Origin of the sequence: Micrococcus porci (genome assembly GCF_020097155.1) — a bacterium.
GTDB lineage: Bacteria > Actinomycetota > Actinomycetes > Actinomycetales > Micrococcaceae > Micrococcus > Micrococcus porci.
On sequence record NZ_CP083691.1, the window covers coordinates 280844 to 395854 of the forward strand.

102 protein-coding genes, 3 tRNA genes, 2 pseudogenes and 1 other annotated feature (2 of these 108 only partly in view) are annotated in these 115011 nt (G+C 71.0%); of the genes and pseudogenes, 55 read left to right on the forward strand and 52 right to left on the reverse strand.

Translation table 11 applies throughout. The features are described from left to right. The 4 genes from hpt to dacB all read right to left on the reverse strand — a co-directional run. Positions 1-401: the 5' portion of a hypoxanthine phosphoribosyltransferase gene (gene hpt / locus KW076_RS01315; protein WP_224355853.1), read on the reverse strand. Its footprint begins 151 nt before the window's first position; the window shows 401 of its 552 coding nt (coding positions 1-401); its start codon is at positions 399-401; its stop codon lies off the left edge, out of view. Positions 402-455: 54 nt separating this feature from the next. Beyond that, entirely contained in the window at positions 456-1646 is a 1191-nt protein-coding gene (tilS, locus tag KW076_RS01320; RefSeq protein WP_224355855.1) for a tRNA lysidine(34) synthetase TilS, read from the reverse strand. Between the two features lie 34 nt (positions 1647-1680). Continuing rightward, entirely contained in the window at positions 1681-2856 is a 1176-nt protein-coding gene (locus KW076_RS01325; protein WP_224355856.1) for a zinc-dependent metalloprotease, read from the reverse strand. Positions 2857-2922: 66 nt separating this feature from the next. Next, complete coding sequence (gene dacB, locus KW076_RS01330) at positions 2923-4371, reverse strand: D-alanyl-D-alanine carboxypeptidase/D-alanyl-D-alanine endopeptidase (RefSeq protein WP_224355857.1); 1449 nt, start codon at positions 4369-4371, stop codon at positions 2923-2925. 311 nt (positions 4372-4682) lie between these two features. Here dacB and KW076_RS01335 point away from each other — a divergent pair, with 311 nt between their 5' ends. Both KW076_RS01335 and KW076_RS01340 read left to right on the forward strand, forming a co-directional pair. Continuing rightward, positions 4683-5246 (forward strand): inorganic diphosphatase, encoded by a 564-nt coding sequence (locus KW076_RS01335; RefSeq protein ID WP_224355858.1) that lies wholly within the window; start codon positions 4683-4685, stop codon positions 5244-5246. A gap of 94 nt (positions 5247-5340) precedes the next feature. After that, complete coding sequence (locus tag KW076_RS01340) at positions 5341-5979, forward strand: hypothetical protein (RefSeq protein WP_224355860.1); 639 nt, start codon at positions 5341-5343, stop codon at positions 5977-5979. Between the two features lie 51 nt (positions 5980-6030). On the opposite strand, the gene KW076_RS01345 is transcribed toward KW076_RS01340, so the two are convergent. The 3 genes from KW076_RS01345 to KW076_RS01355 form a co-directional block, all read right to left on the reverse strand. Then, positions 6031-6822 carry an HAD family hydrolase gene (locus tag KW076_RS01345; RefSeq protein WP_224355862.1) on the reverse strand — a complete coding sequence of 264 codons (792 nt, stop codon included), beginning with the start codon at positions 6820-6822 and terminating at the stop codon, positions 6031-6033. A gap of 79 nt (positions 6823-6901) precedes the next feature. Beyond that, positions 6902-8236, reverse strand: a complete 1335-nt coding sequence (locus KW076_RS01350; protein ID WP_224355863.1) for an alpha/beta hydrolase — start codon at positions 8234-8236, stop codon at positions 6902-6904. A 1-nt stretch (position 8237) separates the two neighbouring features. After that, positions 8238-10760, reverse strand: coding sequence for a bifunctional lysylphosphatidylglycerol flippase/synthetase MprF (locus tag KW076_RS01355; RefSeq protein ID WP_224355864.1), 2523 nt, complete (start codon positions 10758-10760; stop codon positions 8238-8240). 156 nt (positions 10761-10916) lie between these two features. Between KW076_RS01355 and KW076_RS01360 the strand changes: the two genes are divergently transcribed. Beyond that, positions 10917-11750 carry an alpha/beta fold hydrolase gene (locus KW076_RS01360; RefSeq protein ID WP_224355866.1) on the forward strand — a complete coding sequence of 278 codons (834 nt, stop codon included), beginning with the start codon at positions 10917-10919 and terminating at the stop codon, positions 11748-11750. A 12-nt stretch (positions 11751-11762) separates the two neighbouring features. On the opposite strand, the gene serS is transcribed toward KW076_RS01360, so the two are convergent. Continuing rightward, positions 11763-13064 carry a serine--tRNA ligase gene (gene serS, locus KW076_RS01365; RefSeq protein ID WP_224355868.1) on the reverse strand — a complete coding sequence of 434 codons (1302 nt, stop codon included), beginning with the start codon at positions 13062-13064 and terminating at the stop codon, positions 11763-11765. Positions 13065-13131: 67 nt separating this feature from the next. On the opposite strand from serS, the gene KW076_RS01370 reads away from it, so the two are divergent. After that, positions 13132-14310: a diacylglycerol/lipid kinase family protein gene (locus KW076_RS01370; RefSeq protein ID WP_224355870.1), complete on the forward strand. Its 1179-nt coding sequence runs from the start codon at positions 13132-13134 to the stop codon at positions 14308-14310. Positions 14311-14341: 31 nt separating this feature from the next. Here KW076_RS01370 and pheA read toward each other — a convergent pair whose 3' ends face one another. Together pheA and KW076_RS01380 are read right to left on the reverse strand one after the other, a co-directional pair. Next, positions 14342-15289, reverse strand: a complete 948-nt coding sequence (gene pheA / locus KW076_RS01375; RefSeq protein WP_224355871.1) for a prephenate dehydratase — start codon at positions 15287-15289, stop codon at positions 14342-14344. Continuing rightward, positions 15286-15612, reverse strand: a complete 327-nt coding sequence (locus KW076_RS01380; protein ID WP_224355872.1) for a rhodanese-like domain-containing protein — start codon at positions 15610-15612, stop codon at positions 15286-15288. The genes pheA and KW076_RS01380 overlap by 4 nt, the downstream gene beginning before the upstream one ends. A 46-nt stretch (positions 15613-15658) precedes the next feature. Between KW076_RS01380 and KW076_RS01385 the strand changes: the two genes are divergently transcribed. Further along, positions 15659-17119, forward strand: coding sequence for an amidase (locus KW076_RS01385; protein WP_224355873.1), 1461 nt, complete (start codon positions 15659-15661; stop codon positions 17117-17119). Positions 17120-17171: 52 nt separating this feature from the next. Here KW076_RS01385 and KW076_RS01390 read toward each other — a convergent pair whose 3' ends face one another. Together KW076_RS01390 and KW076_RS01395 are read right to left on the reverse strand one after the other, a co-directional pair. Beyond that, positions 17172-19313, reverse strand: coding sequence for a PIG-L family deacetylase (locus KW076_RS01390; protein WP_224355874.1), 2142 nt, complete (start codon positions 19311-19313; stop codon positions 17172-17174). After that, positions 19310-20455 carry an acyl-CoA dehydrogenase family protein gene (locus KW076_RS01395; RefSeq protein ID WP_224355875.1) on the reverse strand — a complete coding sequence of 382 codons (1146 nt, stop codon included), beginning with the start codon at positions 20453-20455 and terminating at the stop codon, positions 19310-19312. Before KW076_RS01395 ends, KW076_RS01390 begins: the two co-directional genes overlap by 4 nt. A gap of 184 nt (positions 20456-20639) precedes the next feature. On the opposite strand from KW076_RS01395, the gene KW076_RS01400 reads away from it, so the two are divergent. The 5 genes and pseudogenes from KW076_RS01400 (at position 20640) to KW076_RS01420 (ending at position 25709) form a co-directional block, all read left to right on the forward strand. After that, a complete protein-coding gene (locus tag KW076_RS01400; RefSeq protein ID WP_224355876.1) occupies positions 20640-21125 on the forward strand; it encodes a Fur family transcriptional regulator in 486 nt (161 codons plus the stop codon). 62 nt (positions 21126-21187) lie between these two features. Next, a pseudogene (locus KW076_RS01405) lies at positions 21188-21529 on the forward strand (catalase/peroxidase HPI); the annotation flags it as partial. An 85-nt stretch (positions 21530-21614) separates the two neighbouring features. Next, positions 21615-23318 (forward strand): phosphoglucomutase (alpha-D-glucose-1,6-bisphosphate-dependent), encoded by a 1704-nt coding sequence (gene pgm / locus KW076_RS01410; protein ID WP_224355877.1) that lies wholly within the window; start codon positions 21615-21617, stop codon positions 23316-23318. Positions 23319-23510: 192 nt separating this feature from the next. Then, positions 23511-25016 (forward strand): aldehyde dehydrogenase family protein, encoded by a 1506-nt coding sequence (locus KW076_RS01415; protein WP_224355878.1) that lies wholly within the window; start codon positions 23511-23513, stop codon positions 25014-25016. Between the two features lie 132 nt (positions 25017-25148). Then, on the forward strand, positions 25149-25709 hold the full coding sequence (locus KW076_RS01420) for a hypothetical protein (RefSeq protein ID WP_224355879.1): 561 nt from the start codon (positions 25149-25151) through the stop codon (positions 25707-25709). Between the two features lie 110 nt (positions 25710-25819). On the opposite strand, the gene KW076_RS01425 is transcribed toward KW076_RS01420, so the two are convergent. After that, complete coding sequence (locus KW076_RS01425) at positions 25820-26722, reverse strand: glycerophosphodiester phosphodiesterase family protein (RefSeq protein WP_224355880.1); 903 nt, start codon at positions 26720-26722, stop codon at positions 25820-25822. A gap of 329 nt (positions 26723-27051) precedes the next feature. Between KW076_RS01425 and KW076_RS01430 the strand changes: the two genes are divergently transcribed. The 7 genes from KW076_RS01430 to KW076_RS01460 all read left to right on the forward strand — a co-directional run bounded on the left by KW076_RS01430 (position 27052) and on the right by KW076_RS01460 (position 40355). Continuing rightward, positions 27052-28185, forward strand: coding sequence for a hypothetical protein (locus KW076_RS01430; protein ID WP_224355881.1), 1134 nt, complete (start codon positions 27052-27054; stop codon positions 28183-28185). A 152-nt stretch (positions 28186-28337) separates the two neighbouring features. Next, positions 28338-31607, forward strand: coding sequence for a helicase-related protein (locus KW076_RS01435; protein ID WP_224355882.1), 3270 nt, complete (start codon positions 28338-28340; stop codon positions 31605-31607). Then, positions 31600-32256 carry a DUF4391 domain-containing protein gene (locus tag KW076_RS01440; protein WP_224355883.1) on the forward strand — a complete coding sequence of 219 codons (657 nt, stop codon included), beginning with the start codon at positions 31600-31602 and terminating at the stop codon, positions 32254-32256. The genes KW076_RS01435 and KW076_RS01440 overlap by 8 nt, the downstream gene beginning before the upstream one ends. Next, entirely contained in the window at positions 32253-34226 is a 1974-nt protein-coding gene (locus KW076_RS01445; protein ID WP_224355884.1) for a site-specific DNA-methyltransferase, read from the forward strand. The genes KW076_RS01440 and KW076_RS01445 overlap by 4 nt, the downstream gene beginning before the upstream one ends. Then, the gene (locus KW076_RS01450) at positions 34226-35920 is read left to right on the forward strand and encodes an RNA/DNA-binding domain-containing protein (protein ID WP_224355885.1); all 1695 of its coding nucleotides are present in this window, start codon (positions 34226-34228) and stop codon (positions 35918-35920) included. The genes KW076_RS01445 and KW076_RS01450 overlap by 1 nt, the downstream gene beginning before the upstream one ends. 175 nt (positions 35921-36095) lie before the next feature. Further along, the gene (locus KW076_RS01455) at positions 36096-39170 is read left to right on the forward strand and encodes a type III restriction-modification system endonuclease (RefSeq protein ID WP_224355886.1); all 3075 of its coding nucleotides are present in this window, start codon (positions 36096-36098) and stop codon (positions 39168-39170) included. Positions 39171-39254: 84 nt separating this feature from the next. Then, positions 39255-40355, forward strand: coding sequence for a DUF3320 domain-containing protein (locus KW076_RS01460; RefSeq protein ID WP_224355887.1), 1101 nt, complete (start codon positions 39255-39257; stop codon positions 40353-40355). Positions 40356-40430: 75 nt separating this feature from the next. Here KW076_RS01460 and KW076_RS01465 read toward each other — a convergent pair whose 3' ends face one another. Beyond that, entirely contained in the window at positions 40431-41801 is a 1371-nt protein-coding gene (locus KW076_RS01465) for an MGMT family protein (RefSeq protein ID WP_224355888.1), read from the reverse strand. Positions 41802-41885: 84 nt separating this feature from the next. Further along, positions 41886-42737 (reverse strand): glycerophosphodiester phosphodiesterase family protein, encoded by an 852-nt coding sequence (locus KW076_RS01470; RefSeq protein ID WP_434084365.1) that lies wholly within the window; start codon positions 42735-42737, stop codon positions 41886-41888. A gap of 229 nt (positions 42738-42966) precedes the next feature. Here KW076_RS01470 and KW076_RS01475 point away from each other — a divergent pair, with 229 nt between their 5' ends. The 3 genes from KW076_RS01475 (at position 42967) to KW076_RS01485 (ending at position 46277) form a co-directional block, all read left to right on the forward strand. Then, positions 42967-43518: an NYN domain-containing protein gene (locus KW076_RS01475; protein WP_224355890.1), complete on the forward strand. Its 552-nt coding sequence runs from the start codon at positions 42967-42969 to the stop codon at positions 43516-43518. After that, positions 43515-44624 carry a heparan-alpha-glucosaminide N-acetyltransferase domain-containing protein gene (locus KW076_RS01480; RefSeq protein WP_224355891.1) on the forward strand — a complete coding sequence of 370 codons (1110 nt, stop codon included), beginning with the start codon at positions 43515-43517 and terminating at the stop codon, positions 44622-44624. Before KW076_RS01475 ends, KW076_RS01480 begins: the two co-directional genes overlap by 4 nt. Before the next feature lie 147 nt (positions 44625-44771). Continuing rightward, a complete protein-coding gene (locus tag KW076_RS01485) occupies positions 44772-46277 on the forward strand; it encodes an amino acid permease (RefSeq protein WP_286670226.1) in 1506 nt (501 codons plus the stop codon). A gap of 135 nt (positions 46278-46412) precedes the next feature. On the opposite strand, the gene KW076_RS01490 is transcribed toward KW076_RS01485, so the two are convergent. Next, positions 46413-47252, reverse strand: coding sequence for an HAD-IIB family hydrolase (locus KW076_RS01490; protein ID WP_224355892.1), 840 nt, complete (start codon positions 47250-47252; stop codon positions 46413-46415). On the opposite strand from KW076_RS01490, the gene KW076_RS01495 reads away from it, so the two are divergent. Then, positions 47251-48354 (forward strand): malate dehydrogenase, encoded by a 1104-nt coding sequence (locus KW076_RS01495; RefSeq protein ID WP_434084349.1) that lies wholly within the window; start codon positions 47251-47253, stop codon positions 48352-48354. The two genes, KW076_RS01490 and KW076_RS01495, sit on opposite strands and share 2 nt — an antisense overlap. 67 nt (positions 48355-48421) lie before the next feature. Here the strand turns inward: KW076_RS01495 and KW076_RS01500 are convergent, their stop codons facing one another. Then, positions 48422-49360, reverse strand: coding sequence for a carbohydrate kinase family protein (locus KW076_RS01500; protein ID WP_224355894.1), 939 nt, complete (start codon positions 49358-49360; stop codon positions 48422-48424). A gap of 111 nt (positions 49361-49471) precedes the next feature. Here KW076_RS01500 and KW076_RS01505 point away from each other — a divergent pair, with 111 nt between their 5' ends. Further along, positions 49472-50851, forward strand: a complete 1380-nt coding sequence (locus KW076_RS01505; protein WP_224355895.1) for a uracil-xanthine permease family protein — start codon at positions 49472-49474, stop codon at positions 50849-50851. 97 nt (positions 50852-50948) lie between these two features. Here the strand turns inward: KW076_RS01505 and KW076_RS01510 are convergent, their stop codons facing one another. The 3 genes from KW076_RS01510 to KW076_RS01520 all read right to left on the reverse strand — a co-directional run bounded on the left by KW076_RS01510 (position 50949) and on the right by KW076_RS01520 (position 53343). Further along, a complete protein-coding gene (locus KW076_RS01510; RefSeq protein WP_224355896.1) occupies positions 50949-51776 on the reverse strand; it encodes a hypothetical protein in 828 nt (275 codons plus the stop codon). A gap of 128 nt (positions 51777-51904) precedes the next feature. Continuing rightward, complete coding sequence (locus tag KW076_RS01515) at positions 51905-52627, reverse strand: dienelactone hydrolase family protein (RefSeq protein ID WP_224355897.1); 723 nt, start codon at positions 52625-52627, stop codon at positions 51905-51907. A 176-nt stretch (positions 52628-52803) separates the two neighbouring features. Further along, the gene (locus KW076_RS01520) at positions 52804-53343 is read right to left on the reverse strand and encodes a YceI family protein (RefSeq protein ID WP_224355898.1); all 540 of its coding nucleotides are present in this window, start codon (positions 53341-53343) and stop codon (positions 52804-52806) included. A 411-nt stretch (positions 53344-53754) separates the two neighbouring features. Between KW076_RS01520 and KW076_RS01525 the strand changes: the two genes are divergently transcribed. Next, a complete protein-coding gene (locus KW076_RS01525; RefSeq protein WP_224355899.1) occupies positions 53755-54714 on the forward strand; it encodes an HpcH/HpaI aldolase/citrate lyase family protein in 960 nt (319 codons plus the stop codon). Positions 54715-55207: 493 nt separating this feature from the next. Here the strand turns inward: KW076_RS01525 and KW076_RS01530 are convergent, their stop codons facing one another. From KW076_RS01530 to KW076_RS01545, 4 genes and pseudogenes are all read right to left on the reverse strand, one after another. Continuing rightward, on the reverse strand, positions 55208-55789 hold the full coding sequence (locus KW076_RS01530) for a hypothetical protein (RefSeq protein ID WP_224355900.1): 582 nt from the start codon (positions 55787-55789) through the stop codon (positions 55208-55210). A gap of 155 nt (positions 55790-55944) precedes the next feature. Beyond that, entirely contained in the window at positions 55945-56601 is a 657-nt protein-coding gene (locus KW076_RS01535; protein WP_224355901.1) for a hypothetical protein, read from the reverse strand. A gap of 2 nt (positions 56602-56603) precedes the next feature. Next, positions 56604-56822 (reverse strand): hypothetical protein, encoded by a 219-nt coding sequence (locus KW076_RS01540; protein ID WP_224355902.1) that lies wholly within the window; start codon positions 56820-56822, stop codon positions 56604-56606. 97 nt (positions 56823-56919) lie between these two features. Then, positions 56920-58149 (reverse strand): annotated as a pseudogene (locus KW076_RS01545) (IS3 family transposase). A 408-nt stretch (positions 58150-58557) separates the two neighbouring features. Between KW076_RS01545 and erm the strand changes: the two are divergent. From erm to KW076_RS01575, 6 genes are all read left to right on the forward strand, one after another. Further along, the gene (gene erm / locus KW076_RS01550) at positions 58558-59385 is read left to right on the forward strand and encodes a 23S ribosomal RNA methyltransferase Erm (protein WP_224355903.1); all 828 of its coding nucleotides are present in this window, start codon (positions 58558-58560) and stop codon (positions 59383-59385) included. After that, positions 59382-59867, forward strand: coding sequence for a helix-turn-helix transcriptional regulator (locus KW076_RS01555; protein ID WP_224355904.1), 486 nt, complete (start codon positions 59382-59384; stop codon positions 59865-59867). Before erm ends, KW076_RS01555 begins: the two co-directional genes overlap by 4 nt. 88 nt (positions 59868-59955) lie before the next feature. Further along, positions 59956-60147, forward strand: coding sequence for a hypothetical protein (locus KW076_RS01560; RefSeq protein ID WP_224355905.1), 192 nt, complete (start codon positions 59956-59958; stop codon positions 60145-60147). Positions 60148-60251: 104 nt separating this feature from the next. Then, positions 60252-61247, forward strand: coding sequence for an IS481 family transposase (locus KW076_RS01565; RefSeq protein ID WP_224355906.1), 996 nt, complete (start codon positions 60252-60254; stop codon positions 61245-61247). A 9-nt stretch (positions 61248-61256) separates the two neighbouring features. Continuing rightward, positions 61257-61592 carry a M23 family metallopeptidase gene (locus KW076_RS01570; protein WP_224356753.1) on the forward strand — a complete coding sequence of 112 codons (336 nt, stop codon included), beginning with the start codon at positions 61257-61259 and terminating at the stop codon, positions 61590-61592. A gap of 313 nt (positions 61593-61905) precedes the next feature. Then, on the forward strand, positions 61906-62697 hold the full coding sequence (locus KW076_RS01575; protein WP_224355907.1) for an FKBP-type peptidyl-prolyl cis-trans isomerase: 792 nt from the start codon (positions 61906-61908) through the stop codon (positions 62695-62697). Between the two features lie 279 nt (positions 62698-62976). Here KW076_RS01575 and KW076_RS01580 read toward each other — a convergent pair whose 3' ends face one another. Further along, positions 62977-63975: an IS481 family transposase gene (locus tag KW076_RS01580; RefSeq protein WP_224355908.1), complete on the reverse strand. Its 999-nt coding sequence runs from the start codon at positions 63973-63975 to the stop codon at positions 62977-62979. Between the two features lie 154 nt (positions 63976-64129). On the opposite strand from KW076_RS01580, the gene KW076_RS01585 reads away from it, so the two are divergent. The 3 genes from KW076_RS01585 (at position 64130) to KW076_RS01595 (ending at position 66945) form a co-directional block, all read left to right on the forward strand. Beyond that, positions 64130-65024, forward strand: a protein-coding gene (locus tag KW076_RS01585; protein WP_224355909.1) for an IS5 family transposase whose coding sequence is annotated in 2 segments (ribosomal slippage) — positions 64130-64480 and positions 64482-65024 — 894 coding nt in all. Because the reading frame shifts where the segments join, the coding sequence is not laid out codon by codon here. 171 nt (positions 65025-65195) lie between these two features. Then, positions 65196-65864 carry a hypothetical protein gene (locus KW076_RS01590; protein ID WP_224355910.1) on the forward strand — a complete coding sequence of 223 codons (669 nt, stop codon included), beginning with the start codon at positions 65196-65198 and terminating at the stop codon, positions 65862-65864. Further along, the gene (locus KW076_RS01595; protein ID WP_224355911.1) at positions 65845-66945 is read left to right on the forward strand and encodes an XRE family transcriptional regulator; all 1101 of its coding nucleotides are present in this window, start codon (positions 65845-65847) and stop codon (positions 66943-66945) included. Before KW076_RS01590 ends, KW076_RS01595 begins: the two co-directional genes overlap by 20 nt. Positions 66946-67146: 201 nt before the next feature. On the opposite strand, the gene KW076_RS01600 is transcribed toward KW076_RS01595, so the two are convergent. Beyond that, the gene (locus KW076_RS01600; protein ID WP_224355912.1) at positions 67147-67392 is read right to left on the reverse strand and encodes a helix-turn-helix transcriptional regulator; all 246 of its coding nucleotides are present in this window, start codon (positions 67390-67392) and stop codon (positions 67147-67149) included. A gap of 514 nt (positions 67393-67906) precedes the next feature. Here KW076_RS01600 and KW076_RS01605 point away from each other — a divergent pair. The 3 genes from KW076_RS01605 (at position 67907) to KW076_RS01615 (ending at position 69579) form a co-directional block, all read left to right on the forward strand. Next, positions 67907-68719, forward strand: a complete 813-nt coding sequence (locus KW076_RS01605) for a hypothetical protein (RefSeq protein ID WP_224355913.1) — start codon at positions 67907-67909, stop codon at positions 68717-68719. A 59-nt stretch (positions 68720-68778) separates the two neighbouring features. Then, positions 68779-69027 carry a hypothetical protein gene (locus KW076_RS01610; RefSeq protein ID WP_224355914.1) on the forward strand — a complete coding sequence of 83 codons (249 nt, stop codon included), beginning with the start codon at positions 68779-68781 and terminating at the stop codon, positions 69025-69027. A 168-nt stretch (positions 69028-69195) separates the two neighbouring features. Beyond that, positions 69196-69579, forward strand: a complete 384-nt coding sequence (locus KW076_RS01615) for a hypothetical protein (RefSeq protein WP_210078838.1) — start codon at positions 69196-69198, stop codon at positions 69577-69579. A 48-nt stretch (positions 69580-69627) separates the two neighbouring features. On the opposite strand, the gene KW076_RS01620 is transcribed toward KW076_RS01615, so the two are convergent. Beyond that, complete coding sequence (locus KW076_RS01620; RefSeq protein WP_224355915.1) at positions 69628-69837, reverse strand: hypothetical protein; 210 nt, start codon at positions 69835-69837, stop codon at positions 69628-69630. 75 nt (positions 69838-69912) lie between these two features. Between KW076_RS01620 and KW076_RS01625 the strand changes: the two genes are divergently transcribed. Continuing rightward, positions 69913-71177 (forward strand): IS3 family transposase gene (locus KW076_RS01625; RefSeq protein ID WP_224355916.1). Its coding sequence is split into 2 segments (ribosomal slippage): positions 69913-70216 and positions 70216-71177, totalling 1266 coding nucleotides; the frame shifts between segments, so codons are not numbered across the junction. Beyond that, positions 70212-70346, forward strand: a sequence feature (AL1L pseudoknot). (Overlaps the previous gene by 135 nt.) Before the next feature lie 40 nt (positions 71178-71217). Here KW076_RS01625 and KW076_RS01630 read toward each other — a convergent pair. From KW076_RS01630 to KW076_RS01640, 3 genes are all read right to left on the reverse strand, one after another. After that, complete coding sequence (locus tag KW076_RS01630; RefSeq protein ID WP_224355917.1) at positions 71218-72288, reverse strand: hypothetical protein; 1071 nt, start codon at positions 72286-72288, stop codon at positions 71218-71220. Between the two features lie 77 nt (positions 72289-72365). Next, a complete protein-coding gene (locus KW076_RS01635) occupies positions 72366-72983 on the reverse strand; it encodes a hypothetical protein (RefSeq protein WP_224355918.1) in 618 nt (205 codons plus the stop codon). 61 nt (positions 72984-73044) lie between these two features. Then, a complete protein-coding gene (locus tag KW076_RS01640) occupies positions 73045-73230 on the reverse strand; it encodes a hypothetical protein (RefSeq protein ID WP_224355919.1) in 186 nt (61 codons plus the stop codon). An 87-nt stretch (positions 73231-73317) separates the two neighbouring features. Here KW076_RS01640 and KW076_RS01645 point away from each other — a divergent pair, with 87 nt between their 5' ends. Further along, the gene (locus tag KW076_RS01645; RefSeq protein ID WP_224355920.1) at positions 73318-73638 is read left to right on the forward strand and encodes a transposase; all 321 of its coding nucleotides are present in this window, start codon (positions 73318-73320) and stop codon (positions 73636-73638) included. Between the two features lie 74 nt (positions 73639-73712). Here the strand turns inward: KW076_RS01645 and KW076_RS01650 are convergent. The 8 genes from KW076_RS01650 to KW076_RS01685 all read right to left on the reverse strand — a co-directional run bounded on the left by KW076_RS01650 (position 73713) and on the right by KW076_RS01685 (position 79549). After that, a protein-coding gene (locus tag KW076_RS01650) for an IS3 family transposase (protein ID WP_224355921.1) occupies positions 73713-74878 on the reverse strand; the annotation gives its coding sequence in 2 pieces (ribosomal slippage) (positions 73713-74602 and positions 74602-74878; 1167 coding nt in all). Positions 74879-74955: 77 nt separating this feature from the next. Then, positions 74956-75183: a hypothetical protein gene (locus KW076_RS01655; protein WP_224355922.1), complete on the reverse strand. Its 228-nt coding sequence runs from the start codon at positions 75181-75183 to the stop codon at positions 74956-74958. Beyond that, positions 75161-76336, reverse strand: a complete 1176-nt coding sequence (locus KW076_RS01660; RefSeq protein WP_224355923.1) for a hypothetical protein — start codon at positions 76334-76336, stop codon at positions 75161-75163. Before KW076_RS01660 ends, KW076_RS01655 begins: the two co-directional genes overlap by 23 nt. After that, positions 76327-76983 carry a hypothetical protein gene (locus tag KW076_RS01665; protein WP_224355924.1) on the reverse strand — a complete coding sequence of 219 codons (657 nt, stop codon included), beginning with the start codon at positions 76981-76983 and terminating at the stop codon, positions 76327-76329. The genes KW076_RS01660 and KW076_RS01665 overlap by 10 nt, the downstream gene beginning before the upstream one ends. 2 nt (positions 76984-76985) lie before the next feature. Next, positions 76986-78419: a hypothetical protein gene (locus tag KW076_RS01670; protein WP_224355925.1), complete on the reverse strand. Its 1434-nt coding sequence runs from the start codon at positions 78417-78419 to the stop codon at positions 76986-76988. 4 nt (positions 78420-78423) lie between these two features. Further along, entirely contained in the window at positions 78424-78732 is a 309-nt protein-coding gene (locus KW076_RS01675) for a hypothetical protein (protein WP_224355926.1), read from the reverse strand. 119 nt (positions 78733-78851) lie between these two features. Then, positions 78852-79151, reverse strand: coding sequence for a hypothetical protein (locus KW076_RS01680; protein WP_224355927.1), 300 nt, complete (start codon positions 79149-79151; stop codon positions 78852-78854). A 65-nt stretch (positions 79152-79216) separates the two neighbouring features. Further along, on the reverse strand, positions 79217-79549 hold the full coding sequence (locus KW076_RS01685; RefSeq protein WP_224355928.1) for a WXG100 family type VII secretion target: 333 nt from the start codon (positions 79547-79549) through the stop codon (positions 79217-79219). Between the two features lie 255 nt (positions 79550-79804). On the opposite strand from KW076_RS01685, the gene KW076_RS01690 reads away from it, so the two are divergent. The 6 genes from KW076_RS01690 (at position 79805) to KW076_RS01715 (ending at position 87491) form a co-directional block, all read left to right on the forward strand. Beyond that, positions 79805-80134: a hypothetical protein gene (locus KW076_RS01690; protein ID WP_224355929.1), complete on the forward strand. Its 330-nt coding sequence runs from the start codon at positions 79805-79807 to the stop codon at positions 80132-80134. Beyond that, complete coding sequence (locus tag KW076_RS01695; RefSeq protein WP_224355930.1) at positions 80134-81495, forward strand: EsaB/YukD family protein; 1362 nt, start codon at positions 80134-80136, stop codon at positions 81493-81495. Before KW076_RS01690 ends, KW076_RS01695 begins: the two co-directional genes overlap by 1 nt. Next, positions 81495-82595 carry a hypothetical protein gene (locus tag KW076_RS01700; RefSeq protein WP_224355931.1) on the forward strand — a complete coding sequence of 367 codons (1101 nt, stop codon included), beginning with the start codon at positions 81495-81497 and terminating at the stop codon, positions 82593-82595. The genes KW076_RS01695 and KW076_RS01700 overlap by 1 nt, the downstream gene beginning before the upstream one ends. Further along, positions 82592-86659: a type VII secretion protein EccCa gene (eccCa, locus tag KW076_RS01705; protein WP_224355932.1), complete on the forward strand. Its 4068-nt coding sequence runs from the start codon at positions 82592-82594 to the stop codon at positions 86657-86659. The genes KW076_RS01700 and eccCa overlap by 4 nt, the downstream gene beginning before the upstream one ends. 135 nt (positions 86660-86794) lie before the next feature. Then, complete coding sequence (locus tag KW076_RS01710; RefSeq protein ID WP_224355933.1) at positions 86795-86935, forward strand: hypothetical protein; 141 nt, start codon at positions 86795-86797, stop codon at positions 86933-86935. Between the two features lie 166 nt (positions 86936-87101). Next, positions 87102-87491, forward strand: a complete 390-nt coding sequence (locus tag KW076_RS01715; protein WP_224355934.1) for a hypothetical protein — start codon at positions 87102-87104, stop codon at positions 87489-87491. Between the two features lie 83 nt (positions 87492-87574). Here KW076_RS01715 and KW076_RS01720 read toward each other — a convergent pair whose 3' ends face one another. From KW076_RS01720 to KW076_RS01740, 5 genes are all read right to left on the reverse strand, one after another. Beyond that, the gene (locus tag KW076_RS01720) at positions 87575-88384 is read right to left on the reverse strand and encodes a DUF8453 domain-containing protein (RefSeq protein ID WP_224355935.1); all 810 of its coding nucleotides are present in this window, start codon (positions 88382-88384) and stop codon (positions 87575-87577) included. Beyond that, positions 88384-91200 (reverse strand): DEAD/DEAH box helicase family protein, encoded by a 2817-nt coding sequence (locus KW076_RS01725; protein ID WP_224355936.1) that lies wholly within the window; start codon positions 91198-91200, stop codon positions 88384-88386. Before KW076_RS01725 ends, KW076_RS01720 begins: the two co-directional genes overlap by 1 nt. Continuing rightward, positions 91197-93326, reverse strand: coding sequence for a site-specific DNA-methyltransferase (locus KW076_RS01730; RefSeq protein ID WP_224355937.1), 2130 nt, complete (start codon positions 93324-93326; stop codon positions 91197-91199). The genes KW076_RS01725 and KW076_RS01730 overlap by 4 nt, the downstream gene beginning before the upstream one ends. Before the next feature lie 128 nt (positions 93327-93454). After that, on the reverse strand, positions 93455-93841 hold the full coding sequence (locus KW076_RS01735) for a hypothetical protein (RefSeq protein ID WP_073117141.1): 387 nt from the start codon (positions 93839-93841) through the stop codon (positions 93455-93457). Between the two features lie 195 nt (positions 93842-94036). Then, entirely contained in the window at positions 94037-94324 is a 288-nt protein-coding gene (locus KW076_RS01740) for a hypothetical protein (protein WP_224355938.1), read from the reverse strand. 78 nt (positions 94325-94402) lie between these two features. Here KW076_RS01740 and KW076_RS01745 point away from each other — a divergent pair, with 78 nt between their 5' ends. After that, positions 94403-95350, forward strand: coding sequence for a site-specific integrase (locus KW076_RS01745; RefSeq protein WP_224355939.1), 948 nt, complete (start codon positions 94403-94405; stop codon positions 95348-95350). A 9-nt stretch (positions 95351-95359) separates the two neighbouring features. Beyond that, positions 95360-97204, forward strand: a complete 1845-nt coding sequence (locus KW076_RS01750; RefSeq protein WP_224355940.1) for a hypothetical protein — start codon at positions 95360-95362, stop codon at positions 97202-97204. A gap of 246 nt (positions 97205-97450) precedes the next feature. Here the strand turns inward: KW076_RS01750 and KW076_RS01755 are convergent. Further along, a tRNA-Leu gene (locus KW076_RS01755) sits at positions 97451-97537 on the reverse strand. Between the two features lie 214 nt (positions 97538-97751). Here KW076_RS01755 and KW076_RS01760 point away from each other — a divergent pair. Genes KW076_RS01760 through KW076_RS01790 form a run of 7 tightly spaced genes read left to right on the forward strand, consistent with a single transcriptional unit; the run spans position 97752 to position 108063 of the window. Next, positions 97752-98681 (forward strand): FHA domain-containing protein, encoded by a 930-nt coding sequence (locus tag KW076_RS01760; protein WP_224355941.1) that lies wholly within the window; start codon positions 97752-97754, stop codon positions 98679-98681. Then, entirely contained in the window at positions 98678-99235 is a 558-nt protein-coding gene (locus tag KW076_RS01765; RefSeq protein ID WP_224355942.1) for an FHA domain-containing protein FhaB/FipA, read from the forward strand. The genes KW076_RS01760 and KW076_RS01765 overlap by 4 nt, the downstream gene beginning before the upstream one ends. Positions 99236-99239: 4 nt before the next feature. Then, positions 99240-100829, forward strand: a complete 1590-nt coding sequence (locus KW076_RS01770) for a PP2C family protein-serine/threonine phosphatase (RefSeq protein ID WP_224355943.1) — start codon at positions 99240-99242, stop codon at positions 100827-100829. Next, positions 100826-102274, forward strand: a complete 1449-nt coding sequence (locus KW076_RS01775; RefSeq protein ID WP_224355944.1) for an FtsW/RodA/SpoVE family cell cycle protein — start codon at positions 100826-100828, stop codon at positions 102272-102274. The genes KW076_RS01770 and KW076_RS01775 overlap by 4 nt, the downstream gene beginning before the upstream one ends. After that, positions 102271-103716, forward strand: coding sequence for a peptidoglycan D,D-transpeptidase FtsI family protein (locus KW076_RS01780; protein WP_224355945.1), 1446 nt, complete (start codon positions 102271-102273; stop codon positions 103714-103716). Before KW076_RS01775 ends, KW076_RS01780 begins: the two co-directional genes overlap by 4 nt. Beyond that, complete coding sequence (locus KW076_RS01785) at positions 103713-105662, forward strand: protein kinase domain-containing protein (RefSeq protein ID WP_224355947.1); 1950 nt, start codon at positions 103713-103715, stop codon at positions 105660-105662. Before KW076_RS01780 ends, KW076_RS01785 begins: the two co-directional genes overlap by 4 nt. A 22-nt stretch (positions 105663-105684) precedes the next feature. Then, positions 105685-108063, forward strand: coding sequence for a protein kinase domain-containing protein (locus KW076_RS01790; RefSeq protein WP_224355948.1), 2379 nt, complete (start codon positions 105685-105687; stop codon positions 108061-108063). Between the two features lie 61 nt (positions 108064-108124). Here the strand turns inward: KW076_RS01790 and KW076_RS01795 are convergent, their stop codons facing one another. After that, positions 108125-108799: an anthranilate synthase component II gene (locus tag KW076_RS01795; protein ID WP_224355949.1), complete on the reverse strand. Its 675-nt coding sequence runs from the start codon at positions 108797-108799 to the stop codon at positions 108125-108127. A 194-nt stretch (positions 108800-108993) separates the two neighbouring features. Here KW076_RS01795 and KW076_RS01800 point away from each other — a divergent pair, with 194 nt between their 5' ends. Further along, the gene (locus KW076_RS01800; protein ID WP_224355950.1) at positions 108994-109308 is read left to right on the forward strand and encodes a cell division protein CrgA; all 315 of its coding nucleotides are present in this window, start codon (positions 108994-108996) and stop codon (positions 109306-109308) included. A 154-nt stretch (positions 109309-109462) separates the two neighbouring features. On the opposite strand, the gene KW076_RS01805 is transcribed toward KW076_RS01800, so the two are convergent. Together KW076_RS01805 and KW076_RS01810 are read right to left on the reverse strand one after the other, a co-directional pair. Next, a complete protein-coding gene (locus tag KW076_RS01805) occupies positions 109463-110440 on the reverse strand; it encodes a rhomboid family intramembrane serine protease (RefSeq protein WP_224355951.1) in 978 nt (325 codons plus the stop codon). A 7-nt stretch (positions 110441-110447) separates the two neighbouring features. Continuing rightward, a complete protein-coding gene (locus KW076_RS01810) occupies positions 110448-110978 on the reverse strand; it encodes a peptidylprolyl isomerase (protein WP_370643526.1) in 531 nt (176 codons plus the stop codon). A gap of 171 nt (positions 110979-111149) precedes the next feature. Here KW076_RS01810 and KW076_RS01815 point away from each other — a divergent pair, with 171 nt between their 5' ends. Next, on the forward strand, positions 111150-112271 hold the full coding sequence (locus KW076_RS01815; protein ID WP_224355954.1) for a hypothetical protein: 1122 nt from the start codon (positions 111150-111152) through the stop codon (positions 112269-112271). Between the two features lie 126 nt (positions 112272-112397). Beyond that, positions 112398-113222 carry a hypothetical protein gene (locus KW076_RS01820; protein WP_224355955.1) on the forward strand — a complete coding sequence of 275 codons (825 nt, stop codon included), beginning with the start codon at positions 112398-112400 and terminating at the stop codon, positions 113220-113222. A 115-nt stretch (positions 113223-113337) separates the two neighbouring features. Here KW076_RS01820 and KW076_RS01825 read toward each other — a convergent pair. The 5 genes from KW076_RS01825 to gyrA all read right to left on the reverse strand — a co-directional run. Next, positions 113338-113413, reverse strand: a tRNA-Ala gene (locus tag KW076_RS01825). A 23-nt stretch (positions 113414-113436) separates the two neighbouring features. Continuing rightward, positions 113437-113616, reverse strand: coding sequence for a hypothetical protein (locus tag KW076_RS01830; protein WP_224355956.1), 180 nt, complete (start codon positions 113614-113616; stop codon positions 113437-113439). Positions 113617-113675: 59 nt separating this feature from the next. Beyond that, a tRNA-Ile gene (locus KW076_RS01835) sits at positions 113676-113749 on the reverse strand. Between the two features lie 80 nt (positions 113750-113829). Further along, on the reverse strand, positions 113830-114315 hold the full coding sequence (locus tag KW076_RS01840; protein ID WP_224355957.1) for a DUF3566 domain-containing protein: 486 nt from the start codon (positions 114313-114315) through the stop codon (positions 113830-113832). Then, a protein-coding gene (gene gyrA / locus KW076_RS01845; protein WP_224355958.1) for a DNA gyrase subunit A crosses the window boundary here: on the reverse strand, positions 114312-115011 show its 3' portion. The gene runs 2039 nt beyond the window's last position; 700 of the gene's 2739 nt are visible here — the last part of the coding sequence; the start codon falls outside the window, past its right edge — the gene reads right to left on this strand; the stop codon is at positions 114312-114314. The genes KW076_RS01840 and gyrA overlap by 4 nt, the downstream gene beginning before the upstream one ends.

The following is a 115011-nucleotide window of genomic DNA, read 5'->3' on the forward strand; positions in this document are numbered from 1 at the left end:
CGCAGGAACGTGCAGATCTCCACCGACGCCGGGCCGCGGGTCTCCAGGTTCGCCTTCAGCCAGGACAGGGTCAGGCCGGAGTCGATGATGTCCTCCACGATCAGCACGTGGCGGCCGGTGAGGTCGGCGTCGAGGTCCTTGAGGATGCGGACGACGCCGGAGGACTTGGTGCCGGAGCCGTAGGAGGAGACGGCCATGAAGTCCATCTCCACGTGCGAGTGCAGCGCGCGGGTCAGGTCCGCCACGACCATGACGGCGCCCTTGAGCACGGCCACGATCAGCAGGTCCTTGCCCTCGTAGTCGCGGTCGATCTGGGCGGCGAGGTCACGGATGGTGTCCTGGACCTCCTCCTTCGACATGAGGACGTGGGTGAGATCGTTCTGGACATCCTGTGCGTCCATGGCGCCGCTCCTGAGGTGCTTCGTGGGGTGCTGTGCGAGGTCGCCCGGCCCGGCTCACCGGTCCGCCGGGCGGGGGATGTAGGCAAGTCTGGCACACCCCGACGGACCGCCCTCCTTCCGGCCGCCGACGCCGCCCTCCCCCGCCGCGACGCGGCGCACCGTGACGCCGTGGCCCAGCTCCACCGGCCCGGCCGAGCCGCCCCCGGCGTGGGCGGCCGCCACCAGCGCGTCGGCCGCGAGGATCCGCTCACGGGACGGCGTGCCGGCTCCCGCGGCCCGGGCCGCGCGGGCGTGCACCCGGTGGCGCACCGCGGCCGGGAGCGCGGCGAGGGCGTCGAGGTCGAGGAGGACGGGGGCGGGGCGGTCGGTCTCCGGGGCAGGCAGGCGGAGGCGGGCGAGGGCGTCGTCGGCCCAGGCGTCCAGGGCGGCGGCGTCCTCCGCGGCGATGGCCGCCGTGCGCACGAGGGCGGCGCGCAGGCCGGGGCCGAGGCCGGTGTCGGGGTCCTCGAGGGCGGGCAGGATCCGTGTGCGGACCCGCGAGCGCAGCAGGGCCGGGTCCGCGTTGTGGGGGTCCGTGAACCAGGTGAGCCCGGCCCAGCGGCAGATCGCCTCGGTGTCGGCGCGGCTCAGGCCGAGCAGCGGGCGGGCCAGGGCCACCCCGCCGGGGAGCGCGCCGTGCGCCGGGATGCCCGCGAGGGAGCGGGTGCCGGATCCGCGCGCGAGGCCGAGGAGGACCTGTTCGGCCTGGTCGTCGGCGGTGTGGGCGGTGAGCACGAGGGCGGGGGTCCCCTCCCCGACCCCCTCCGCCGCGCGGGCGAGCGCGGTGCGGCGGGCGGAGCGGGCGGAGGCCTCGGGTCCGTCGCCGGCGGGGGTCACGGTGACGGCCTCCACGGTGACGGGCGCCAGGCCCAGCGCCCGGGCGGTCCGGGCGGCCGCCGCCGCCACCGCGGCGCTGCCGTCCTGGAGCCCGTGGTCGACGACGACGGCCCCCGCCGGGCCGAGCCGCTCCCCCGCACGCGTGCCCGCCAGCACGGCGCAGGCGACCGCGAGGGCCAGGGAGTCGGCGCCGCCGGAGAGCGCCACGAGGACCGGGCCGGGATGCTCCGCGCGGACCGCGCGGACGGACTCCACGGCCCGGTGCAGGGGCTCGGGCCAGCGGGACCGCGGCGGCCACGGGCCGGCGAGGGCGGGCAGGGTGGGTGCGCCGGGGACGGCGACCACATCGCGAACGAAAGGGCTCGACACGCCGTTCGTCTCTCGAACGACAGCGTGGGGGGGCTCAGGCCTGGGCACGGATCCGCGCGACCCAGCGGTCCGGCGCGTGGATCTCCTCCTCGCTCGGCAGCAGCTCGGGCGCGTCCCAGACCACGTTGAACCCGTCCCTCCCGAGCTCGGCCACGGCCGCGTCCACGAACCGCTGCCCGTCCCGGTACTGCGCCATCTTCGCGTCCATGCCCAGCAGGCGGCGCAGCAGGCGGTCGAGGCCGGAGCGGCGGTCCCCGCGGGCGTCGAACCGGCGGCGGATGGTCTTCACGGAGGACACCACGGAGGAGTCCACGGCGTCCATGACCACGTTCGCGTGGCCCTCCAGCAGGGACATCACCGCGGTCAGCCGGGACAGCCGAGCGCGGTCCTCCTCGTCCTGGATCGCGCCGAGCAGTCCCAGCGCGGGGCGCCCGCCGGGCCCGGCGGCGCCGTCGTCCTGCCCCGCGCGCCCGGCGCCCGGCGACGTCGAGGCGCCCAGGGGGTTCGCGGCGGCCAGGGCGGAGCGCAGGCGCTCCGGCAGGGACTCGGCCTTGTCGAACAGCCCGCCGGTCAGCGCGGTGATCTCCCCCTGCAGGTGGCCGCGCAGCCAGGGGGCGGCGGCGAACTGCACGCGGTGGGTCTGCTCGTGCAGGCACACCCAGAGGCGGAAGTCGGCGGGGTCCACGTGGATCTCCCGGCGGACCTGCGCCACGTTGGGGGCCACCAGCAGGAGGCGGCCGCCCGCGGGACCGGCGGGGACGCCGTCAGGACCGGGGAGGGCGGAGAACGGGTCGTACTGGCCGAGGACCTTGGAGGAGAGCCAGGCGAGGATCCCACCCATCTCCAGGGCGGCCGCGCGGCGTGTGAGGGGTGCCGTGGTGAGTGCGTACTCCTGGGGCCGCGTGGCGCGCAGGTGCGCGAAGGACGGCTCCAGCAGCCCCGCGAAGGACTGCGTGTTGGCGAGGGACCACGTCGGGCGGTCCACCACGAGCACCTGCGAGTCCCGCAGGTCCTCGGCCGCGGCCAGGCCGGTCAGCCGGTGCACGTGGGCCACGGAGGCCGCCGCGGCGGCGCGCAGCCCCTCGGCCTCGCGCCGGGCCTCGCGGGTGCCGATCCGCGGTCCGGCGGCGGCCAGGGAGCCGGCCGCGCGCGCGGCGGCGTCCCAGTCCACGGGGTGGGCCGGGGAGGGGACGGGCTGGTCGGCGGTCATGGATCCATCAGACCACAGGGACCGGACGCGGCAGCGCGTCCCGGGCCCGACGCCGCGCCCGCCCGCTCAGAGCGCGGCGAGCGCGCTCACCGCCTCGTCGATCGCGGCGCGGGCCGGCGCGATCCGCCAGTCCACACCGGAGCACACGATGCTGAACGCGAGCACGCGCCCGGACCCCGTGGTGACGGTGCCCGTGAGGGACACGGTCTGGTCCAGGGTGCCGGTCTTCGCGGCCACGGCCTCGCGCGCGGGGCTCCCCGGGAACCGCTCGGCGAGGGTCGAGTCCTCACCGGGCCGGGGCAGTCCGTCCCGCACCGGGGCGAGAGCCGGGTCTGCCTGCACGGCCTCGACCAGCCCGGCGAGCTGGTGCGCGGTCACGCGGTTCTGAGGGGACAGCCCCGAGGCGTCCACGAGCCGCATCCCGGCCGTGTCCACCCCGTGCGCCGCCGCGCGGTCGCGCAGGAGCCCGGGGACGGCGGCGTGCGTGGCGGGGCGCCCGTCCGCCGCCGCGGCCACGCGGGCGAGCACCTCGGCCACCTGGTTCTCCGAGTGGGCCAGCAGGTACGCCACCTGCTGGCCCACCGGCGCGGACTCCACGCGCGCCACCGGCTCCGTGGCGAGCACGTCGCCGCGCGGCGCCGAGGTGGCGGGGACCACGTCCCGGGCGCGCACGGACAGGTCCGCGCCCGAGTCGGCGACGGCGGCCGTCAGCTCCCGCTGGAAGGCCAGGGCGGCGAACGCGGCCGGGTCCGCGATCCGGTCCTCCCCTGTGCCCGGCGCGGTCCGCCCGCCGTACGTGGCCAGCGGCTGCACCGCGGTGATGTTGCCGCTCTCCACGAGCCCCGCGGACCACGCGGGGTTCAGGGGGGAGGCGTCCGTGAACAGGCGCAGGTCCGTGCTGACCGCCACGGGCCCCGTCACGCCGCGCTCCCGCAGGCCCGCCACGGTGCGCCGGGCGAGGGTGCGCAGGCCGGCACGGCCGTCCACGCGGCCCGGATCGGACGCGCCGGCGCCGAGCAGGGCGTCGCCGCCGCCCACCAGGACGAGCTCGGTGGCGCCGCCGCCCGGCAGGGCCACCACGGACGTGGTGAGCGCGCGGTCCGCACCGAGGACGTCCACGGCCGTGACGGCGGTGAGGATCTTCAGGGCCGACGCCGGCGCCACCGCCTGGTCCGCGGAGCGCGCGTAGAGGACCTCGCCGGTGGCCGCGTCCCGCACCTCGGCCGACGCCGTCCCCGGTGCCTGTGCGAGCGCCGGGGCCACGGCCGCGGCCACGTCGGCCGGGTCCACCGGGGCGACGGACGCCAACGCGGTGGAGGACGGCGCCGTCGCGCCCCCGGACGGCGAGGCGGCCGGGACCGGGGCGGACGGCGCGGAGGCGGCCGGGGCGGCGGGGGTCGGGAGACGCGGGAGGAGGACGTCGTGGGCCAGGAGCCCGAGCAGGGCGCAGATCGCCAGGGCCAGCAGCACGCGGGTCACGGCGGCCACGCGGGCGGCCCGGTTCGAGGGGGTCACCTCCCGGTTGTACCACGGCGTTCCGCGACCCCGGGTCCGAGCTGGTCAGGGAATTGCCAGGTTCCGGGCAGGGTGCGTCCATGGTGGGTTCGTACGCTGAAGGCACCTCATCGAAGGTGCGAGCGATGCAGGTGCGAGTGATGACAGGCGAAGGGCCCCGGTCGGCGAGACCGGGGCCCTTCCCACGTCCGGTGGCCGGCCGGGGACGGACACGGGAGGGCCGGACGCCGCCCCGGTAGGCTGGCCCCAGTTCCGCCGGGCGGCGCGCCGCCGTCGTCCCGGGCACCGAGCAGATCCACCGAAGGAGAGTCATGGCGCACGACGTCACCATCGAGATCCCCGCGGGCTCCCGCGTCAAGTACGAGTTCGACCACGAGACCGGCCGCCTGCGCCTGGACCGCGTGCTGTTCACCTCCATGCAGTACCCCACGCACTACGGCTACTTCGAGAACACCCTCGGCGAGGACGGCGACCCGCTGGACGCCCTCGTGTTCCTCCCCGGGTTCGACCTGGTCCCCGGCTGCATCGTCGAGGCCCGTCCCGTGGGCGTGTTCAACATGACCGACGACGGCGGCGGCGACGCCAAGCTGCTGTGCGTCCCGGCGGACAAGCGCTTCGACCACATCCAGGAGCTCGAGGACGTCGAGGAGTCCCTGAAGCAGGAGATCGAGCACTTCTTCACCCGCTACAAGGACCTGGAGCCCGGCAAGTGGGTCAAGGCCGACGGCTGGGAGGGCCGCGAGGCCGCGGAGAAGGAGCTCGAGGCCTCCATCGAGCGCTTCGCCGCCGAGGGCGAGCACTCCCCGTCCGACGAGCCGCAGGGCCGCGACGTCGACACCGAGGAGGCCGCCCCGGCCGCCGAGCAGGAGGCCTGAGCCTCCACCGGCCCCTCGGCCGACCCCCGCGCGACGCCCGTCCACCCTTCGGGGTGGGCGGGCGTCGCCGTGTCCGGTGGCAGAATCGACGACCATGTTCGTGCTCACCCTCAACCAGCGGGACACCCCCGACGCCGGCGACCGCGTGGACGCGCTCCTGCGCGAGCTGACCGACGCGGCGGCCGCCGTGCCCGGCCTGCGCTCCCCGGCGCTGCCGTTCCAGCGCTCCGTCGGAGACGAGCTCGTGGGCGTCCTCGAGGACCCGCACGCCGCGGTGGACGTGGCGCTGCGCGCGCTGCGGCAGCGCCGCTGGAACGTGGGGATCGGCGTCGGGACGGTGTGCCACGCGGACGGGTCCGCGGGGATCCCCGCCTCCGGGGACCTGCACCACGCCGGCGGGCCGGGCCTCGCGGCGGCGCGCCGGGCCGTCGAGGCGGCGGCCCTGTCCACCGCGCGGATCCCGCTGGCCGTGCGCGGTCGGGACGCGGAGGCCGCAGCCGAGGCGGAGGCGGTGCTCAAGCTCATCGGCCAGCTGGTGTGGACGCGCACGGCCGCCGAATGGTCCGTGCTGGACCTGCTGGTGCCCGGGGTGCGCGGCCAGCAGAAGCCGGCCGCGCAGGCCCTGGGGATCACCACGCAGGCCGTCTCCCAGGCCGTGCAGCGCTCCTTCTGGAACGAGGAGCACGCCTGCCGGCCCGCCGCCGCGCGCCTGCTGGCGCTCGCCGCCGGCTGAGGCCCGCCCGCGTCGCCGTCCTCCCCCTCGGCCCGTCGGGCCCTCCGGCCCTCAGAGCAGGGTGCGCAGCACCGTGGCGAGGCCGTGCTCGTCGACGCCGCCGGTGACCTCGTCCGCGGCCTCCTTGACCTCGTCCGGGGCCTGGCCCATGGCGACGCCGCGCCCGGCCCAGCGGAGCATCTCCACGTCGTTGCGGCCGTCGCCCACGGCCACGGTGTCCGCGACGTCCACGTGCAGCACGGTGCGCAGCGCCTCCAGGGCGGACGCCTTGGTGACGCCGGCCGCGGCCACGTCCAGCCAGGCCGTCCAGCCCACCGAGTAGGTCACGCCGGACAGGCCGATGCCCTCCACGGCCCGGCCGAACTCCTCCGCGGAGGAGTCCGTGGAGAACACCACCAGGCGCACGGCGGTGGTGGCCATGAGCTCCTCGAAGCCCACGCCCTCCGCGGCCACGCCGAAGGACATGTCCTGGAACCGCTCGGTGGAGAGGAACGAGCCGTCCGGCAGCTCGAGCGCGTACTTGGCGCTGGGCAGGCGGTCCCGCAGCTGGGCCAGCACGGACTGGGGGTCGAAGGTGCGCAGGTCCGTGACCTCGTAGCCGTCCTCGAGCGCGCGGTCCAGGCGCAGCGTGGCACCGCCGTTGGAGCAGATCACGTACCCGGAGTCGATGCCGAGGGACTCCGCCACCGGGAGCGTGGCGCCGCGGGAGCGGCCGGTGGCGATGACCACGTGGTGGCCGGCCTCGATCACGGCCCGCACGGCCTCACGCACGGGCTCGTGCAGGCGGCCGTCATGGTCCACGATCGTTCCGTCCACGTCCAGGCACACGAGCTTCTTCGTCATGGCCCCCACCCAACCACACGCCCCGGACGGGTTTGCGACGCGCGGGTGAACGCCGGGCGCTCCCGTCCGGCGGCCGGGCTCACCCCAGTCCCATGCGCCCGGCCGCCCACGGCAGCTGGTCGGCGAAGGCGCGCGACCACACCGTCCACGTGTGCCCGCCGGGGTACTCCCGCAGGGTGAGGTCCATGCCGGCGGCGCGGCCGGCGTCGACGAGCTCCTGCGGCACGGGCATGCCGACGTAGGCGTCCGAGCGGCCCACGCTGACGACGCCCGCGACGCCGCGGTAGGCCCCGTCCGCCCCGGGACCCTCGCCGCGCTGCGCTGCGGCGAACAGAGAGAGCGGGTCGTTCGCCGCGTACGCGGCGCGGACCCCGCCGAAGCCCTCGGCGATCGTCCTCTCCTCCGTGCCGAGGGAGGGGTGCAGCTCGCCGGAGAAGACGAGCACGGTGCCGAACCCGTCCGGGGTGCGGGCCACGGTCTGCAGGGCGCAGGTGGCGCCGTTGGAGAGCCCGCCGATCGCCCAGTGCGTCCGGTCCCGGTCCGTCTGCAGCTCCCGGCCGATCCAGGCGGGCACGTCCTGCGTCAGGTAGGTCTCCACGCGGGCGTCCGGGCCGTCCCAGCACAGCCGGTTGGTCAGGGCGCCGCCGCCGTTGGCGTCCACGGACAGCACGATCGGCGCGAGGCCGTGGTGGGCGGCCGCGTAGGCGTCCATGGTCTCGGCGGCGTGGCCGGCGCTGAACCAGTCCGGGGGCTCACCCGGGACCCCGGCCATGAGGATCATCACGGGCAGGGCCGGGCGCTCCTCGGCGAAGTACGCCGGGGGCAGGTAGACCACGGCGTCCCGCGGGGCGAGCCGCGCGTCCGTGGCGGGAATCCCCACCCGGGAGACCGTGCCGTGCTCGGGCAGCCCGGCCGGCGCCGTCCACCGGTCCACGGGCACCACCTGGCGGGCGGGGGCGGTGTCCACGGCGTCCCAGTCCGTCCAGGTGACGTTCCGCCCGGTCATCACGGCCAGCGACTCGTAGGCGGAGTAGTGGGCGTTCACGCCGAGGGTCGCGCAGAGCACCGCCGCCAGGACCGCGACGACGCCCCCGAGGCCCCAGCGCAGCGGCCGGGGCCGCCACGGGCCGACGGCCGCCTGGGCGAGCACCACCACCGGCAGCGCGGCCCAGGCGAACACGGGCCCCGCGACCCCGTCCGGGATCGGCGCCCACACGACGTTCACCCACCACCACGAGGCGAGGGCCAGCGCCGCGGGCACGCCGACGACCAGCGCCTGGACCCACCAGGGCCGGCGGCGGGTGCGCCCCACCCACAGGCCGAGGACCAGCAGGACGCCGACCGCGACGCACACGGGCACCGTCCAGGGCGCCAGCAGCGGGGTCTCCAGCAGCCAGGCGGGCAACCGCTCCACGTCAGCCCTCCCTCCGGCGCAGGTCCTGGCCCGCGCGGACCAGGTCGCCGAGCGTGAGGGTGGGCAGGTACGCCCGGGTGAGGGCGGCGCCCACGCGGGGCAGCTCCGCCGGGTCCGGGACGCACAGCCGCAGCGGCACGCTCTCCGGGCCGAACTTCTCCTTGAAGGCGTGCAGGGAGCGGAACCCGTACACGGGCTCCAGCCCATGGCCCAGCTGGTCCAGGAGGCGGTCGAGCGCGCCGGTCTGGGCGGGGGCGACGTCGGCGGAGGGGTCCGGCTGCGAGCGCGCCAGGGGCGCCCCGGAGAGGGAGACCAGGGCCAGCCCCTCCTCCTGGGCGTCGAGGACGGCCTGGGCCAGGAGGAACTCGACGACGGGGCGGAACCCGCCCTCGGCGCGGCGCATGAAGTCCAGGGTCAGGCCCACGAGGCGCCCGGCGTCGTGCACGGGCAGCCAGGAGGTCACCCCGTGGAGGCGGCCGTCCTCGTCCTCCGCGAGCAGCAGGCGGACGGCGGGGTCGTCGAGCTCGGCGAGGCCGCCGAGCGTGAACCCCATCTCCGGCAGCTCCTTGTCCGCCACCCACGCCGCGGAGATCGCGCGGATCTGCGCGCGGAGGTCGTCGCCGGCCTCCGCCCACGTGGTCCAGCGGGCCGTGATGCCCTCCTTCTTCGCCCGGTTGCGGGCGGTGCGCAGGTCCTGGAAGCGCTTCCCGCCGAAGGTGACCCCGCCGAGCCGGATCACGGCCTCCTCCGCGACCTGCACCCCGAACCAGCCGCGGGACTCCACGGCCTGCGCGGTGACGGGGTGCACGGAGTACAGGGCCGGGACCAGGGAGTGGGCCACGCAGAACTCGGCGAACTGGCGGGTGACCACGGCGCGGTCACGGGCGGAGCTGTACGGGTCGCCCACGGTCAGCGCCACGTCCTGGTGCACCCGGTAGGCGACGGCGCCGGCGTGCGTCGGCGAGCGCCACAGCCGGCAGCCCTCCCACGTGCCCATCCAGGCCATGGTGGCGTCCTCGGCGGCGAGGGCGCGGGCCGCCTCGGCGGCCTCTCCGGGCTGCGCGACGGGCCCGCCGAGGGGGTGCTGGGCGCGCCAGAGCAGCCAGATCCCGGCCAGCCACGGCACCAGCGGCAGCCACTCCAGCAGGAACCGGGCCACGGGGCCGCTCGGCAGGGCGGCCGGGGTCAGCACGGTCAGCGCCGTGGAGGGAAGCAGGGCGATCAGCCCGTCCGCCAGGAGCGCGCCGACCCCGGGGCGGGGGGAGAACTGCTCCGGCACCGCCAGGCCCACCGCCACGATCATGGCCACCACCGCGAGGGCGAGGATCGGCACGGCCCGCAGGCGCCGGTAGGCCCCGTGCGGCGCGCGCGCCTGGAACAGCCCCCGGTGCGCCAGCACGAGGGCCAGCACCCCCAGCGGCACCAGCACGGGGAGGATCAGCCGGGTGATCAGGGACGGGTCCGTGGGGTAGTCCCGGGGGCCCGCCGCCACGGCCCAGGCCGCCAGGCCCAGGTGGGCGGCGGCCAAGGCGGCGAGCACGGACTGCAGCACCAGGGTGCCTTGCAGGGCGGCGCGGCGGCCCCGGCGGAGCCCGTCCGCGAGGACGAGCTGCAGCACCAGCGGCAGGGCCGCGAGCAGGACCGCACCCGGGCCGGTGGCCGTGAGGATGTACGTGCCGCGGGCGCACTCGCGGATCCGGTCGTCGTCGGCACAGGCCGCGGCCACCATGTCCGGGGACACGGTGGACGCCGCGAACAGGGCGCGCGTGCCCGCCAGCGGCCCCACCAGGTGGGGTGAGCCCGCGGCCAGGAACGTGCCGAGCACGACGGCGGCCACCGCCGTCGCCACGAGCACGCGCCGCTCGCTGCGGCTGCCCACGGGCGCCGCGTCCGTGCCCAGCCGGCGGGCCCTCCGGCGGCCGAGCCAGCCGCCCAGCAGCACCGCGGTGAGCAGCGAGGCGTCCTCCGGCGCACCGGAGAACAGGACCGTGGCGGCGGTGACGGGGAGGGCGAGGGTGAGGAGGCGGCGTCGCCACCGGGAGTCCCACGAGCCGGAGGAGGCCAGGAACGCGACGATCAGTCCGGCCCAGGGTCCGGCGATCGCGTCGCTGCGGAGGACGGCGCCCCAGGCGGGGTCGACCTGCCGGACCGCCCACAGCAGTCCCAGGACCGCCAGGACGGACGCGGTGTGGCCCAGCACCACGCGGGCGGCGAACGGTCCGGAGCCGGCCTCCCGCTCGGCCGGCGGCCCGAGGACGGCGACGCCCACCAGGGCGAGCGCCCACGCGAGCGGGTGCGGGGCGAACAGCAGGGAGGTGGCCACCTCGTGCGGGGCGTGGGGGAGACTGCCCGGGCGGGCCGGGTCCACCAGCGGCAGCAGGGGCCCGAGGGCGGTGAACAGGAGCAGGGTCCACGTCGCGGGGACCCCGCGGAGCCAGCGGAGCGCACCGGCCAGGACACGCCCGGCAGGACCGGGCGAGGTGCCGCCCACCGTGCCCGACTCCCGCGTGGCCGCCGTCGCCATCCCTGCCCCCTCCCTCGGCCGCGCCCGTGCTGTCCGCCGCCGCGGACGGGCGGTCCCGCCGCCTGCAGCCGGGACCCGCACAGCGTACGACAGCGCACCTGGACGTCCGCCGGGAACGGACCGGAGCCGCGGCGGGCGCGGGCGTAGCATGCGGGCATGCTCCACCGGCGCGAGTACGGCGACCCCGACGGCGTCCCCGTCCTCCACTTCCACGGCACCCCCGGCTCAGGCCGGGAGGCGGCCGCGCTGGACGCCGCCGCGCGTGCCGCCGGCGTGCGCCTGATCGCCCCGGACCGGCCCGGGATGGGCCGCACCCCCCACCTGCCGGGGCGGCGGCTGGCCCACTGGCCCGCCGAGGTGACGCGGCTGCTGGACGAGCTGGGGATCGACCGGGCCGCGATCCTCGCCTGGTCCGGCGGCGGCCCCTACGCGGTGGCCTGTCTGGCCCGCATCCCTGAGCGCCTCACCGCGGTGGCCCTGCTGGCCCCGGCGGGCCTGCTGCGGGGCATTCCGTGGGCCAACCGGCTGTTCCCGCGGCTCTACCTCCCGGCGGCCGGCGCGATCGCCCGCGCCCGGGACTGGGCCCCGGCCGCCGCCCTGGGCGTGTTCCGGTGGCGGCGGATGCGCAGCCGCCTGGCCGACGGCCCCCCGGCGGCGAGCCCGGAGCGCGAGCCGCTGGCGCCGTCGTCGGCCGCGGTGCTGGCCGCCTCCTGGAGGGAGGCGTTCCGGCAGGGCCACGCCGGGCCGGTCCAGGACGAGCAGGTGATCAACGAGGACTGGTCCCCCCTGCTGACGTCCGCCCGCCGGGCGCCGGTGCCCGTGCGGATCTGGCACGGGCGCCGGGACCGGGTGGTGCCGCACCGCCACAGCCGGCGGCTGGCCGCGGCCCTGGGCGCGTTCCTCGTGGACGCGCACGACGGCGACCACCCCGGCGCCCTGCTGACCGCCGGACCCGAGGCGCTGGGCTGGCTGGCGGCCTCCGCGGAGTGAGGCCCGGGCCGCTCACACGAGCTCGAACCGCTCCAGACCGCCCAGGTACGGGCGCAACGCCTCCGGGACGGTCACGGAGCCGTCCGCGTTCTGGTGGTTCTCCAGGATCGCGACGATCCACCGGGTGGTGGCCAGGGTGCCGTTGAGGGTGGCGACCGTGCGGGTGCCGCCCTTCTTCGCATTCGAGCCCGTGCCGTCCTCCTTGACCTGGCGCTCGCGGATGTTGAGGCGGCGGGCCTGGAACGTGGTGCAGTTCGAGGTGGAGGTCAGCTCGCGGTAGGTGCCCTGGGTGGGGACCCACGCCTCGCAGTCGAACTTGCGGGCGGCGGACATGCCGAGGTCGCCGGCGGCGGTGTCGATCACGCGGTAGGGCACCTCGATCCTCGCGAGCATCTGCTCCTCCCACGCGAGCAGGCGGGCGTGCTCCTCCTCGGCGCGCTCCACCGTGGTGTAGACGAACATCTCCAGCTTGTTGAACTGGTGCACGCGGATGATGCCGCGGGTGTCCTTGCCCGCGGAGCCGGCCTCGCGGCGGTAGCAGGTGGACCAGCCGGCGTAGCGGATCGGGGCGTCGGCGACGTCGATGATCTCGTCCGCGTGGTACCCGGCCAGGGCGACCTCGGAGGTGCCCACCAGGTAGAGGTCGTCGCGCTCGAGGCGGTAGATCTCGTCGTCGTGGGCGACGTCGAAGCCGGTGCCCTGCATGGTCTCCGGGCGCACGAGCGTGGGCGGGATGACGGGGACGAACCCGTTCTCGACCGCCAGGTCCAGGCCCATCTGCATGAGGGCCAGCTCCAGGCGGGCGGCGGCGCCCTTGAGGAAGGAGAACCGGGCGCCGGAGACCTTGGCGCCGCGCTCCATGTCGATGCCCCCGATCAGCTCGCCGAGCTCCAGGTGGTCGCGCGGCTCGAAGCCCTCCGCGGCGAAGTCGCGCGGGGTGCCGACCTCCTTGACGACCACGAAGTCGTCCTCGCCGCCCTGCGGCACGCCCTCGATGACGAGGTTCGGGAAGAGGCGCTGCAGGCGCAGCAGCTCGGCCTCGGCCTCGTTCGACGCCGCCTCGGCCTCCTTCACGGAGGCGGCGAGGTCCTTCACCTCGGCCAGCAGGGCCTGCTTCTCCTCGCCCTTCGCCTGGGCGACCCTCTTGCCGAACGCCTTCTGCTCGGCGCGCAGCTCCTCGAACCGGGAGATCGCCGCACGACGCGCGGCGTCCGCCGCCACGACCTGGTCCACGAGGGACACATCGGCTCCGCGGGCCTCCTGGGAGACGCGGTACTTCTCGGGCTGGTCGATGAGGTCCTTGACGTCGATCACGCCCTCAGCCTAGCGGCGCGGGCGCCCGGGGCGGGCTCGGGACCGGCCCCGGTCCTAGACTCGTCCCATGTCTGCAGAGTGGTGGATGGCGCTGGCCGCCCTCGTCCTCGCGGCCCTGTTCGCGGTCGCCGTCGTCGTGCTGGGCCTGCGTCTGCGCCGCCTGGACGGCGCGCACGAGCGCACCCGCGGCCAGCTGGACGCGGTGGAGGCCCGGCTGGGCGACCTGCGCCGGCGCGCGGGACGGGCCCCCGGCGTCGACCTGCCCGGCCCCCAGGTGGCGCTCGTGCTGAACCCCGTGAAGGCCCGCGCGGACGAGGTCCGCCGCGCCATGGAGGCCCTGGCGGAGAAGGAGGGCCTCGGGGAGGTCCTCGTCCTGGAGACCACGGAGGAGGACCCCGGCACGGCCATGACCCGCGAGGCGCTCACCGCCGGGGTGCGCCTGGTGGTCGCCGCCGGCGGCGACGGGACCGTGCGCACGGTCGCGGAGCAGCTGGCCGGCACCGACGTGGCCCTCGGCGTGATGCCGCTGGGCACCGGCAACCTGCTGGCCCGCAACCTCGACCTGCCGATCAACGACATCGAGGAGTGCCTGCGGATCGCCCTCACCGGCCGGCAGCGGCGGATCGACACCGTGGACGTGCGCCTGACCCACGAGGACGGCGCCCGCACCCGCCAGACGTTCACCGTGATCGGCGGCGCCGGCTACGACGCCGACATCATGGGCGACACCAAGGACGAGCTGAAGGACATGGCCGGCTGGCTGGCCTACAGCGAGGCGGGGATGCGCCACCTGCGGGGCCGCCGCCACGAGGTGTCCATCACCCTCGACGGCGGCGCCGTGCAGCGCTTCAAGGTGCGCTCCGTGATGGTCGCCAACTGCGGCATGCTCACCGGCGGCATGGAGCTGCTGCCGGAGGCCAAGCTCGACGACGGCCTGCTCGACGTCCTCGTCCTCTCCCCCCGGCACGCCCTCGACTGGGTGCGGATCGCCGCGAAGACCCTCACCCGCCACCGCGCCTCGATCCCCGTGATGCACACGGAGCAGGCCCAACGAGTGCAGGTGCGCTTCGCGGAGCCGATGTCCTCCCAGCTCGACGGCGACGCCACCGGCGACATCACCGCCCTCGACGCGCGGATCCAGCCGGACTCGCTCGTCGTGATGCTGGGGGACGAGGACGACGCCTCCGTGGAGGACGGCGGCCGCTCCGCCGAGGCGCCCGTGCCGGAGCCGGCACCGCACATCTGAGCGGGGCCGGGCCGCCGGCCGGGAGGCGCGCTCAGCGCGAGCGCAGCCCCCGCACCCACGCCGTGCCGCGGCGGTAGGCGGCGTCGGTGACGTGCTCGGGCACCGTGGGCGGGCGACCCTCGGCCCGCGGGTAGGAGCCCAGGAACCGCACCCCGGGGAACGTCCGGTGGAGCGCGGCGAGGGCCGCTCCCACCCGCTCCTCGGCCACGTGCCCCTCGAGGTCGATCGAGAAGAAGTAGCGGCCCATGCCCTCGCCCGTGGGGCGGGACTCGATGCGGGAGAGGTTGATGCCGCGGGTCGCGAACTGGTCGAGGATCTCCCGCAGCGCGCCGGGGTGGTCGTCCGGCAGGGGCACGGTCAGGGTGGTCTTGTCCGCGCCGGTCGGCTCCGGGACGGGCCCGGGCCGGGAGACGAGCACGAACCGCGTCACCGCCCCGGTGACGTCCTCGATGGCCTCGGCGAGCACCGGCAGGCCGGTCTGCTCCGCCACGAGCGGCGCGCACACGGCCGCGTCGAACGACGCCACGGCCCCGTCCCCGCCGGCGGAGGGCAGGAGCGCCCGGGCACCGGCCGCCGTCGACCCCGCGGGGGTGAACTCGACGCCGGGCAGGTGCGCCTCCATCCAGCCGCGGACCTGCGCCCAGGCGTGGGTGTGCGTGGTGACCCGGCGGACGTCCTCCAGGGCGACCCCGGGCCGGCCCACGAGCACGAAGCTGATGGGCACGAGGACCTCGGCGAGGATCTGCAGGGGCTCGTCCGCGCCGATGTCGTCGAGGGTGGCGGTGACGCCGCCCTCCACGGAGTTCTCGATGGGCACCACGGCGCGCTCGGCCTCCCCCACGCGCACGGCCGCGAGCGCGGCCAGCACGGAGGAGGCGGGGAGCAGATCGACGTCCTCGGGGGACGCGACCTGCCGCAGGGCGGCCTCGGTGAAGGTGCCGGCGGGGCCGAGGAAGGCGTACCGGGGCGCGGGGCTCACTTGACGGTGGGCTCGGCGTCGCCGTCGGCCTCCATGGGCTTGCCGGCCTCGAGCCAGGCGCCGGAGCCGCCGGCCACGTTGATGGCCGAGTAGCCGCGGCCCACCATGTACTCGGCGGCGCGGGCGGAGCGGCCGCCGGTGCGGCAGATCACGTAGTAGTCGGTGTCCGGGTCGAGCTCCTCGATGCGCTCGGGCAGCTGGCCCAGGGGCAGGTGCTGGGCGCCGGCGGCGCGGCCGAGCGCCCACTCGTCGTCCTCGCGCACGTCCAGGATGGCGGCGTCGGCGGGGATCTGGTCCACGGTCACGGTCTCGAAATGGCTCATGCGCCCAGCCTACGGCGGGGGCGGGGCCTCCCCTAGGCTCCATGACATGGCCGTGAGCGAACCCCTCTCCCCGTCCGATCAGCCGACCTCCCCGACGCCCGCCCCGGACGCCCCCGCGCGCCTGCTGGGCCGCACCGCGCTCGCCTTGCGGGACGCCCTCGCCGCCGGCGAGCTCTCCGCGGCGGAGGTCACGGAGGCCTCGCTCGCGGCGGCGCACGCCCATGCGGGCCTGGGCGCGTTCGTCCTTCTGGACGAGGACGGCGCCCGGGTCCGGGCCGCCGCCCTGGACGCCCGCCCCGACGACGCCGCCGGCGCCTCCCTGCGCGGTCTCCCCCTGGCGTTCAAGGACCTCACGGACGTGGCGGGGCTGCCGACGCGGATGGGCTCGGCCGTGCTGGCGCAGGCTCCCGCGGCGGCAGAGGACGACCCGCTGACGACCCGCCTGCGCGCGGCCGGCACGGTGCTGCTGGGCAAGACGACCGTCCCGGAGTTCGGACTGGACGCGTACTCGGAGAACCCGGTGGACCCGCCCGCCCGGAACCCGCTGGACCCCTCCCGCACGCCCGGCGGCTCCTCGGGCGGGTCCGCGGCGGCGGTGGCGGCGGGGATCCTGCCGTTCGCCCCGGGCTCGGACGGCGGCGGATCCGTGCGCATCCCGGCCGCGGCGTGCGGGCTGGTCGGCCTGAAGCCGGGCCGGGGGACGGTGCCCACCGACCCGGGCGAGGACGCGGTGACCAACCTGACCGTCTCCGGCCCGCTGGCGCACACCGTCGAGGACGCGGCCCTGCTGTTCGACGTCATGACCTCCCCCGAGGGCCTGGAGGGGCGCACCGGCCCGGACCTGCGCCGGTTCCTCGACGCGCGGGCCGCGGGCGAGCCGGTGGCCCCGGTCCGGATCGGGGTGAGCACGGCGTCCCCGTTCTCCCCGGACCTGGAGATCACGCTGGCCCGGCCGGCTCTGTCCGCGCTCGCCCGCTCCGGCGCCGCGCTGGCCGCGGGCGGCCACGCGGTGGACGAGTTCGTGCCCCACTACGGGGAGCGCTACCACCGCGACTTCCGCACCGCGTGGACCTCGGGCCTGCTGAAGGCGCCCCTGCCGGACGGCGCGGAGGCGCTCGTCGGGCCCGTGGCGGCGTCGTTCCTGGCCTCGGCGCGAGCCGCCGGGCCGGAGCAGATCGCCACGGCGATCGGGCGGCTGGAGGCCTGGGCCGCCGACGTGCGCGGGCAGTTCGCGGCCGTGGACGTCGTCATGACCCCGGTGCTGGCGTTCGCGCCGCCGGCGATCGGGCACTTCCTGGCGCTGGACCCGGAGGAGAACTACGCGGAGCAGTGCCGGTTCACGCCGTACACGTCCATGGTGAACGTCCTCGGCCTGCCCGCCGTGGCCGTGCCGGTGCTCCGTGACGAGGCCGGGCTGAGCTGGTCCGTGCAGCTGGTGGGCCGCCCCGGCGCCGAGGGGCGCCTGCTGGAGCTCGCCGGCCACCTGCGGCTGCTCCTGGCCGGCTGAGCCGGGCCAGGCGGGGTCGGGCCAGGCGGGGTCGGCCCGGGACCCCGCCCCGTCAGCCCTCGGCGGCACCCTCCTCGAGCAGGCCGCGCAGGAACCCGGCGAACCCGCCGGGCGTGCGGCCCTCCAGCCGGGAGGAGGTGTGCACCCGCACCCGGTCCGTGGCGAGCACCCGGTCCTCGCCCAGGGCCCGCACGGCCTCCGCGAGGCGGACGTCCTCGTGCTCGGCGACCTCCGCGAACCCGCCGGCCCGCTCGTAGAGCCCCCACGGCAGGCCGAGGTTCGCCCCGTGCACGTGGGGGTGGTCCTCGCGGTGCTCGTAGTCGGCGCGCCACCGGTGGGCCAGGTCGTCGTCGGCGTGGGCGGGCAGGTCCACGGTGCCCAGCACCAGCACCTGGCCGTCGGCGCGACGTCGGGCCGCCAGGGCGGGCTGGCCCACGAGCCAGTCCGCGGGGACGCGGGTGTCCGCGTCCGTGGAGGCCAGCCACAGCGCCTCGGCGGGCACGTCCGGGAACAGGCCGCGGGCATGGCGGGCGGCCGCTGCACGGGCCCGCCCCACCCCGCCGGCGCCGGGGGCCAGCTCGAGCACGCGGATCCGGGGGTCCCGCGCACGGGCGGCGTGGGCGGCCTCGAGGGTGGGGGCGTCGTCGGCGGGCACGACCGTGACGACGGCGGCCGAGCCCTGGGTGTGCTGCGCCTCCCAGAGGTCGAGGGCGGCGGAGAGCGCGTCCAGGCCGGCGGGCAGGTGCTCGGCCTCGTCCATGGCCGGCACGACGGCCACGGCGTGCGTGGCGGCCGCGGCGCGGGCGTGCACGGACAGGCGCAGGTCCGCCTCCACGTGCTCGGAGAGCAGCCGCCAGCGGGGGTCAGCGGCCACCCGGTCGTGCACGGCGTCCCCGTCCAGGGGCCAGCCGGTGATGGGCTGGCGCCAGTGGCACAGCAGCAGCTCGCCACCCGCGCCCAGGGAGGCGTCGGCGGCGTCGACGAGGGCGTCGAGCTCCTCGGGCTGCAGGAAGTAGCCGATCTCGGAGGCGACGACGAGGTCCGCCGGCGCCCCGGCGCCCTCCTCGGCCGGGCCGACGTCGGCGGGCCAGTCCGCGGGCAGCACGGCGCGGCGCACCTCGGCGTGCGGGATCTCCGCCAGGTGGGCGGCGGCGCGCTCCACCGCCACCTGGGACGCCTCCAGGCCCACCACGCGCTCGGCGCGCTCGGCCAGCGCGGCGGTGAGCACGCCGATCGACGCGCCCGCCTCCACCACCGTCCCGTAGCGCGGACGCGGGAGCACGGCCAGGGTGAGCGCCCGCTTGCGGGCCTCGTAGGGGCTGGTCAGGTACCGCCAGGGGTCCTCGTGCTCGCGGTAGAGCCGGTCGAACACGGCGGAGGCGCGGGAGGCGTCGGCGTCGTCGGGGGCGGTGCGCCGGTAGGTCTCGAAGCCGCGGGTGAAGTGGGCGATCATCCGCTCCGGCAGGATCGCCTCGTCCCCCGGGGCGGCGGAGAGCGGACGCGTCTGGGAGGCGTGCGCATCCAGGGCGGCCAGGCGGGCGGCGTCGTCGCCGGCGGCCAGCTCCAGGCGGCGGTAGCGCCGCGGGGCCAGGTCCTCCGGGGCGCCCCAGTGCCAGAGCCACAGGGGGAAGGCGTACAGCTCGAGGTCGTGGTCGGCCGCGAGGGCCGCGGCAGCGGCGCCCACCGCGTCGTGGTCGCCGTGGCCGTCGTCCGGGTCGTGGGAGACCAGCACGACGGCGCCGCCGCCCTCCTCCGCGGGGGTGCGCCCGGCGAGGACGCGCTCCAGCGCGGCGCGGACCTCGTCGGGACGGTCGGTCAGGCCGCCGTCGGGCAGGGCGAGGGACTCCCAGGTCAGGGCGCCGGCGTCGGGGCCGAGGCCGTCCGCGAGCGCGGCCAGGGCGTGGTCCATCTCCGCGCGGCGCAGGCGCACCAGGTCCGCGGGGGTGTGGGTGGGGGAGTCGGGGTGGGAGGCCTCCCCCGCCGTGGCGACCGCGACGTGCACGGCGGCCCCGCCGCGCAGGGCGGCGCGGATCAGGCCGGCCGCGCCCAGGGTCTCGTCGTCCGGGTGGGCCACGGCCACCAGCAGGGTGTCCGCGCGGGTCCACGCGCGCGCGGGCAGGGCGGGCAGCTCCCCCACGCCGGCGGCCATCCAGACGGCCTCGGCGGTGCCGTCGTCCCGATGGTCGAAGCTCACCACGGCTGCAGCTCCGCCCGCTCGGCGGGGTCCGCGGCGAGCAGCGACTCGGCGAGCCGGGCGTCGTCGCGGGGGCCGTGGTGCTGGCGCAGGTACACCTGCAGGTCGGCGACGGCGCGGGCGTGGGCGGCGTCGCCGGTGAGCGGGCCGGGGCCGGTGGCCTGCCCGACGACGTCCAGCACCTCCGTGCACAGCTGCGCCACGGTGCCGCGGATGCGGTCCGCCTCCACGAGGCCGTGGGCGTGGTCGAGGCGGCCGGCGTCGACGTCGTCCGCGGCGCGGCCCAGCAGGGAGGCCATGGCGTGCAGGTGGCGGTCCACCCGGCCGAGCGCCGCGAGACCGACCTGGTCCGGGCCCGGACCGGAGCCGTCTGAGGCGGCCGCGGTGCGCCGCTCGAGGGACGTGCGCAGGGTGCGGGCCACGTGCACGGCGCCGCCGAACCACACGGCGGCCACGCCGATCCCGCCCCACGCGAACCCGGGGCGGCGCAGGTACCACTCCGGGCCGCCGACCGGCACCGCGGGCACGTCCGCGAACCGCAGGCCCACGGTGGTGATCGGCGCGAGGCCGAGGGACGGCCAACGGGGGTCGGCGACCTCCATGCCCGGCTCCCCGAGGTCCACGAGGAACGCCCGGCGGAGCCCGTCCTCCTGACGGGCGGTGACCACGGCGGCGGTGCAACGGTCCGCGAGCGAGCACCACGGCTTGTCCCCGTCCAGGCGCCAGACGGCGTCCTCGTCCCCCACGGCCGCCCCGGGGGCCGGGCGGGCGGAGGGGCTGACGCCGCCGGACTCGGACGCGTAGACGCCCAGTACGCCCCGCGGAGCGGGCACGCCGGCCTGGTCGAGGATCGAGAGGGCGTCCAGGTGCGGCTCCAGCACGCGGGCCGCGGGGAGGGAGACGGCGCCCACGGAGGCGAGCAGCTCCCACTGCCGGCGGGTGCGGCCCGCGCCGGTGAGCGGCAGGTCCAGGGAGGCGGCGGCGTCGTCACCGGAGAGCAGGGCGAGGATCGGCTCGATCCCGGCCTCGCCGTCCTCGCCGTCCCGCGCGGCGGCCAGCAGGGCGGCCTCGGCCTCGGTGGGGGCGGCGGGGCGGCCGTCGCCCTCGGCACCGGGCAGGTGGACCCACGGGGTCTCGGACACGGGTGACCTCCCGGAGCGGTGGGGGCGTCGCGGCGGGCGCCGCGACCGGAGCCCGACCCTAGTCAGCCGGGCGTCGGGGCGGGAAGGCCCGAGGATCGCCGGCGGGGGCGGCGGCGGACCGCCCGTCGGCCCGCCTGGGGAGCCTTTCTTGACACGTTCAAGACTATGGGGTGAGGTGGACGGCATGAGCACCGTCACGGTCGAGCAGCCCGAGGAGAGCGCCCTGCTGCGCTCCGTCGGCCTGCGCGTGACGCGGCCCCGCGTGGCCGTGCTCCAGGGCCTGCGCCGCCACCCCCACGCCGACGCCGGATCCCTCCTCTCCGCGGTCCGCGAGGACCTCCCGCAGGTGTCCCACCAGGCGGTCTACGACTGCCTGCACGTGCTCACCGACGCCGGGCTGGTCCGCTCCCTCCAGCCGGCCGGCTCCCCGGCCCGCTACGAGCTCGCGGCCCACGACAACCACCACCACCTGGTGTGCCGCGGCTGCGGCGACCTCGTGGACGTGCCGTGCCAGACCGGCGTCGCGCCGTGCCTGCACGCCCCCGAGGACCACGGATTCCTCATCGAGGAGGCCGAGGTCTACTACTGGGGCCTGTGCCCCGACTGCCGTTCCGGCGGGTATACGACGACGTCGGACGGGACCCCCGCGCCGGCGCCCCCGGCCCCCTGACGGGTCCGGGCCCCTGTCCACCCCAGTCCGAGACCGGCTGCCCGGCCGGCACGTGCCCGGTGATGCACGGCAAGGGCGCCTCCCTCCCGCACCCCACCTCCGGCGACGCCAACCAGCAGTGGTGGCCGAACCGCCTGAACCTGAAGATCCTGGCCAAGGAGCAGCAGGTCATCAACGCGCACGACGCGGACTTCGACTACCCGACGGCCTTCGCCGCGCTGGACCTGGACGAGGTCAAGAAGACCATCGCCGAGGTGCTCACCACCTCCAAGGACTGGTGGCCGGCCGACGTCGGCAACTACGGCCCCTTCATGATCCGCATGGCCTGGCACTCCGCCGGCACCTACCGCTCCGGCGACGGCCGCGGCGGCGCCGGCACCGGCCAACCTCTGACAGCCCGACCGGCCGCCGACGACGGGCGTCCACCCCACCGGGTGGGCGCCCGCTCAGCCTTCCCCCCGGGCGCGGGGCCGTGCCTACAGTGACGGCATGAGCACCCCCGCCGCCGGTCGCGCCGGCACCCCCGCCCTCCCCGAGGACCTCATCGACGTCGAGGCCCTCCTCGCCGCCTACCGGGACCTCCACCCGGACCCCGCCGACCCGGCCCAGAAGGTCGTGTTCGGCACGTCCGGACACCGCGGGTCCGCGCTGAAGTCCTCCTTCAACGACGACCACATCGCCGCGATCACGCAGGCCGTCGTCGAGTACCGCGCGGAGCACGGGATCACCGGCGCGATCCTCGTGGGCAAGGACACGCACGCCCTCTCCGGGCCCGCGCAGGACACCGCGGTGCAGGTGCTGCTGGCCAACGACGTCGAGGTGCTGGTGGACTCCCGCGGCGGCTTCACGCCCACCCCGGCGGTCTCCCACGCGATCCTGCACCTGAACGCGGGCCGTGACCTGACGGCGGCGGGCTTCTCCGCGGACGGGGACAACGCCGGCCTGGTGGACGGCCTGGTGATCACCCCGTCGCACAACCCGCCGGCGGACGGCGGCTTCAAGTACAACCCGCCGCACGGCGGGCCCGCGGACACGGACGCGACGTCCTGGATCGCGGCCCGCGCCAACGACCTGCTCGCCGCGCGCCTGGACGGCGTCACGCGCCTGGCCCCGGAGGACGTGGAGGGCCACGCGAAGCTCGGCTCCTTCGACTTCCTGGACCGCTACGTCACCGACCTGCCCCAGGTGATCGACCTGGACGCGATCCGCGAGGCCGGTGTGCGCATCGGCGCCGACCCCATGGGCGGCGCATCGGTGGCGTACTGGGGGGAGATCGGCCGCCGCCACGGCCTGGACCTGACCGTGGTGAACCCGGACGTGGACCCGCAGTTCGGGTTCATGACCCTGGACTGGGACGGGAAGATCCGCATGGACTGCTCGTCCCCGAACGCCATGGCCTCCCTGATCGAGCGCATGACCCCGGACGCGGACGGGCACGCGCCGTTCGACGTCGCCACGGGCAACGACGCCGACTCCGACCGGCACGGGATCGTCACCCCGGACGGGGGCCTGATGAACCCCAACCACTTCCTCGCCGTCTCGATCGACTACCTGTACCGGAACCGCTCGCAGTGGCCGCAGAACGCCGGCGTGGGCAAGACGCTGGTGTCCTCCTCGATGATCGACCGCGTGGCCACAGACCTCGGACGCGAGCTCGTGGAGGTGCCGGTGGGCTTCAAGTGGTTCGTGCCGGGGCTGCTCTCCGGGACGGGCGTGTTCGGCGGCGAGGAGTCCGCGGGTGCGTCCTTCGTGAAGTTCGACGGCGGCGCGTGGTCCACGGACAAGGACGGCCTGCTGCTGTGCCTCCTGGCCGCGGAGATCCAGGCCGTCACCGGCCAGTCCCCGTCCGAGCGGTACCGCGACCTCGTGGCGCTGCACGGCGACCCCGCCTACGCACGCATCGACGCCCCGGCCACCGCGGAGCAGAAGGCCGCGCTCAAGGCCCTCTCCCCCGACGACGTCACCGCCACCGAGCTGGCCGGGGAGACGATCCTGGCCGCCCTCACCAACGCGCCCGGCAACGACGCCCCGATCGGCGGGCTCAAGGTGGTCACCAAGAACGCGTGGTTCGCGGCCCGCCCCTCCGGCACGGAGGACGTGTACAAGATCTACGCCGAGTCCTTCCTGGGCGAGGAGCACCTGAAGCAGGTGCAGCAGGAGGCGCAGGCGATCGTCGACGCGGTGATCTCCTGACCCCCTGACGCTTTCGTTCGGGAAACGGCGGCGTGTCGCACCGTTTTCGTTCGGGAAACAGCCGCGCGGGCGCCGTTTCCCGAACGAAAAGACCCTGGGGGCGCCGTCTTCCGAACGAAAGTGCACGGGTCGCGCGGGGGACGACGGCGCCACGCCCTGCCGCCGCACAGGGCCGCTCGGTAGCGTGGCCGCATGAGTACGCAGCCCCCCGGCCTGACCACGGACTCCCCCGACTCCCCCGCCGACGATCCCGTCCGCGAGCCGTTGCCCACCGAGGCCCTGCCGATCGCGCCGGCCGGGCCCCGACCCGAGGAGCCGCGGGCCGCCGTCGAGCGTCTGCGCGCCGCCGCCCGCTCCCGCGCCGCCCACCCGCGCGCGGTGCGGGTGCGCCAGCTCAAGGGCCTGAAGCGGATGCTGACCGAGCACGCGGACCGGTTCGTCGCGGCGCTCGGCACGGACCTGGGCAAGCCGTCCACCGAGGCGCTGATCACGGAGATCGTCTCGGTGCGCTCCGAGGTGGACCACGCACTGCTGCACCTGACCGACTGGATGGAGCCGCGGCCCGTGAAGCTGCCGCTAGCCCTGCGGCCCGCGAGCGCGGAGGTCCGGCCGCGGCCCAAGGGTCTCGTGCTGGTCATCGGCGCGTGGAACTACCCGGTGCAGCTCGCACTCGCCCCGGTCGTGGGCGCGCTGGCGGCCGGCAACACGGTGGTGCTCAGCCCGTCGGAGAAGGCCCCGGCCACGGCGGCGGCGCTGCGGGAGCTGGTGCCGCAGTACCTGGACTCCGCGCTGGTCTCCGTGGTGGCGGGCGGCAAGGACTGCAACACCGAGCTGCTGGCGGAGCCGTGGGACCACATCCTCTACACCGGCGGGGAGCGCGTGGGCCGGATCGTCTACGAGGCGGCGGCGAAGACCCTCTCCCCCGTGACGCTCGAGCTGGGCGGCAAGTCGCCGGCGGTGGTGACGCCGTCGCGGAACACGGGCGCGATGGCCCGCCGCATCACGTGGGCGAAGTTCACCAACGCGGGTCAGACGTGCGTGGCCCCGGACTACGTGCTGGCCGTCGGCGAGGCCGCGCTGCGTCAGATGACCGCCGAGCTCCCCGCAGCCCTGCGCGAGTTCTACGGCGACGACCCCCGCGCGTCGAGGGACTACGGCCGGCTCATCTCCGCCGAGCACGCGGAGCGGTTGCGGGAGATGCTCCAGGCGGACCTCGACGCCGGCGCCGAGCTGTTCGTCGGCGGCGACGTGGACGTAGCGGGGCGGTACATGGCGCCGACCGTGGTGACGGGCGTCAAGCCGGACGGCGCGCTCATGCAGGAGGAGCTGTTCGGCCCGATCCTGCCCGTGCTGACCGTGGACACCTTCCAGGACGCCCTCGACTTCATCGCGGAGCGCCCGCACCCGCTGGCCGCGTACCTGTTCACGGACCGGCCGAGCTACCACCGCGCGTTCGACGACCAGGTGCAGGCCGGCGGCCTCGGCTACGACGTCGGCCTGCTGCACGCCGGCATCGCGACGCTGCCGTTCGGCGGGATCGGCGCGTCCGGGATGGGCGCGTACCACGGCATCCACGGGTTCGAGACGTTCTCCCACCTGCGCCCGTCCATCGCGAAGTCGGACCAGGTGGACACGCTCAAGACCGCCTACCCGCCGTACGGGCGGATGAAGCGGGCGCTGCTGCCGAAGATGCTCTGAGGGGGCGGGGAGCGCTTTCGTGCGGGAAACGGGAGGCTCCGCGGAGGTCCCGTCCGGGCCTTCCCGCGCCCGCGCAACGGGCCTAGGCTGGCCTCCATCGACCCCGCCGGGGTCCTCTCGAGAGGAGCCGCCGTGCGACCCTCCGCTCCCCCGCGCCGGCCGCGCGTGACCCGGATGGCGGCCATGACCGCCGTCGTCGTCCTGGGCGTGGCCGGGTGCGCCGGCCCCGAGGGCCGCACCGGCACGACGACGACGGACGGGCCCGGCACGTCCACGTCCCCGCCGCCGGTAGTCCAGCAGTCCGAGGCGGCCGCGCACCCGGCCGACAACCTGCCCCTGGGGGACGAGGCGTGGGCCGTGGTGTCGCTGACCCGCGGCGGCGAGGCGCTCGACCCCGGCCCGTGGCGTCAGGTGCGCATCGACACGTCGGAGCCGTTCATCCTCGCCATGCCGGAGCTGTGCCCGCAGCCGCGGTTCGGGATCACCGCGGTCACGGAGTCGGCGTGGGAGGCCACCCCGGACGTGGCCCAGCCGGCGATCGGCTGCGTCTCCGGCCACGAGGACGAGGCTGCGGTCGCCGCCCTGCGGGAGCTCTTCGACGGGACCGTCCAGGTGACGCCCCCGGGCGGGGCCGACGTCGAGGTGCGGCTGCGCCGCGCGGACGTGGAGCTGGTGCTGTCAGAGGAGCGGTGAAGGGCGTCGGGCGGGGCACCGGGCGGGCGGCAAGCCTCCCGTTTCCCGTACGAAAGCGCCCCGGAAGCCTCCCGTTTCCCGCACGAAAGCGCGGGGCGGCGGGTCGGGGGTCAGTGCTGGGGCCAGATCCCGCGCGTCGTGAAGACGTCGGCGAGGACGTCCGCGCGGTCGGTCATGATGCCGTCGACGCCGAGGGCGAGGAGGCGGTGCATCTCGTCCGGCTCGTCGATCACCCACACGTGCACGGGCAGCCCGGCCGCGTGGCAGCGCCGCACGAAGTCCGCGGTGACCACGCGGACGCGGCCGTGGCGCACGGGGACCTGCACGCAGTCGACGTCGAGGGCGTGGCGGGCCAGCCAGCGCGTGAGCCCCACCGGGCCGAGCGCCACCAGCGCCGCGATGGCGGCGGCCCCGCCCGGCGTCGCCACGCGGCCCGGGCCGAACGCGCGGTCCTCGTGGCCCAGCGCGGCGGGCGCCCGGCGGAACGCGCGGCGGCGCGAGTCGTGGAACGAGGCGACGAGGACCCGCTCCCACGCCTCGTGCTCCGCGAGCAGGCGGGCCATGGCGGGGGCCGCGGCGCGGTCCTTGAGGTCCACGTTGAGCCGGGCCTCGGGCAGGGCGGCGAGCAGGTCGGCGAAGCGCAGCAGCGGCTCCCCGCCGACGTGGACCTCGGTGAGCCCGTGCCACGTGTGCTCCTGAAGGCGGCCGCGGCCGGTGGTCACGCGCTCCAGCGTCTCGTCGTGGAAGACGACCAGCTCGCCGTCCGACGTCGTGCGCACGTCCAGCTCGAGGTAGGCGAAGCCGGCGTCGTGCGCGGCCTGGAAGGCGGCGAGCGAGTTCTCCCGCCCGACGTCGGCGCCCCGGTGCGCGAACCCCAGCGGCCAGCCCTCGCGCCCGGGGGCGGAGTCGGCGAGGTAGGCGGGGGCGGGGCGGGCCGGTGGAGGGGTGGAGGAGGGTCCAGAAGAGGGTGGGCGGATGCTGGACGCCGCGAGAGATCCCGAGCTGTCCTCCATCTGGCCGTTATGAGGCGTGAAATCGCCCTCATAACGGCACTCTGCAGGACAGCTCGGACAGGGAACGGCCATCTGCAGGACAGCTCGGGCACCATTCGGGGACCGAGCGGACCTTGCGCGCATCGAAGGCGAGACGGACGGTTCCCTCGCGATGGCGCACGATGGGACGCATGGGGGATGACAACGCACGCATGATCCGACGCTTCCGCAGCAGCTCGACGAGGCGCCCGCTCCACAGGTCTCTGACCCGCCGCGGCACCCGATCACGCAGGAGGCTCCACACCGACGATCGGGTGTCATTGCCTCCGAGTTCCGTCGCAGGGTTGTTCGTGGTGCCCTTCTTGGCCACGCATCTCTTCGCTTGGGGACTCTTCGCTTCTGTCTATCTGATCGCACACCCGGGAGGCGATTCCGTCTTCACCGCCTCCATGTGGAGATTCACCACCGATGTGGCGGTGAACGCCGGTCTGGCCATGGAGGATTCGCTCCTGGCCCTGACCTCCACGGGCGTGACCGTGACGGTCGCCTTGTACATTCCGGTGGCAGCCGGGCAGTTGGTCAGCCCCCGAGGCGGCGGTGAAACCCAGCGTCGCCTGGGAAGCCTCGCTCTCGCGACGTCGGGTGTGTTCGCGGGTATCACGACGGGGGCGTACATCGCATCGATGACCCACGGGGCCCACCCGGCATCGATGATTCCCGAGCTCCTCCTCCAAGGGCTCATGATCGCCCTGTCGCTTCAGCTGGGAACGCATCTCTTCGACGATCGGGAGGAACTGCGATCCCGCTTGGAGGACGACGAACGCAGACTCGAGATGCAGCTCAGCGACGCCGCCCTGAACTCGCTGTCCGACGACATCCGAGGAAAGCTCGGCGGTGACTTCACTCTCCCTCCGACGCGCCAGTGGGCGAAGGCCGCCCGCACGCTGACCCTCCGACGAATCCTGCGTCTGCTCATCTGGGTCTTCGGCTACCTACTGGCCGGTGCATTCCTCGGCGCGTTGACGTTCGCGTGCACCTCTCTGACGCTGGAGCGCGAATGGGATGCCAGGACCCTTGCTTTGGGCGCGCTCATCGGGATCTACGCGCATTTCGCAAGTGGGATGATCACCTACCACGACCAGTCCACTCCAGCCTTGAGATGGCTGGTACGAGCCATGGGAGCCACCATCTGGCTCTTGTTGCTCGCGACTGGTCTCGTGCTCCTGTCCGCATCGCCCTCGCAAGGCAGCGCTTCCTTGGGCACCGCGGTGCTCGGAGTCATCCATGTCCTGTGGCGGCGTAGGTCACCGGGCGAACAAGGTCTGCGGCTCTCACCCTTCATGCTGTCCCATCGCATCAACACGACCCTCGCTGAAGAAGCACTCACCAGCGTGTGGTCCAGGCAGCTTCACGCCGGCATCCTGCCGCGTCCCCTTCTCGGGACGACCTGCCGGACTTCGCCCTTGAGGGATGCTGCTCGCTGAGCACCCCTCACCCCAGCAGCGTGGACCGCTTCCCGGACCAGCTGACGGCCAGGACGTGGCGGGCACCGCGGCCAACACTCCCGTGTGGCATCGCTGTGCAGAGTTCTCCTGACGACTATGGTCGACACAACGGCCGTCAGGAAGGTTGGTCCATGAAGTCGATCGACAACGTCAACGTGAAGCTGGGCGACGACCTCAAGGCGGAGATCACCGCCGGGTCCAAGGTCCGCATCGCCGCGTCGGCGTTCTCGATCTACGCGTTCGAAGCCCTCCGCGAGGAACTCGAGGGCCTCGAGGAACTGCAGTTCATCTTCACAGACCCGGCCTTCTCAGCGTCCTCCATCGACGGCACACCTCGGCGGGAGCACCGCCGGTACTTCATCCCCCCGTTGGACATCGAATCCTCGCTGACCGGCACCGAATTCGAGGTGCGGCTGCGCAACCGCCTCACCCAGCGGGCCATCGCACGCGAATGCGCTGACTGGGTGCGCCGCAAGGTCCGGTTCCGTTCCAACACGTCCGGCAAGGGCATGCAGCCGATCATCGGGGTGGGTGACGACGCCGCGTACCTCCCGGTGCAGGACTTCTCCACGTCCGCGCTGGGCTACGAAGCCGGCGGGGCTCTGTCGAACGTGGTGGGGAAGTTCGAAGGACCCCTCGAGGCCGCCGGCCTGCTGACGGTGTTCGACCAAGTCTGGAATGACCCCTCCGCGCTCGAGGACGTCACCTCGACCGTGCTGGAACGCATCGAGCAGGTCTATGCCGAGAACTCTCCCCGGCACATCTACTTCCTGATCCTCAACAGCATCTTCTCGGACTTCCTCGCGGACCTTTCGGAGGACGCGCTTCCCAACGATCGCACCGGCTACCGCGAGACGAAGGTGTGGCGGGCGCTCTACGATTTCCAGCGCGACGCGGCCGAGAGCATCATCCAGAAGCTCGAGACCTACAACGGGTGCATCCTGGCGGACAGTGTGGGCCTCGGAAAGACGTTCACGGCGTTGGCCGTCATCCAGTACTACGAGAAGCGCAACAAGTCGGTCCTCGTCCTCTGCCCCAAGAAGCTTGCAGAGAACTGGACCACATACAACAACAACTACGTCACCAACCCGTTCGTCGAGGACCGCTTCAACTACGACGTGCTCGCCCACACGGACCTGTCGCGCACGCGCGGCGAGTCTCTGGGTGTGCGGCTGGACCGGATCAACTGGGGCAACTACGACCTGGTGGTGATCGACGAGTCCCACAACTTCCGCAATGCCACCTACGGTGAAGACCGCGACACGCGGTACCAGCGCCTCATGGAGAAGGTGATCCGCGAGGGCGTCCGCACCAAGGTGCTCATGCTCTCGGCGACCCCCGTGAACAACCGGTTCAATGATCTGAAGAATCAGCTCCAGCTGGCCTATGAGGGCGAGGAGGAAAACCTCTCTCAGCATCTGAACCTCTCCACCACGATCGACGGGGTGTTCCGTGGCGCGCAGGCCGCCTTCAACGAGTGGTCCAAGCTCCCGGCTGAGGAGCGCACACCGGGCCGAATCCTCGGGATGCTGGACTTCGACTTCTTCGAGCTGTTGGACGCTGTTACCATCGCGCGCTCGCGCAAACAGATCCAGCGGTTCTACGACACCGCGGCCATCGGGGCGTTCCCCACGCGGCTGCCTCCGCTCTCGCTGCAGGAGCCGCTGTCGGAGGACAAGTCGGTCCCGAGCTACAACGACATCTTCGAGCAGCTCCAGGCGCTCAACCTGGCCGTGTACACGCCGCTCGCGTTCGTCCACGCATCCCGCCGATACAAGTACGAGACGGGCCCAGGCGAAGAGAACACGGACAACTTCCGCTCCGGCCGCGGTCAGGCCGGCCGCGAGACCGGCCTCAAGCGGCTGATGACCGTGAACCTGCTCAAGCGCCTGGAGAGTTCGGTCCACGCCTTCCGCAAGACCCTGGTGTCCATCGAAAGTCAGGTGGACGCCCTCCACCGCCGCCTCGAGTCCGAGGCCCTTGGCCCGCTGCGCGTCGACGCCCCGGCAGTGGAGGAGGACATCCTCCGCGAGGACGACGACGTCGCCGAGGCCCTCTTCGCGCTCCCCGGGGACCTGGAACTCGATCTCAACGACGTGGACGTGCTGAGCTGGACGTCTGCGCTCTGGCATGACCGTGAGACGCTGCGTGAGTTGATCGGGGAGATGGACAAGATCACCCCCGAGCGCGACCTGAAGCTGCAGCGTCTGCGCAGGCTCATTCGGGACAAGGCGACGTCACCCCTGAACGAGGGCAATCGGAAGGTCCTGGTGTTCTCGGCTTTCGCGGACACAGCCGACTATCTGTATGAGCAGCTGTCCCCCGCCCTCTCTGCGGCCGGCCTGGAGACCGGGATCATCACGGGTGGCTCCCACAGCGCGCGCAGCACGCTGGACGGAGCCGTGGACTTCCAGACGCTCATGACCCTGTTCTCTCCCGTGTCCAAGAACCGGTCCGCGCTGATGCCGGAGGAGACGCGCGAGGTGGACGTGCTGATCGGCACGGACGTAATCAGCGAGGGCCAGAACCTGCAGGACTGCGACTTCCTCGTGAACTATGACATCCACTGGAATCCCGTCCGGATCGTCCAGCGGTTCGGGCGCATCGACCGCATCGGCTCCACGAACGAGCGGATCCAGCTGGTCAACTTCTGGCCGGACATGGACCTGGATGCCTACATCCAGCTCAAGGACCGGGTGGAGAACCGCATGGTGATGGTGGACGTCACGGGGACGGCGGATGACAACGTGCTCACCCCCCAGCAGGAGCAGGACGCCGCCTACCGGACCGCGCAGCTCAAGCGCATGCGTGAGGAGGTGGTGGAGCTGGAGGACACCCAGGCGGGGGTGTCCATCACGGACCTGGGGCTGAACGAGTTCCGCAGCGCGCTGATGGCCTACGTGCGGGAGCACGGGGACCTCACGCGGGCGCCTCGCGGCCTGCACGCAGTGGTGCCCGCCGACCCCGACGCGGGCCTGCCTGCGGGCGTCATCTTCGCGCTCCACAACCTCCAGGCGGATCCCGCGATGCACCGGGGGAATCGGCTGCATCCGTATTACCTCGTGTACGTGGGCGAGGACGGCGCCACGGTCCTGGAGCACACGAAGGCGAAGCCGCTCCTGGACCTGCTGCGCTCGGCCGCGGAGAAGCAGTCGGTGCCGCTGGCCGACGCCGTCCGGGCCTTCAACACCGCCACGGCGGAGGGCACCGACATGGCCGCCTATTCGGCGCTCCTCACGCGCGCCATCGAGTCTATGGTGGAGGCGGATGAGGAGCAGGACGTCGCGAGCTTGTTCACGGCGGGCCCGACGACGGCGCTCACCTCCGCCATCCGAGGCCTGGAGGACTTCGAGTTGATCGCGTTCCTGGCGGTGGTGGACACGGCGGGCACCGATGCCTGACGTCCTGTATGCGTGGCCTTCGGCCGCTCGCGTCGGTCGGCGCGTGCCCAAGGAGTCCTTGTACGGAGCAGGCCACGTCTCCCCGGCGGTGCGAGAGCTGTTCGTGAGCTCGGTGGACCGGATCACGTGGGACTACAAGCTGGCCGGGGGGACAATCGGCATCTCCGGCACGCCGGAGGTGCCGGAGATCCAGGTCTTCAGAGTGCGGGCCAAGGGCGACGACGTGCCAGACCAGGTGCTCGCCGCCATTGACCGGGCGGTACAGCAGCCAGTCTTCTTCGAGGTGACGCGCGGGCTGGACGACGCCGAAGTGCGGTTGGGGGCGACCTACAAGATCGCCGGCTCGGCGCCGGCCGCCGAGTACGCCCGCACCGCCTGGCTGCCGGCGTGCGCGCCGCGCCGCCCGATCCCCACCGGGGTGGACATGGCTCAGGTGTACGCACAGGTCCTCCGGCCTCTGCTGGGCGTACGCATGGAACCCGGGGAACGGCCGCAGGCGATCGCGGCACGACTGGTGGCGCTGCGGGAGCTGGAACGGCGGCATGCAGCCGTGGCGAGCAGGCACAGACGAGAACGGCAGTTCAACCGCAAGGTGGAGCTGCGCAAGGAACTCAAGGGGATCGAGCAGGAGATGGAGCAGTGGAGATGAGCATGGACAAACTGCGGGGCACGTCCCCAGACCTGACCCAGGATAACGTGGCCCGTCTTGCGGAGCTGTTCCCCACGGTGGTCACGGAGGCCCGAGACGAGGATGGCCAGGTCACCCGTGCCGTGGACTTCGACCTGTTGCGTCAGGAGCTCTCCGATCACGTGGTGGAGGGCCCGCAGGAGCGGTATCACCTGGACTGGCCGGGCAAGCGCGCGGCGGCGTTCGCGGCGAACGCCCCGACTACGGCCACCCTGCGGCCGGACCGTGAGGAGTCCGTGGACTTCGACACCACGAAGAATGTGTTCATCGAGGGCGACAACCTCGAGGTGCTCAAGGTGCTGCAGGAGTCCTACCTGGGCAAGGTCAAGATGATCTACATCGACCCCCCGTACAACACGGGCAACGACTTCGTGTACGCGGACGACTTCGCAGAGTCGACCGCGGACTACCTTCAGCGCTCAGGCGAAATCGACGACGACGGGGCGCGCCTGCGAGCGAACCCGGAGACCAACGGCCGCTTCCACAGCGACTGGCTGAGCATGATGTACCCGCGGCTGAAGCTGGCGAGGAACCTGCTCACCGAAGACGGAGCGATTCTTGCGAGCATCGGGGAGAGAGAAGTTTCCAACCTCCGTGCAATCCTAAATGAGCTTTTTGGTGAGACAAACTTTGTGGGAGAACTGGTTTGGGAGAAGAAGAAGAAGGGGGCATTTCTGTCCTCCCATGTGACAAATGTCAAGGAGTATATCCTCGTGTTCTGCAGGGACCGGAGCTCGTTCGGTGGATTGATCGGGGAGGTCACTCACGCGGCAGAAACATATCCGGTCATCAAGAGCACGAACAGTCGAGGGATCCGCACTATTCCGGCGGGAATTGCATCCAACTATAGCGAAAGAGACCATGAGGTTGGCGCGGGAACACGTCTCACTTCTGGAAATATGGAGATGATCCTCCTTAGTGACCTGATTATCCGCGACGGGCGCCTGGCCCATGACGTTGAGGTGGAGAGCAATTGGATCTACTCGCAGACACTGATTGACCAGTTCTCGCTTTCAGGGGACCTCTATATAACGCGTGACCTATATATACGCCGCCATGTTCGCGAGCCTCGCACCAAGATGCTCAAGGACCTGCTAATGATGCGCGGGGAGAGCACATCGGGCTCAACGTTCACACTGGAACCATCGCTTCATAGCGATGGGTGGGGAACTAATGAAGATGCATTTGGCGAGCTCCACAGTATTCTTGGTGAGCAGAATCTCATGGACTTCCCAAAACCATCGAAGCTCATAGCAAAACTAATCCGCAGTGTAACCTGGGCCGATTCCGATGCAATCATCCTGGACTTCTTCGCGGGCTCCGGGACGACCGGACAAGCTGTCACCCAGCTGAATGCCGCCGACGGTGGCCGCCGTCAATATCTTCTGGTGCAGCTCAACGAGGCTGCTGAAGAGTCATCTGCATTGCGACGGGCAGGATTCTCGTCGATATCGGCCCTGTCCCGTGAACGGCTCCGCCGGTCCGCGGCCGCCGTTCGCGAGACCTCGGGCACCGAGAGACTGGACCTCGGCTTCCGCGCCTTCCGCCTCGACGCCTCGCCCTTCGTCGAGCGGAATCACTCCGCGGACAGCATCACGCCGGACATGCTTGCCGAACTGGAGAACCCCGTGCTCGCGGACCGGAGCCCGGAGGACCTCCTCACCCACGTTCTCCTGGCCTGGGGACTCGACCTCTCCGCCACCATCGAGACCGTCTCCCTCGCCGGCGAGGAGGTGTACGACGTCGAGGACGGCGCACTGCTCGCAGCCCTGGGGTCCACCGTGTCCGACGAGCTCGCCCACGCGATGGCAGAACGGCATCCGGACCGTGCTCTGTTCCTGGACTCCGGCTTCGTCTCAGACGCGGCCCGGATCAACGTGGAGCAGATCTTCCGCGAGGTCTCCCCTGGTACGGACGTCAAGGTGCTGTGATGTCATCCCCGGAACGAGCCGGTGCCGGGACGGCCAACGGCACCGCTGACGCACTGCTTGATCGACTGCTTCACGAATGGGAGCACGAGACGGCCGAGTTCAAGACAGCGGAAACCAAGTACGATCGCGACAAGCTCGGCAAATACGTCTCCGCACTGAGCAACGAAGCGCGTCTTCGTGACTGCTCTGCCGGCTGGTTCGTCCTGGGAGTGGATAACACACGCACCGTCGTCGGGACCGCAGCGTTCTCTCGGGAGGGGCAACTCCTCGAACTCTCACGGCGAGTGGCAGAGGGCATCGACCAGAACCTGACCGTTCGACAGATCCATGAAGTCGAGCGCGCAGGCAAGCGCGTGCTGATCTTGGAAATCCCCCCTGCTCCAAGGGGAATGCCGGTGTCGTGGCAGGGGCACTTCTATGCCCGCAATGGCGAGAGCCTGGGCTCTCTCTCACTGGACAAGCTGGATGAAATCCGCGAGGCCTCCCACCAGCCGGATTGGACCAACACCCTGATCCCCTCCGCTCGTTTGGAAGATCTGGACCCGGATGCCGTCGCTCGGGCACGCCAGGGATTCCACGAACGCCATTCAAGGATCCCCGTCGAGGAAGTGGAAAGCTGGAGCGATCACGAGTTCCTCGAACGCGCCCGGCTCATGCGATTGGGTCAGTTGACCCGTGCCGCGGTCCTCCTGCTCGGGGGCCCCACGGCCGCCAGCCTCCTGGAAGACCACCCCGGACAGCTCACCTGGCAGCTGAAGGGCGAGCAGGAAGCATACGAGCACTTCTATCCGCCGTTGCTCCTCAGCGTCGGCGACCTGGCCACGCGGATCCGCAATGTGAAGCTCCGTCTGATGCCGCCCGACGAACTGATCTATCGAGAGGTCGGCAAGTACGAGGACACCAGCATCCTCGAGGCCCTGTACAACGCCGTCGCTCACCAGGACTACCGACGCCACTCACGGATCCTCGTCGTCGAGCACCCCGACCGACTCGAGATCACCAGCGTGGGAGAGTTCTTCGCCGGCGCGCCCGAGGACTACCTGGTCGACGCGCAGCCTCCTCGGGCATACCGAAATCCGGCCCTCGTCCAGGCGATGCAGACCCTCAACCTCGTCGATCAGATGGGCTACGGCATCCACCGTATGGTGAGCGCCCAGATGCGGCGCTTCATGCCGCTGCCGGACTACGATCTCACGCGAATCGGTGAAGTCACGCTGACGCTCCACGGCGCCGTGATCGACGAACGCTTCTCTCAACTGCTGATGGCACGTCGAGACCTGCCGTTCGAGAGCGTCCTGGCCCTGGATCGAGTGCAGAAGGGGCTGGCGATCACCGCAGAAGCGGCTTCACACTTGCGCCGTCAGGGACTCGTGGAGGGGAAACGTCCGCGCTTGAGGATTTCCCCGAGTGTCGCTGCCGAGACCCAGGACATGGCGGCCTACGTCCGGACGCGGCCTCAGTCGGATGCCCACTACACGCGGTTGTTGATCGACTATCTGACAGCGAACGGCGGGTCAGACCGCAAGGGCATCGACGCTCTGCTGTCGCCACTGCTGAATCAGGCCCTCGATGAGAACCAGACCCGGAACAAGATCTCCAACCTCCTGGCCAAGCTACGGAGACAGGGCAGGATCAAGAACATCGGGTCACGCCCCCAGCCACACTGGACCGTCGTCGGGGAGGCCGGGCCATAGCAGTTCGACCACCGACCGGCCCGACGAGCATCGACGCCAAGCTATCTATCGCTATCCATGGCTATCCAAGGGACCGGCGCACGGATCGCCCCGATTCTCCGCCAGGTTCCGCGGCAGCCGGTCAACGATGCCTTAGATATCCACAGCCTCCCGTACGCATGGAAGGGGTCTCCGCATGAAACTCCAGTTCTCCACGAAGCAGTACCAGACGGACGCCGTCGCCTCCGTCGTCGACGTCTTCTCCGGCCAGCCCCGGGATCCCGGTCCCCAGTACCAGATCGATCCCGGCCGTCGAGCGTCCACGGGTGAGGACGCAGCCGTCGCGCTCACCGGATACAGGAACGCAGAGATCGCCCTGTCCTTATCCGCCCTGCTCGAGGGCATCCAGCGGGTGCAGCGCGCGCAGAACCTCCCGGTCTCCACCAGGCTCGCCACGTCGGCGGCCGCCCCGGGGCGGCCCAACCTGGACGTGGAGATGGAGACGGGCACCGGCAAGACCTACGTCTACATCAAGACCATGATGGAGATGCACCGGCGGTACGGCTGGACCAAGTTCATCGTCGTCGTCCCCTCCGTGGCCATCCGAGAAGGTGTGAAGAAGACCTTCGACATCACCGCCCAGCACTTCCAGCAGGAGTACGGCACCCGGCCCCAGACCTTCGTGTACGACTCCAGCCGGCTGCACGAGATCGAGGCGTTCAGCTCCAACGGCGGCGTGCAGGTGATGATCATCAACATCCAGGCGTTCAACTCCAGCAGCAAGGACAACCGCCGGATCTACGACGTCCTGGACGACTTCCAGTCACGCCGGCCCATCGACGTGATCTCCGCGAACCGCCCCATCGTGATCATCGATGAGCCCCAGAAGATCGGCGCAGCGAAGTCCCTCTCCTCGCTCGCGAACTTCAACGCGCTCATGGTGCTGCGATACTCCGCCACCCACGAGGTGGACCATGACAAGGTGCACCGGCTCGATGCCCTGGACGCCTTCAACCAGAAGCTCGTGAAGCGCATCGAGGTGCGGGGCCTCACCGTGCGGGGCCTGTCCGGCACCACCGCATACTTGCACGTCTCGGACATCGAGGTCCGGCAGGGCAAGAACCCCCGAGCCCGCGTGGAGACCGAGATGCAGTCTGCGGCCGGGACCATCCGTCGCAAGCTCGCCTGGGTCACCAAGGGAACCAGCTTGCATGACCTGTCGGGTGGGTTGGAGGCCTACCAGGGACTGACAGTGGTGGACGTGGACGCCCGCCGGAACGTCGTCGAACTGAGCAACGGCGACCTGATCGAATCCGGGCAGCTCGCCGACCACGACGTCACCGAGGACACCAAGCGGCGCATCCAGATCCGAGAGGTGATCTCCGCCCACTTCCACCGCGAGCGCGAGATGTTCCGCCGAGGCATCAAGGTCCTCTCGCTGTTCTTCATCGACGAGGTGGCGAAGTACCGCGACTACGACCGCGAGGACACCCTCGGCGACTATGCCCGCATGTTCGAGGAGGAGTACGTGGAGGCCAGGGACGCGGTGCTGGGTGAGCTCGAAACGGAGGACGACGCCGCCTATCGGGACTATCTCCGCCGCGACGAGGTCTCGGCCGTGCACGAGGGCTACTTCTCCGTGGACAATAAATCCCGCCGCATGGTGGACGGCAAGGTCGCCGGCCGCGGCGACGAGAAGGGTCAGTCCACGGACACGGACGCCTACGACCTGATCCTGCGGGACAAGGAGCGACTGCTCTCTCTCAAGGAACCCGTGCGCTTCGTCTTCTCCCACTCAGCCTTGCGCGAGGGCTGGGACAATCCCAATGTCTTCACCATGGGCATGCTCAAGCGCAGCGACAACGAGGTCTCCCGCCGTCAGGAGATCGGCCGCGGGCTCCGCCTCGCCGTGGACCAGCACGGCGTGCGCATGGACGACCCCGCCACAGTCCACGAGATCAACCGACTCACCGTGGTCACGGACGAGTCCTACACCGACTTCGTGACGGGCCTGCAGACGGAGATCGCCAAGTCCCTGAAGGGCCGGCCGCGCAAGGCCTCCGTCGCCTACCTGACTGGCAAGACGCTGACCACGCACGAGGGTGAGATCCTCACCCTCAACAAGGAGATGGCGGAACTCCTGCACCGGCATCTGATCCGCAACGGCTACGTGGACGACGACGACCTCCTCACCCAGCAGTACCTCAACGAGCGTGAGGCAGGGACCCTCGCCATGCCGTCGAACGAGAAGCTGCTGGGCGTCGTCGACTTCTGCTGGCCGCTGCTGGACGCCCTCCACACGGGCGTGGACATCGTGGAGCCCAGCCGTGCCATGAAGCGACTGCCCGTGAACCGGCACAACCTGGAACGGCAGGAGTTCCAGCGACTGTGGGAACGCATCAACCGCAAGGCCGTCTACCGCGTGCAGTTCGACTCGGAAGAGCTGGTACAGAAGGCCGTCACCGCACTGGACGAGAAGCTCCGCGTCACCGGCCTGACCTACACCGTGGAGACCGGCGTGCAAGGCGAGGACCTTGAGGCGGAGCATTTCCGCAGCGGTCAGGGCTTCACCTCGAGCGCCATCACCACCCAGAAGGAGAGCGCCACCTCCGGGTCCCGCGTCCGGTACGACCTGCTCGGGGAGATCGCCGAACGCACCACCCTGACGCGACGGACGGTCAGCGCGATCCTGCGCGGGATCCGGCCGGACACCTTCGCGGCCTTCCCCAAGAACCCCGAGCAGTTCCTCACCGAGGCCGGGAAGCTCATCAACGAGCAGAAGGCTGCCATGGTGATCGAGCATCTGGCGTACAGCCCGCTTGAGGACACCTACGACATCTCCGTCTTCTCCGAAAACCAGACCAGCCAGGACTTCACGCTTGCGAGCGAGAAGCTCGAGAAGCACGTCTACGACTACGTGGTCACGGACTCGGATGTGGAGAAGCGGTTCGTCACCCAGTTGGACGCCAGCACGGAAGTCGCCGTCTATGCCAAGCTGCCAGGCGGATTCACGATCCCCACGCCTGTGGGCGACTACAACCCGGACTGGGCGATCGCCTTCGACGAGGAAGACACGCACGTACGTCACGTGTACTTCGTGGCCGAGACGAAGGGCACGTCGAGCTCGTTCGAGCTGCGCGGCATGGAGGACGCCAAGATCAGGTGCGCGCGGAAGTTCTTCGACGCACTGAACCGCAAGAACGCCGGGGACGTGCGGTACGACGTCGTGACGGATTACAACGGGCTGATGGATCTGGTGAAAGGGGCTTGAGGGGCGAAGGGCATACCTTAACGTGTCCCACGTATGTGCTGTGCTTCATCCCGTCCATGCTTCCCGCGTCGAAAGGTCTGACCCATGCCCCTCACGCTGACCCCGAATGAGTCCGCCCAGCGCGCGCTTCATCTCATGGCCGCCCGTCTCGAACCCATCATCGCCCGCACCCTGGCCCCCCACCTGGGGGGACTCGAGTGGACGGCCTTTCTGGACGTGATGGACGACGTCAAGGGCAAGCCCTCCTACCCGTATAACCGGATGGACCCCCAGCCGCAGCTGCGCATCCTCACAGAACGCCTGGGCAACCTGGGCTACCCGTTCGGTGCCGGTCGGAGCCGCATGGTCTCTGCGCTCGGCAGCCAGCTGCGCATCGCTCGGAACATGGTGGCCCACAACGCTGAGATTGAGCCCCTGGACGCCTGGCGGGTGGCAGACGCGGCCTCCTTGCTGTTGGGTGAGCTCGGCGACGCGGAGGGAGCCCAGGAGCTCGCCGCGTGGCGCGACCAGATCCTCCGCCTGGACGCGCCCGCGGACGACGAGCCGGATCACGAATCCGGCGAGGACCTCCATGACGGGGAAGGCGGCGCGCAGGAGGCCGCCAAGGAGGTCACCGCCCCGGACGCCGAGGTCTTCCGGATCCAGACGAATGAGCCCTCACCCACCGTCGGCGCGGGCCTGAGGCATGAACGCCAGCCCTACGACCCGTGGATTCCGGGCGCCGCGGGAGAAAAGTCCGTACTCGACGGGGTGCGCTCCCAACACAACAAGGACCTCCTCCGCTCCGTGCTCGAGGAGATCGTGGAGCATGAGGGCCCCATTCACATCGACCGCCTTGCCACACTGGCAGGCCGCTCGTTCGGATTCGGGCGCCTGGAGACCAAGCGCAAGGACCTGCTCAAGCGGCACGTGCGCAAGTGCCCCGGCCTGCAGGTGAGGGGGGAGTGGGTGTGGGGCGACTCCGTCGACCCAGACCAGTGGACTGAGTTCCGACCTAATGACAGCACCTCCGAGCGCAAGTTCGTCGAGATCGCCCCACAAGAGCTGCGCAATGCCTCCGCCTTCCTGCGGACCCTCCACCCGAAGGATGACCAGGCGACGCACGAGCGTCGAGTGCTCCAGACATTCGGCCGCCGAAACAAGTCGAAGGCGATTCGCGAGCACCTCGCACGCGCTTTGGATTGAGATCGCCCGTGCGTAGTCCGATCAGTTAGGACGTTGGCCCCGCGCCCGCACGGCGCGGGGCCAGGGGAGGCTGCTTCATTCCCCGAGCGCGGCCTGCGCCACCTTCCATACGGACTCCAGCTCCGATGGCTGCAGCCTCTGGCTGGGGGCCGCCCGCCCACCATCGAACGAAATACCCTCAGCTTCGAGGACCTCCTGCTGAGTCCGGGTTTCCTGGGGGTCGCCCCAGGTGAACCCGCTGCTGACGGCACCATTGGCGTCAAGCACACGGTAGGCGTTTCGGCACAACGTGCAGGTCCGGAAGTGGCCACCGAGAGGCTGGGGAGCTGTACCGATGAGTCTCGCCACCTCTCCATAGGTAGTCCATCGGCCGGCTGGGAGCTCACAAAGAAGACGGTGCAACTGCGTCCAGTCGAACGCCCCGTTCTCGACGTCCCCGGCGAGCTCAGTCAAGGACATGCCGCTCTCGGTCACCCACCAGGCCGGGCCGCGAGGGCTGCGCGTGATACCTGTCGCCTCGCGCAGGGCCTGCTGCACGATTCTGCTCGGCCTGTACCGATTCCCGTCGAGCTCCCACTCCATCGGCTTGGTGGGGTCATTCCACCACGTGGCGCGGCCCCGTCGAGGGTCATCGGAGATCCAGTCCGCGATCGCCTCACGCGTCTCCGCGTTGACCTCCGTTGTCGGGACCAGAGTAAGAACCGTGCCATCGGGCAGAGTGCCAGCCTTGACGAGCCGCCTCACCGTGGAGGGACTCCGGGTGCTGCTCGTCCTCCGCGCGGTTGACTCCATCCGCATGGGCGAGACCGTGAACTCCTCCACGTCGGGGACAGGGAACAGTTGGGACACCGTGATCACGACGTCATCACCCCCCATGCGATACGCCTGCACCCGCTGCAGCGTGATGTCCAGCCCCATCTCCGTGAGCCAGACCACCGCAGCGGTCGTGGACCGCGTAAAGGCACCGGCCACCAGAACGATGCGGGGCCGCCGGAGCTGCTCCACATCCAATTCGCCGGCATGGTCCGTCAACGCCTCGCGCGCTTCCTCCTCAGAGACTGGGCGGTTCTCCAACCTTCCGAGCATGGCGGCATGCCATGCAACGAGCTTCTCCTCAGTAAAGCGGGACGCCATGGCGGCATACTTGATGGCCTGCATCTCCACGGTGTCCGGTGCGGCATCTCTCTTCAACTCCGCGAGGACGAGACACCCGCTCTGATCCAGCCCCAGGACGTCCAGACGGTCACGCTGACGGCCCCCATCCGCGTCTTCCCACCGATCGAACTCGAAGGCGACGATGCGGATGTCTTCCCCAAGGATCTCGGGGTGTGCGATGACCCACTCCTGCAGATCCTGCCGCTCCCGGAGCCCGGCCTCGGCGAATGAGACCGGTACCAGCGGCTCAGCGCCGGGACTCCCGATGCGGTACACCCGTTCGTGACTCATGAGCCGGCCCTCTCCGTGTCCGCTCTTTGTACGCTCATCTGTATCTCACATCGAAATGGGGTCACGCATGTCCCCAGTGCCCGCTCACCGCTGCGGCCAGATCCCGCGGCGCGTGAACACCTCGGCGAGGACGTCGGCCCGGTCGGTCATGATGCCGTCGACGCCGAGGTCCAGGAGGCGCTCCATCTCGGCGGGGTCGTCCACGACCCACACGTGCACGGGCAGCCCGGCGGCGTGGCACCGGCGCACGAAGTCCGCGGTGACGACGGGCACGCGGCCTTGGTGCAGCGGCACCTGCACGCAGTCGATGTCGAGGGCGTGCCGGCGCAGCCAGCCGGTCAGCCCGAGCGGGCCGAGCAGCACCAGCGCGGCGATCGCCGCGGCCCCGCCCGACGTCGCGACCCGCTCCGGCCCGTGCGCGCGCTCCGGGTGGCCCAGTGCGGCGACCGCGCGGCGGAACGCCCGGCGTCGAGAGTCGTGGAAGCTCGCCACGAGCACTCGATCCCAGGCGTCGTGCTCGGCCAGGAGCGCGGCCATGGCGGGGGCGGCGTCGGCGTCCTTGAGGTCCACGTTGAAGCGCGCCTCCGGGAGGGCGGCGAGCAGGTCCGCGAACCGCAGGAACGGCTCCCCGCCCACCGTGTGCGCGGCGAAGTCCGCCCAGGCAAGCGCCGAGAAGTCACCGGCGGCGGTGGAGACGCGGTCCAGGGTGGCGTCATGGAAGACCACGAGCACCCCGTCCGACGTGGTGCGCACGTCCAGCTCGAGGTACCGGAACCCGGCCTCCCATGCCGCGGTGAACGCGGCCAGCGTGTTCTCCCGCTCGTTCCCGGCGCCCCGGTGCGCGAACCCCACGGCCCACCCACGACGCGCGGGCGCCGACGCCGCCAGGTAGGCGGGGGCGGGGCGGAGGGCGGGCGACGTCGTCGCGGCTCGGATGCGCACGGGGCCAGGCTAGCGCCCCCCGCCCGTGGTCTCCCCGTTCCCTAGACTGGCCCCGAGTCGCCGGGCACCCGCCCGCCCACGATCCGATCGGAACCCCCTGATGTCCCGCCGCGCCGACCTCCCCACCGGCCCTGCCACGGCCGTCCCCGCCGCGCCCGCCGCCCCGGTCTCCCCGACCGCCGAAGACCGTTCCGCGGCCACCCCAGCGGATACCCTCGACACCATGAGCGCGCGCACCACGTACCTCCTCGTCGACGGCGAGAACCTCGACGCCACCCTCGGCATGTCCGTCCTCAACCGCCGCCCGAACCCGGAGGAGCGCCCCCGCTGGAACCGCGTGCTGCGGCACGTGGAGCGGGCCTGGGGCCAGGAGGTCCGCCCGCTGTTCTTCCTGGCGGTGGACGAGGACGGGGACATCCCGTTCGGCTTCGTCCAGGCGCTCACCACGATGGGCTACCAGCCGATCCTGCTGCGCGGGGCCGGCAAGGTCGTGGACATCGGCATCCAGCGGATGGCGGAGGCGCTGATCGGCCGGGACGCGGACGTGGTCCTCGCCAGCCACGACGCCGACTTCGCCCCGCAGATGCTCGACCTCGCCGCGCACGGCCACAAGATCGCCGTGATGGGCTTCGACGAGTTCATGTCCGCGGAGCTGCGCGCCGTGAACGGCATGGAGGTCTGGGACCTGGAGCACGACGTCGCCGCGTTCGACGTCCCGCTGCCGCGCCTGCGCGTCATCGACATCGACGACTTCGACCCGCGCGACTTCCTGTGACACTGGCCGCGGGCCACCGCCTGACGTGGGTGGATGTGGCGCGCGGGCTCGCGCTGGTCTCCATGTTCGTGGCGCACACGGCGCCGACGGGCGGCCCGGGCGGGGTGCTGAACCTCTCGGAGCACCTCACGGCGGCGCTGTTCGCGGCGCTCGTGGGCGTCTCGGCGCACCTGGAGCAGCGCCGGCATGGGTTCTGGCGGGCGTTCCTGCGCGCCGTGGTCCGCGCCGCGGCCCTGTGCGGCGCGGCCTGGCTGACGTCCCACTTCGGCGCGGCGGTCGTGGACGTCCTGACCCACCTCGCGGTGCTCACCGTCCTGATGTCCGTGCTGGCGCTCCTGCCGGGGCTGGTGCAGCTGCTGCTGGTCCCCGCCGCGGCCTGGGCGGGGGTGCGGGTCGGCGCCCTCACCGCCGACGACGTCGCCGCGCGCCTCGAGCCGGCCCGCGCCCTGGTCCCGGCGCAGGTCCGGCCGGGCCCGGCCGTCGTGGCGGAGCAGGCCGCCGCCTTCTTCACCGTGGGCCCCTACTTCCTGCTGTTCTTCACGGCCTGGGCGCTGCTCGGCGCGGTGGTCGTGCGGTCCGTGCAGGGCGGCGGCCTGCGGGCGGCCCTCCGGCTCGGCGGGCACCCCGGCCCTGGCCTGGGCGGCCGGGCCGCGGGCGGGGTCTGGGCGGGCGTCGGCCTGCTGGTCGGCGGCGCCGGTGTCGCGCTGGCCCGGCAGCGCACCGAGGACAGCCCGGTGCCCTACGAGGCCACGTGGGACTACGCCCTGCTCGCCGCCGGACTGGTGCTGATCGTGCTGGGGGCGTGCGCCGCCGTCGTGCCCTCCCACGTGCCGTGGCTGACGGCCGTGCTGGCCGTCCCCGGGTCCATGACGCTGAGCGTGTACGTGGCGCACCAGGCGTACCTGGGGTGGGTGCTACGCGCCGGCCCGGGGCCGTGGCTCAGCGAGCTCGGCACGGACGACACCTGGTTCAACGTCGGGGCGCTCTGCGCCGCGGGCCTGCTGCTGCCGCTGCTCTGGCGGGCGCTCGTGCGGGCGGAGCCGTGGCGGCGCGGCCCGCTCGAGGGCCCGGTCGCCCTGGTCACCCACGGGCTCGCCCGACGCTGACGCTCGGGGCACTCCGCGCCGGCACCGCCAGGACCGACCCTCTCGACGGCGCCCCAGAGGAGCCCGCGCCCCGTCACGGGTGTAGAGTGCCACGACCCCGGACACTCGGCGGCTCCCGAGTGCCGCCTCCCTCACCGAAGGCCCCTCGTGAATCCCACCGACTCCCCTCGCACGGCCGGGCCCGCGGGCAGCACCGCCGCGGCCGCCTCCCCTGAGCCGCACACCGGTCTGAAGCGCACCCTGGCCGCCCGTCACCTCATGATGATCGCCATGGGCGGCGCCATCGGCACCGGCCTCTTCGTCGCCTCCGGCAACAGCATCGCCACCGCCGGCCCCGGCGGCGCCCTGCTCGCCTACGTCGTCATCGGCTTCATGGTGTTCCTGCTCATGCAGTCGCTCGGCGAGATGGCCACCTACCTTCCGGTCTCCGGCGCCTTCGAGGAGTACGCGACCCGGTTCGTGAGCCCCTCGTTCGGCTTCGCCATCGGCTGGAACTACTGGTACAACTGGGCGATCACCGTGGCCGCCGAACTCGTGGCCGCCGCCCTGGTGATGCGCTACTGGTTCCCGGACGTGCCCTCGTGGGCGTGGTCCGCGCTGTTCCTCGCGCTCCTCTTCGGCCTCAACGCCCTGTCCACCCGGGCCTACGGCGAGTCCGAGTTCTGGTTCTCGCTCATCAAGGTCGTCACCGTGGTGGTGTTCCTGGTGCTCGGCGTGCTCATGATCGTCGGCGTCCTCGGCGACGCCGCCGTCGGGACGGACAACTGGACGACGGGCGAGGCCCCCTTCGTGGGCGGCGCCCCCGGCATCCTCGCGATCTTCCTCGTGGCGGGCTTCTCCTTCCAGGGCACCGAGCTCGTCGGCGTGGCCGCCGGTGAGGCCGAGGACCCGGAGCGGACCGTCCCGAAGGCCATCCGCACCGTGTTCTGGCGCATCCTGCTCTTCTACGTGGGCGCGATCACCGTGATCGGCTTCCTGATCCCCTACACCAGCCCGAACCTGCTGGGCAGCGACATCGAGGACATCGCGATCTCCCCGTTCACCCTGGTGTTCGAGAACGCAGGCGTGCTGGCCGCGGCCGCCGTCATGAACGCCGTGATCCTCACGGCCATCCTCTCCGCCGGCAACTCCGGCCTGTACGCGTCCACGCGCATGCTGTGGGCCCTCGCGGACTCCGGCAAGGCCCCCCGCTTCCTCGCGAAGGTCAACCGCCGGGGCGTGCCCATGAACGCCCTGGTGGTGACCACGGCCGTGGGCGCCCTGTGCTTCCTGACGACCTTCATCGGCGACGGCGCCGCCTACGTGTGGCTCGTCTCGGCCTCCGGCCTGGCCGGGTTCATCGTGTGGATGGGCATCGCCTGGAGCCACTACCGGTTCCGCAAGGCGTACGTGGCCCAGGGCAACGACATCACGGACCTCCCCTACCGGGCCGCCCTGTTCCCGCTGGGCCCGATCGTCGCGCTGCTGCTGTGCACCGTGGTGATCCTCGGCCAGAACTACGAGGCGTTCCTGAACGGGGTGGACCTGGTGGCCGTGGCGAGCGCGTACATCGGCCTGCCGCTGTTCCTCGCGCTGTGGATCGGCCACAAGCTGGTCACCGGCTCGAAGGGCGTGCGCCCCGAGGAGGCCGACCTCACCCGCGGCCGCGCCTGAGCCCCGCCCGGCCGGTCCGCGCCAAGGGTGGGCCGGCCGGGACGCACGGGCTCTCCCCGCCGCCCGGGACGCACAGGCTCTCCCCGCCGCCCGGGACGCACGGACTCTCCCCGCCGCCCGGGGCGGACGGGGCGCTCAGGCCTCCGGCAGCGCCAGCAGGGCCTCGATGGCGGCGGCGACCCCGTCGTCGTCGCAGGCCCCGACCACGCCGTCCGCGACCGCCCGCAGGGAGGCGTGCGCGCTGGCCACCGCCAGGCCGAGGCCGGCCCAGGCGAGCATCTCCGCGTCGTTGGGCATGTCCCCGAACGCGACGACGTCCGCCGCCTCCACGCCCGTTCCGCGCGCGAACGCGGCGAGGGTGGCGGCCTTGTGCACGCCCGGGGCGGACATCTCCACGAGCGACATGCCGGGCGCGGAGTGGGTGGCGGTGACCAGGCCGTCGCCGAGCTCACGGACGGCCGCGAGGAAGACGTCCGGCTCGATCCCGCCCGACTTGGCCATGAGCTTGACCACCGTCGCATCCCCCGGAAGGGCCGCCTCGAGACTGGCGGCGCGGGTCTGGCCGAGCTCGTCGGAGGCGAACGCGTCCTCCCAGAAGAAGCCCTCCAGGGCCTCCGCGCCGAACGTGGCGGCGGGGTCCAGGGCGCGGATGCGGCGCACCACGTGGTCGATCGCGGCGCGGTCCAGGGCGTGGTGGAGGAGCACCTCGTCCGTGGCGGTGTCCGCGACGACGGCGCCGTTGGAGCAGATCACCGGGCCGACCTCGCCGAGCTGCGCGCGCAGCGGGCCCAGCCAGCGCAGCGGCCGCCCCGTCACGAACACGACGACGATCCCCTCGGCGTGCGCACGCCGCAGCGCGGCCACGGTGCGGGGGGAGATCCGGCCGGTGCGCGTGTGCGCGTACCCGATCACGGTGCCGTCCAGGTCCGTGGCGATGAGCCGGGGACGACGGGCGGACGCGGGGAGGGCGGACATGCGCCTCAGTCTAGGCGGGCGCCCTCCGGCCGGGCAGGATGGGATCGTGACCCAGGACACCCTCCGCACCCCCGCCACCGTGACCGTCACCGGCGCCGCCGGGAACATCGGCTACGCCCTGCTGTTCCGCATCGCCTCGGGCCAGCTGCTCGGCCCGGACACCCCCGTCCGGCTGCGCCTGCTGGAGATCCCCGCGGCCGTGCGCGCGGCCGAGGGCGTGGCCATGGAGCTCGCGGACAGCGCGTTCCCCCTACTGGCGTCCGTGGACGTCACGGACAGCGCGGACGCCGCGTTCGACGGCACCACCCACGCCCTGCTCGTCGGCGCCCGTCCCCGCACCGCCGGCATGGAGCGCGCGGACCTGCTGCGGGCCAACGGCGGGATCTTCGGCCCCCAGGGCGCCGCGATCAACGCGAGCGCGGACGCGTCGGTGCGCGTCGTCGTCGTGGGCAACCCGGCCAACACCAACGCGCTGATCGCCTCCGCGCACGCCCCGGACGTGCCGGCGGAGCGGTTCACCGCGCTCACCCGTCTGGACCACAACCGGGCCGTGTCCCAGCTCGCCGCGCGCGCCGGAGTCGGGGTGGCGGACGTGGACGGGATCACGATCTGGGGCAACCACTCGGCCACCCAGTTCCCCGACCTCACCCACGCGCGGGTGCGCATGTCCGGCGACGACGGCGCGCCCGTCTGGCGCCCGGCCCTGGAGGTCGTGGACCCCGCGTGGGCGGCGGAGGAGTACATCCCGCGTGTGGCCAAGCGCGGCGCAGAGATCATCGAGGTGCGGGGGGCGAGCTCGCAGGGCTCGGCGGCGTCCGCGGCCATCGACCACATGCGGGACTGGTCCCTGGGCACCGGCGTGGACGCCGACGGCGCCCCGCGCCGCACCTCCGCGGCGGTCGTCTCGGACGGCTCCTACGGGGTGCCCGAGGGGCTGATCTCCTCGTTCCCGGTCACCTCCGACGGCAGCGGCGCGTGGACGATCGTCCCCGGCCTGGAGCCGGACGAGTCCCTGCTGCCGGGGGACGGCGGGCGCCTCGCCGCGACCGTCGCCGAGCTCGAGGCGGAGCGGGACGCGGTGCGAGCCCTCGGACTGATCTGAGCAGCCGGACGCGCCACCCACCGCTGTCGGGGCGGCGCCGTCGTCATGCCCGGCCTGCCCGCCGTGCTCAGTCCGCGAGCTCGTCCCGCATGGGCGGATCTGCGCCCGGGCGGGAGGAGGTGATGGCGGAGGCGCGCGCCGCGTAGATCAGCACGGAGCGGATGTCCGCGAGGTCCATGGCGTGCAGGCGACCCCGGTTCTCGGCGCCGAGCAGAGAGCGGTCGTCCAGGGCGCCCAGCAGGGCCGCGGTGAAGGAGTCCCCCGCACCCACGGTGTCCGCGACGTCGACGGGCACGATCGGCTGCTCCAGCACGTGCTCCGCGGTGACGGCCACGATGTCCTCGGCGCCGCGCGTCATGACGACGAGCGCCGGGCCGGCCTGCTGCCACGCGCGCAGCGAGTCCATGAGCGGGCGGTCCGGGTAGAGCCAGGCGACGTCCTCGTCCGAGGCGTGGACGACGTCGGACAGTCGCACCGACTCCTCGGCGCGGGCGCGGGCGAACTCCCGGTCCGGGACGATCGAGGGGCGCACGTTGGGGTCGTAGCTGATCGTGGCGGTGGGCTGCACGGCCTCCAGCAGGCCCATCACCGAGGCGTCCCCGGGGGCGAGCATGGTGGCGATGGAGCCGGCGTGCACGTGCAGCAGGCGGCCGCCCGCGGCGCCGGTCAGCAGGCGCTCCAGTTCGGCGGCCTCCGGGAGAGTCCAGTCCAGCTCGAACTCGTAGCTGGCGGCGCCGGTGGGGTCCAGACGGGCGGTGGCCACGGAGGTGGGGGCGTCGTCGGCCCCGAGCACGCAGTGCACACCGTTGTCCGCGAGGTGCGCGGCGACCATGTCCCCGTACTCGTCCGTGCCGTACCGGCCGGCGAACCGCACAGGGCGGCCGAGCCGGCTCAGGCCGACAGCCACATTCAGCGGGCTGCCTCCGGGGTGCGCGCGGGGGGTGGCGGTGTCCGAGAGGACCACATCCACCAACGCCTCGCCGACGACTCCGAAATACTCTGCCACGAGCCCCACGGTACCCTACGAGGCGGCCCCGGCCGCGGGCTGTGGAGCCCGTGCGCCACCGCCGGGAGGACTCCGGCCGGCGGCCCCGCAGCGATCCGTCGGAAGGCGAGCATGTCCTCCTCCCCCACCCCCTCCGCCCCCCGTGCCGGGCACGTCCCCGGGCCCGGCCCCGCCGTCCGCTCGTGGCGCCTCCACGGCGACGGGCGCACCATCACCCCCGGCACGGTCGTCGCCCCCGACGAGCGCCTCTCCTGGGGCCGCACGGTGGGGATCGGCGTGCAGCACGTGATGGCCATGTTCGGCGCCACGGTGCTCGTGCCCGCCATCACCGGCATGCCCGCGACGACGGCGCTGCTGTTCTCCGGCCTCGGCACCCTGCTCTTCCTGCTGATCACGGGCAACCGGCTGCCCTCCTACCTCGGCAGCTCCTTCGCGTTCATCGCCCCGCTCACGGCCGCGAGCGCCTCGCACGGCGTGGGCGCCGCGCTCGGGGGCATCGCCGCGACCGGCGTGCTGCTCATGGTGATCGGCGTCGTCGTGGGGTGGGCCGGGACCGGCTGGATCCACGCGCTGATGCCCCCGGCGGTGATGGGCACGATCGTGGCGCTGATCGGACTGAACCTGGCCGGGGCGACGACGCAGGCCATGCAGGAGGTGCCGCTGACCACCTTCGGCACGGCGCTGGCCGTGGTGCTCACCGCCGTGCTGTTCAAGGGCCTGCTGGGGCGGCTGTCCATCCTGGTGGGCATCGTCGTCGGCTACCTGCTGGCCCTGGCGCAGGGCCAGGTGGACTTCACCGCGGTGGGGCAGGCCGCGTGGGTGGGGCTGCCGCCGTTCCACACGCCCGAGCTGCACTGGTCCCTGCTGCCGCTGTTCCTCCCGGTGGTGCTGGTGCTGATCGCGGAGAACATCGGGCACGTGCGCACCGTGGGCCTGATGACCAAGCGCGACCTGGATCCGCTGACCGGCCGCGCGCTGCTGGCCGACGGCCTGGCGACCACGCTCTCCGGGCTGGGCGGCGGCGTCGGGACGACGACGTACGCGGAGAACATCGGCGTGATGGCCTCCTCGAAGGTGTACTCCACCGCGGCCTACTGGGTGGCGGGCCTGACCGCGATCGCCCTCGCGTTCCTGCCGAAGTTCGGCGCCGCGGTCGCGACGATCCCGGCGGGGGTGGCCGGCGGGGCGGGCATCATCCTCTACGGGATGATCGGCGTGATGGGCGTGCGCATCTGGGTGCAGAACCGCGTGGACTTCTCCAACACCATCAACCTCATGACCGCAGGCGCGGGCCTGATCGTGGCGATCGCGAACCCGGAGCTCGTCGTGGGCGGCCTGGTGTTCGGCGGCATCACGCTGGGCACGCTGACGGCGCTGGTGGTCTACCACCTGATGACGCTGGTGGCGCGGGTGCGGGGCACCGAGCCCGTGGACGAGGACACCGAGGACCCGGCCAGCTACCGCGCGGCCGAGGCGGGCCGCCTGGGCTGAGCCGGCCCCGTCCCTCGACGTGCCCCGCGCACGGAACGGTTCTGGACGCGCAGACCGCTCCGTGCGCGGGGCTCGTCACCGGGTGGGGCGGCGACCCTCAGCGCGAGGTGCCGCCCCGTCGGCCGCGGGCCACGCCCACGAACGACTGCACGAGCTCCGAGTCCTGCTCCTTGAGCCACGCCAGACCGACATCCCAGCCGGGGTGGCGCGGCGCCGTCGTCGCGGGAGCGTCCGCACCGTCCGGCACGACGCCGTCCCCCTCCTCCGCCACCTCGGCGCGGGTGGCCGCGGCCTCCCGGTCGGCGCGGGAGAGGCCGACGACGTCGTCGAGCTCGCAGGCCACCGGCAGGACGACGACGTCCTTGCGGCCGAACACGCGGGCCACGGACTGCGGGAGCACCACGTGCCCCACGCCGGAGGCGACGATCTCGAGCGCCATGCGCTCCCCCGCACCGGGCAGCTCGGCCGAGTCCAGGGGGTTGGAGGCCGCCCCCGGCTCGGGAGCGAAGCGGGCGGGGTCCATGTGCTCGGCCGGGTCGAGCTCGGCGAGCGGCACGGGGCCGTCCGCCTCGAGGTCCCACGCGGCCAGGAGGTGCTCCTTGCCCACGCAGACCACGGGCAGCTCGGAGTACACCCCCACCACGTGCACGAACCGGGGGTCCACGCCGGACTCCCGCAGCACCGACTCCACGCCGGCATCGCGCAGCCACCGGACGTATCCCAGCTGGGGCAGCGGGTGCAGGGGCGCCCCGGCGGCGTCGTGCGCCAGGTGCGCGGCCTGCTGCGCCTCCTCGTGGTTCACGAGCTGCACCGTCCGCGCGCGCGAGCTGAACCGCTGCACCCACGTGGACGGCGTCGCACCGGGGATCGTCGCGAGGAACAGGGTCTCGGGGGGCGTGGGCAGGTCGGCCGGGGCCGCAGGCACCTGCCTCGCCCCGCCCTTCCCGATGCCGCCGCGCGCCCCCGCCTTGCCGGCGCGCGTCGACCGGGCGGGTCCGCCGCGGGAGGCCTTGCCGGAGGATCGGCCGCCACCGCGGGCTCCTCGGGACCCGCTCAGCGGACCTTCTCCTTCAGGAAGGAGACGGCGCGGTCCCAGGCGAGCTGCGCGGCCTCGGGGCGGTAGTTGCCCTGGGGGTTCTCGTCGTTGTGGAACGCGTGCGGGGCGTCGTAGTAGAAGTACTCGACCTCGGCGCCGGACTCCTCGCGGATCTGCCGCTCCTGCTTCTTCGCATCCTCCACGGGGAAGAAGTCGTCCTGCTCGGCATAGTGGCCCTGGATCGCGGCGGTCACGCCCTCGAACGAGCCGGGCACGCCCTGGCCCACGCCGTAGAACGGCACGGCCGCGGAGACCTTGTCCCCCTGCTGGGCCGCAAGCGCCAGCACGAAGCCGCCGCCCATGCAGAAGCCGATCGCCTCGACCCTCGACGAGGTGACCTCGTCGCGGGCCAGCAGCCAGTCCACGGCGCCGGCCAGCTGGCGGGCCCCCTCCTCCGCGGGGAGGTTCTGCATCATCTCGCCGGCCTCGTCGCCGTCGTGGGCGATCCAGCCGCCGAACAGGTCCGGGGCGAGGGCCACGAAGCCCTCCTCCGCGAGGCGGTCGCAGACGTCCTTGATGTGGTCCACCAGGCCCCACCACTCCTGGATGACGATCACGGCCGGTCCCTTCCCGGCGGCCGGGAGGGCGAGGTAGCCGTGGCCGGTCTGATCGCCGTGGGCGGCGTCCTTGGTGGGCAGCGGGAACGAGACGTTCTGGTGCGGGGTCTTGGAAGCCATCATGCGGACCACCCTAGGGGCCGCGCGGACGCCACAGGCACCCCCGCCCGCCCCTTCTGGCCCCGCACACACGACGACGCCGGCCGCCCCGGGGAGGGGGCGACCGGCGTCGTGGGGATGTCACCGGGGAGAGACGGTCGGCCCCGGTGCGGGAGGGCCCGTGCGGGCCCGGGGCCTGCTCAGGCCTCGGGCAGCACGAAGGCGGCGCCGATCTCGATCTTCACCTTGTCGGAGACCATCACGCCGCCGGCCTCGGTGGCGGCGTTCCAGGTCAGGCCGAAGTCCTTGCGGGAGATCTCGCCCTTGGCCTCGAAGCCCACGCGGGTGGCGCCGAAGGCGTCCTTGTCCTGGCCGCCGAACTCGGCCTCGAGCTCCACGGTCTTGGTGACGCCGTGGATGGTCAGCTCGCCGACCACGGTGAAGTCCTCGGCCTCGCCGCGGACCTCGGTGGAGCGGAAGGTCATCTGCGGGAACTGCTCGACGTCGAAGAAGTCGGCGGAGCGCAGGTGCTGGTCGCGGCCCTCGTTCTTGGTGTTGATGGAGGCCATGTCCACGGTGACCTGCACGGAGGACTGGTTGAAGTCCTCGGCCACCACGAGCTGGCCGTCCACGGTGTGGAAGGTGCCGCGGACCTTCGAGATGCCGGCGTGGCGGATGACGAAGTCGACGTCGGAGTGGGCGGCGTCGAGGTTCCAGGTGCCGGGGGTGATCTGAGCCATGGGTGTTCTCCTTCGAGAGGTTCTGCTGCGCCGCGGAGGAGGCTTCCTCCGTGCTTGCTTCAAATCCAAACATCACGGACGGGCGTCTGTCCAGAGCCGGGTGGTGAAAAGTTGAAACACTTCGTCACGGTTCATGCATGAAGTCAATGATCACGAGGATCCGCCTCACGGCGGCGTGGCGTAGGCCACGTCTCACGCCCCCTCCCGCGAGCATGTAGCCTGAATCACGCGGACGTCCACCCGCGTCCGCGCCGAGCGCCGACCCGCGCCGACCGATGACGGGCCCCCACCTGGTCCTCCCGCCCGGTCGCCCCGCGCGAGGCACCCTGCCCGCGGAGCCGCCCACGGCGCCACAGACCATCGGCCCGCGTCCGCCCGCGCGCCGCCCACGCCCCCTCGGAAGGCCCCGTCATGACCGTGACCCTCTCCCCCTCGCCCACCCAGCCGTTCCAGCCGACCCCCGGCCAGCGCATCGACCCCGAGCTCGCCCGCTCCTGGCTGCTCGTGAACGCCGCGCAGCCCGAGCGCTTCCAGCCCGCCGAGGACTCCGCCGCGGACATCGTGATCCTGGACGTCGAGGACTCCGTGGCCCCGGCGGACAAGGCGAAGGCCCTCGCGGACACGGTGGAGTGGCTCACCTCCGGGCACACCGCGTGGGTCCGCCTCAACGGCTACGGCTCCAAGTGGTGGGAGGACGACGTCGACGCGCTCGCCTCCGCCCTGCCCGCGCACCTGGGCGGGCCGGTTGCCGAGGGCGGGCTGGCCGGCGTCATGCTGGCGATGGTGGAGTCCACCGACCACGTGAACGAGACCGCCCGCCGCCTGCCCGGCGTGCCCGTGGTGGCGCTCGTGGAGACCGCGCGCGGCCTGCAGCGCATCGACTCGATCGCGGCGGCGAAGGGCACGTTCCGCCTGGCGTTCGGCATCGGCGACTTCCGCCGCGACACCGGCCTGGGCGAGTCGCCGATGGCGCTGGCGTACACGCGCTCGCAGTTCACGATCGCGGCCAAGGCCACCGGCCTGCCCGGTGCGATCGACGGGCCGACCGTGGGCTCCACGGGCGCGAAGCTGGCCGAGGCGACCGCCGTGACCACGGAGTTCGGCATGACGGGCAAGCTCTGCCTGGCCCCCGAGCAGTGCGCCGCCGTCAACGAGGGCCTGAGCCCCTCCCCGGAGGAGCTGGCGTGGGCGCAGGAGTTCCTCGAGGAGTTCGCCGCCGCCGGCGGGCAGATCCGCAACGGCTCGGACCTGCCCCGCAAGGCCCGGGCAGAGAAGATCCAGGCCCTGGCCGCGGCGTTCGGCGTGCAGCTGGCCCACATCCCGGACCAGGAGAACCGCGCGGCGGCGCCGTCGGACACGTACCACTACTGAGCCGGCCGCCGTTGACTCGGCCGAGATCGACCCTCCCGGGCCCGTTCGCCAGGGCGGAGGGTCGGTTTCGGCCGAGTGGGTGTGGGGCAGCCATGGGCCCGGAGACGACGTAGGCCCCGGATCCGAGGATCCGGGGCCTACGTGCCGTGGTGGGCCGTTTGTAAGATCCCCTGGGCCGCTAGATCATGCGGATCCCGGAGAGACTCCCGACGGGCGTTCCCACGCTAAGGACGACGTTTTCCCACCAAGACCACTCCCCTGCCCCACCACGCAGAACCGGCCACTCGACGCCCGAAGCTACGTGGAACGGCCCCACCAGAACTCTCCGGGAAGCGGAGCCATCTGTTCGGGGTCACAGATCCGCAGATTCACACCCGGCAGCCCCGCAGCCTCCCGCGCCTGCCCTTACAGCACCTTCATCACGAGATGGACGTCCTTGATCGGCGAAGGCGTCCTGGCTGGTCATGGCTCACCCGACAGGAACCTTCGTGCATCACCGACCGGGGCCGGGCTCCTCCGTGACCGGACCGGGCTTCTCGCCCGGGGGCAGGGAGTATTCCTGGTAGTCCGGAGAGCGGCGCTCGGCCTCCCAGTCGTACTCGGCCTGGGGAATCCCGAACCCGTTGTCCAGATGGGACCGGACCATCTGGTTGCCCTTCGGCATGTCCACACAGGAGCCGCCACCCCGGATGACCAGCAGGGACTCGTTCCCGCCAGTCCGGTACTCGGCGATCAGCTGCAGGCCCGACCCCTCATGGGTCCCGGTGAAGATCGTCGTGATGGGCCCCGGATATTTACCCGGACCCACGTCCAGATTCCATCCATGCTGTTCCAGATACTGCTGTACAGGAGAGGCTGCGTCCTTCGCGGCGTCCAGGTCAGCGATGTCCCTGGTGATGTTGACGCTCCATTGCACGGACTCCCCCATGGTCTCAGGGTCGTACTGACCCGTGCAGGTGGTCTGCCGAAGCGTCTTCACCCTGGAAGCGCCGAGGGTCGCGGCGGTCTCGGGCATCTGCTCCTCGAGGAGTTCTTGCTGGGTGTCAAGGCTCTGCTGTGGGTCGTCGGTGTGCATCGGCTCCTGCGGAACCTGGGACAGTCTGGGAGACGACGACTCGGTGCCGTCATCCTGGGACGCAACGGTGCTGCAGGCAGCGAGACCGACAGCGAGCCCCGCAGCGGTCACTGCCGCGGCGACACGACTCTTGCGTGAGGCGGGCGCGTCCTCCCTCAGCTCCACGGGCCGACCCAGCCATCCCAGGGCTCCTGCCCCGGCCACAGCTTCTCTCGCTCCGGAGGCTGCCCATGCGCCCGCGCCCGCAACCGCTCGAACAACGGCAACAACGACTGGATCGGCGGCTCCGTGGCGAACTGCGTCATGATCATTCCATCTCGCGGCTTCATCCCGCCCAACCCGAACGGGAACCCCGAATCCCACCGATTCCCCCGCCGCAGCTCATCCGTCCACGCCCGCTCATGAACAGCAAACCCCACCTGCGTCTTCTTGTCCGGCGCCAGCCCATGAGTCGGATTCAGCCAGATCGCCTCCACATCCGACCACGCCACACGCCAGGAATCCGTCCATACCGCCTCCTCATCCACCATCAGATGCCGAGGGCGCCGCCATGCCATCCATGTGTACGCCACGTACACGCTCAACGGAATGAACCCCACCACCGCCAGCCACCGGAACAGGACCAGCATCGCAGAGGGATCCTCGAACAGCACCGGCGGCAGCCCCAGCAGGATCATCACGAACAACACCCACAACACCACCGCGACCACGAACGCCGGCAACCACACCTCCGACCGAGCCCTGACCCGCAGAGGGAGCGACACCGCATCCGGATCCACGTACTCCACCAGGACTGCGTTTTGATCGCTCATCGTCACTTCCCTCGAATCCAGTTCCAGGCGCCTTCGGCGACATCGCCGGCCATCTCGGCGACACTATCTTTCTGCCCGTCCCCATCGGTGTCGGCAACGGGCACCGCCATCGCGACACCCGAGACAACCCCGGCAGCGAACCCCACGACATTCCCCAGACCGGGAAGAACCGAACCGGCCAGGGCTCCCGTCCCCGCAGAGACCGCGATCGTGCTGACCACGTTCCCCACGGTCTGCGCTCCCGCGTCCTGCCGCACCTCGGCTACCACCTCTTTGCGAGAGGCCCCTGAATGAAGCGCCCTGGGTTTCGTTCCGAGGTCAGGACGCAACGGGCGCTGGGTCCTGATCGTGAGTGTAAGCCGCCTCAACCTCCGCTGGGGGGCGGTAGCCGAGGGCTTCGTGGAGACGCTGCGTGTTCCACCAGTGCACCCACCCCATGGTGGCCAGTTCGACCGCCTGCACGGACTCCCAGATCCGCTTGGAGTGGATGAGTTCGGCCTTGTAGAGCCCGTTCACGCTCTCGGCAAGGGCGTTGTCGTAGGAGTCGCCCACGGTGCCTACCGAAGCCGTCACCCCGGCGGTGATGAGCGCGTCCGAGTACGCCAAGCTGACGTACTGGCTGCCGCGATCCGAGTGGTGCACCAGGCCTTGGCGGCCACGGCTTGCACCGGTGCTCACGAGGGCGTGCTCCAGGGCGAGCAACGGCAGCCCCGCGGTATGAAGGCTGCCCGAGACCGCCCATCCCACGATCCGCCGGGAGTACACGTCGGTGATGAAAGCGACTCAAGCAGAACCCCGAGATCGTGCGCACGTAGGTGATGTCTGCGACCCAGAGCTGGTGCGGGCCTTCCGCGGTGAAGCGGCGCTCGACCAGATCTGGGCGGGCATCCGGCTCGCCTGTCGGTCTCGTGGTGATCGGCTTACGTCCGCGCCGCACCCCTTCCACGCCGGCGAGCTTCATCAGTCGGGCGACCTGGTCCCGGCCGATCTCCCACCCGGCGCGGGCCATCGCGTGGTGCATCTTCCGGACCCCGTAGACGCTGTAGTTCTCCGCGTGGATCCGCCGGAGTTCCTCGATGAGGATCGCATCTCGCAGCGCCCGCGCGGAGGTGGGCCGTGTCTTCGCTGCGCGGTAGGCCGCGGGAGGTGATGAACCCACATTCCGTCGTGTTGAGCACACGGCAGATGGCCTCGACCCCGAATTGATCGCGGTGTTCGTCGATGAACGCGATCATCTCGTCGTGGGGCTCATCGAGCATCCGCTGCGAAAAAAGCCGAGGCGGCTTTAAGGATCTCGTTCGCGCGCCTGGCTTCAGCAAGCTCGCGCTTGAGGCGCTTGTTCTCCTGCTGCAGATCTTCTCCCGCCGGCGCCTGGGTGATCTCGTGGCCGTGGCGGTTGCACCACATGCGCAGGGTCTCCTCGCCGACGCGGAGCTGCGGGGCCACAGCCCGGATCGAGTGTGAGCGAGGGCCTCCCTCGGCCACTTGGCGCTCGAGGACCATCCGCACAGCGCGCTCACGCAGCTCGGGGGTGTACTTCTTGGGCATGTTCCGATTCTCCTTCAGTTGGATCGGAACGAAACCCAGGGCGCTTCAGGTGAGCTGGCAGCCTCCCAACCTCGATCTGCAAGAGGCGTGGCAGATCTGTCGAGGTCTCTCACGGAACGAATCTCGATGACGCCGAGGCTCTGCGGCCGTGGGTTAGCTCGGGATTCGTACTGGCCATCATTGATACGGATCTCCGCGTCTTTGGGCAGAGACGGGATATTGAGTCGCTGACCGACAGCGGGGTCACCTACGCTGGTGGGCATGTTGTTCTACGGCACTGCTTCGCTGCGTCTGCGCAGCCGCTAACAGCGGCGGGCACCCTCCACAGGTTGTTGCTCCCGCACCCGGTGATCACGGCCGGGCGGCTCTTTCAGCGTGCCCGGCTCCGCAATAACCACGGAGCAAACAGTGCCTACCTATCGAGGTGGCCGTCATGAGCACGGCCAGAACTTCCTGACTGACCCATCCACCATTGCCACGATCACACGGCTCGTGGCTGCCACCGAGGGCCCGATCATCGAGATCGGCCCCGGTGACGGAGCACTCACCACCCCGCTGGCCCAGCTCGGGCGACCGGTGACAGCCGTCGAGATCGACACCAGGCTCGCCCAACGCTTGACCCAACGACTCCCGTCGCACGTGGCGGTCGTCGCCGACGACTTCCTGACCTACCGGCTTCCAACATCTGCGCATGTGCTCATCGGCAACCTGCCGTTTCACCAGACCACGGCCATACTGCGCCGCATCCTGCACTCCCCGGCATGGACCGATGCAATCGTGCTCGTGCAATGGGAAGTCGCGCGGCGCAGAGCGGGCGTCGGCGGTGCCACGATGATGACGGCGCAATGGGCGCCTTGGTTCGAGTTCACGCTGCACAGTCGTGTTCCCGCTCGCGCGTTCACCCCGCGTCCGGGAGTCGACGGCGGAATCCTCACCATCCACCGTCGCGAACATCCGCTGCTGTCCCCGACACGGCGACGCCAGTTCCATGCCCTGCTCCACCGCGTCTACACCGGCCCCGGCCGCGGGCTGGCCCAGATCCTCGCGCGCACCACCTCACTCGGGTCACCACAGACCGCACAGGCGTGGCTGACACGCCACGACATGACCGCTGCAGGACTCCCGAAGGACATGCCCGTCGAGGCATGGGTGGACTTGTTCAAGACCACCGGTTCTCCACCGCCTGCACACCGTGCGCAGACGCAGCAGGTGAAGTCGAGCAGGCGCCGTCGATGACCATCGCTGCGCGGCACCAGGCCTGCCGCTACACGTCAACAGCTAGGAGTGCCACGGAGCACCGTTCCGGTGAAACATCCACAGAACTGGCAGCGCGGCTGCTCGCAGAAGCACCTCAACGGGATTGGCGGCTCCGGGACCTTGCCGCGCTGGTTCACCTCTCGGCGTCACAGCTGGGCAGAGCGTTCACACAACGATTCGGGATGCCGCCCATGCGGTACCTGGCTCACATTCGGGCCCATCGGCTGGCTGAGCTCCTGGTCGAGACTGATCTTCCAATCGGCGTCGCCATGACAAAAGTCGGGTGGCGCAGCCGTGGGCATGCCGCACGGCAGTTCACCGACGTCGTCGGGATCAGCCCGTCCGAATATCGGCGCACTGCGATTGGGCGCACTCTCACGGAGACCAGCCCGTGGCCATCAGCAACGCAGGGCAGCCCCGTTGCTCCTGGCCGGGAAAGTCTGGAGAAAAGTCCACCATGAACGGGACAAAGGTCCATAGGCGGATCCCCGGCCGCGTGCCAGCCTGATGGTGCCGAAGTCATCGGCACCATCAGGAAGGAACCCTCAGATGCCCGTCATCAGCACCCTCCGCCGGGTCGGAGCGGCAGTGACCGCCGCCGCCGCACTGACCACCCTGGGCGCCGGCGCCGCCTCCGCCGCCGACTACAAGCTGCCCTACCCCTCCGGGGAGTCCTACCGGGTCACCCAGGGGAACTTCGGGAACTACTCGCACACCGGGGCGTACAACCAGTACGCCTAGGTGTGATGTCCAGGGACGTTGTTGCGTGAGCAGCTGACAGGCGAAGGCCTCCTGTTGCGAGAGTGGAGTTGTCAAGAAACCGCTCACGCGAACAGAAGGCCTTCATGTCCCACGCTAACGCCGCCCTGACCCCTCGCGCCCGTCTACGCCTGGCCAAGCTCATCGTCGAGGAGCACTGGGCGGTCGCCACCGCGGCCAAGATGTTCATGGTCTCCCCACCCACCGCCCGCAAATGGGCCACACGCTTCCGGGCCGAGGGACCTGCAGGCATGGTCGACCGGTCCAGCCGGCCGGCCACGATGCCGACCAGAACATCGCCTGCGGTGGTGAAACAGATCGTGGCCGCCCGATGGCGCCGGCGCCTGGGGCCCGTGCAGATCGCCTCAGAACTCGGGATGCCGGCATCCACCGTCCATGCCGTGCTCGTGCGTTGCCGGATCAACCGCCTCGCCCGTCTGGACCGGGTCACCGCCGAGCCGATCCGCCGCTATGAGCACCCCCACCCCGGCTCGCTGATCCACGTTGACGTCACGAAGTTCGGACGCATCCCCGACGGGGGCGGGCACCGATTCGTCGGGCGTCAGCAGGGCATGAAGCACCGCGCGGCGACTTCGGACCGAGAAGGAACCCGTGATGCCCGATACCAGCCCCGGCTCGGGGTGGGCTTCCTGCACACCGTGATCGATGACCACTCCCGCTTCGCGTATGTCGAGATGCACTCCGACGAACGCAGCCAGACCGCCATCGCGGTGCTGCGCCGCGCGGTCGCTCACTTCGCGCAGCTGGGCGTGGAGGTGGAGCGGGTGCTCTCGGACAACGGTTCGGCCTACCGCTCGCATGCCTGGCGGGATGCTTGCACCGAGCTCGGGATCAAGCCCAAGCGGACTCGGCCCTACCGACCGCAGACGAACGGGAAGATCGAGCGGTTCCATCGCACGCTCGCTGACGGGTGGGCCTACGCCAAGTTCTACGGCTCAGAGACCGAACGCAGGGCCGCGTTGCCTGGGTGGGTGCACTTCTACAATCATCACCGAGTCCACTCCGCGATCGGAGCCGCACCTGCCAGCAGGCTCAACAACCTCCCTGGACATCACACCTAGGACTTCGCCCTGCCCAACCAGTACGAGGTCTCCGCCGCTCAGGCCGGCACGGTGCACGCCTCCGGGCAGTCCCCGTACTGGCAGAACGGGGTCGAGATGCTCATCCGCCACTCCAACGGCCAGTGCACCCATTACGCCCACCTGGATCGCGCGCTCTACCGGGCCGGCGCTTCCGTTCCCCAGGGCCGCGTGGTGGCCTGGTCGGGCAACACCGGAGCCTCCTCCGGTCCGCACCTGCACTACCAGGCCATCGACTGCAACACCCGGGTGGGCATCGCCTCCACCCTGCAGGGCACCAAGCCCGGCACGGGCAGCCTGCCGGTGAGCACCAACGTGCGCCGCTGATCTTCTTCATCACGGCGGGCCTGGACCTCCTCGATGAGTCCAGGCCCGCCGCCTCGTGCTAGCCCAAGTGCCGGTCTGACGCGAACTCAGAACCGGCTCACCGGCGCCAGCACCGATCCGAGATGCCTACTCGTAGATCCCCACAGCTCAGATGCCCGACCCGAGATGCTCGAGGTGAGAATCCATGCGCCCGTTGCTGCCCCTTGCTCTGACCGTGCTGATGTTGTCCGCCGGGTTGACCGGGTGCGCCCCGTCCTCTCCCTTGGATTCAGTGCAGGTGGAAGAGGTGACCGGGCAGGCTCAGGGCCGGTCCGTGAAGTTCCAGACACCCGTGGCGGTCGAGGAAGTGAGCATCCGGCAGCTGCGAGCCGGCACGGGGGCAGAGCTGGATGCCGGGGATGCGATCGTGTTGAAGATGGACCTGTTCAAAGGCTCGGACGGCACACCCATCGAGGCGCCCTTCGCCGGGGGCCCCGGCCAGGTCATCGCGCTTGATGACCAGTTCAAAGCCCAAGTACCTGAACTCCACGAGGCACTGCTCCAAGCCCAAGAGGGCACGATGCTGGCGTATTCCTCGCCTCAGACCGCCGGGGCGGCCGGGGATGAGTCCACGGCGGTGGAGATCTACGAGGTGGCCCAGAAGATCCCCACCACTATCGAGGGGAAGACCAGCCCGGTTCCGGATGGACTGCCACCGATCACCGAAGATGAGACCGGGGCCCCGGTCGTGGGCCCGCCCCAGGGACAGGTACCGGACGAGCTGGTCGCTGAGTACCTGATCCAAGGCGGGGGTGAACCCGTCCAGGCCGGGGACACCGTGATCGTCCACCACCTCGGGATGCGATGGGCTGATGCTCAGGTATTCGACTCCTCCTACCAGCGCGGCGCCCCGGCCCGGTTTGTGCTGGACAACGTCATCAAGGGGTGGCAGAAAGGACTGATCGGTAAGAGGACCGGCTCCCGGGTAGTGCTCTCCGTGCCCGTAGATCAGGCCTACGGCACCGAAGCCGAACTGGGCGACAACGCCCCATTCCCGGCCGGGGACCTGCTCTTCGTCATCGACATCCTCACCACCCAGCCCACACCCCCCGTACCCACCCCATAACACACAGGGTTTGACGGCGCCGTTCCGCCTCGCCCGCCGCGCCGCTCGGCAACTCTTCGCCTGAGTCTTCGATCAACGTGTCCGGTCAGTACACCTAAACCCGCTGTTCGACTCGGGCCCATCTTGACTTCTCCGCCGAACAGCTAGGGGCCCCAAGCGTAGACGTGCCAGAAGCGGGAATGCGCCGACCGTCAGTACTACCGCGGTGAGAGCCCATGCGGTCTCTGGGGTGAAAGAGAGCGCCGGGTGAGCGCCGAGTTCGGCCCCGGCGGCAGTCCCCTAGGTGTGATGTCCAGGCAGGTTGTTGTCGATTCTGCTGATGGGTGGGGCTCCGATCGCGGAGTGGTGCCTGTGATGATTGTAGAAGTGGAGCCAGCCGGGTAACGCGGATCGGCGTTCGGATTCGGATCCGTAGAAGCGGGCGTATGCCCAGCCGTCGGCGAGCGTGCGGTGGAAGCGCTCAATCTTCCCGTTCGTCTGCGGCCGGTAGGGCCGAGTCCGCTTGGGCTTGATCCCGAGCTCGGTGCAGGCATCACGCCAGGCATGCGAGCGGTAGGCCGAGCCGTTGTCCGAGAGCACCCGCTCCACCTCCACGCCCAGGCGCGCGAAGTGGGCGACCGCGCGGCGCAACACCGCGATGGCGGTCTGGCTGCGTTCATCGGAGTGCATCTCGACATAGGCGAAGCGGGAGTGATCATCGATCACGGTGTGCAGAAAGCCCACCCCGAGCCGGGGCTGGTATCGGGCATCACGGGTTCCTTCGCGGTCCGAGGTCGCCGCGCGGTGCTTCATGCCCTGCTGGCGCCCGACGAATCGGTGTCCGCCCCCGTCGGGGATGCGTCCGAACTTGGTGACGTCGACGTGGATCAGCGAGCCGGGGTGGGGGTGCTCATAGCGGCGGATCGGCTCGGCGGTGACCCGGTCCAGACGGGCGAGGCGGTTGATCCGGCAGCGCACGAGCACGGCATGGACGGTGGAGGCCGGTATCCCGAGTTCTGAGGCGATCTGTGCCGGCCCCAGGCGTCGGCGCCATCGGGCGGCCACGATCTGTTTCACCACCGCCGGCGGTGTTCTGGTCGGCATCGTGGACGGCCGGCTGGACCGGTCGACCATGCCTGCAGGTCCCTCGGCCCGGAAGCGTGTGGCCCATTTGCGGGCGGTGGGTGGGGAGACCATGAACATCTTGGCCGCGGTGGCGACCGGCCAGTGCTCCTCGACGATGAGCTTGGCCAGGCGTAGGCGGGCGCGAGGGGTCAGGGCGGCGTTAGCGTGGGACATGAAGGCCTTCTGTTCGCGTGAGCGGTTTCTTGACAACTCCACTCTCGCAACAGGAGGCCTTCGCCTGTCAGCTGTTCACACAACAACGTCCCTGGACATCACACCTAGGGCGTGTCTGAGAATGGATCCAGGGCCAGCTGGCACCCTGGAAGGCATGTCCCGCTTCCAGACGCTGTCCGATGCCCAGTGGGAACTGATCGCCCCGATGCTCCCAGCCCGCACGGGCCGACAGGGCCGACCCTTCGCCGATGCCCGCACGATGGTCGAGGCGATCATCTACCGGTACAGGTGCGGGATTCCGTGGCGTGATCTGCCCGAGGTCTACGGTCCCTGGCAGACCGTGTGGACCTGGCATCGGCGCATGGCCGAAGAAGGCACCTGGGACACGGTGTTGGCGACCCTCACAGCGGCTGCTGACGCTGAAGGCCTTATCGACTGGTCGGTGGCGGTGGACTCCACGATCGCCCGGGCACATCAGCACGCGACGAACACCACGCGCCTCACAGGGGGCTGGATCGAACTACAAGAATCTGCGTGAAGAGCCCGCCGATCACGGTATCGGGCGCTCCCGTGGCGGGCTGAGCACGAAGATCCACCAGCTCGTCGACGGTGCAGGGCTGCCACTGGTCAGCCTGATCACCCCTGGCCAAGCAGGGGACTCGCCCATGCTGCTGCCGCTGCTGGAACAGCTGCGTGTGACCCGGCCGGCAGGTCGGCCCCGAACCCGCCCGGACGCAGTCTTAGGCGATAAGGCCTACTCCTCCAGGGCGATCCGCGCCCACCTGCGCTCCCGCCGGATCAGGGCCGTCATCCCCGAGCCGGCAGATCAGCGAGGCCACCGCAGACGCCGCGGCCCCCGCGGTGGTAGGCCCGTGGGCCTGGACGCGACCGCCTACAAGGGCCGCAACGTGATCGAGCGCCGATACGCGCACCTGAAGCAGTGGCGGGGCCTGGCCACCCGGTACGACAAGTACTCCATCGTCTACCGGGCTGCCGTGGTGTTGAACGCTGTGCTCGCGTGGTCCAAACGATTGTCAGACATGCCCTAAGCCGCTCAACCAGATCGGGCGTCTCGCGTGAGCTAACCCCGAAGCGCCTCGACGGCCATCTCCACATCTGGGAAGACGCTTGCCACGACGAGGGCTTGCGACTGGCACCCCTGGCGATGACGTTGCATCTAGGGTAATATTATTCCCATGCCGTCTAGGAGAGGGAAAGATATGCCCCCGAGTGCAACCCGCGCCACTGTTGAAGGCCACCTGAGCCGTGTCGCCACTCCGATCTTCGAGGGCGTGGCCGCAGGCGTTGAAATGGCAGATCGCATCATGCGGACGGTCCCAAACCGAGACAACTACCCCGCCTTCCGCTCGATGGCGACCCGTATCGGTGCTCGAGAACACTGGATCAACCAGGGGCTCGGGCCCGGCTGGCACATCGCGGGCAACCCGGCGATGCAGGCACAGACCCTCCTGGTCAACCCCGCCGCGGGCATCGAAATGCGATTTCTGCGCGAGCGGCGCCGGTCATACCCCGGCGGTGTTCCGGTGGCCGGACACAACGCCGCCCGCCGTGAGGCATGGTCCCAGTCCCCCCTCCCCTTCACCCTGTCCGGCGACCCCAGCACACAAGAAGCCATCGACGAGATCATCCTTCTCCTGCTTTGGGACATGACCACAGACGGGGACATCCAGGTCCGGGTCGTGCACCCTCTGGAGCCTGGCGTCTACGGGCGGGCGGTCCCGGTCGACATGGAGTTCCAGGTCCAGCCTGGCGGCACCCTATTCAGTCGCCTCTCCTATGAGGGTGACGATCAGAACGAGAATCTGTTCGCTCATATTGATCGAGCAGACAACGAAGGCGATGGTATGAATGGACTCTTTGGCGCATGAGGAACTGCGCGGTGAGCGCCTACTCGCTCTCCGCAATCTGGAGTCGGTGACTCAGGCCGAGTTGGCCAGGACACTAGGAGTCGGGCAGGCATTCATTTCGCGGATCGAAAGTGGCGCCAAGCCTCTTCCCCGAGACCTGGCAATCGCGGCCGCGAGTGAGTTCGAGGTGCCCATTGAGTTCTTTTCTGTCCCGCCGAACGTGACAGACGCGGGAAATCCTACCTTCCGAAAGAGTTCGACAGCCGCGGTGAAGGAGGAACGAAAAATCTTGGCAGTTTTCGACGAAGCGGCCCGGCTCTTCTACCAGTCGTCGGAAAAATCCGGCTACCGCGAGTTGAACATTACCGAGGCCGTAGATGAAGATGCGGAAGAGACCGCATCCAATATTCGTTCCATCCTTGGCCTGGACTCAGAAGACCCTCTCCTGAACGCGACTCGAGCCGCCGAGCGCCTTGGGGTCGGTGTTGTCCACAACCTTGTGCCGGATGCCGGAGATGACGGCAAGCACCATGGCATATCCAAGCCATCTGTGCAGGTCAATCGGCCTCTCATTGCAACGGTGAGCAAGCAACCCCCCGAGGTCTCCCGAATGACCATGATGCACGAACTGGGGCACGTCATCTACGACCGTGACGTCTCCACCCCCTGGCGGAGCACTAAGAGCCCCGAAGAAGAGCGCGCCTTCCGCTTTGCGGGCGCCATGCTCATTCCTGCTAATGTGATGAAGAAGCGCGTAACTGAGTCCCTGACCCTGCATGGATACCTGGCGATCAAAGCAGACTACGGCGTTAGCGTAGGGGCCCTCGTGAAGAGAGCCGAAAGTCTTGGCATCATCTCCAAGTCCCGGGCACGGAGCCTCTACATCCAAATCTCGTCTCAGGGATGGCGGTATAACGAACCCGTGCCTGTGGCCGCAGAGCGTTCCTTGCTTATCCAGCAGGCGACCGCCCGCGCGTTCGGTGAGAACCTGGAGGGCGTGGCACAGTCAACCGGAGTGCCCCACCGTCTCGTTGAACACTGGACAGGGTTCAAGCGCGACCTGCGGGCACCCATGGCGGACGTTATCCCCCTACGTAGATGATGCGATAGGCGAGAGGCGCCTTATTTTCTATTTGAGACCAATAGACGCCTTGCGCCATGAGCACTTCCCTAAAGGGAAAGCAGCAGGAACGCGCTGGTCCTAGCGACTAATCGCCTGCACGCAGAGGGCCTCGGCACATGCTGAGGCTCTCTTTGTATCGGCAAGACATCGACGCGCCTCGACCGCCGGCCTTCGCGTTCTTCATCCGCCCGCATGCCCCCTCCAGGCGGCGGCAGTGAGATCGTCGAGGGTGACTCCCCACACCTTGGCGAGGATGAGCCAGGTGCGGAGGTCGCCGTAGGTGCGGCCTGCGGCGAGGTTGAGGAGGGTTTGGCGGGCGAGGCCGGTGGCTTCGGCAAGTTGGTCGTAGGTCATGCCGGAGTTGGCCTTGTGCACCTTGAACGCGCGCGCCAGGCGGGCCATGTCGGGTTCGGGTGGGGTGCGCACTCACGGTACGGAACGGGACTAGCGACCCCCCTGTCAGCACAAGATGTTGTACCGAACGTGTGTTCGATGTCAGGATGACCCCGACCCCCGTCCCAGGGGGACCGTCATTCGCCACCACGAAGGGCCCACCATGTCCCGCCACCACGGCACCCTAACCACAGGCGCACTCCTCGCCCTGGCCCTCACCGCCTGCGGAACCACCACACCCGCCCCGGCCCTCTCAAGCACGGGTACCTCTTCCACAGCCGCGCCGACGAGTGCCGCCACGACTAGCGATTCGCCCTCGTCGTCCGCCTCTGAACCTGCGGTCGGCGGACCCAAGACGGCCAGGGCATTCGGCCCTGCCACCTGGGCCATCAAGCCTGAGATCGACACCATCGCCCTCGCCAAGGCTCACGTCTACGGCAACCGTGTCCTCCTGCACACCGCCACCGAGACCGTGGCCTACGACCCCCAGGGACAGGAAGTCTGGCGGCTGACTCGGGACTCCCAGACCCCTCCCGCTATCGTGCCCATGTCTCCCACTGTGATCGGGCTCGTCACCACCGGCTCCAGCGACAACAGCGGCCTGGCCCAGTCCAAGCCGCAGACGCAGGTTCAGGTCGTAGACCTGGCCGACGGGAGCACCGTCGCCGAACACACTCTCGACGCTGTCACGAACACGGCCAACCCCACCGCACCCGGGCTCAGCCTGGCGAGCCCCGACGGCGGCTCCGAGGTCATCACTCCCGACGGGGCAATCCGCACCCTTGAGGACGTCGACATGGCCGGGGCCGTCGGGGACACCGTCATCACCTCCAAGGACGAGGTCATCGGCACGGACACCTGGTCTAGCGAGGCTTTCTGGGACGAGCCCCAGTACACGAACGCGGCCGTCGCCGCCGCGAATACCACGGACCTGCTCCTGATCGAGGGGCAGTTCGGCGTGGAGAAGACGAACGTCCTCGTCGACGCGGCCACGGGCACCGAGTACGCACGCCCCAAGTGCGGGGCCGGGGCTTTCTACAAGCCGATGGTGTCCAGCCCCAACGGTGACTGGAACGTCTCCTACGGGGCCGTCATCTCCCCGGACCACAAGGTCACCTGTATCGGTGGCGGCGAAGACGAGAAGGCCGTCGACCTGATCGCCGTGACCGACCAGGGCCGGGCCTTCGGGACCACCACTGAGGGCCCCACTCTGCTCGTGGACGCCCGCCCCGGCGCCGAGCCGACCACCGAAGAACTCGCCCCGGGCACGGTCCTGCCCTCCGGGGTCGTCGGCGGGAATCTGGCCGTGCACTGGGACCCCTCTACCGGGGTCCTCTCGGCTAACCCCATCCAGGACTGAACAGTCCTCACCCCTCACCCCTCACCTCTCTCCGCCTTCTGATTTCAAGGAGTCACCGCATGACCCAGACCCCTACCCCACACCTGGCCGGGCCGTCCCCTGTGAAGGTGGGCCTGCTCGTGCTCGCCATCTGCGCTGTCGGCGGCGTCATCATCGGAGCCGTCGCCGGGCTCACCGATGGCGGGTCCGTGGAGAACATGTTCATCGGCGCCGTCTACGCGGGGTTCATCGGCTTCTTCCTGCCCGGTCTGCCCGCGGCTCTGATAGCAGGCCTTGTGGCCGCCGCGCGAGGACGTCGACGCGGCTGATCCCCGCGAGCCTGATGGTCCGCTTCCACGGAACCTCTTCACCGTTCCGGGGAGGCGGGCCCTTCTACTGACTGCGAGGGCGCGCCTTACTCTTTTGCCTTCCGCCTGTGGCGGCTTAGTGTGCCTCTACCATCACCATCCACGGTCACTTGCTCAGGAAGGCACACCATGCCCGAGTACGACTTCGAGACCTACCCGACCACCCCAGACGCCATGGCCAAGTACCTCCAAGAACGGGAAGCCGCGGGCAACCCCATGACCGGAGAGGAAGCCCTGGCGTACAGCGACTGGTCGCGCGAACGCGGGCGCGCCATCCAGGCAAAGATAGATGCGCGCAAGACCCCAGAGGAGCGCGAGGAGTTTCGCCGCTTCGCTGAAGAGTTCGAGCGTCAGTGCCTTGAAGATGAGAAAAGGTTCGCAGAAGAAGCGGCCCGGGAAGCCGCTGAGGACGCGGAGCGCGCCGCTCAGGGCAAGCGCCCAATCAAGCGGGAGCGGGACATCGTTACCCCTAAGGGGTTTTCCGGTATCGGAGTGACCCCGCGCGGCTGGTGACGGCTTGATCCGGGCGGGCGATGAGGCGTCTCGAGACGCATAGGTCGCTCACTCATCGGGCAAGTCATCGACATTGACTCCGAGGGCTCGGAGACGTTCGGCAAGCATCCGGGCGTTCGCCTCCGACTCCTGAGCCCAGTCGCGCTCTCCACCCACGTCACGCATTAGGCTGGCGCGCTCGAGTGCACCTCGATAATCATCAATGAGAGTTCTGATCTCGTGCTCATCACGGGTCTCGGTGACGGCAAGGACTTCCATCTCAGCGCTCTTCAAGACCTTTGAAGCGCCCTGGGTTTGTTGGAGACTCCTGACCTTGGAAACGAGGATGGAGTTATGCCGAAAGAGCAGACAGCGGGGAAGCCGACGACGCGTCGGTATTCGCCGGAGGAGAAGGCCGCGGCGGTCCGGATGGTGCGGACGCTGCGTGCCGAGCTGGGGACCGAGCATGGGACTGTGCAGCGGGTCGCGACGCAGCTTGGATACGGGGTCGAGTCCGTGCGGATGTGGGTCAAGCACGCCGACATCGACGACGGCGTCACCTCTGGCGTGAGCAGCGCTGAGGCGCAGCGGGTGCGTGAACTGGAGCAGGAGGTCCGGAAGTTGCGGCGGGCCAACGAGGTCCTCAAGCGTGCTGCGTCTTTCTTCGGGGCGGAGCTCGACCGCCACTACCGGAAGTAGTCGCGTTCATCGACGAGAACAAGGATGACCTGGTCGACGGTCGCCGGCTCGGAGTCGAGCTCATCTGCAGGCTGCTGCAGGTGGCTCCGAGCAGCTACTACGCAGCCAAGACCCGCACCCCCTCGGCTCGCGCGGCGCGGGACGAGGAGCTGATCCCGCAGCTGGTCGAGCTCTGGGAGACCAACTACCGCGTCTATGGAATCCGCAAGCTCTGGAAAGCCGCCGGCCGGGCGGGGATCATGATCGGCCGAGACCAGACCGCCCGGCTGATGCGCGCAGCAGGCATCGAGGGTGCGCGACGGTCGAAGAGGGTCAAGACCACCCGGCCGGACCCGGCCTCGGCGCGGCACCCGGACCTCGTGAAGCGGGAGTTCACCGCGCCTGCCCCGAACCGGCTCTGGGTCACCGACCTGACGTTCGTGCCGACGTGGGCCGGCGTCGCGTACGTCTGCTTCATCATCGACGCGTTCAGCAGGATGATCGTAGGGTGGCGGTGCGCGTCACACATGCGCACCGAGATGGTCCTCGACGCGATCGAGATGGCCCGCTGGTCCCGCGGCGCTCGCCACGAGGACCTGCGCTGTCACAGCGACGCGGGGTCTCAATTCACCTCCATTCGCTACGGCGAACGCCTCGCCGAGATCGGAGCGACACCGTCGATCGGGACCGTCGGCGACAGCTATGACAACGCCCTGGCCGAGACCGTGAACGGCTATGACAAGGCCGAGCTCATCCGCGGCCCAGCCCGACCAGGGCCGTGGCGCACCACCGATGACGTCGAACTTGCCACCCTCGGGTGGGTCCACTGGCACAACAACCAGCGTCTCCACGGCTACCTCGACGACCTTCCGCTGACCGAGTTCGAAGAGAGGTTCTACGCTACCCAGCAGGGCCAGTACGCCCTAGTTGAAATCAAATGACCAGGGCCTCCATCAGAACCAGTGCGATTCACGTTCTGCTTCAGGCCAACCACGCCTCCAAGACCAGAAGATAGATCGTCCAGCCATCGACTGGTCCCACCATCATCTGCGCCGAGTCCGCGTCCCTGAAAACACCCAACAGTCCCTCACCCGGTAACTGCCACCACTCCGCCACGAGACCTCCCCCACCCGTGCTCACTGCCCACACGTCCCGCGGACCATGCAACAGCCCCAGCGCCCGCTCCCCACCCGCAATCACTTCCCACTCCGCGTCCGAGCTCCGTGCTTCCGCGTCCACCGGCCTGCGCGCGGACACCTCACGCATCCACCCCGCACGGACGTCCATCCCCACGAACATCGCCCACGGCGCCACCCTTCCGGGCACCCGCAACACTTCACGCTCGATGATCTCCGTGCCCTGGTCCCCCCACCACCGCCGACGAACCACCACCGCCTCATCCAGCACCGCGTAGACATCCACCTCCGTCCGCCGACCGCGCAACCCACCCCGTGCGGACAACGTCGGCGCCATCGAACGCACCACCGCCTGTTCTACCTCGTCAGCCTCAGACCACGACCGCCACCGCTTCCGCGACGCCGAGATCACCTCGAGCCCCTCCACCAGAGACTCAGCGACATCGAGACCGGGCCCACTCTCCACCACCACGGTCTCCGGCCGCTCATCCCACGCTCCCGGCACCACAGCCGGCACATCAACCTCGCCAGCCAACGGGGCGCGTGCTGACCGCACCGCCTCCGCCACGGGCTCCCACAACCGGTGGGGCAACCACTCCTCATCGAAAGTGAGCGTCACCTCAAACACCTCCCGCGCAGCCCCGACATACCAGCGGAAGGAGTGCACCAGCCTGTCACCGGCCCGCACCACCACGTGATGACGTCGCACCGGCAATCCCGACCGTGTCCGCCCGGCCGCGTAGTCCAGCACCACGATCTCCCCCCGCAACGCATGCTCCGCGAACAACTCCCGCGGAGCCCCCACCCCCACACCTCCGCCAGACTCTTCCACCCAGTACCGCAACACCACGTTCGGACGCACCGCACGGGCCACCCCTTCGCCTTCCGACGCCGACGCCAGCGGATCCACGACCACCACCCCGTCCCGTGACCCGTCCACCACCACACCCCAACCCCCCGGCAGGTCAAGGTCAAACGGGCCAACCGCTGCCCTTATGCGGCCTCATCCTCCGCCGGCACGTTCGGCGCCACCGCCCGCCGCCCGTGAACGACCGGGCCGAAGTCATCAAAACCACCAGTATGACCGTTCCTCACCCATGCCTGACGATGCAGCTGACCGAAAACCGACGCAACTTCCCGCACCGACGGCACCAGATTCGCCTGGGTGTTCACCCACGGGTCCGGATTCGTCAAACCGCCCGCCCCGAACGGACGACCCGAATCCCACCTGTTCGCCTCACGCAAACCCGACTCCCACAACTCCTCAGACACCCGGAACGAAGCTTGTGCTGAATGCCTATCCGCATGCCCCGAGTACCCGACCTGCTCCACCTGCAACCAATCCACCTTCCACGCCCACGTGGACAACCCCTCTTCCGAGATTGTCAAATGCCGCGGAAACAACGCCCCCATCACATACACCGGCAAACAGAGCACCATCAATGGCAACCCCACCCACATCAACGCCTTGAAGATCGACCCCACCGGCGTCGTGCCCGTCGAATCGAAAAACAACGCGTAGACCATCACTGCCCCCGCGCCCAGGATCATCACCAACCCGAACAACCACCGGATCCGGCCCACCTTCACCCGGAACGGCAACGCCGCCAACACCTCATCCTCAGACAGACCCCTGAACCGTCGCCGAGACATCGTCCTCATACGCGCCACATCAACCTCCGAACCATCCCGCGACCGTACTGGCCACATTCTTCGCCCCATCCTTGATCCCATCGCCAAGATTCTTCGCCGCCTGACCAGGATCCTTCACCACCGCTTCCACAGCATCCCCGACACGCTCTGCGGCACTGTCCTTCTCCCCGTCCCCATCGGCATCATCAAACCACTGACTGTTCATAGCCCAACCCACTGCCAGCCCGACACCGAATCCCACTGAAGCGCCCTGGGTTTCGTTCCGACCTACTTCCTCAAGGAGGATCGGATCATGCCCCAGAAGTACACCCCCGAGTTCAAGGCAAAAGCCCTGAAGCTCATCGAAGAACGCGTCCGCGCCGAGCAGTGCTCCGCCTGGGTCGCCTGCACCGCCGTTGGCGAAGCCCTCGGCGGGATCTCCCCACACACCCTGCGGAACTGGTGGAAGCAAGATCGCGTCGATCACGGCGAAGCCCCAGGGCTCAGCACCGCTGAAGCCGAGGAGATCAAGAAGCTGCGCCGGGAGAACCTCGAGCTGCGCCGCGCGAACGAGATCCTGCGCAAAGCCTCAGCTTTTTTCGCAGCGGAGCTCGACCGCCCCACGACGAGATGATCGCGTTCATGGGACTGACGCACGTACAGGTGACATACTGACCTGACCTATGGCCTGGTTTCCACTCTCGATCACTAGCTTCCGGTGGTTGCGAGTGCCTGCGGGGTGCGGGCGAGGTCGTAGTCATTCGGTGTCGCGTACTCGAGTGAGGAGTGTCGGCGGTGGCGGTTGTAGAACACCTCGATGTACTCGAAGATCGCGTTCGCGAGTTCGATCCGGGTCTTCCACTTCTTCCGGTTCAGCAGCTCGATCTGCATGCTCGACCAGAACGATTCCATCATCGCATTGTCCAGGCCGTCTCCCACGGTCCCGAACGAGGGCAGCAGGCCCGCGGAGCGGATCTTCTGCGTGAAGACCCAGGAGGTGAACTGGACTCCGTGGTCTGCGTGCACTATCCCTCCAGGATCTGGCTGGCGTGCTCGAATGGCCATGTCCAGGGCGTTGACGACCAGGGTGGAGTCCTGCTTGGAGTCGATGGCCCAGCCAATGATTTTGCGGCTGCAAGCGTCCAGGACCGCGGCGCAGTAGACCTTGCCTTCGCGGGTGGGATGCTCGGTGATGTCGGTGACCCACAGTTCGTTGAGTTCGAGGCGATGGAATTTCCGGTTCACCAGGTCGTCTGCGGTGGCGACTCCCTTGAGGCGCTTGATGCGGGCCGGCCCAGGGAGTCCTCCGATCCCCGCGCGGGTCATGAGGACCCAGACGAGTCGGCTCGAGCAGGGAATGTTCATGCCCATGGTGAGCTCTGCGTGGATCCGGCGGTAGCCGTAGGTGCCACGAGAGGCGATGTGGATCTCGCGGATCAGTCCAGTCAGCCAGCGTCGGCGGAGCTCGGTGGCGCTGGTGGGACGCTTCTGGTAGCGGTAGTAGCCCTGGCGAGAGACGCCCAGAAGGCGGCAGCAGGTGTGCACTGGAGCTCCGGCGTCGACGAGTCTGTCGATCACCGGGTGCGCCCTTTTGGGTCCACTCCTCCCTCCTCGTCGAGCCATGTCGCAGCGCGGCGGAGGATCGCGATCTCCTGCTCGAGCTGCCGGACGCGACCGCGAGCCGCGCGGAGTTCGGCAGACTCGCGACTGCTGAGTCCAGACCGGCGGCCGTGGTCGATGTCGTCCTGTCGGAGCCAGGTGTGGAGGGTGACCTCGTGGATACCGAGGGCCTGCGCGGTCTGCTTGACCTGTCGGCCTTCGCGGACCAGAGCGATGGCCCGGGCACGGAACTCTGGAGGGTACGGGCGGGGCATGGGATGAGCCTTCCATGAAGACCATCGGCTAGCGACGTCAACTGGAAACCGACCCATAGGTCAGGTCAGACTGTCACCTACACGTGCACCAGTCCCATGTGATTGCCGGCCTTCTGGTGAGCGCCCGCGGCGATGTCGTCGTTCTCCTCCATCAGCGTGCGAGCCCGATCCACGAGCTCCTTCACGGTCTGACCGGCATCCAACCAGGTCTGCTCGATCACGTCGTAGTCCGCATCATTGTCCGTGGACTGGTCGATGGCCCCCACGAAGCGCTTCTGCCGGTCACATATGAGGGGAGCCAGCAATCTCCTGGACCGTCGCCTGCAACACCGAATAGAGCACTCCGGGCATCACCGGCACACCCACACACCGGGACTCGTCACGGAAGACCGCCAGCGGTGCCCGGTGCAGCGGCTGAACCCATTCGGCCACCACCTCACCCTCCTGGTTCCACCAGCGCCACCAATCCGCTGACGCCTCGCTGCCCACTCCGTCAGCGCCCCGACGCCCCCGCCACAGCTCCGCCATCTCCGTCGGCGCCACATCGCCCGGGGCCTCCATCACCTCGTCTCGCAACCAATCAGCCCGCAGCCCTGCCCAGGTGAGGAGCACCGGCACCACCAGAGACACCGGCACCGTCCGCACCCCCCTGCGGACGTTCGTTCCATCGCCTTCCCCCTCGGGGACCACCACGACGACGGCGCCCCCTCGCCCGTCCAGACACGCCTCAATCCGAAACCCCTGCCCCGACCTCTCACCCACACCGCTGAGAATGGGAAGTTCCTGCTCAAGCACACGGCGTTGCTCGAGCGAGGGCTCCCTCGCCCATGCTGACCACGGGGCCTGCTCCTGGACCGCGTCGTACCCAGCCCGCAGGCTCTCCAGCCACGGCGGGTTCAGGCCCTGCTCGGTCACGACCTCCCAGGAGTCCTGAGCTCTCACATCCGCGGGAACCTCGGGCCAACAGAGGTTCGATGCTGGTTCGGGCGCCCCCTGGCACACAACATTGCGGATCATCCGATCACACTGCCCGCCCCAGATCTCCAGGTCGGCCCCCGCCTCCGCCGTCAGCGTCAGCTCAACGATCTCGGCCCCTGAACCCACGTACCAGCGCACGCTGTGCCACACGAGGTCCTCTTCCCAACCGATCACATGATGGCGCCGTCCGGGCAAGCCACGGCCGGTGAAGAACGCCTCATAAGACAGGAGGAGGAACCCCTCGACGACTTCCTGACCACCGAGAAACGCCTCTCGGAACGACGCAGAGGCCACATTGCCGTCTGCAGGTTCAGTGAAATGGCGTAGGGCGACCGTCGGATGCACGACTTCATGACCCTGGTGTGCCGTCTCCGGACTGATGTCGAAGACCAAGACATCGTCCCGCCCCGCGACTTCTGCAGGCACCGACGCCCAGGCATCCGGCACCTCGAGGAGGAAGCGCCCAAGACTCAGCTCCACGGGCCGACCCAGCCGTCCCACGGCTCCTGCCCCGGCCACAGCTTCTCTCGCTCCGGAGGCTGCCCATGCGCCCTCGCCCGCAACCGCTCGAACAACGGCAACAACGACTGGATCGGCGGATCCGTGGCGAACTGCGTCTGGATGACCCGGTGGCGCGGTTTCATCCCGCCCAACCCGAACGGGAACCCCGAATCCCACCGATTCCCCCGCCGCAGCTCATCCGTCCACGCACGCTCATGCACCATGAACCCCACCTGCGTCTTCTTGTCCGGCGCCTCACCATGCGTGGGATTCAGCCAGATCTCCTCCACATCCGACCACGCCACACGCCAGGAATCCGTCCACACCGCCTCCTCATCCACCATCAGATGCCGAGGGCGCCGCCATGCCATCCATGTGTACGCCACGTACACGCTCAACGGAATGAACCCCACCACCGCCAGCCACCGGAACAGGACCAGCATCGCAGAGGGATCCTCGAACAGCACCGGCGGCAGCCCCAGCAGGATCATCACGAACAACACCCACAACACCACCGCGACCACGAACGCCGGCCACCACACCTCCGACCGGGCCCTCACCCGCAACGGCAACGAGACCGCATCCGGATCCACGTACTCCACCAGGACCGCGTTCTGATCGCTCACCGTCATCTCCCTCGAATCCAGTTCCAGGCGCCTTCGGCGAGATCGCCGGCCACCTCGGCGACACTATCCTTCTGCCCGTCCCCATCGGTGTCTTTGACGGGCACCGCCATCGCGACACCCGAGACAACCCCGGCAGCGAAACCCACGACATTCCCCGGCCCCGGAAGAACCGAACCGGCCAGGGCTCCCGTCCCCGCAGAGACCGCGATCGTGCTCAACACGTTCCCCGCCGTCTGGGCTCCGGCGTCCTGCCGCGCCTCGGACTCCACCTCTTCGCGAGAGGCTCCTGGAGTCTCCGCCTGGTTCTCACGCAGCTGCTGATCATATTCATCTCGGTAGGTCAGACCGGCGCCCACCAGCGTGCCCGCCGCACCCAGGCCCTTCACGCCAGCATTGAGACGAAACGCGCCGCGAGACTCGACCCGGTAGGCACCCGCCATGGCCGGAGCCGGGGCACCCACCGTCGCCGGCGTGCGCTTCCCCCACAACGGCACCGTCGAGCGGATGAAACCGGTGACCGGGAGCCCGTCCAAGAACTGCGACTTGAAGGCAGGCCATGTCGGCCGGCGGAACTTGCGCGGATCCTCGTATCGTAAGGCGAGCGCGGCCATATCGTTGGAGTAGTTCCGCATCGTCATCGACATCGCGAGTGGGACGTTGCGCAGTGGGGCCCAGCTTCGGGTCTGCGCCGCCCGCACCATGGCCGCTCCCCCGGCGTAGACCGAAGCTCCCAGCGGCCCGACGTTCAGCCCCATGAACCGCGCCTGCCAGGTCTCGGGAATCACATCGTCGAACCGCAACCACGGCTCGCGCACACGGGCGACATCAAGAAGCCCCAGGGCCGAGGTCGAAGGATTCTCCGGGTCGAGTGGCAGGGCGTTCTTCGCCGCTTCCGCCACGATCTCACGGCCCAACTGACCGGGCCGGCCCTCACTGACGCTATCCAGGTCGAGAGCCTCGATGTCGATGGTCCGAACGGCACTCGCACAGGTGGAGGCAGCCTGCTGATACCGGCGCTCCAGGTCTGCCGGCATGCTGGCCAGGGCCGCCCTCCATGAGTCCACACCCGGAGGAAGCGTTTCAATCGCCTGTGCCCCGTACATGGAGTTGTACGTGTCCACCTCGGTCTCGAAGACACGGCGGTCCGCCCAGAGCCCTCGAAGTGCATTCGAGAAATCGAGGAATGCTTTATCGAGGGCCTCGGCAGCGAGCACGACGCGTGCCGCGTTCTCGACCGGCACGAAGAAGCCGTTCACCAGGTCGCCTTCGCCATCGCCCTCGTAGTGGTTCCCGAGACTCTGCCACGTGGCATCCTGGTCAGAGACAACCTCTGCCAGCGAGGAAGCCGCGACAGTGACGCCATGAGCCAGCTGATCCATGGAATCGGCGGACTCCCACTCACTCATGCCCACTTTGGTCACGTAGGACGTCGTCATTCGATCACTTCCCCAGCTCCGCCGCGGTCGCCCGCTTGGCAACCTCTGCGTCGAACTCGCGATAGGAGGTCGCCACTGCACGACCGGAGTCCACCACTGCCCGCGCCGACTCCGTCAATGCTCGAAGTGCCTTGTCCAGGGCATCATCGCGGAACTGTGTCAGCGCTGACGTCACGTCTGAGTCGAGGCAAATACCCAGCAGTTCATCGACCTCCGTCGTGACTGCTCGCGCCTTGAGTTCAACTGTTCCGAGGTCACCGTCGACGCTGTCGATCACAGCGACGTATTCAGGCTCGTTCAGAGCAAATGTCATGTCGTTCTAAGCCCCCTTACCTTCCCCGCAAGCTTCCTTGTGCATGCGATGCCGGCCCGCGTCCTGCCCTCACTGGACGAGAACACGGGCCGGCGTCGTTGTGGCATGCAGGCCTGGAGTCAGGCGCGCATGCCGGCGATGTGGTTGCCGGCCTTCTGGTGCGCGCCGGCGGCGATCTCGTCGTTCTCCTCCATGAGGGTGCGCGCGCGGTCGACGAGCTCCTTCACGGTCTGACCGGCCTCGAGCCAGGTCTGCTCGATGACGTCGTAGTCGGCGTCGTTGTCCGTGGACTGGTAGTTGTCCGCCACGAAGCGCTTCTGCTGCTCACGGTCACCGAGGATGGTCTCGATGCGCGAGGCGATGCGGAGCACCTCGTCCTCGTAGGCGGCGGCGGCGGCGGAGTCGTACTGGATGGTCATGCTGGTCTCCTGGAATCGGTGCCCCGGAACGGGGCGGCATCACGTGGGCGTGCGAAGGGGTCGGGTCAGCGGGGGAAGGAGAACGACTGGGCCTCGGACACGGCCGGCTCGTTGGTGCTGACCTGCTCGTCCTCCTGGGTGACGTAGGCCTGGAACACGTCGGCCTGGCCCACGTTGATCTTGCCGAGGGCCTCGGCCAGCTGGTTCTGCGCGTCGTTCACGGCCACCATGAAGTTGTTGTACGAGGTGGCGCCCTGGCCCTTGAAGGTCTCCTTGAGGGCCTCCACGCCGGTGCGCAGGTTCTCGATCTCCTGCATCAGCTCCTCGCCGGAGACGGCGCTCTCGGTGTTGGCCTTCTGGAAGACGTTGATGTCGGTCATCTCAAGCGAGAATCCCATGGCTCTTCTCCTCTGGTCGGTGCATGATCCCGCTGGTGCACGCCGCCGGTCGTCCCCACCGGCGCACCGCGCCGGGTGGCGCGTCCGCGGTCCGTGCAACGGGCCCAGCAGTCGGTGTGCCAGGCCTGTGCACGGATAGGACCTTGCTGAGGACCCGGGGGGTCTGTCAAGACTGACGCCGCGTTGACCTGCCCCTGACCCTGCACCGCTCTTCTCAGGCGCTACTCTGGCCAGGGACAGACAGGGGGCACCACCGTGAGCATGGACCACGACGCTCAACTCATCGAAGCGGTCACCGTGCGGCGGCACCGCCTCCTCACCGCCCTCACCCACGGCACCAACCCCACCGAGCAGCGATGGCACGGCCGGGGGCGGCTGTACGTGGCCGGTGCCGTCCTCGCAGCGGTGATCTGCGCGCTGTGCGTCCTGGTCTCCCTGGTGATCTCCATCCTGACGGCATGGCTGGACAACCGCGAGCAGGTCGAGCAGCAGCGCCAGCAGCAGCAGATCGAACAGCAGCAGCGCCAGGAGGAGCGGGAGCGCGCCCAACAGGAGCTCGACGACGAACGGCAGGTGACCCCCTGATGGCCACGAAGTACTCCCGCGTCACCCTGCTGGGCGAGCGCCGCCACGCGGACGTCCTGCTCCCCTCGGACACCCCTGTCGGGGTGCTCATGCCGCAGATCCTCTCCCTGCTCGCGGAGCAGCCCGGCCGCGAGCCGGCGGTGCGGGCCCTCTACCGGGACACCGGCGCCCAGCTCGCCCCCGAGACCACGCTGGGACTCGCCGGGGTCCTGGACGGGGAAACGCTCCGTGTGGCGGCCACCACGACGGCGCCGGATGCGCCCATCGTCTACGACCTCCACGACACCGTGGCGGCACAGACCGACGCCCGCGGACGCTGGGGCAAGCGCGCGCGGCTCACCGTGCTCGGGCTTGTAGCCGTGTTCCTGGGGTGGTGGGCGGCCGTGCAGCTCACGGTCGGCCTCCCGGACGAGGCCTCGGCGCTCGCCCGGCTCGGCATCGGGGCCGGCCTGCTGCTGGCGTCCCTCGGCGTGTCCGTGTGGAGCCGGCGCCGGGCCGTGGCCCTGACGCTGCTCGGCGCCGGCGCCGTGATCGCCCTCAACGGCCACTGGTGGCTCATGGCGGTGCGTGCCATGCCGCTCGCCCCCGCTGTCCTGATCGGCCTCTGCGGTGGCGTCGCGCTCCTGCTGCTGGCCGCCCAGGTCAGCGGGCAGAGGCGGCCGCTGGTCCTCGCCGCCGGCGTGCTCGCGGTCCTCACGGGGGCCTGGGCTGCGGGGCCGACGGCGGCGGGCTGGCTGATCGGGGAGCGCACGGCCTCCGTCCCGGTCACGGTCGGCGCCCTCACGGCCGTCGTCGCGCTGCTCGTGCTCTCCGTGCTGGCCCAGGCGGCCGTCTCCCACGCCGGCCTGGCCGGTCTGGACGACCAGGAGTCCGCCGGGGCCCGCCTGCTGCGCACGGACGTGGCGGCCGCCGTCGCCACCGCGCACCGGTCCATGGTGCTCGGCGTGCTGCTGTGCGCGGCGTCGATCGCGGTCTCCTTCTGGTGGATCTCGGACGACATCGTGCAGCCGGCGTTCTCCGTGCCGTTCAGCGCGGTCCTGACGATCGCCGTGTGGCTGCGTGCCCAGGCGTTCCCGCTCACCCTGCAGCGCGCGCCCCTACTGCTCACGGCGGCCTGGGGCCTGTGGTGCACCGTGCGGCTCACCTCCACGGCGTTCCCGGCCCTGGCGGTGCCCCTGCTGGTGGCCCTCGCCGTCATCGCCGTGCTCCTGGTGGCGCTCCAGGTGGTCACTGTCCCGCCCCACGTCCAGGCGCGCGCCCGGCGCCTGTCCACCACCCTCGAGACCCTCGCCGTGGTGGCCCTCATCCCCCTGCTGGTCGGCTACGTCGGCCTCTACGCCGCGATGCTGGAGACCTTCTGATGACGCGCACTGAGTCCTTCGCCCACGACGCCGACCGGCGCCTGCGTGGCCGCGCGGCCCGCAACCCGGCCCAGTCCGCCCCCCACGCGGTGTGGCACGCCTTCCACCGCAGCACCGACCTGCGGCGCCTCGAGGAGGCCGCCGTCCGCCTCCAGGCCCCCGTGGGCACGGGGCGGAGGATCGCCGTGACCTCCTCCCGCGGCGGCACCGGCCGCACCACGCTCACGGCCGTCCTCGCCCAGACCCTGGGACGCTTCCGGCTCGAGCCGATCGGTGCCGTGGACCTCGACCCGGGGCACGGCGCGCTGCGGCTGCGCCTGGGGCCCCTCGTGGACGGTCCCGACGCCGAGGACGGCGGGGAGGGCGGCGAAGCCGCAGAGCGCGAGGGCGCAGGCCCCGGTGAGCGCGGCGCGGCCACGGCCGATCGCGTGGCCCAGCACATCCGGGATCACGGCACGGGCGGTGCTGCGGACTTCCTCGCGCCCCTCGAGGCCTCCCCCCACCGCGTCTACCACACGGCTGCGCGGACCACGCGGCAGGTGCTCCCGCAGGACCACGTGGCCGGCCTGCTGACGGGCTTCTCACGGTTCTTCCCCGTGACCCTCAGCGACTGCGCGGCCGGGCACCTCCCGGTCGAGACCGCGGCCGCCGTGGCGTCCTCCCACGCCGTGCTGCACGTGGTCCCCGCGGACGCCCTCGCCGTGGACGAGGCCCTGCACTTCCTCACCGCCACCGGCCAGCACACCCGGCGCACCCCCGAGCCGCACGTGGTGGTCGCCGTCGTGCAGCACCGGTCCCGCACCAACGCGGACGCCCGGGACGCGGCGGCGGCCCTGCGCCGGCGCGGGTTCCCCGTGCATGTGGTCCCGTTCGACCGGCACCTGGACACGGGCGTGTCCGTCACGCCACGCCTCATGCTCCCCCGCTCCCGCGCCGTGGCGGCCGAGCTCGCCGCCGACCTCCTCGAGCGTGCCACCGCCCGCAGCGCGCAGTCCGGTCACACCGCCGAGGACGAGGCGGTGGACGCGGCCGCCGAGGCTCACCCGGCGGGTCCGCCTGTGCGCTCCGGCTCCACCGCGCGCCCGAGGGGACGGGCATGACCCGTCGCCTGGTTCACCGGCCCGGCCGCACGGTCCCGCCGGCCCGCCTCCTGCCGGAGGACGTGATCACGGGCCCCCAGCCCGTGGACCCCGCCATGGACCAGGGCTCCGGGCCGAACCTGCTGATGATCGTCCCCATGGTGGCTGCGGCGGCCTCCATGTTGACCATGATGGCGTTCCGCCAGTCCCCGTTCGCGGCCGTGGGCGCGCTCGCCATGGTCGTGACCCTCACCGCCATGCTGATCCTGTACGGCTCGCAGGCCGGCAAGGCCCGCCGGCGCCGCACGACCCTCCGGGAGACGTACACGCGCTACCTCGACCGCCAGCGCCGTCGCCTGATCGCGGAGGACGAGCAGGCCCGCGCGATCGCCGCCTCCGCCGCGCCGCCGCCCGGGGCGCTCCTCGACGTCGTGCGCCGCCCTGACCGGCTGTGGGAGCGCCGCCGCACGGACGAGGACTTCTTGCAGACCCGGGTGGGGCTGGGCGCCCGACCGGTGCGCGCCCTGCGGGTCGCCGTGCAGGACAACGCGACCCAGGTGCAGGACGAGTTCATGCTGAAGCAGGCCGAGTCCCTCGCCACGCGGTTCCGCACCACGGACGACATGCCGGTGAGCCTCCCGCTGGACTCCCTGGGCAATCTGGCCGTAGTGGGTCCCCGGGAGTTCGGTCTGACCGCTGCCCGTTCCCTCGTGCTGGGCGCGTGCGTGCAGCAGGCGCCGGAGGACCTGGTGGTGGCGCTGTTGGTGCCGCCGGAGCGCCGCGCGGACTGGCCGTGGTTCGACCGGCTCCCGCACGCCCGCGTCGCGGACGCGGCCTCGCCCACCGGAAACCGGCTCCTGGTGGCCGCCGACGCCGACGACCTCATGCGAATGCTGCGCGCCGACCTGGCCCGCCGCGCGGGCATCGCGGCCGAGACCCTGCGCGCGTCCACGCGGGACGGCCGGGCCGCGACGGAGCTGTCCCGCCTGGTGATCGTGGTGGACTCCCACGGGGAGCCGGCGGCGGGCCTGCCGCTCGAGGGCAGTCACCTTCCGCTGGTTTCGCGGGGCATCACGCTGATCACCCTGGTCTCCGACCGGCTGGACGAGCCGTCCGACGTGCGCCTGCGCCTGTCCGCCACGGGGGGCACGGACGTGACGGGCGCGGCCGAGTTCCAGGTCGACGACGCCCGGCAGGACGAGGGCCGCCCAACGGTCTCCCACGGCCGGCTGGACACGTTCGACGCGGCCACGGCCCTGGGGGTGGCGACCGACCTGCAGCCGCTGCGGCTCAGCGCCGACTCCCTCGAACACGCCGAGGACGACCTGTCCTCTACGCAGACGTTCCTGCAGATGCTGGGGCTGTCCCCCGAGCTGACCCTGGAGGAGCTGCGGCGCCGATGGCGGCCCCGCGGCCAGGACGAGTTCCTGCGGGTGCCGATCGGCGAGGACGACCGGGGCGACGCCGTCCACCTCGACCTCAAGGAGGCCGCGCAGCTGGGCATGGGCCCCCACGGGCTCTGCGTGGGCGCCACCGGCTCCGGCAAGTCCGAGCTGCTGCGTGCCCTGGTCTTCGCGCTCCTGGCCTCCCACGCGCCCGAGCGGATGTCCCTGTTGTTGGTCGACTTCAAGGGCGGCGCCACGTTCGCGCCGTTCCACGGCGCACCGCACGTGGCCGGCATCATCACGAACCTCTCGGACGACCTGTCCCTGGTGGAACGCGTCTACGCCTCGCTCAGCGGCGAGATCCTGCGCCGCCAGGAGGTCCTCAAGGCGGCCGGCAACCTGGCGAACATCACCGACTACCAGGTGCATCGCGAGCGCGAGCTGGCCCAGGGACGCAGCGTGGAGGCGCTGCCGCACCTGATCGTGATCATCGACGAGTTCGGCGAGCTGCTCACGGCGCGGCCGGACTTCATCGACCTGTTCCTGTCCATCGGCCGCATCGGCCGCTCGATCGGCGTGCACCTGTTGCTCTCCTCCCAACGGATCGAGTCCGGCAGGCTGCGCGGCCTGGAGACCTACCTCTCCTACCGGCTGGGGCTGCGTACCCTCTCGGAGTCCGAGTCGCGGACTGTCCTGGACACCGCGGACGCGTTCCACCTGCCGCCGCTGCCGGGCTTCGGCTACCTCAAGGTGGACACCTCGGTGTACACCCGGTTCCGCTCCGGCTACGTCTCCTCCCCGCTCGAGGAGGAGGCGGCGGCCCGTGCGGAGCAGGAGCGCGTACTCACCGCGGACGACGACGTCCCCCCCGCCCTGCCTGTGCCCGACTACGGGCTCCAGCTCGTCCTGCCGACGGAGGGGGCCGAGCCGCAGCTGTCCTCCGGGGCAGGTGCGGCCCAGGTCATGGAGGAGCCGGAGGACCACCGGCCCACCATCATGGAGACCCTCATGGACCGGCTGCGGGAGGTCCCCTCCCCCGTGGAGCCGCTGTGGCTGCCACCGCTGCCGGAGGCCCTCACCCTGGACCAGGCGGCGGGCGACGTCGCCGTCACGGACCATGGACTGCGCCTGCCCGCCGGAGGCGACCTGGAGGTGCCGATCGGTCTGATCGACGACCCGGAGCACCAGTGGCAGGGCCTGTGGATGCTCGACTTCGCGTCCGGTTCGGGGCACCTGATCGTGCAGGGCGGGCCGCGGTCCGGCAAGTCGACCCTGCTGCAGACCATCGTGACCTCCCTGGCCCTGACGCATTCACCCCAGCAGGTGGGTGTGTACTGCGTGGACCTGCTCGGCTCCAGCCTCCTTCCGCTGCAGGGGCTGCCGCACGTGGGCGGCGTCGCCATCCGCACCAACCGGGAGATGGTGACCCGCACGCTCCGCGAGGTGTCCGCGATGCTCACCCTGCGGGAGAAGCTGTTCGAGGCGGAGGGCATCGACTCGATGACCACCCTGCGCCGGCGCCATGCCGACGGCTCCCTGCCCGATCTCGGCAGCGCGGACGTGTTCCTCGTCCTGGACGGATACGGCCAGGTCAACGAGGAGTTCGCAGATCTGACGCCGGTGCTCAACGGCCTCATCTCCCGCGGCGCCGCATACGGCATCCACATCATCACCACGGTCGCCCGGCAGGGTGAGATCCGCTCGACCCAGCAGACCTTCTTCACCCACCGGGTGGAGCTGCGGCTCTCCACGCCCTCGGACTCGGCGATCGACCGCAAGGCCGCCGAGGAGGTCCGCGAGGACACGCCGGGCCGAGGCCTGGCGTCGACCCGCCTGCACGGCCAGGTGGCGCTGCCGCGCGTCGACGGCGCCGCGGACCCGGGCACCGCGGCGGAGGGGCTCGCCGAGACGGTGCAGCGGATCGCCGAGTCCGCGCGCGGCGAGGCGATGGCCGTGCGCGTGCTGCCGCCGACCACCGAGCGGCCGCCCCTGGAGCAGCTGGAGGACCCGGGACGGCTTCCCGTGGGCCTGCTCGAGGACGACCTGTCCGTGCGCTCGCTGGACATCGACGGGCGGGAGCGTCACGTGGTGGCCCTCGGCGACGCGCAGACCGGGCGCAGCTCGATGCTCCGGCAGTTCGCCCGGCACTTCATGGACACCCACGCGGACACCGAGATGATGTTCGTGGTGTTCGATCCGCGCGGGGAGCTCAAGGGCGTCATCCCGGACGCGTACATGGCCGGCTACGCCGGCAATGCGACCGTGGCCGTGCCCCTCGCGCGGGCGCTCGTCTCCGAGCTGGAGAAGCGGCAGTCCACCGATCCGAAGGACGCCGGCCCCATGCGCCAGGCGCGGATCGTGGTGCTGGTGGACGACTACGACGTGCTCACCGTGGCCGGGGACTCCCCGTTGGCCCCGCTGCTGCCGTACCTGCCGATGGCACGGGAGCTGAAGCTGCACGTGTTCCTCACCCGCCGCATGAAGGGCGCCTCCCGTGGGCTGTACGAGAAGTTCCTGGCGTCCCTCGTGTCCCAGGACGCGGTGACCCTGATGTTCAGCGGCGACCGCTCCGAGGGCGTGCTGTTCGACGGGCTCCGCCCGAAGCGGCTGCCCCCCGGCCGCGCCGTGCTGATCGGGGCGTCGCGGAGGCACGAGACGGTGCAGACGTTCACGGGCCCGCCCGCGCCTGGGAGAGGGTGACGAATGTCGCCGGATGACGGCGGGCGCCTTCCACGCTTTCTGGAACACCCGGGACGAGCTGGACCTGCGAGCCGCCGCAGTGGTCCTCGCCCACAATGCGGGCCGGGTCTCGGAAACGGCGGGGAGTTCATCTCCATGGACCAGGACGTGGCGACGGAGGCCGAACAAACGGTGTCCGAGGACGGCGCCGTCTACGCAGGCGTCATCGGCCTTTTCCTGCCCGCGGCCCTGATCGCGGCCCTCGTGGCCGCCGCACGAGGGCGCCGACGCGTCTGACCCCGCCAGCCGGGCATTGCCCCGTTTCCACGGAATCCTCTAGACGTTCCGTGGAGGCGGGCCCTCTACTCTCTGCGGGGCACGCCCCGCTCTTCTGCCTTCCACCCGCGGCGGCTTAATGTGCTTCTATCCTCAACGTTCGCGCCCACATGCCCAGGAAGGCCCCATGACCAAGTACAACTTTGAGGCCTACCCCACCGAGCCGGAGTCCATGGCCAAGTACCTGCACGAACGGGAAGCGGCAGGCAAGCCCATAACCCGCGCGGAGGGAGAGGCATACATCGAGTGGAGCCTGGCGAAGGAGCAGGAGATCACCGAACGCAAGGAACGGATGAGCCCAGCAGAGCGCGCCGGTCACGAAGGGTTCCAGCGCGAGGAGGAGCCCATGGGCGCCATCTTCGATCTCGAGGACGCCCGGTCCGAAGTAGAGGCCCTCGTCGAGGCGGCCGAGGATGCCGAGCGCGCCGCCGCGGGTAAGCGTCCCCTCAAGCGAGAGCGCGACATCGTCACCCCGGAAGGGTTCTCCGGGATGGGTGTGACGCCGCGCGGCTGGTGATTCATCCAGGAGTCCATGGCGCGCTCTCTACCATCTCAAGAAGACTTTGGCGGCAGTTCGATTGGAGCACCGCGCGAGCGTGATCAGTCCTGGGGCGCGCCCTGCACAGACACTCCCAGCGCACGCAGTTGCTCCGCGATGCTCTCCGCTCGGGCGTCGAATGACCGGACGCGGTCGACGTAGCCGGGTTTGCCGCGGTGCAAGTTAGCGATCTCTACCTGTCGGTGATACTCCTCCAGGAGGGTCCTCACTTGGTGGTCCGCGCGGTTCTCTGTCACGGCGACGACGTCCATCTCCCCCTCCTTCAAGACGCGAGAACGATCCAGCGTCCTCGCCATCTTCTTCAACGTCTGGCTGACCGTGTGCAGATCGTCGTAGGAGTGGAACATGCCACCCTCCAACACACGGAGGTCAAGATCGAATGTGTCGGTCCACTCGCGTCCGGATGAGTCCACGTACGACACGACGGCGGTGTGATGAACCGGGAGGTCGTCCCTCCCGGAACGGTCCGACATACGGTCGTAGAACATGCGGGTGACCTGCCCAGGCGGGATCATTGCCGTCGGTTCATGCAAGAGCCGCATGGCGGCCATCTCATTCCCACCCTCCTCACGTGCCCGCAGGAGGTGAGGTTCGATGCTGATGGTCACGTTGTACGCCGGGCGGACACCGATGTTGCGGATGACAAAGTCCACCATTGCCATCGACCTCTCGCCGGGCTCCAGGGTCACAAGCACGTAGGGCCGAGTGGCCTCTACCTGAGCGTCGCGGGCGGTCTCCCACTGTCGTTTGGCGTAGAGACCAGCCACGATGGCCGCGACCAAGAGCCCGGCTGTCAGCAACGTGTAGATCGCGGTCCAGGCGGGAGTCGTGAGGCCCCAGAACGTCTCCATCAGTAGTCGACCGCCGCGTCACTCTCGTACAGCGCCCGCGCGGATGTGGCGACCTCGACGGCTTCCCGGACCTTGGGGTCCTGCATGTCTAAAGCCCGCATCTTGCCGTTCACCTCGGTCAGGCCCTCGATGCGCATGAACTCGTCGCCGTACTGCTCGGCGTATCGGGCCAAGCCGCGCAGCTTCGGCAGTGCGTCCGACAGGTGGTGCCCGTGCGGGTCCACGATGGACGCCCGCACCCGGCCCTGGGCGTCCTCGTGGAAGAACAGGAAGTCCGGGCGCATGGTGCGCCAGGCGTTCCCGTCGCGGTATGCGATGGCCAGGGACTCGTCCTTCACACGGGAGGGGTTGCGGTACCAGGCGATGGCGCCGCGGCGGCGCATCTCCTGGTCGACGACCGAGGACTCCACTCGGTTCAGGGTCAGCGGGTACGTGCCGTCCTCAGCGGTGAGGATGTGGTCCGTGCGGGTCGGCAGGGGCTTCTTGTCGACGTCGACGGGGCTCTCCTGCCAGTTCACCGGCTTGGCCAGGTTCCCGCGCTGGGGCTCGGTGGACTGCTCCATGAGGGCCTTGTACGCGGCCTGCCGGTCATCGGCGAGGGCCTTGATGTCGGTGCGGTGCTCCTGGAACCAGCGGCCGACCAGGCGGGAGGCTTCCTCCTTGACGTCCGCGACGATGTCCGGAACGGACGCCATGCCCGCCACACGGGCGTACGCCTCGCGCAGGTCGTCCTCGTCAGCGTCGGGACCGACGATGTGGTTCACGTAGGTGCGGGACACGTCCGCGGTGAACGCGCGCGCGGCCCGCTGGTAGGCCTCGCGGACGACAGCGAGGTCGGCACGCTCGGTGAACATCCCGATCCGTTCCTTGCCTGTGGCCCGGTCGGCGAGGATCGTGCGGACCCGCACCTCGAGGATGTCCTTGACCGCCTTGTCCACGTCCTCCCGGAACTGCCCAGCCCGGTAGTCGAGGGTGCCGTGCAGGTGACGGTGTGCCTCCTCGCCCGCGTCGGGGCGGAGGCCGTCCTCGGAGAGGTACTGACCCAGGGCGGTCAGCAGGGGCACGGGGCCAAGACCGCGGGAGGGTGTGGTCTCCGTCGGCAGGGAATCGAAGAGGTCCCACAGGGGCCCGTTTTCGATGGGGGTGACCTTGACTCGGTCGGTGAGCACAACGGGTCCGACAGCGCCTCCCTGGCCGCCCCCGGAGGCGCCGCGAGTCTCGCCCTGGTGAAGGCCGCCCGGGCGCGCGGGGGTGCCCTGGCCATCGGCCGAGGGCTCCGCTACACGGTCGGTAGCGTGCGTGCCGTGGCCGGGCACCTCGGGGTTGGCAGGCTCGGTGCCACCCCCCGACGACGCACCCGCCCCGCCCGAGGGAGGAGTCACCTCGGGACGCGGGTCCGGGTCGACGACCGGGTCGATGATCGGGTTAGGGACCTCGTCATTCGTGAGGTCCTTCACCACCTGACGGGCGGCCTTCTCGTCGAAGTTCGGGAGCAGGCACAGCACCGAGTTCAACTCGTCGTTGCCGGGGATGCGGCGGGCCAGCGGGGTACGCACCATGCGGCCGAGAGTCTGGGTGATCTTTGTCAGGTCCGACACGGTGCGGAACGACATGAGCACCTCAGCGCGCGGGCAGTCCCAGCCCGTGGTCACGGCCTCCTTCGCCAACAGGATGCGAACACGCTTCGTGTCCTGCACCTTCTCGGGGTCGATGTGCGGGATGAACAGGCCCGCGGCCTGGATGGCCTCCTTCTCACCGAACACGTGCGCGACGGCGCCCGCGGGCATCTCCGGCCACACGTCCATGATGGTCCGCAGGTACCCGGCGATGTCGGAAGGGGTGACCGAGTTCGGGGTCTGGAGGACCATCAACGGGACGACCCGCTCGATCTCCGCGCCCGGGTGATCGGCCCTCTGTTCGGCCACGTACGCGTCCCATGCGGCTTCGGACTCGAGCAACTGCCGGACCGCGGAGCGGAGTAGGACGGTCTCGAACGACCCCACCTCGTCCGGGTGGGGGATGTTGAGTAGGATGTTGTCCTTGAGCAGGCCGGACTTCTGGATACGCGCCGGGTCCACTTGCACAGGGTCGAGACCGAGACGGCCGCGGATGCCGTCCATGGCGTTCGTGAACCGCTGGAGGGTGGCGGAGATGCCGAACACCACGGGCATGGGCGGCACTCCGGGCTGGCCTGCGATGAGCCGCTTCACGATGGTCTTCTGCTCCGCCTGCGCACGAGCCGTGGTGCCCATGCCCTTGTGCGCTTCGTCGAGGAAGAAGTACAGGGTGAGGTCGGGGTTCTGGATGGTGGCGGCGATGATGTCGTAGATCGTCTGCGGCACCATGTCCGGCCGCACACGGGGGTCCAGGCCCGCGAAGGTGTCCTGCCCTTCGGTGCCGGAGGGCTGGAATCCACGCACCATGCGGGAGGTCTTGGCGAACTTCTGCGTGTTGATGAAGTACACGGTCCGCGGGTCCAGAGCAGGCTTCGTGTACCCGGCGTTCAGGTCAGTCATCCGGCCGATCAGATCGGGAGCCGCGGCCTCGAGCCGGTGCCTGGACTGGGCGTTCAGGGTTGGGTCGTCGGAGAACCACAGCACGACGGCGCCGGGGTCCGCGAGGAAGTCGAAGGTGTCACTGCCGAAGAACAGGGCCTCGATCACGGCCGCGGCGATCACGGTCTTCCCACCGCCAGTCGTTGCGGTCAGCGCCATGGTCGGCAGGTGGCCCTCCCGCCGGAGACGCTGGGCCCGTTCGATGTTGGCCAGGATTTCGGCGACGGCGTCCGCCTGGTAGTCCTTGAGCGTGTACCTCATGCGCCCGCCCTTCCGCCCGTGTTGATCTCGAAGTTCGTCAGGTACGACTCGTAGAGCCGGACCGGGGTCACGTCCTCGGGGAGGAGGGCGCAGACGGCCTGGTAGCGGCGCTCGTCATCCGTGACGACGTACACGGTGCCCACACCGGCCTCGGCCACGGCCTCCGCGAACGGGGTCGCGCGGTCCACCTTGGTGAGCACACCGTAGGCCTCGGCCACGTCCCACCCGCGGGCGTGAACCTCGGTGATGACCCGCCCGCGGGACCCGGCGCGCATCCAGAGCAGGGGCGCGATCCGCTTGAACGCGAGGTCCTGCCGGACCATGAGCGGCGACTCGTAGGTCAGCGTGAAGAACGCCGCGTTCTCCTCGAACCCGTCGGACATGGGGAACTCGTCCGTGAACTTGTAATCCCCCTTGATGGGGTCCCCAGTGGGGGTCCTGCCCGTGATTGCGGCGGTGACGCGGGGCTTGGTGACGTAGTCGCAGATGCCCCACTGCTCCCACTCCGGGTCGCCCGGACGGAGACCCTGCTTCCGCAGACCCTTTTGCTCCTCAGCCGAGACCTCGTTGTTCGTGACCGAGATGCACTGCCGCCGACCACCATCCTGCTTGTTCAGGCGCATTACAGCATGAGCCGTGGTCCCAGACCCGGAGAAGAAGTCCAGAACGACCGCATCAGGGTTTTTCTTGATGAGAAATCGGAGTGCATCTTCCACCGCGTAAAGCGACTTGGGGAAAGGAAACCTCTTGTCACCCATAATCGACTTCAGAAGATTAGTGCCTCCCTGCTCCGCGTTATGAGAAGAGATGCGCCACTGCGAGGTTGGAACAAACGAAGCACTATATTCCGACGCATCCACCAGCACGGACCCGTCCGCGCGCCGCCCCCGCACCGGGAACCGCCCGTCTTCGACCTTGGCTTGTTCACCCGCCTTGAGATAGGTCAGGGTCGTCTTGGACCCCCTCCACCGACCGATCCGGACATATCCCTTGGTGATGAGGTCGCGAAGCGTGTCGGCACCGATCTGCCAACGCCCCTGGGAGCCGTCAGCCTTGATTGGCCAGATTGCGACGGCGTCTTCCGGCGCCTCAACGGCAGTCAGGTCGGCGTCGTAGAAGGGCTCGCCGACCGAGACAAAAACAGGACCATCTCCCGCCAGCCGTATGAAGACGGGATAGAACATATTGGGGCGCGCGGCCCTCGTTGATCCGTCTGCCGTACGAAGCAAATCGGCCCACCGCAAGCCGAGCGCCCTTGAATCCTGAACGACTTTCCACTCGGAGCTCAAAGGCATCGGCGCAGGCTGGGAGGCGCCGACGAAGAGAAAAAATACATACTCGTCACTTCGAGCAAATCCTCCCGCTCGGTGCGACCCTTTGGGGTTGATGACCGTCGAGACCATTTGCATTCGTGCTTGCGGGAAGGTCTGCTCGAGGAGCATCCCGAGGCGGAGGTACTCCTTCTCGTCAATGGTGACGATCAGGACGGAGTCCTCGGGGTTGAGGAGTTCGCGAGCGACCTGGAGGCGACGCTCCATGAAGGACAGCCACTTGGAGTGGCGGTAGTCGTCATCAGAGGCGACGTAGTCGTTGTTGTACTTCCAGTCCTTGGCGCCCGTGTTGTAAGGCGGGTCGATGTAGATGCAGTGCACCTGGTGGCGGTGGGTGTAGGTGAGCATCTCGAGGGCGTGGAAGTTCTCCGCATTGATGACCGTGTGGAACGGCTTGTCCCCTCCGCGTTCGACGCGGCCGGTCTCGACGAGGCCGGGGTACATGTGGTCGCGGAACTCGGCGACGACGACGAGATCGGCGAGGGCCGCCTCGGCCCCCTGCTCACCATCCACCTCAACCAGGTGCGCGATGTCGTCGGCGCGGTTGATGCGCTGGACACGCCAGAGGGTCTGGTCGCCCTTCTTGGTCTCGCCGCGGGGCGGAAGGATGCGGACCTTGTCCCCCTTGCGAACCTCTCGGGAAGGCAGTTCGACGGCCTCGGGGCGGTGTTCCTCGAATACGAGGCCGAACTGGCGCTGACGCCGGGTGCGGTTCTTGATCTCGCGTTCGAGGTTGGCCGCGAGGTCGGGGTTCGTGGCGCGGACCTGGCCGAGGAGGTCAGAGAGGCTGGACATGGGCGTGGGTGCCTTCGTGTGGGTGCCGGTCGGTGTCGGTAGTGGCGACGTTCACAGCCTAGCGTCACGTATCGTTCTAACGACCAGTCCGACAGGCCCCGTCGCCCTCGACTTGTGGCGTCCGAGCCTTAGAACTTGGTCTCGCGGATGTTGGCCAATCCCGGGTCCGGGTTGATGCCGAAGTCGACGTGGTAGACGCGGCGGAACGTGGCGAAATCCACCACCTGCATCGGGCCCTCACCGCGCATGAGGCGGCGGAACTGGTCGGCGCCCATCCGGGTGTGCTTGGAGACGTCGGCGAGGGTCTCGTCCCGCAGGCGCGCGGCGCGGGTGACCTCGATGGCGACAAGGTGCTGAATCTTCGCGGCGATCTGTCGGTCGTGGTGTCGGGGATCGTCCTGGATGACCGTTCCGTCGAACCAGGTTTCTCGCCAGGCCGGGGAGGTGTCCTCTTTCCCGAAGGCTCGGGGGTTCTCGAGGTAGTCGTTGGGTCGCCATCCGAACTTCTCCGCCATGCCGTCAACGTAGGAGTGGAGCAAGGCAGTGACGAGCGCGCCTACCCCGAGTAGGGGCGTTACTTCCGGCCGGAGGCGCTGTACTTCCCGCCGGAAGCGTGTCTCTATCTCAAGTGGTAGAGGGGCGGGGGGTGGGTGACTCACGGTGAGGGCATGAACAGCAACCACCGCGAACCGCTCACGGCTCTGACGCGGTCAGTCTTCCGGCAGGGAGGCGGGCCCCTCCCAGAGCCGCGCTTGGAGCCCTTCTTCGGTCCGCGCCACCGTGATGGCGTCCGGCCAGGTCTCGCCCTTGAGGATGGCGTACAGGGTCGAGTAGTTGACCTGGGTGCGCTCCGCGGCGGCCTTGATAGAGGTGTCGCCGATGGCCTCGGTGAGGTTGTGGACGTAGCGGCGGAGGGTCTCGTGGATGGGGTCGTCGACGGGCGTGTTGGGCCAGCGTTCGCTGACCTGGTTCGGCTTGAGCCGTGCGCGTCGTCCCACGGGTCCAGGGTAGCGGGGAACCCTTGTGGGGCTTGGGCTTTTGGGGTGCCTTGCGGGTGCTATCGTAACAACGATAGTTTGTCCTCCCATACGAGGAGCGCCGCCCTGGACATCACCGACTACCGCCCCGCCACCATCCCCGCACCCGCCTGGAACCGCATCGCCGACTTCACCCGCGCCGTCGCCGCCGATACCCAGGCCCACCACGGCAACCGCTTCAACACCCGCGACCTCATGGGCGCTATCGCTCACCACGTCCACTGGGTCACCGACGCCGCCTGCCTGCCCCTGGACCGCTCCGTCGTGTTCCACCGCGACGTGATCGAGGACTACATCGCTCACGGCACCCCAACCCTGGGCCCCGGGTCCCGCTCTACCCGCCGCTCCTTTCTCCTACGCGCCGCCGAGGCCGTCCTGCCCGACGACGAGCGCGTGACCCGCCTGTACCCGCACCACAAGGACGCCCCGGCCCGCCCCTACTCCGAATTCGAGCAGAGGGCCCTGCGGTCCTGGGCCGTCGGCCAGACCACCGCCCAGCGGCGCCTGGACTGCCACACGATCCTCGCCCTCGGCCTGGGCGCTGGACTCGGGACCGCGGACATGATGAGCCTGCGCGTCGAACAGATCGACGCCGACGACAAGGGCGTCGTGATCCACGTGACCCGCCCCGGCGTGGAACGGGACGTGCCCGTGCTGGCCGCCTGGGAACAGCCCCTCATCAACGTCCTGGCCGCCCGCGGCCTGGACGACTGGGTGGTCGGCGTCCGCCGTGCGGGCGTGTACAAGAACTGGATGACGCAGTTCCTCCGCCGGGCCCTGCCCGAGCGTGGGGTGACCGTGGAGGTCGCCCGCCTGCGCAACACCTGGCTGGTGCACCACATCACCGCGGGCACCCCGCTGGGTCCGCTGGCGTTCGCCGCCGGACTGGAGACCTTCCGCACCATCGAGAAGGTCCTGCGCTACGTCCCCCAGCCCTCCCACGACGAGGCCCGCGCCCACCTGCGTCACGCCATGGCGGCGGTCTGAGCGACGACCATGGCCCGCACCTTCCCGAACTCAGCACCCACCAGGGACAACCAGTCCCTGGCCGGGCTGTACGACATGGACTTCGCCCCGAACGAGGGCGCCGTCCGTGGCGAGTTCACCATGCTCCGCAACGCCCAGACGGCGGCGCGCATCATGGAGCACGCGGGCCTGGCCGACCTCATCGCCACCTGGCAGGCCGAGGACGGCCAGGGGAACCGCCCGGGGCCGAAGCCGTGGCTTACCGAGGTCAATGTCCTGGCGCTTCTTCTGCTCCTGGCCCTGTCCCGGCGTGCCCCGCTGTTCCAGGAGGTCGGGGAGGTCCTGATCGAGGCCAGCGACGAGACGCTCGCCGCCCTGGGCATCGACCCGGCCCGCCGCACCTACTCGGAGAAGGCCGCCTACCACCGGGCCTACCACTCATACCGGCGTCTGCTCCCCCTGATCGACCCCGAGCCCGCCCCGCTGTACCGGCGACTGACGGTGCAGGAGTGCGATGAGGTCAAGGCGGCCTGGGTGCTGGAGGAGAACGCGGTCAAGCGCGAGCGGGCGCACACGATGGCGAACGCCCTGCTGTACGGGACGTGGATGCTCCTGCCGCGTCAGGTGCGTCGCGCGTACAAGGGGGACATCGCCATGGACGCCACGTTCGTGAAGTCCCCGGCATACAACGGCAACACCAAGCCGAAGTCGTCCGCGTCCGAGGTCGTACACTACCGCTCGTCCGACCCGTTCGCGGGCTGGTACAAGCGCGACGGCAACCACGCAGGCCCCAACGAACTGCCCGCCTCCCGCGCCAAGTACCAGCGCACCCAGGACTACGTCGGCTGGGGCCGGGAGGCCCACACGGCCGTCTCGTACGGCAAGGACGTGCCCGGCATCGTCCTGGCCGTCTCCCTGGACACCCCGTCGGCGCGTCTGCCGGAGAACGCCCTGCGCATGGTCGAGCACCTCAAGCGGAACAACATGCCCGTGGGGCACGTCGTCACCGACCGCGCGTACCTGCCCGGCACCAAGCCCGCCGAACTCGCCCGCCCCCTGCGGGCCCGCGGCTACCGGCTCGTGTTCGACTACCGGGCCGAGGAGCACGGCATGGGCCAAACAGCCTCCCATGGTGGCGCGATCCAGGTGGAGGGCCGCTGGTACTGCCCGTCCATGCCCGCCCCGCTGGTGAACGCCACGAAGGACCACATGCTCCGCAAGGAGAGCGACCCGGAGTACATCGACGAGGCGACCTACCGGACGCGCATCGAACAGCGCAAGCAGTACGAACTGCACCTCAAGGAGCGCCCTGACGCTGAGGGTGTGGCCCGGTACGCGTGCCCGGCCGTAGGCCCGTCCGCGACCGTATCCTGCCCGCGCCGGAAGGAGCACCCGAAGGCCGCGGACAAGCCCAAGGGCCGCATCATGCTCCCCCTGCTGGTGAAGCCCGCCCCGCAGGTGTGCGAACAGCAGTCCATGAAGATCAGCCCCCTGACGGGCGAGAAGTACGCCCAGGAGTACCCGTACAAGTCCGAGAAGTGGCGGGAGCACTACACGGGCGGCCGCCAGATGGTGGAGTCTCTGAACGCCTCCCTGAAGAACGGCGCCCACATGCCCATCGACGACACGCAGATGCGACCGCGCCGCGGGTTCGCCGCGCAGATCGTCTCCCTGGCTGTGATGGTCGCCGCTACGAACACGCGGAAGATCATTGCCTGGCTCCATGAGCAGGTCGGCGTCACGTCGCTGTCCTCGGCGCCGGTGAAGCGCGCCCGTCGCCGCGAGCGTACGGCCGGGTTCACCCGCGCTGACGAGTTCGGGCCCGCGTACTCGCCACCAGGGGGGTTGCCTCCTGAGAGGCGGGAGACCGCCTGACCGACGAGCCGCCGCCACGGGACAACGTGGACACACCTAGACCCCCGCGGGAGCCTGCCCCAGAGCAGACCCGCGGGGGTCTTTCCATGCCCAGATGAGGCCCGGAAGGCGCCCGGAGCGTCGAAGGTGCCGCCGGGGCGGCCCACCTTGGGCACGAGGAAGCCCCCGGGAGTCTCACATGAGGCTCCCGGGGGCTTTCCGGTGGGAACGTACAAACCGTTCCGTGGCCTTCTTACAAACGGCCCGTGGTGCGCGAGGGGGGACTTGAACCCCCACGTCCTTTCGAACACTGGCACCTGAAGCCAGCGCGTCTACCTATTCCGCCACTCGCGCGAGCGGCCTCCTCATCCGGTTCCGCCTCCGAAGAAGCGGCCCCTGCCGAGGCAGCGAAGAACAGCCTACACCCGCCGTTCACCCGCCCGCAAATCGTTCCGCCCGCCCCCGCCCGGCGGGTCACGCTTCGGCCACGGCCCCCCGCTCTCCCAGGCCCCTCCCATCCCGCCCCGTAGTATCGGAGGGACCACCCCCGAGGAGAGGAGCCCCGTCCGTGGGACTTCTGGACAACCTCGAGCGCGGCCTCGAGAAGGCGGTCCGCTCCGCCTTCTCCGCCGGCGGCGCCCGTGCGGTGCAGCCGGTGGAGATCGCCTCCGCCCTCCGGCATGCGATGGACGACGAGTCCTTCGCCCTGTCCGAGGGCCACACGGTCGCGCCCAACGACTTCACGGTGCACTTCGCCCCCGCCGACTTCGACCGGGCCCGCACCTGGGGCAGCACCCTGGCCGGCGAGCTCTGCGACGAGGTCATCCGCCACGCCCAGTCCCAGGGGTACACGCTGCCCGGGTCCGTGCGCGTCGCCTTCCACGAGGACGCCCAGGTCCACGCCGGCCAGGTGGAGGTGGACGCCCGGATCGACGACGGCTCCTCCCCCGTCCCCTCCCCGCCCGCGGCCACGTCGGCCCCGGCCCCCGCCGCCGCGCGGACCGCCGACGACCGCGGCCCGCGCCCCTCCCGCGCGCCCCGTCACGGTGCCACCGCCGCCCCCGCTCCCCGTCGCGACCCCTCCCCCGCGCCCCGCCCCGCACCGACCCCCGCACGCTCCGAGTCCGCGCGTCGTGCACCCGCGGACGAGCAGGCCACCGTGGTCATGCCCCGCCGCACCTCGCCCGCGCCGGCGGTGCCGTGGCTCGAGGCCGACGGCGTCCGCCACCCGCTCACGCACGAGGACATGGTCCTCGGCCGCTCCTCCGAGCGCGCGGACGTCGTCGTCCCGGACTCCTCCGTCTCCCGGCAGCACGCCCGCCTGGTGCGCGTGGGCCGCTCGGTCACGCTGATCGACCTGGGCAGCCGCAACGGCGTCACCGTGAACGGGCGCCGCGTTGACGGCTCCACCGTGCTGCGGGAGGGTGATCGCATCACGGTGGGCCAGACGGACCTGGTCTTCCACATCGACCCCGCCGACGGGAGGCCCCGCGCATGAACGAGCTCGCCGTCGCCGTGCTCCGCCTGGGACTGCTCCTGGCGCTGTGGATCCTCATCATCTCGATCGTCCTGTCCCAGGGCCGCGACCTCGTGGTGGGCCGCCGCAACAAGCTGCGCCTGGAGCAGGCCCGGCGCGACGCCGGCCTGGTCACCGCGGTGCCCGCCGCCGGCGCCCACGCGGCCTCCGCGGACCGGCCGGCCCCGGCCGCCACGCCCGCCGCCGAGCGACCCGCTCCCGTGCCCCCGGCTCCGGCTCCCCGGCTGGCGCGCACGCTGCGCATCACGGAGGGCCCCTTGGCCGGGCAGACCGTGGACCTCGGCGGCCGCCCGCTGCTGATCGGCCGCGCCCAGGACGCGGACCTGGTGCTCGTGGACGACTACGCCTCCGGCCGCCACGCGCGCCTGTTCCCGCAGGGCACCCGCTGGTTCCTCGAGGACCTCGGCTCCACCAACGGCACGTTCGTGGACGGCGACCCCGTGACCCGCACCCTTCCGGTGGGCACCTCCTCCACGATCCGCATCGGCAAGACCGTGATGGGCCTGGAGGACTGATCCGGTGACCCTGGTCCTGCACCACGCCGCGCGCACCGACGTCGGCCGAGTCCGCTCCAAGAACGACGACTCCGCCTACGCGGGCCGTCACCTGGCCGTGCTCGCCGACGGCATGGGCGGGCACGTGGGCGGCGACGTCGCGAGCGCGTCCACGGTGCTGGACCTGGCCCACCTGGACGACGTGGGCTACGAGGACCCCGCCACCGTGCTGCCCGACGAGATCCAGAACGCCAACCTGGTGCTCACCTCGCTGGTGCACGCCAACCCGAAGCTGGCCGGCATGGGCACCACGTGCACGGCGGGGCTGCTCGCGGGCGAGGTCCTCCACATGGCGCACATCGGCGACTCCCGCGCGTACCGCCTCAAGGACGGCGAGTTCACGCAGGTCACCCGGGACCACACGTTCGTGCAGAAGCTCGTGGACGAGGGCCGGCTCGAGGCCGCCGAGGCCCAGTTCCACCCGAACAAGAACGTGCTCATGCGCGTGCTGGGGGACGTGGACGCCTCCCCCGAGCTGGACGTGTTCGAGGTCCCCGTGGCCCCGGGAGAGCGCTGGCTGCTGTGCTCCGACGGGCTCACGGACGTGCTCTCCGTGGAGCGGATCCGCGAATTGATCGAGCCGCCGGCCACGCTCGCCGAGGCCGCCGACGCGCTCGTCGCGCACACCCTCCGGGGCGGCGCGCCGGACAACGTCACCGTGGTGGTGTTCGACGTCGCCGAGGGCTCCCCCGAGGAGCTCGAGCCGGCCGGCGAGGTGCACCTCTCCGACGAGGCGCTGGCGGCGGCCCACCCCGCGGACCGCGGACCCGTCTCCGGGCGCCTGCTGGCCGAGGAGCTCGACGCCCGCCCCCACGAGCTCGTGGGCGCCGCGGACGCCGCCGTGCACTCGGACCGGATCCCCGTGGTCACCCGCTCCGCCACGCGCCGCCGCGCCGGCGTGCTCCTCGGCGAGAGCCCGGTCCCGGAGAACCGCCCCCGCCGCACCGCCGCCCACCTGACGGCGCCCAACGCGTCGGACGTCGACGACGCCCCCGCGGCCCCCCTGACCGCGGCCGCCTCCCCGATCGAGACCCCGGCCCCCGCCGACGCCGCCACGGAGACCCCCGCGGTGGACGCCCCCGCCCCCGCCCCCGGACCCGAGGTCGACCCCGCGGACGCCGACGCCGCACCGGCACCCGCCGCCGACCCGGCCCCGGCCCACGCCGTGGAGACCGGCCGGACCAGCCGCCGCCGTCGTCGGGACCGCCCCGTGGAGTACCGCCGCGGCTGGTTCATCCCCGTGTTCACGGCCCTGCTGGCGCTGATCCTCGTGGTGGTGGCCGTCTGGAGCTACCTGTGGACCCAGACCCAGTACTACGTGGGCGAGGACGCCGGTTCGGTGGCCGTCTTCCAGGGCGTGCCGCAGCAGCTCGGCCCGCTGGAGCTGTCCCACCTGGACCACACCACGGACATCCCCCTGGACCGCCTGCCGGCCTACGCCCAGGAGCGGGTCGGCCGGGGCATGGCCGCCACGGACCGCGCCCACGCGGACCAGATCGTCGAGGAGCTGCGCACCGTGTCCGACACCGCCGCGAAGGGAGGGGGGACGCCATGACCGAGGTCATCTCGCCGCCTCGACCCCGCCGCGCCACGGAGCTGATGCTCCTGCTCGGCGCCGTCGCGCTGACCCTGGGCGCCGACCTGCTGGGGACCTACACCACGACGGGCGCCCTCGAGTCCACCGCGTGGGTGCCGCTGACCGTGTTCGGCTGCGCCTCGCTGGTCCTGCACGCGGTGCTGCGGCTGCGCGCCCGGTACGCGGACCCGTTCATCCTGCCGATCGCCACGCTGCTCAACGGCCTGGGCATCGCCATGATCCACCGGCTCAGCGCGGACACCGCGGCAGCCAGGCCCACCTCCCAGCTGGCGTGGTCCGTGCTGGCCGTGCTCGTGGCCGCCGCCCTGGTGTTCCTGGTCCGGGACCACCGCATGCTGCGCCGCTGGCCCTACGTGTTCCTCGCCGTCTCCGGCGTGCTCCTGCTGCTCCCCCTGGTGCCCGGCCTGGGCCTGAGCGCCAACGGGGCCCGGATCTGGATCAACGTGGGCGTGGGCACGTTCCAGCCGGGCGAGATCGCCAAGATCACCCTGGCGATCTTCTTCGCCGGCTACCTCTCCACCAACCGGGACCTGATCCTGCTGGCCGGCCGCCGCGTGGGTCCGATGACGTTCCCACGCATGCGGGACCTCGGGCCGCTGCTCGTCGCGTGGGCCGTGGCGATGGGCGTGCTGGTGTTCCAGCGGGACCTGGGCTCCGCGCTGCTCTTCTTCGGCATGTTCATGGCCATGCTGTACATCGCCACGTCCCGGGCGTCCTGGGTGCTCCTGGGCCTGTCCCTCGTGGCCGTGGGCGCCGCCGTGGCGTTCCTCTTCCTCCCGCACGTGACCGCCCGCTTCGAGATCTGGCTCAACGCGTTCGACCCGGAGATCTACCGCCGCGACTTCGGCGGCTCCTACCAGGTGGTGCAGGGGCTGTTCGCCATGGCCTCCGGAGGCCTGCTGGGCACCGGCCTGGGCGGGGGCAACCCCACCCAGGTGCCGCTGAGCTTCTCGGACATGATCCTCGCCGCGATCGGCGAGGAGCTCGGGCTCGTGGGGCTGAGCGCGGTGCTGGTGCTCTACCTGCTGCTGGTCACCCGCATGGCCCGGGCCGCGCTGGGCGTGCGGGACGCGTTCGGCAAGGTCCTCGCCGCGGGCCTGGCGTTCACCATGGCGTGGCAGGTGTTCGTGGTCATGGGCGGCGTGACGCTCGTCCTCCCGCTCACCGGCCTGACCACCCCGTTCCTGGCCGCGGGCGGCTCCTCGCTGCTGGCCAACTGGATCATCCTGGGCCTGGTCCTGCGCATCTCCCACGCCGCGCGTCGTCCCGCGGTGGTGGACGGCATGGTCAACGCCTCCGGTCCCGGGGCCGGGCACCTCGACCCGGGCGCCGCCCTGCCGGAGCCGGCGCAGCGCCCCGGCCCGTGGCGCGCCGCAGCCCCCGCGGGGGGTGAGGCGCGGTGAACGAGGCGATCCGACGCACGTGGACCGTGATGGTCGCGATGTTCCTGGTGCTGGCCGTGGCGGCGTCCGTCATCCAGGTGGTGGCCGCGGACTCCCTGAAGGAGAACAAGCTCAACAACCGGCAGCTGTTCCTGGAGTTCGGCGCCCCGCGCGGGCCCATCCTGGTGGACGGCACCCCCGTGGCGCAGTCCGTCCCCTCCGGGGACGCCTACAACTACCAGCGCGTCTACCGGGACTCGTTGCTGTACGCGCCCCTGACCGGCCACTACTCGCTGGCCTACGGCACCGCGGGCATGGAGAAGGCCATGAACGGCGAGCTCGCGGGCACGTCCTCCAGCCAGTTCCTGGACCGCGCGCTCGAGATCGTCACGGGCTCCACCCCGGAGGGCGACCAGGTGGAGCTCACTCTGGACTCCGAGCTCCAGAAGCTCGCCTACGAGTCCATCCCGGACGGCGTGAAGGGCTCCGTGGTCGCCACGGACCCGAAGACCGGCCGTGTCCTGGCCATGGCCTCCAAGCCCTCCTACGACGCGAACACGATCTCCTCCCACACCCGCAGCGAGGCCACGGCCGCCATGTCCGCCTACGAGGGCGTGCCTGGCCTGACCGTGGGCCAGAACCGGCCCACCCAGCAGCGCGTCGCCCCGGGCTCCACGTTCAAGCTGATCGACCTGGTGGCCATGCTGGAGTCCGGCGACTACGCCCCGGACCAGGTGCTGGACGTGCCGGCCGCGTGGACGCTGCCGGGCACCCGCACGCAGATGTCCAACTTCGACGGGGGCCGCTGCAACGGCGTCGGCCGGGCGACCCTGACCTGGATCGTGGCGAACTCGTGCAACACCCCGTTCGCGCAGGCCGCCGTGGCCCTCGGCCAGGACGAGATCCGCTCCGTGGCGGAGCGGTTCGGCTTCAACCAGGACGGCTCCATGCCGCTGCCCGTGACCGCGTCGGTGTTCCCGGAGGACCTCGACGACGCCGCCCTCGCGCAGTCCGCGATCGGCCAGCGTGACGTCCAGGCCACGGCCCTGCAGATGAACATGGTCGCCGCGGGCATCGCCAACGACGGCATGGTCATGGAGCCGAACCTCGTGCAGGCGGTGCGCCGCCCGGACCTGACCACGGTGTCCGAGTTCTCCCCGCGGGAGCACGGGCGGGCGATGGACCCGGACGTCGCGCACCAGGTCCGGGACATGATGGTGGCCACGGTCGAGGACGGCACGGCCTCCGCAGCGAAGTCGTCCACGCTGCAGATCGCCGCGAAGACCGGCACGGCGGAGAAGGACGGGACGGCGAACGTCAACACGTGGGTCACGGGCTTCGCCCCGGCCCAGGACCCGAAGGTGGCGGTGACGATCGTGTACGAGGACCAGAACAGCAGTTCCGCCCACACACAGGCGGTGGAGAGCATGCAGAGGATCATGGAGGCGGTGGTCGCAGAATGAGGCCGACATCGGGCATCACCCTGGGAGGCAGGTACGCCCTGACCGATCGCATCGCGATCGGCGGCATGGGCGAGGTGTGGAAGGCGCGGGACAAGGTCCTGGGCCGGATCACCGCCGTGAAGATCCTCAAGGAGGAGTACACGGGCGACCCCAACTTCCTGCGCCGCTTCCGCGCCGAGGCCCAGCACACCGCCCTGCTGAACCACCCCGGCGTCGCCAACGTGTACGACTACGGCGAGGAGAAGGGCTCGGCCTACCTGGTCATGGAGCTCGTCCCCGGACAGCCGCTGTCCGCGATCCTGGAGAAGGACAGGACCCTCTCCACGGACCGCACGCTGAGCATCATCCGGCAGACCGCGGCCGCGCTCTCCGCCGCGCACGCCCAGGGTCTGGTGCACCGCGACGTGAAGCCGGGCAACCTCATGATCACGCCCACCGGCCGGGTGAAGGTCACGGACTTCGGCATCGCCCGCCTCGCGGACCAGGTCCCGCTCACCGCCACCGGCCAGGTCATGGGCACCGCGCAGTACCTGGCGCCCGAGCAGGCCACGGGCCAGCAGGCCACCGGCTCCTCGGACATCTACTCGCTGGGCATCATCGGCTACGAGGCCCTCGCCGGGCACCGTCCGTTCACGGGCGAGTCCCAGATCGCGATCGCCCTGGCCCAGGTCAACGACACTCCCCCGGCCCTGCCGGACACGATCTCCGCCCCGGTCCGGGCGCTGATCATGTGCATGCTCTCGAAGAACCCGAAGGACCGCCCCGCGAACGCCACCGCCCTGTCCGAGGCCGCGGAGGCGCTGCGCCGCAAGGACGTGGCGGGCGCCGTCGCCGCGGTGCCCACCCTGGCCGCGTTCCTCGCGGACCAGGGCGTGCACTCCACCGGCGGCCCCGGGGACGCCGAGACCACCGCCCTCGACGCCGCCCCGCGCACCGCACCGCAGCCCACCGTCCCCCTGGGGACGACGACGGAGCCCGCCGCCCCGGCCACGGCCGCCCTGCCCGTGGCCGCCGCCCGCCCGGACGTTGCCGCCACCCGCAGCCCCCGGGCCGCGGAGCCGGCACGGAGCGTCCCGGCGGCCGCCCCGGCGGACCCGGCGCCGCGCACCGCGAAGCCCCGCCGGCGCAACCGCTGGCCGCTGTTCGCCCTGCTCGCCCTCGTGGCGTTCGCCGTGCTCGGCGCGCTGCTGTACCCCCTGCTCTCCGGGGAATCCGGCGCGGGCGCGGGGGCGTCGTCGTCGACCGGCACGGACGCGCAGGTGGAGGTGGACGCCGCGGCGTACCGGGGCCGGCCGGCCGACGAGGTGCGCGCGGAGCTGGAGGGTCGCGGCCTCGCCGTGGAGGAGGAGCAGCGGGACGCGAACGACCCCCAGGGCACCGTGGTCGAGGTGACGCCCACGGGCACCCTCCGCCGCGGCGACACCGTGACGCTGGCCGTCTCCACCGGCCAGGGGACCATCCCCCAGGACCTCGTGGGCCAGCCCGCGGACACCGTGGTCGGCATCCTGCGGGACCGCGGCTTCTCCGTGGACCGGGTGGACGATCCGAACGCCGACGGCGCCACCGGCCAGGTGGTGCGCGTCGTGCCCGGCGAGGGCCAGACGCACCGCTTCGACACCCCCGTCCAGGTGATCGTCGCCGGCGGCACCGGCAGCTCCCCCGTGACCCAGTCCGTGGTCACGGCGCCGACCGCCGCTCCGGCGTCCGAGAGCCCCGCCGAGCCGGCCCCGGCGTCGTCCTCCTCCGGGGACCCGGCGCCGAGCTCCGCGCAGCCGACGCCCTCCGAGGCGTCGACCGAGCCGTCCCCGGAGTCCCCCGCCCCCACCTCGGAGTCGGCCGCGCCGAGCACGGAGCCCTCCGCGGGCACCCCCTCGACCCCCGACGCCTCGGGGCCGTCCTCCCAGGGCTCCGACGCCGGCTCTCCGTCGACCGACCCGGCCGGCTGAGCGCGGGCGGGACGGAACGGACATGCAGGGACAGCGCATCCTCCACGAACGGTACCGGGTCGACGAGCTGATCGGCCGCGGCGGCATGGCCGACGTGTTCCGCGGCCACGACCTGCGGCTGAACCGCACGGTGGCCGTGAAGATGATGCGCCCCGACCTGGCCAGGGATCCCGCGTTCCAGGCCCGGTTCCGCACGGAGGCCCGGCACGCGGCCGCGCTGAACCACCCGAACATCGTCTCGGTGTACGACACGGGCGACGCCCTGCTCGACGACGGACCGCAGTCCGTGGAGTGCCCCTACCTGGTGATGGAGCACGTGGACGGGCGCACCCTGCGCGAGCTCCTCGACGCCGGCGAGGTCGCCTGGCGGGACGCGGTGGAGTGGACGCGGGGGCTGCTGCACGCCCTCGACCACTCGCACCGCCAGCGGATCGTGCACCGGGACGTGAAGCCCGCGAACGTCATGGTCACCCGGGACGGCGGGGTCAAGGTGATGGACTTCGGCATCGCCCGCGCGCTCTCGGACACGTCGGCGCACACCGGGCAGACGCAGGCCGTGGTGGGCACGGCGCTGTACCTGCCGCCCGAACAGGCGCAGGGCGCCCGCGTGGACGCCCGGTCCGACCTCTACGCGGCCGGCTGTGTGCTCTTCGAGCTGCTCACGGGACGCCCCCCGTTCACGGGGGAGACCCCGCTGGCGATCGCCTACCAGCACGTGCGGGAGGAGCCGCCGGCGCCGTCGGCGGTGGACCCGTCCCTGTCCACGGAGTTCGACTCCGTGGTGCTGCGCGCCCTGCAGAAGGACCCGGGGCTGCGCCACCAGCACGCTCGCGAGTTCCTCTCCGCCCTGGACTTCGCGGCCGCCCGGGCCGCCCGGGCCGCCGACGACGACGCCCCCACCCGGGTCGTGCCGGCGTCCGGGGCGGCTCCCCTCGCCACGGGCTCCGGTGCCCTCGCCGCCGCCGTGGCGGGGTCCACCGCGGCTGGGCCGACGGCATCGGGGTCCACGGCGCTCGGCGCCGGGGGCGCCCCGGAGGCGCGTCCGGCCACGGGGCCGCCCGCCACGACCCCGCTCGGTGCGGCGGCCGGACCCACGGAGCCGCTGATCGCGGGTCACGCGGTGGCGGGGGCGGCCGTCCCCGGCGCCCCCTCGGCGTCCCAGCTGGCCGCCGCGGAGGCGGTGGAGACGGCCCCCGCCGCTGCGTCCACCACGGGCGGTTCGGCTGGCGCCGGCGCGACGTCCGGGGCGGAGCGGGCCGGCCGGCGTCACCGGCTGTCGTGGGCGGTCCTGGCCGCCGTGGCCGCCGTGGCCGCCGTGGCCGCGATCCTGGCCCTCGGGGCGGCCCTGCTGATCGGCTCGCGCGACCCCGGGCCGGTGACGGTGCCGGCCCTGGCGGGCCGTACGGAGGCGGAGGCGGTGTCCGCGCTGACGGGCCTGGGCCTGCGCTCGGCGATCTCCCCGGACTACCACTCCACCGAGCCGGACGGACGGGTGCTGAAGGTCCACCCCGGCGCGGGGGCGGCCGTGGAGCCCGGCTCGACGGTGAACCTCTCGGTGGCCCGGGGCGGGGAGGGCGTCGTGCTGCCGACCTCCCTGCGCGGGGCGTCCGAGGCGCGGGTGCGCCAGGAGCTGGCCCGGCTGGGCCTGAACGTCGCCTCGGTGGAGGACACCCCGAGCGGGGAGCTCGACCGCGGCGCCCTGGTCCAGACGGACCCGGTGCTGGGATCGCGCGTGCCGCCGGGCAGCGCGGTGGTCCTGCACCTGGCCGACGGCACGGCGCGGGTGCCGAGCCTGGTCGGGATGACCGGCGCCGACGCCCGCACCACCCTCGCGGCGCTGGACCCGGAGATGACCGTGCGCTTCCAGGGTGCGGCGGGTGCGGACCCTGACACGGGCGTGGTGGTGCTGCAGGACCCTGCGGCGGGGACCGTCGTGGACAACACCGCCATGATCACGCTGATCACCTCGGCGGAGGCGACCCCGACCGCGAGCGCCGTGACCGTGGCGCCCCCGGACCCCGCCCTGCCGTCCGCGACGACGACGACCGCCCCCGCGGAGCCCTCCCCGGGCGTCCCGGCTCCGACGACGCCGGCGGCGCCCGCGGTGGACACACCCGCCCCGGCGCCCGCGACGACCCCAGCGCCCGCACCCGAGTCCTCTTCGACTCCGGGGGCGGGCACGGACCCCGCGCCCACGGAGTCCGCCCCGACCCCGGACGACGGGCCGGGCAGCACCGGGACGCCGAGCACCGAGGCCCCCACGGAGGCGCCCACGGACCCGGTGGGCACCCCTGCGCCGTCGCCGTCCGGGGAGCCGGTCCCGCAGCCGTCGCCGTCCGTGGAGCCTCTCCCGGAGCCGACGGCGCCCACGGAGGCCCCGACCGCCGACCCCGCCGGCTGAGCCGCGCCCTCGACCGGGCCCGCCCCGGCCGTCGGACTCCCTCGGCGGCCCGCGCCGCGGGTCAGTCGGCGGCGCGCACCAGGGGGCTGAGGCGCCCGCCGCGCTCGGCGGCGCCGACCAGGCCCACGGACTCCAGCCAGTTGCCGAGCATGCGGTAGCCGCCCTCGGTGAGCACGGACTCGGGGTGGAACTGCACGCCCCACAGGGGTGCGGTGCGGTGGGCCAGGCCCATGACGACGCCGTCGTCGGTCTGGGCGGTGATCTCCAGGACGGACTCGTCCACGGTGTGGCGCACGGCGGCCAGGGAGTGGTAGCGGGTGGCGGTGAACCGCGCGGGGACGCCCGCGAACATCGGGTGGTCGGTGTGGGTGAGCACGGAGGTCTTGCCGTGCATGAGGGACTCGGCGTGGGTGACGGTGGCCCCGAACGCCTCGGCGATGGCCTGCTGGCCCAGGCAGACCCCGTAGAGGGGGCGTCCGCCGTCGGCGGCGGAGCGGATCAGGTCCAGGGAGACGCCGGCCTCGGAGGGGGTGCCGGGACCGGGGGAGATCAGCACGGCGTCGTGCTGGGCGGCGAGCTCGAGCGCGCGGGCGGGGCTGACCTCGTCGTTGCGGATCACGGTGGTGCGGGCGCCGAGCTCCTGGAGGTAGCCCACCAGGGTGTAGACGAAGCTGTCGTAGTTGTCCACGACCAGCACGGAGACGGCGGTGGGGGCGGACTCGGGGGGGGTGCTCACGGGGCGATCCTGACTCCCGCCGGGCACGGGCGGGGCGCGGTGGGGGTCGGTGCATAGACTGGCCGGGGCGCGCCCCGGACGGTCCTCGTAGGCTACCGCGCGGCGTCCCGCCCCTGTCCCGGCGGCCCCGTCCTGGCGCCGCCTCCCCTGCACAGCCTCCCGCCCGGGCGCCGGGCGGCGGAAGGAGACGACCCGTGGCCACGACCTCCGGGAAGCGCAAGGACTCGGCCCGCCGGAAGCGGCGGGAGCTCGAGCAGGCCCGCTCGAGGCGCGGGCGGACGGCCTCGGTCAGCACGGACCTCGGGGACGTGGACGCGACGCCGGCCCCGTTGCCGCGCTGGTACAAGGCCGTGATGTTCGGCCTGCTGATCCTGGGGCTGCTGTGGATCGTCGTCTACTACCTGTCGCAGGGCCTGTTCCCGATCCCCGACGCCGGCGGTTGGAACATCCTGATCGGCTTCGGCATCGCCCTGGTCGGCTTCCTGATGATGTCCCGCTGGAGCGAATGACACCCGTGTGATTCTCCACAGCGGTGGACAACCCTGTGGAGAACTCCCACGGCACGATTCCGCGCTCCCAGAAGTTGTCCCCGACGTTGTCCACAGGTGTGGACGACGTCGGGGACGTTCCTGCACAGGCCCCTGTGGACAGGGATCGGGCGGCTCAGCCCAGCAGTGCGGCCGGGGAGAGTCGGGCCGCGCCGACGAGCGTGAGGACCGCCAGCACCGCGGCCAGCAGCACGAGCCCGGCCACGTGCACCCCGGCGGAGCTGCGGCGGGCGGTCCCGTCCGCGGCCGCGCTCCGCCCGGGCGGGCCGCCGGCGGAGACCAGCAGGGCACCCGCCACGGCGCCCGTGAGCAGGCCGCCCACGTGGACCTGCCAGGAGATCCCAGGCATCAGGAAGCTGAACACGAGGTTCAGACCGATCAGCACCGCGATCGAGGTGACCTGCCCGCCCCGGAACCGCGTCACCGCGAACAGGGCGGCGAAGAGGCCGTACACGGCGCCGGACGCCCCCACCACGGGCTGCAGCGGATCCGCCGTCCAGAGCGCGAACACGGCCCCGCCGAGGGCGGATACCAGGTACAGGGCCAGGAAGCGCCACCAGCCCAGGGCCAGCTCCAGCACCCGGCCGATGACCCACAGGGCGACCATGTTCAGGGCCACGTGGGTGGGTCCGGACACGTCATGGACCAGGGCGTAGGTGAGCATCCGCCACGGCTCCATGCCGATCGCCGAGGTGTAGGCCCCCGCGTACCAGAGGCTCTCCGTGACCCCCGTGCGGGAGCCGCGCGTCAGCCACTGGCCCGCGTAGACGAGCAGGGTCACCGCCAGCAGCGTCCACGTCACGGGGGCGGCGCGCAGGGCGGCCCCCACGCCGCCTCGGCCGGCGCCGGCCGAGGCGGGGGCGGGCGACGTCGTCGTGCCGGAGGCGGGCCCGGGGACGCCCGCGGCGAGGCGGGCGGCGCAGTCCGGGCAGAGCGTGAGGCCGCCGGCGGCGGGCCGCTGACAGTCCAGGCAGACGGGGTCCGCGCAGGACGCGCAGCGCACATACGCCGCACGGCCCGGATGCCGCGGGCACACCGGGGGTGTGCCCTCTGCGACGTCCGGGCCGTGCGGGTCAGACGGGGTGGTGCTCACCCGGGGCTCAGGCCTCGGAGATCTCGACGGACTCGATCACGACGTCCTCGAGCGGGCGGTCGCGGGGATCGGTGGCCACGGAGTTCAGCTGGTCCACGACCTTCTGGGAGGCCTCGTCCTTCACCTCGCCGAAGATGGTGTGCTTGCCGTTGAGCCAGCCGGTGGGCACGGAGGTGATGAAGAACTGCGAGCCGTTGGTGCCGGGCCCGGCGTTGGCCATGGCCAGCAGGTAGGGGCGGTCGAACTGCAGCTCGGGGTGGATCTCGTCGCCGAACTGGTAGCCGGGGCCGCCGATGCCCATGCCGAGCGGGTCGCCGCCCTGGATCATGAAGTCCTTGATGATGCGGTGGAACACGGTGCCGGAGTACAGCGGGGCGCCGTTGTTCTTCTCGCCGGTCTGCGGGTGGGTCCACTCCTGCTCGCCGGTGGCGAGGCCCACGAAGTTCTTCACGGTCTTCGGGGCGTGGTTGCCGAACAGCTCCACGACGATGTCGCCCTGGTTCGTGTGGATGGTCGCGATCTGCGTTGCGTTGGTCATGCGCGTCATTGTTCCATCCGCCCCCGGCCGCTGGCCCGCCCCGCCGCGCGCCGACCGCCTGCTTCGCGACCGGCCGAATCCGCGGCCCCCGCACCGTGCCACTGCGGGCGCGCGCCACTACTCTGGGGCGTGAAGACTGACGTCCACGGATCTGAAGGAGACCGGAGACACATGGCACGCACCACCCTGAGCAACGAGATCGAGCACAACGGCTCGGCCGACACGTTCTTCGCCCGCCAGGCCGAGAACCTGCGCCACTGGGCCGCCCCCCAACTGGAGAACGCCCGCGCCTGGGCCGAGGTCACCACGGGCTTCGGCCAGGTCGGCGGCAAGGTCGCGGCCGCCGAGGGCCGTCGCCTCGCCGAGGAGGAGGTCGCCCCGCGCGTCAAGGACTCCGCCGAGCGCGTGAACGCCGCCGCCAAGGGCCGCTACGAGAAGGCGGCCCCCGTCGTCGCCACCGGCCTGGGCGCCGCGGGCACCGTGCTGCAGCAGCTCCTCGAAGCCGCGCAGGACAAGGCCCAGCAGGCCGGCCAGCAGGTCCAGGACCTCGCCGAGCAGGCCCAGAAGGACGCGAAGAAGTCCGCGAAGCGGACCCGCAAGGATGCCAAGAAGGCCGGCAAGCGCGTCTCGAAGAAGGCCGACAAGGCCCAGTCCCTGTTCGCCTCGAAGGCCGGGGACGCCAAGGGTGCGGCCGCCGCCGGCGGGCTGAACGTGGCGGGCCTGCTGGCCGCCGCGGTCGCCGCCGCCCAGGACCGCGGCCAGGAGCTGGCCCCGCAGGTGAAGGGTCGCGTGGAGCAGGCCGCGCAGTACGCGCAGGACCGCCGCGCCGAGTACGCCCCGAAGGCCGCCGCCTCCCTGGCCGGTGTGGCCGGCCGCGCCGAGAAGGCCGCCGGGGACGTCACCGTGCCCGCCTCCGTGGAGCAGCTGCTGGTCAAGCTCACCGGGGACAAGAATGCCGTGAAGCACCTGCGCCAGGACGTCCAGTCCCGCGCCCGTGAGACCCAGAAGGGCCTGAAGAAGCAGGCCCGGCAGGAGTCCCGCCGCGGCGGCGCCACCGGCTGGATCATCGCGGGCATGGCGGCCGCCGCCGCCGGCGCCGGCCTGGCCGTGTGGAAGCTGACCAAGCCCGTGCAGGATCCGTGGGCCGCTCCGGTCCCCGGCCCCATCACCGCCAACATCCCGGTGGTGCAGGCGGACGGCACCGTGAACCCCTACGCCAAGCAGGAGCAGGCCGTGGCCGAGGCCCGCGCCGCCCAGGGCGGCATGGTCAACGTGCGCCCGCAGGTCGGCTGACCCCTCCCCCACGACGACGCCCCGGCGTCGGTCCCCGCGGACCGGCACCGGGGCGTCGTGCTGTCCGGGGCGTCGTGCTGTCCACAGGCCGTCCCGCGACGGATCCCCGGCCCCTAGGCTGAGGCCATGGAGGGGATCCGGAACACCACGCACACGCCTGCTCTCGGCAGGGACGACGCTCGGACGGACGGGGGCGGACCGCTGTCCTGGGTGGAGGGCCGGCCGGCCTCGGAGCGGCCGCCGGGCGGCTGGGGGCCGTCCCGCGCGCCCGCGGACGGGGACGTCCCGGCCGGAGACCGCACGCTGTGGGAGGACGGCCGAGCGCCGGGCCAGCGGGGGCGCTGGTGGGTCTGGCTGCTCCGCCACCTGGCGGCCGCCGTCGCGTGCGGCGCGGCGCTCGTGATCACCGCCGGCGCGGTGATGGCGGAGCTGTTCGCGGTCGCAGACGCCGCCGCTCCCTACGGCTCCCTGCCGCTGCTGGCGGCGGCCGCGGCGGCCGTGGGCTGGGCCCTGATGCTCGTGGTGCTGCTGGCGCTGCTGATCGTGGGGGTCTTCGGGGGCTGGGGGCTGGGGGGCACCCTGTTCCGGGCCTCCGGACCCGGTGTCTGGAGCGTGTGGGACGGCGAGGCGCTGACGGAGGCCATGGGGGCCATGGCGGCCGCCTCCACGGGACTGGGGCGCTCATCCTCTGAGAGCGCGGCGCAGGCGACGCGGTCCCCCCGGTGGCGGCGGTTCCTGCGCTGGACCGGGCACGCGGTCCGCTGGGTCCTGGTGGCGCTGCTGGTCCTCGCGGCCGGGGCCGCCGCGGTCCTGGGGGCGATGGGTCCGAGCCCGACCACCCTCGTCGTCTGGGGCAGCGCGGCGGGCCTCGTGGTCGCGGCCGTCCTGGTGGGGTGCGGAGTCATCGGCCTGGAGCCGGGCCCTGACCGCTCCCCGCACACGCGCTGGTGAGCCCGACGTCCTCGTTTTGCGGGCGGGCCGTGACGGCCGCGCAGTCCGAGCGCCCGCAGCCGACGGAGGGCCCCGGCCGCCGATCCTGAGATCGGCGGCCGGGGCCCTCCCCGTGTGGTGGAGGCAAGGGGACTCGAACCCCTAACCCCCTGCTTGCAAAGCAGGTGCGCTACCAATTGCGCCATGCCCCCGTGTTCGGTTGTGCTCCCGAGGATCAGCCCTGCGGCGTCTCCTCGTCCTCCCCGCGGCCGTCCTCGGCGGGCGCTTTCCGCGGCTCCAGGCTGTCCGTGGCCGAGGCCCAGACCGCCTTGTCCTCGCGCTGCTGCCGCCAAGAGCGAACCCCGTATGCGGCGGCGGCGCCGGCCACCAGGGTGGCGATGCGTGCCAGTCGCATGGGATCCCCTTCCCGTCAGACGACTCGAGCCCCAGTCAGACCGGGGCTCGTGCGTGGAGTGGGCGTACCAAGACTTGAACTTGGGACCTCTTCGTTATCAGCGAAGCGCTCTAACCGCCTGAGCTATACGCCCTCACCGTTGCGTGCGGAACGATGTCCCGTTCACAACAGGAGATGACTCTACACCCCTGGGGGCGCGGAGTGCAAGCCGGCTCAGTCGTCCGCGAGCGTGACGCCCACGCCGCCCACCAGGGAGGCGCACACGTTGTAGAGCAGCGCGCCGACCACGCCCAGCGCGGTCAGCAGGATCACGTTCAGCACCGCCACCACGGTGGCCAGGGACACCACGGTGCTCAGGGGCGCCAGGTTCTCCACCGTGTACGTGCCGGACTCGGTACCCAGCACGGTCCCCAGCACGTCGTTGATCTTCCCGAACACGCCGGTCAGCTCCGCGAGCGTGTAGAAGCCGACGGTGGCCACCACCAGGATGATGCCCAGCGCCACGGAGAGCAGGAACGCCAGCTTCAGCACCGACCACGGGTCCACCTTGGTCAGCTGCAGGCGGGCGCGGCGCACCTTGGCCTTCGGGACGGCGCGGACCAAGTCCTCCTGGGAGTCCCGCGAGCTGGAACGGCGGGCCGGACGGGACGCCGAGGCGCCCTTCGCCCCGGCCGGGCGCGACGAAGCGGACGTGCTCACTGCTCTCCTCCGTCTGCATCCTCACCGGCGGCCTCGGCCTCCGCTGCGGCTGCGGGATCGGTCTGGTCGTTGACTGCGTCCAAGGGTACCCCCGCGCCGTCCGCGGCTCCGGCGGCCTCCGGGGCCGCACCCTCGGCCGCGGCCCGCTCGTCCGCGGTGGCCTCGATCTCGTCCTCGTTGTTGAGGGTCACGGCGACGATCCGGTCCCGCTTGTCCGGCTTCGCGAAGACCACGCCCATGGTGTCACGGCCCTTGGCGGGCACGCCGGCGACGGCGGAGCGCACCACCTTGCCGGAGGCCATCACCACGAGGACCTCCTGGTCCTCGCCCACCACGAGCCCGCCGGCGAGCTCGCCGCGGTCGTCCACGAGGCGGGCGACCTTGATGCCGAGGCCGCCGCGGCCCTGCGTGCGGTACTCGTCCACGTGCGTGCGCTTGGCGAAGCCGCCGTCCGTCACGGTGAAGACATAGCTGTCCTCGTCCCCGGCGCGGATGACGTCCATGGCGAGCAGGGCGTCGTCGCCGCGGAACTTCATGCCGGTCACGCCGGAGGTGGCGCGGCCCATGGGGCGCAGCGCCTCGTCCGTGGCGGTGAAGCGCACGGACTGGCCTTGGCGGGAGATCAGCAGCAGGTCGTCCTGCGCGGAGACGACGCGCGCGGAGACGAGCTCGTCGCCCTCGCGCAGCTTGATCGCG

Bases quoted from the DNA above. Each gene is read 5' to 3' on its own strand.
- KW076_RS01830 (WP_224355956.1), bottom strand. From the start codon at position 113,616: ATGCGACTGGCACGCATCGCCACCCTGGTGGCCGGCGCCGCCGCCGCA.
- KW076_RS01765 (WP_224355942.1), top strand. From the start codon at position 98,678: ATGAACGAGCTCGCCGTCGCCGTGCTCCGCCTGGGACTGCTCCTGGCG.
- KW076_RS01475 (WP_224355890.1), top strand. From the start codon at position 42,967: ATGAGCGCGCGCACCACGTACCTCCTCGTCGACGGCGAGAACCTCGAC.
- KW076_RS01455 (WP_224355886.1), top strand. From the start codon at position 36,096: ATGAAACTCCAGTTCTCCACGAAGCAGTACCAGACGGACGCCGTCGCC.
- KW076_RS01370 (WP_224355870.1), top strand. From the start codon at position 13,132: ATGTCTGCAGAGTGGTGGATGGCGCTGGCCGCCCTCGTCCTCGCGGCC.
- KW076_RS01520 (WP_224355898.1), bottom strand. From the start codon at position 53,343: ATGGCTCAGATCACCCCCGGCACCTGGAACCTCGACGCCGCCCACTCC.
- pgm (WP_224355877.1), top strand. From the start codon at position 21,615: ATGAGCACCCCCGCCGCCGGTCGCGCCGGCACCCCCGCCCTCCCCGAG.
- KW076_RS01785 (WP_224355947.1), top strand. From the start codon at position 103,713: ATGAGGCCGACATCGGGCATCACCCTGGGAGGCAGGTACGCCCTGACC.
- KW076_RS01565 (WP_224355906.1), top strand. From the start codon at position 60,252: ATGTCCCACGCTAACGCCGCCCTGACCCCTCGCGCCCGTCTACGCCTG.
- KW076_RS01360 (WP_224355866.1), top strand. From the start codon at position 10,917: ATGCTCCACCGGCGCGAGTACGGCGACCCCGACGGCGTCCCCGTCCTC.
- KW076_RS01340 (WP_224355860.1), top strand. From the start codon at position 5,341: ATGTTCGTGCTCACCCTCAACCAGCGGGACACCCCCGACGCCGGCGAC.
- KW076_RS01325 (WP_224355856.1), bottom strand. From the start codon at position 2,856: ATGACCGCCGACCAGCCCGTCCCCTCCCCGGCCCACCCCGTGGACTGG.
- eccCa (WP_224355932.1), top strand. From the start codon at position 82,592: ATGACCCGTCGCCTGGTTCACCGGCCCGGCCGCACGGTCCCGCCGGCC.
- KW076_RS01790 (WP_224355948.1), top strand. From the start codon at position 105,685: ATGCAGGGACAGCGCATCCTCCACGAACGGTACCGGGTCGACGAGCTG.
- KW076_RS01440 (WP_224355883.1), top strand. From the start codon at position 31,600: ATGCCTGACGTCCTGTATGCGTGGCCTTCGGCCGCTCGCGTCGGTCGG.
- KW076_RS01595 (WP_224355911.1), top strand. From the start codon at position 65,845: ATGGACTCTTTGGCGCATGAGGAACTGCGCGGTGAGCGCCTACTCGCT.
- KW076_RS01505 (WP_224355895.1), top strand. From the start codon at position 49,472: ATGTCCTCCTCCCCCACCCCCTCCGCCCCCCGTGCCGGGCACGTCCCC.
- KW076_RS01605 (WP_224355913.1), top strand. From the start codon at position 67,907: ATGTCTCCCACTGTGATCGGGCTCGTCACCACCGGCTCCAGCGACAAC.
- KW076_RS01750 (WP_224355940.1), top strand. From the start codon at position 95,360: ATGGCCCGCACCTTCCCGAACTCAGCACCCACCAGGGACAACCAGTCC.
- KW076_RS01615 (WP_210078838.1), top strand. From the start codon at position 69,196: ATGCCCGAGTACGACTTCGAGACCTACCCGACCACCCCAGACGCCATG.
- KW076_RS01450 (WP_224355885.1), top strand. From the start codon at position 34,226: ATGTCATCCCCGGAACGAGCCGGTGCCGGGACGGCCAACGGCACCGCT.
- KW076_RS01815 (WP_224355954.1), top strand. From the start codon at position 111,150: ATGGCACGCACCACCCTGAGCAACGAGATCGAGCACAACGGCTCGGCC.
- KW076_RS01725 (WP_224355936.1), bottom strand. From the start codon at position 91,200: ATGAGGTACACGCTCAAGGACTACCAGGCGGACGCCGTCGCCGAAATC.
- KW076_RS01385 (WP_224355873.1), top strand. From the start codon at position 15,659: ATGGCCGTGAGCGAACCCCTCTCCCCGTCCGATCAGCCGACCTCCCCG.
- KW076_RS01530 (WP_224355900.1), bottom strand. From the start codon at position 55,789: ATGCACACCGACGACCCACAGCAGAGCCTTGACACCCAGCAAGAACTC.
- KW076_RS01645 (WP_224355920.1), top strand. From the start codon at position 73,318: ATGCCCCAGAAGTACACCCCCGAGTTCAAGGCAAAAGCCCTGAAGCTC.
- KW076_RS01460 (WP_224355887.1), top strand. From the start codon at position 39,255: ATGCCCCTCACGCTGACCCCGAATGAGTCCGCCCAGCGCGCGCTTCAT.
- KW076_RS01675 (WP_224355926.1), bottom strand. From the start codon at position 78,732: ATGACATTTGCTCTGAACGAGCCTGAATACGTCGCTGTGATCGACAGC.
- KW076_RS01580 (WP_224355908.1), bottom strand. From the start codon at position 63,975: ATGTCCCACGCTAACGCCGCCCTGACCCCTCGCGCCCGCCTACGCCTG.
- KW076_RS01680 (WP_224355927.1), bottom strand. From the start codon at position 79,151: ATGACCATCCAGTACGACTCCGCCGCCGCCGCCGCCTACGAGGACGAG.
- KW076_RS01560 (WP_224355905.1), top strand. From the start codon at position 59,956: ATGCCCGTCATCAGCACCCTCCGCCGGGTCGGAGCGGCAGTGACCGCC.
- KW076_RS01490 (WP_224355892.1), bottom strand. From the start codon at position 47,252: ATGTCCGCCCTCCCCGCGTCCGCCCGTCGTCCCCGGCTCATCGCCACG.
- KW076_RS01415 (WP_224355878.1), top strand. From the start codon at position 23,511: ATGAGTACGCAGCCCCCCGGCCTGACCACGGACTCCCCCGACTCCCCC.
- KW076_RS01495 (WP_434084349.1), top strand. From the start codon at position 47,251: ATGCGCCTCAGTCTAGGCGGGCGCCCTCCGGCCGGGCAGGATGGGATC.
- KW076_RS01810 (WP_370643526.1), bottom strand. From the start codon at position 110,978: ATGACCAACGCAACGCAGATCGCGACCATCCACACGAACCAGGGCGAC.
- KW076_RS01465 (WP_224355888.1), bottom strand. From the start codon at position 41,801: ATGAGTCACGAACGGGTGTACCGCATCGGGAGTCCCGGCGCTGAGCCG.
- KW076_RS01610 (WP_224355914.1), top strand. From the start codon at position 68,779: ATGACCCAGACCCCTACCCCACACCTGGCCGGGCCGTCCCCTGTGAAG.
- KW076_RS01525 (WP_224355899.1), top strand. From the start codon at position 53,755: ATGACCGTGACCCTCTCCCCCTCGCCCACCCAGCCGTTCCAGCCGACC.
- KW076_RS01720 (WP_224355935.1), bottom strand. From the start codon at position 88,384: ATGGAGACGTTCTGGGGCCTCACGACTCCCGCCTGGACCGCGATCTAC.
- KW076_RS01400 (WP_224355876.1), top strand. From the start codon at position 20,640: ATGAGCACCGTCACGGTCGAGCAGCCCGAGGAGAGCGCCCTGCTGCGC.
- KW076_RS01380 (WP_224355872.1), bottom strand. From the start codon at position 15,612: ATGAGCCATTTCGAGACCGTGACCGTGGACCAGATCCCCGCCGACGCC.
- KW076_RS01620 (WP_224355915.1), bottom strand. From the start codon at position 69,837: ATGGAAGTCCTTGCCGTCACCGAGACCCGTGATGAGCACGAGATCAGA.
- KW076_RS01735 (WP_073117141.1), bottom strand. From the start codon at position 93,841: ATGGCGGAGAAGTTCGGATGGCGACCCAACGACTACCTCGAGAACCCC.
- KW076_RS01445 (WP_224355884.1), top strand. From the start codon at position 32,253: ATGAGCATGGACAAACTGCGGGGCACGTCCCCAGACCTGACCCAGGAT.
- KW076_RS01670 (WP_224355925.1), bottom strand. From the start codon at position 78,419: ATGACGACGTCCTACGTGACCAAAGTGGGCATGAGTGAGTGGGAGTCC.
- KW076_RS01685 (WP_224355928.1), bottom strand. From the start codon at position 79,549: ATGGGATTCTCGCTTGAGATGACCGACATCAACGTCTTCCAGAAGGCC.
- KW076_RS01695 (WP_224355930.1), top strand. From the start codon at position 80,134: ATGGCCACGAAGTACTCCCGCGTCACCCTGCTGGGCGAGCGCCGCCAC.
- KW076_RS01555 (WP_224355904.1), top strand. From the start codon at position 59,382: ATGACCATCGCTGCGCGGCACCAGGCCTGCCGCTACACGTCAACAGCT.
- KW076_RS01730 (WP_224355937.1), bottom strand. From the start codon at position 93,326: ATGTCCAGCCTCTCTGACCTCCTCGGCCAGGTCCGCGCCACGAACCCC.
- KW076_RS01345 (WP_224355862.1), bottom strand. From the start codon at position 6,822: ATGACGAAGAAGCTCGTGTGCCTGGACGTGGACGGAACGATCGTGGAC.
- KW076_RS01640 (WP_224355919.1), bottom strand. From the start codon at position 73,230: ATGAACAGTCAGTGGTTTGATGATGCCGATGGGGACGGGGAGAAGGAC.
- KW076_RS01710 (WP_224355933.1), top strand. From the start codon at position 86,795: ATGGACCAGGACGTGGCGACGGAGGCCGAACAAACGGTGTCCGAGGAC.
- KW076_RS01535 (WP_224355901.1), bottom strand. From the start codon at position 56,601: ATGAGCGATCAAAACGCAGTCCTGGTGGAGTACGTGGATCCGGATGCG.
- KW076_RS01355 (WP_224355864.1), bottom strand. From the start codon at position 10,760: ATGGCGACGGCGGCCACGCGGGAGTCGGGCACGGTGGGCGGCACCTCG.
- KW076_RS01515 (WP_224355897.1), bottom strand. From the start codon at position 52,627: ATGATGGCTTCCAAGACCCCGCACCAGAACGTCTCGTTCCCGCTGCCC.
- KW076_RS01435 (WP_224355882.1), top strand. From the start codon at position 28,338: ATGAAGTCGATCGACAACGTCAACGTGAAGCTGGGCGACGACCTCAAG.
- KW076_RS01335 (WP_224355858.1), top strand. From the start codon at position 4,683: ATGGCGCACGACGTCACCATCGAGATCCCCGCGGGCTCCCGCGTCAAG.
- KW076_RS01590 (WP_224355910.1), top strand. From the start codon at position 65,196: ATGCCCCCGAGTGCAACCCGCGCCACTGTTGAAGGCCACCTGAGCCGT.
- KW076_RS01700 (WP_224355931.1), top strand. From the start codon at position 81,495: ATGACGCGCACTGAGTCCTTCGCCCACGACGCCGACCGGCGCCTGCGT.
- KW076_RS01775 (WP_224355944.1), top strand. From the start codon at position 100,826: ATGACCGAGGTCATCTCGCCGCCTCGACCCCGCCGCGCCACGGAGCTG.
- KW076_RS01425 (WP_224355880.1), bottom strand. From the start codon at position 26,722: ATGGAGGACAGCTCGGGATCTCTCGCGGCGTCCAGCATCCGCCCACCC.
- KW076_RS01715 (WP_224355934.1), top strand. From the start codon at position 87,102: ATGACCAAGTACAACTTTGAGGCCTACCCCACCGAGCCGGAGTCCATG.
- KW076_RS01820 (WP_224355955.1), top strand. From the start codon at position 112,398: ATGGAGGGGATCCGGAACACCACGCACACGCCTGCTCTCGGCAGGGAC.